This window comes from Streptomyces sp. NPDC104367, assembly GCF_055583825.1.
The window spans coordinates 275,737-389,107 of sequence record NZ_JBVJND010000002.1 but is presented as its reverse complement, the minus strand read 5'-3'; the positions used below and the strand labels follow the sequence as shown (position 1 = coordinate 389,107).

General features: G+C 72.1%; 102 protein-coding genes and 1 tRNA gene (1 of these 103 cut by a window edge). 61 read left to right on the top strand and 42 right to left on the bottom strand.

The features are described 5' to 3' along the window. The 10 genes from murD to ACZ619_RS04550 all read left to right on the top strand — a co-directional run. Positions 1 to 1,187: the 3' portion of a UDP-N-acetylmuramoyl-L-alanine--D-glutamate ligase gene (gene murD / locus ACZ619_RS04595; RefSeq protein ID WP_469594508.1), read on the top strand. It extends 229 nt beyond the left edge of the window; the window shows 1,187 of its 1,416 coding nt (coding positions 230-1,416); the start codon falls outside the window, past its left edge; its stop codon occupies positions 1,185 to 1,187. 66 nt (positions 1,188 to 1,253) lie between these two features. Further along, positions 1,254 to 2,609 (top strand): putative lipid II flippase FtsW, encoded by a 1,356-nt coding sequence (ftsW, locus tag ACZ619_RS04590; protein WP_469594034.1) that lies wholly within the window; start codon positions 1,254 to 1,256, stop codon positions 2,607 to 2,609. Positions 2,610 to 2,615: 6 nt separating this feature from the next. Then, the gene (murG, locus tag ACZ619_RS04585) at positions 2,616 to 3,704 is read left to right on the top strand and encodes an undecaprenyldiphospho-muramoylpentapeptide beta-N-acetylglucosaminyltransferase (protein WP_469594032.1); all 1,089 of its coding nucleotides are present in this window, start codon (positions 2,616 to 2,618) and stop codon (positions 3,702 to 3,704) included. A 29-nt stretch (positions 3,705 to 3,733) separates the two neighbouring features. Further along, complete coding sequence (locus tag ACZ619_RS04580) at positions 3,734 to 4,528, top strand: cell division protein FtsQ/DivIB (protein WP_469594506.1); 795 nt, start codon at positions 3,734 to 3,736, stop codon at positions 4,526 to 4,528. 280 nt (positions 4,529 to 4,808) lie between these two features. Then, positions 4,809 to 6,005, top strand: a complete 1,197-nt coding sequence (gene ftsZ / locus ACZ619_RS04575; protein WP_469594029.1) for a cell division protein FtsZ — start codon at positions 4,809 to 4,811, stop codon at positions 6,003 to 6,005. 10 nt (positions 6,006 to 6,015) lie between these two features. Continuing rightward, positions 6,016 to 6,744, top strand: coding sequence for a peptidoglycan editing factor PgeF (gene pgeF / locus ACZ619_RS04570; RefSeq protein ID WP_469594027.1), 729 nt, complete (start codon positions 6,016 to 6,018; stop codon positions 6,742 to 6,744). Between the two features lie 6 nt (positions 6,745 to 6,750). After that, positions 6,751 to 7,470: a YggS family pyridoxal phosphate-dependent enzyme gene (locus ACZ619_RS04565; RefSeq protein ID WP_469594024.1), complete on the top strand. Its 720-nt coding sequence runs from the start codon at positions 6,751 to 6,753 to the stop codon at positions 7,468 to 7,470. A 126-nt stretch (positions 7,471 to 7,596) separates the two neighbouring features. Further along, a complete protein-coding gene (locus tag ACZ619_RS04560) occupies positions 7,597 to 8,238 on the top strand; it encodes a cell division protein SepF (RefSeq protein ID WP_469594022.1) in 642 nt (213 codons plus the stop codon). Positions 8,239 to 8,288: 50 nt separating this feature from the next. Then, the gene (locus tag ACZ619_RS04555) at positions 8,289 to 8,573 is read left to right on the top strand and encodes a YggT family protein (protein WP_355707926.1); all 285 of its coding nucleotides are present in this window, start codon (positions 8,289 to 8,291) and stop codon (positions 8,571 to 8,573) included. A 55-nt stretch (positions 8,574 to 8,628) separates the two neighbouring features. After that, complete coding sequence (locus ACZ619_RS04550) at positions 8,629 to 9,912, top strand: DivIVA domain-containing protein (RefSeq protein WP_469594018.1); 1,284 nt, start codon at positions 8,629 to 8,631, stop codon at positions 9,910 to 9,912. A gap of 227 nt (positions 9,913 to 10,139) precedes the next feature. Here ACZ619_RS04550 and ileS read toward each other — a convergent pair whose 3' ends face one another. Further along, entirely contained in the window at positions 10,140 to 13,277 is a 3,138-nt protein-coding gene (ileS, locus tag ACZ619_RS04545; protein ID WP_469594015.1) for an isoleucine--tRNA ligase, read from the bottom strand. Between the two features lie 604 nt (positions 13,278 to 13,881). On the opposite strand from ileS, the gene ACZ619_RS04540 reads away from it, so the two are divergent. The 6 genes from ACZ619_RS04540 to ACZ619_RS04515 all read left to right on the top strand — a co-directional run bounded on the left by ACZ619_RS04540 (position 13,882) and on the right by ACZ619_RS04515 (position 19,366). Then, a complete protein-coding gene (locus tag ACZ619_RS04540) occupies positions 13,882 to 14,721 on the top strand; it encodes a TraR/DksA family transcriptional regulator (protein ID WP_469594012.1) in 840 nt (279 codons plus the stop codon). A 67-nt stretch (positions 14,722 to 14,788) separates the two neighbouring features. Further along, on the top strand, positions 14,789 to 15,397 hold the full coding sequence (gene lspA, locus ACZ619_RS04535; protein ID WP_469594009.1) for a signal peptidase II: 609 nt from the start codon (positions 14,789 to 14,791) through the stop codon (positions 15,395 to 15,397). A 55-nt stretch (positions 15,398 to 15,452) separates the two neighbouring features. After that, positions 15,453 to 16,397, top strand: coding sequence for an RluA family pseudouridine synthase (locus ACZ619_RS04530; RefSeq protein WP_469594006.1), 945 nt, complete (start codon positions 15,453 to 15,455; stop codon positions 16,395 to 16,397). Beyond that, positions 16,394 to 16,864, top strand: coding sequence for a GNAT family N-acetyltransferase (locus ACZ619_RS04525; RefSeq protein WP_469594003.1), 471 nt, complete (start codon positions 16,394 to 16,396; stop codon positions 16,862 to 16,864). Before ACZ619_RS04530 ends, ACZ619_RS04525 begins: the two co-directional genes overlap by 4 nt. 56 nt (positions 16,865 to 16,920) lie before the next feature. Then, entirely contained in the window at positions 16,921 to 18,507 is a 1,587-nt protein-coding gene (locus ACZ619_RS04520) for a Na+/H+ antiporter (RefSeq protein WP_469594000.1), read from the top strand. Positions 18,508 to 18,625: 118 nt separating this feature from the next. After that, positions 18,626 to 19,366 carry an SDR family NAD(P)-dependent oxidoreductase gene (locus tag ACZ619_RS04515; protein ID WP_469593997.1) on the top strand — a complete coding sequence of 247 codons (741 nt, stop codon included), beginning with the start codon at positions 18,626 to 18,628 and terminating at the stop codon, positions 19,364 to 19,366. An 8-nt stretch (positions 19,367 to 19,374) separates the two neighbouring features. Here ACZ619_RS04515 and ACZ619_RS04510 read toward each other — a convergent pair whose 3' ends face one another. Beyond that, a complete protein-coding gene (locus ACZ619_RS04510; RefSeq protein WP_469594503.1) occupies positions 19,375 to 20,493 on the bottom strand; it encodes a mechanosensitive ion channel family protein in 1,119 nt (372 codons plus the stop codon). A gap of 101 nt (positions 20,494 to 20,594) precedes the next feature. On the opposite strand from ACZ619_RS04510, the gene ACZ619_RS04505 reads away from it, so the two are divergent. After that, complete coding sequence (locus ACZ619_RS04505; protein WP_469593994.1) at positions 20,595 to 21,164, top strand: dienelactone hydrolase family protein; 570 nt, start codon at positions 20,595 to 20,597, stop codon at positions 21,162 to 21,164. A 7-nt stretch (positions 21,165 to 21,171) separates the two neighbouring features. Here ACZ619_RS04505 and ACZ619_RS04500 read toward each other — a convergent pair whose 3' ends face one another. From ACZ619_RS04500 to ACZ619_RS04485, 4 genes are all read right to left on the bottom strand, one after another. Then, positions 21,172 to 22,842, bottom strand: coding sequence for an alkaline phosphatase D family protein (locus ACZ619_RS04500; protein WP_469593991.1), 1,671 nt, complete (start codon positions 22,840 to 22,842; stop codon positions 21,172 to 21,174). 93 nt (positions 22,843 to 22,935) lie between these two features. After that, positions 22,936 to 23,778: a thioredoxin domain-containing protein gene (locus ACZ619_RS04495; protein WP_469593988.1), complete on the bottom strand. Its 843-nt coding sequence runs from the start codon at positions 23,776 to 23,778 to the stop codon at positions 22,936 to 22,938. A 99-nt stretch (positions 23,779 to 23,877) separates the two neighbouring features. Then, positions 23,878 to 24,570 carry a hypothetical protein gene (locus ACZ619_RS04490; protein WP_469593985.1) on the bottom strand — a complete coding sequence of 231 codons (693 nt, stop codon included), beginning with the start codon at positions 24,568 to 24,570 and terminating at the stop codon, positions 23,878 to 23,880. 67 nt (positions 24,571 to 24,637) lie between these two features. Further along, positions 24,638 to 25,963: a DUF2252 domain-containing protein gene (locus ACZ619_RS04485; protein ID WP_469593982.1), complete on the bottom strand. Its 1,326-nt coding sequence runs from the start codon at positions 25,961 to 25,963 to the stop codon at positions 24,638 to 24,640. Between the two features lie 233 nt (positions 25,964 to 26,196). Here ACZ619_RS04485 and dnaE point away from each other — a divergent pair, with 233 nt between their 5' ends. Then, positions 26,197 to 29,736, top strand: coding sequence for a DNA polymerase III subunit alpha (gene dnaE, locus ACZ619_RS04480; RefSeq protein ID WP_469593980.1), 3,540 nt, complete (start codon positions 26,197 to 26,199; stop codon positions 29,734 to 29,736). 111 nt (positions 29,737 to 29,847) lie between these two features. Here the strand turns inward: dnaE and ACZ619_RS04475 are convergent, their stop codons facing one another. Beyond that, positions 29,848 to 30,027, bottom strand: coding sequence for a hypothetical protein (locus ACZ619_RS04475; protein WP_046729551.1), 180 nt, complete (start codon positions 30,025 to 30,027; stop codon positions 29,848 to 29,850). 218 nt (positions 30,028 to 30,245) lie between these two features. On the opposite strand from ACZ619_RS04475, the gene ACZ619_RS04470 reads away from it, so the two are divergent. From ACZ619_RS04470 to ACZ619_RS04455, 4 genes are all read left to right on the top strand, one after another. After that, on the top strand, positions 30,246 to 31,472 hold the full coding sequence (locus ACZ619_RS04470) for an NYN domain-containing protein (protein WP_469593976.1): 1,227 nt from the start codon (positions 30,246 to 30,248) through the stop codon (positions 31,470 to 31,472). 239 nt (positions 31,473 to 31,711) lie between these two features. Next, the gene (locus ACZ619_RS04465) at positions 31,712 to 32,686 is read left to right on the top strand and encodes an ABC transporter ATP-binding protein (RefSeq protein ID WP_469593973.1); all 975 of its coding nucleotides are present in this window, start codon (positions 31,712 to 31,714) and stop codon (positions 32,684 to 32,686) included. 100 nt (positions 32,687 to 32,786) lie between these two features. Next, the gene (locus ACZ619_RS04460; protein WP_469593970.1) at positions 32,787 to 33,614 is read left to right on the top strand and encodes an ABC transporter permease; all 828 of its coding nucleotides are present in this window, start codon (positions 32,787 to 32,789) and stop codon (positions 33,612 to 33,614) included. A 34-nt stretch (positions 33,615 to 33,648) separates the two neighbouring features. After that, positions 33,649 to 34,320: an AAA family ATPase gene (locus tag ACZ619_RS04455; RefSeq protein WP_469593967.1), complete on the top strand. Its 672-nt coding sequence runs from the start codon at positions 33,649 to 33,651 to the stop codon at positions 34,318 to 34,320. A gap of 132 nt (positions 34,321 to 34,452) precedes the next feature. On the opposite strand, the gene ACZ619_RS04450 is transcribed toward ACZ619_RS04455, so the two are convergent. From ACZ619_RS04450 to ACZ619_RS04430, 5 genes are all read right to left on the bottom strand, one after another. After that, on the bottom strand, positions 34,453 to 34,527 hold the full coding sequence (locus tag ACZ619_RS04450) for a hypothetical protein (RefSeq protein WP_469594501.1): 75 nt from the start codon (positions 34,525 to 34,527) through the stop codon (positions 34,453 to 34,455). 41 nt (positions 34,528 to 34,568) lie between these two features. Then, the gene (gene ybaK / locus ACZ619_RS04445; protein ID WP_469593964.1) at positions 34,569 to 35,075 is read right to left on the bottom strand and encodes a Cys-tRNA(Pro) deacylase; all 507 of its coding nucleotides are present in this window, start codon (positions 35,073 to 35,075) and stop codon (positions 34,569 to 34,571) included. A gap of 17 nt (positions 35,076 to 35,092) precedes the next feature. Continuing rightward, positions 35,093 to 35,833 carry an LON peptidase substrate-binding domain-containing protein gene (locus tag ACZ619_RS04440; protein ID WP_469593961.1) on the bottom strand — a complete coding sequence of 247 codons (741 nt, stop codon included), beginning with the start codon at positions 35,831 to 35,833 and terminating at the stop codon, positions 35,093 to 35,095. Between the two features lie 11 nt (positions 35,834 to 35,844). After that, entirely contained in the window at positions 35,845 to 36,909 is a 1,065-nt protein-coding gene (locus ACZ619_RS04435; RefSeq protein WP_469593958.1) for a hypothetical protein, read from the bottom strand. A gap of 138 nt (positions 36,910 to 37,047) precedes the next feature. Then, positions 37,048 to 38,625, bottom strand: coding sequence for an oxidoreductase (locus ACZ619_RS04430; protein WP_469593955.1), 1,578 nt, complete (start codon positions 38,623 to 38,625; stop codon positions 37,048 to 37,050). 201 nt (positions 38,626 to 38,826) lie between these two features. On the opposite strand from ACZ619_RS04430, the gene hisD reads away from it, so the two are divergent. From hisD to hisF, 8 genes are read left to right on the top strand one after another with little or no spacing between them, the layout of a single operon-like run. Next, a complete protein-coding gene (gene hisD / locus ACZ619_RS04425) occupies positions 38,827 to 40,152 on the top strand; it encodes a histidinol dehydrogenase (protein ID WP_469593952.1) in 1,326 nt (441 codons plus the stop codon). Continuing rightward, positions 40,149 to 41,255, top strand: coding sequence for a histidinol-phosphate transaminase (locus ACZ619_RS04420; protein WP_469593949.1), 1,107 nt, complete (start codon positions 40,149 to 40,151; stop codon positions 41,253 to 41,255). Before hisD ends, ACZ619_RS04420 begins: the two co-directional genes overlap by 4 nt. Then, positions 41,252 to 41,845 carry an imidazoleglycerol-phosphate dehydratase HisB gene (gene hisB / locus ACZ619_RS04415; RefSeq protein WP_133028294.1) on the top strand — a complete coding sequence of 198 codons (594 nt, stop codon included), beginning with the start codon at positions 41,252 to 41,254 and terminating at the stop codon, positions 41,843 to 41,845. Before ACZ619_RS04420 ends, hisB begins: the two co-directional genes overlap by 4 nt. After that, entirely contained in the window at positions 41,842 to 42,006 is a 165-nt protein-coding gene (locus ACZ619_RS04410; protein ID WP_185149395.1) for a hypothetical protein, read from the top strand. Before hisB ends, ACZ619_RS04410 begins: the two co-directional genes overlap by 4 nt. Beyond that, positions 41,997 to 42,647: an imidazole glycerol phosphate synthase subunit HisH gene (gene hisH, locus ACZ619_RS04405; protein ID WP_469593945.1), complete on the top strand. Its 651-nt coding sequence runs from the start codon at positions 41,997 to 41,999 to the stop codon at positions 42,645 to 42,647. The genes ACZ619_RS04410 and hisH overlap by 10 nt, the downstream gene beginning before the upstream one ends. After that, a complete protein-coding gene (gene priA / locus ACZ619_RS04400; RefSeq protein ID WP_469593943.1) occupies positions 42,644 to 43,369 on the top strand; it encodes a bifunctional 1-(5-phosphoribosyl)-5-((5-phosphoribosylamino)methylideneamino)imidazole-4-carboxamide isomerase/phosphoribosylanthranilate isomerase PriA in 726 nt (241 codons plus the stop codon). The genes hisH and priA overlap by 4 nt, the downstream gene beginning before the upstream one ends. Beyond that, the gene (locus tag ACZ619_RS04395; protein ID WP_469593940.1) at positions 43,366 to 43,770 is read left to right on the top strand and encodes a RidA family protein; all 405 of its coding nucleotides are present in this window, start codon (positions 43,366 to 43,368) and stop codon (positions 43,768 to 43,770) included. Before priA ends, ACZ619_RS04395 begins: the two co-directional genes overlap by 4 nt. Next, positions 43,767 to 44,522, top strand: coding sequence for an imidazole glycerol phosphate synthase subunit HisF (gene hisF / locus ACZ619_RS04390; RefSeq protein ID WP_469593938.1), 756 nt, complete (start codon positions 43,767 to 43,769; stop codon positions 44,520 to 44,522). The genes ACZ619_RS04395 and hisF overlap by 4 nt, the downstream gene beginning before the upstream one ends. A gap of 34 nt (positions 44,523 to 44,556) precedes the next feature. Here hisF and ACZ619_RS04385 read toward each other — a convergent pair whose 3' ends face one another. Both ACZ619_RS04385 and ACZ619_RS04380 read right to left on the bottom strand, forming a co-directional pair. Next, positions 44,557 to 44,955: a VOC family protein gene (locus ACZ619_RS04385; protein ID WP_469593935.1), complete on the bottom strand. Its 399-nt coding sequence runs from the start codon at positions 44,953 to 44,955 to the stop codon at positions 44,557 to 44,559. A gap of 10 nt (positions 44,956 to 44,965) precedes the next feature. Next, positions 44,966 to 45,601, bottom strand: a complete 636-nt coding sequence (locus ACZ619_RS04380; RefSeq protein ID WP_469593933.1) for a TIGR03085 family metal-binding protein — start codon at positions 45,599 to 45,601, stop codon at positions 44,966 to 44,968. Positions 45,602 to 45,674: 73 nt separating this feature from the next. Here ACZ619_RS04380 and hisI point away from each other — a divergent pair, with 73 nt between their 5' ends. The 11 genes from hisI to lgt all read left to right on the top strand — a co-directional run bounded on the left by hisI (position 45,675) and on the right by lgt (position 54,734). After that, positions 45,675 to 46,106: a phosphoribosyl-AMP cyclohydrolase gene (gene hisI, locus ACZ619_RS04375; RefSeq protein ID WP_469594499.1), complete on the top strand. Its 432-nt coding sequence runs from the start codon at positions 45,675 to 45,677 to the stop codon at positions 46,104 to 46,106. A gap of 11 nt (positions 46,107 to 46,117) precedes the next feature. Then, entirely contained in the window at positions 46,118 to 47,614 is a 1,497-nt protein-coding gene (locus ACZ619_RS04370; RefSeq protein WP_469593931.1) for an anthranilate synthase component I, read from the top strand. A 51-nt stretch (positions 47,615 to 47,665) separates the two neighbouring features. Continuing rightward, on the top strand, positions 47,666 to 48,313 hold the full coding sequence (locus ACZ619_RS04365) for a TIGR02234 family membrane protein (RefSeq protein ID WP_469593928.1): 648 nt from the start codon (positions 47,666 to 47,668) through the stop codon (positions 48,311 to 48,313). Positions 48,314 to 48,541: 228 nt separating this feature from the next. Beyond that, the gene (locus ACZ619_RS04360) at positions 48,542 to 48,802 is read left to right on the top strand and encodes an HGxxPAAW family protein (protein ID WP_469593926.1); all 261 of its coding nucleotides are present in this window, start codon (positions 48,542 to 48,544) and stop codon (positions 48,800 to 48,802) included. 74 nt (positions 48,803 to 48,876) lie between these two features. Beyond that, positions 48,877 to 49,326, top strand: a complete 450-nt coding sequence (locus tag ACZ619_RS04355; RefSeq protein ID WP_469593923.1) for a DUF2752 domain-containing protein — start codon at positions 48,877 to 48,879, stop codon at positions 49,324 to 49,326. Between the two features lie 145 nt (positions 49,327 to 49,471). Next, positions 49,472 to 50,281 carry an indole-3-glycerol phosphate synthase TrpC gene (gene trpC, locus ACZ619_RS04350; RefSeq protein WP_469593921.1) on the top strand — a complete coding sequence of 270 codons (810 nt, stop codon included), beginning with the start codon at positions 49,472 to 49,474 and terminating at the stop codon, positions 50,279 to 50,281. Between the two features lie 21 nt (positions 50,282 to 50,302). Beyond that, positions 50,303 to 50,530, top strand: a complete 228-nt coding sequence (gene trpM / locus ACZ619_RS04345; RefSeq protein WP_469593918.1) for a tryptophan biosynthesis modulator TrpM — start codon at positions 50,303 to 50,305, stop codon at positions 50,528 to 50,530. A gap of 78 nt (positions 50,531 to 50,608) precedes the next feature. After that, positions 50,609 to 51,892, top strand: a complete 1,284-nt coding sequence (gene trpB, locus ACZ619_RS04340; RefSeq protein ID WP_469593916.1) for a tryptophan synthase subunit beta — start codon at positions 50,609 to 50,611, stop codon at positions 51,890 to 51,892. Further along, entirely contained in the window at positions 51,889 to 52,707 is an 819-nt protein-coding gene (gene trpA / locus ACZ619_RS04335; protein ID WP_469593913.1) for a tryptophan synthase subunit alpha, read from the top strand. The genes trpB and trpA overlap by 4 nt, the downstream gene beginning before the upstream one ends. A gap of 97 nt (positions 52,708 to 52,804) precedes the next feature. Continuing rightward, positions 52,805 to 53,581, top strand: coding sequence for a DsbA family protein (locus ACZ619_RS04330; protein ID WP_469593911.1), 777 nt, complete (start codon positions 52,805 to 52,807; stop codon positions 53,579 to 53,581). A 91-nt stretch (positions 53,582 to 53,672) separates the two neighbouring features. Continuing rightward, positions 53,673 to 54,734: a prolipoprotein diacylglyceryl transferase gene (lgt, locus tag ACZ619_RS04325; RefSeq protein ID WP_469593906.1), complete on the top strand. Its 1,062-nt coding sequence runs from the start codon at positions 53,673 to 53,675 to the stop codon at positions 54,732 to 54,734. A gap of 72 nt (positions 54,735 to 54,806) precedes the next feature. Here the strand turns inward: lgt and ACZ619_RS04320 are convergent, their stop codons facing one another. Genes ACZ619_RS04320 through ACZ619_RS04290 form a run of 7 tightly spaced genes read right to left on the bottom strand, consistent with a single transcriptional unit; the run spans position 54,807 to position 62,831 of the window. Then, on the bottom strand, positions 54,807 to 55,628 hold the full coding sequence (locus ACZ619_RS04320) for an HpcH/HpaI aldolase/citrate lyase family protein (protein WP_469593903.1): 822 nt from the start codon (positions 55,626 to 55,628) through the stop codon (positions 54,807 to 54,809). After that, a complete protein-coding gene (locus ACZ619_RS04315) occupies positions 55,625 to 56,827 on the bottom strand; it encodes a CaiB/BaiF CoA transferase family protein (protein ID WP_469593902.1) in 1,203 nt (400 codons plus the stop codon). The genes ACZ619_RS04320 and ACZ619_RS04315 overlap by 4 nt, the downstream gene beginning before the upstream one ends. Next, a complete protein-coding gene (rbsK, locus tag ACZ619_RS04310) occupies positions 56,824 to 57,717 on the bottom strand; it encodes a ribokinase (RefSeq protein ID WP_469593899.1) in 894 nt (297 codons plus the stop codon). The genes ACZ619_RS04315 and rbsK overlap by 4 nt, the downstream gene beginning before the upstream one ends. Next, positions 57,714 to 59,198: an ADP-ribosylglycohydrolase family protein gene (locus ACZ619_RS04305; RefSeq protein WP_469593896.1), complete on the bottom strand. Its 1,485-nt coding sequence runs from the start codon at positions 59,196 to 59,198 to the stop codon at positions 57,714 to 57,716. Before ACZ619_RS04305 ends, rbsK begins: the two co-directional genes overlap by 4 nt. After that, positions 59,186 to 60,361 carry an ADP-ribosylglycohydrolase family protein gene (locus ACZ619_RS04300; protein WP_469593894.1) on the bottom strand — a complete coding sequence of 392 codons (1,176 nt, stop codon included), beginning with the start codon at positions 60,359 to 60,361 and terminating at the stop codon, positions 59,186 to 59,188. Before ACZ619_RS04300 ends, ACZ619_RS04305 begins: the two co-directional genes overlap by 13 nt. 8 nt (positions 60,362 to 60,369) lie before the next feature. Then, positions 60,370 to 61,488, bottom strand: coding sequence for an ADP-ribosylglycohydrolase family protein (locus tag ACZ619_RS04295; RefSeq protein WP_469593892.1), 1,119 nt, complete (start codon positions 61,486 to 61,488; stop codon positions 60,370 to 60,372). Continuing rightward, positions 61,485 to 62,831, bottom strand: a complete 1,347-nt coding sequence (locus ACZ619_RS04290; RefSeq protein ID WP_469593889.1) for an ADP-ribosylglycohydrolase family protein — start codon at positions 62,829 to 62,831, stop codon at positions 61,485 to 61,487. Before ACZ619_RS04290 ends, ACZ619_RS04295 begins: the two co-directional genes overlap by 4 nt. Positions 62,832 to 63,127: 296 nt before the next feature. Between ACZ619_RS04290 and ACZ619_RS04285 the strand changes: the two genes are divergently transcribed. The 5 genes from ACZ619_RS04285 to qcrB all read left to right on the top strand — a co-directional run bounded on the left by ACZ619_RS04285 (position 63,128) and on the right by qcrB (position 72,899). Further along, entirely contained in the window at positions 63,128 to 63,859 is a 732-nt protein-coding gene (locus ACZ619_RS04285) for a VIT1/CCC1 transporter family protein (protein ID WP_469593886.1), read from the top strand. 459 nt (positions 63,860 to 64,318) lie between these two features. Then, positions 64,319 to 68,830 (top strand): glutamate synthase large subunit, encoded by a 4,512-nt coding sequence (gltB, locus tag ACZ619_RS04280; RefSeq protein WP_469594497.1) that lies wholly within the window; start codon positions 64,319 to 64,321, stop codon positions 68,828 to 68,830. Continuing rightward, positions 68,823 to 70,283, top strand: coding sequence for a glutamate synthase subunit beta (locus tag ACZ619_RS04275; RefSeq protein ID WP_469593884.1), 1,461 nt, complete (start codon positions 68,823 to 68,825; stop codon positions 70,281 to 70,283). The genes gltB and ACZ619_RS04275 overlap by 8 nt, the downstream gene beginning before the upstream one ends. Before the next feature lie 151 nt (positions 70,284 to 70,434). Beyond that, the gene (locus ACZ619_RS04270; protein WP_469593882.1) at positions 70,435 to 71,160 is read left to right on the top strand and encodes a VWA domain-containing protein; all 726 of its coding nucleotides are present in this window, start codon (positions 70,435 to 70,437) and stop codon (positions 71,158 to 71,160) included. A 77-nt stretch (positions 71,161 to 71,237) separates the two neighbouring features. After that, positions 71,238 to 72,899 (top strand): cytochrome bc1 complex cytochrome b subunit, encoded by a 1,662-nt coding sequence (gene qcrB / locus ACZ619_RS04265; protein WP_469593880.1) that lies wholly within the window; start codon positions 71,238 to 71,240, stop codon positions 72,897 to 72,899. 69 nt (positions 72,900 to 72,968) lie between these two features. Here the strand turns inward: qcrB and ACZ619_RS04260 are convergent, their stop codons facing one another. Further along, positions 72,969 to 73,934, bottom strand: coding sequence for an acyl-CoA dehydrogenase family protein (locus tag ACZ619_RS04260; RefSeq protein ID WP_469593878.1), 966 nt, complete (start codon positions 73,932 to 73,934; stop codon positions 72,969 to 72,971). Between the two features lies 1 nt (position 73,935). Then, a complete protein-coding gene (locus ACZ619_RS04255; protein WP_469593876.1) occupies positions 73,936 to 75,075 on the bottom strand; it encodes an acyl-CoA dehydrogenase family protein in 1,140 nt (379 codons plus the stop codon). A 64-nt stretch (positions 75,076 to 75,139) separates the two neighbouring features. On the opposite strand from ACZ619_RS04255, the gene ACZ619_RS04250 reads away from it, so the two are divergent. Genes ACZ619_RS04250 through ACZ619_RS04240 form a run of 3 tightly spaced genes read left to right on the top strand, consistent with a single transcriptional unit; the run spans position 75,140 to position 77,754 of the window. Then, entirely contained in the window at positions 75,140 to 75,928 is a 789-nt protein-coding gene (locus ACZ619_RS04250; RefSeq protein ID WP_469593875.1) for an SDR family oxidoreductase, read from the top strand. A 15-nt stretch (positions 75,929 to 75,943) separates the two neighbouring features. Continuing rightward, on the top strand, positions 75,944 to 76,579 hold the full coding sequence (locus ACZ619_RS04245) for a TetR/AcrR family transcriptional regulator (RefSeq protein WP_469593872.1): 636 nt from the start codon (positions 75,944 to 75,946) through the stop codon (positions 76,577 to 76,579). 17 nt (positions 76,580 to 76,596) lie between these two features. Continuing rightward, the gene (locus ACZ619_RS04240; RefSeq protein ID WP_469593870.1) at positions 76,597 to 77,754 is read left to right on the top strand and encodes an acetyl-CoA C-acetyltransferase; all 1,158 of its coding nucleotides are present in this window, start codon (positions 76,597 to 76,599) and stop codon (positions 77,752 to 77,754) included. 6 nt (positions 77,755 to 77,760) lie between these two features. On the opposite strand, the gene ACZ619_RS04235 is transcribed toward ACZ619_RS04240, so the two are convergent. Genes ACZ619_RS04235 through ACZ619_RS04220 form a run of 4 tightly spaced genes read right to left on the bottom strand, consistent with a single transcriptional unit; the run spans position 77,761 to position 81,170 of the window. Beyond that, a complete protein-coding gene (locus ACZ619_RS04235; protein WP_469593867.1) occupies positions 77,761 to 78,825 on the bottom strand; it encodes an NAD(P)H-dependent flavin oxidoreductase in 1,065 nt (354 codons plus the stop codon). Continuing rightward, on the bottom strand, positions 78,825 to 79,571 hold the full coding sequence (locus ACZ619_RS04230) for a CoA-transferase subunit beta (protein WP_469593864.1): 747 nt from the start codon (positions 79,569 to 79,571) through the stop codon (positions 78,825 to 78,827). Before ACZ619_RS04230 ends, ACZ619_RS04235 begins: the two co-directional genes overlap by 1 nt. Then, positions 79,568 to 80,401 carry a CoA transferase subunit A gene (locus ACZ619_RS04225; RefSeq protein WP_469594495.1) on the bottom strand — a complete coding sequence of 278 codons (834 nt, stop codon included), beginning with the start codon at positions 80,399 to 80,401 and terminating at the stop codon, positions 79,568 to 79,570. The genes ACZ619_RS04230 and ACZ619_RS04225 overlap by 4 nt, the downstream gene beginning before the upstream one ends. A gap of 7 nt (positions 80,402 to 80,408) precedes the next feature. Continuing rightward, entirely contained in the window at positions 80,409 to 81,170 is a 762-nt protein-coding gene (locus ACZ619_RS04220) for an enoyl-CoA hydratase family protein (protein WP_469593862.1), read from the bottom strand. A gap of 101 nt (positions 81,171 to 81,271) precedes the next feature. On the opposite strand from ACZ619_RS04220, the gene ACZ619_RS04215 reads away from it, so the two are divergent. Both ACZ619_RS04215 and ACZ619_RS04210 read left to right on the top strand, forming a co-directional pair. Continuing rightward, positions 81,272 to 82,030, top strand: coding sequence for an SDR family oxidoreductase (locus ACZ619_RS04215; protein WP_469593860.1), 759 nt, complete (start codon positions 81,272 to 81,274; stop codon positions 82,028 to 82,030). Position 82,031: 1 nt separating this feature from the next. Further along, positions 82,032 to 82,937, top strand: a complete 906-nt coding sequence (locus ACZ619_RS04210; RefSeq protein WP_469593858.1) for an SDR family oxidoreductase — start codon at positions 82,032 to 82,034, stop codon at positions 82,935 to 82,937. 90 nt (positions 82,938 to 83,027) lie between these two features. On the opposite strand, the gene ACZ619_RS04205 is transcribed toward ACZ619_RS04210, so the two are convergent. After that, entirely contained in the window at positions 83,028 to 83,918 is an 891-nt protein-coding gene (locus ACZ619_RS04205) for a hypothetical protein (RefSeq protein WP_469593856.1), read from the bottom strand. Positions 83,919 to 84,045: 127 nt separating this feature from the next. Next, entirely contained in the window at positions 84,046 to 85,797 is a 1,752-nt protein-coding gene (locus ACZ619_RS04200) for a glycoside hydrolase family 35 protein (RefSeq protein ID WP_469593854.1), read from the bottom strand. Positions 85,798 to 85,908: 111 nt separating this feature from the next. On the opposite strand from ACZ619_RS04200, the gene ACZ619_RS04195 reads away from it, so the two are divergent. The 3 genes from ACZ619_RS04195 to pepN all read left to right on the top strand — a co-directional run bounded on the left by ACZ619_RS04195 (position 85,909) and on the right by pepN (position 89,833). Further along, on the top strand, positions 85,909 to 86,805 hold the full coding sequence (locus ACZ619_RS04195) for a helix-turn-helix domain-containing protein (protein ID WP_469594493.1): 897 nt from the start codon (positions 85,909 to 85,911) through the stop codon (positions 86,803 to 86,805). A 34-nt stretch (positions 86,806 to 86,839) separates the two neighbouring features. Beyond that, positions 86,840 to 87,190: a chorismate mutase gene (locus ACZ619_RS04190; protein WP_469593851.1), complete on the top strand. Its 351-nt coding sequence runs from the start codon at positions 86,840 to 86,842 to the stop codon at positions 87,188 to 87,190. Between the two features lie 159 nt (positions 87,191 to 87,349). After that, positions 87,350 to 89,833: an aminopeptidase N gene (gene pepN / locus ACZ619_RS04185; protein WP_469593849.1), complete on the top strand. Its 2,484-nt coding sequence runs from the start codon at positions 87,350 to 87,352 to the stop codon at positions 89,831 to 89,833. A 75-nt stretch (positions 89,834 to 89,908) separates the two neighbouring features. Here pepN and ACZ619_RS04180 read toward each other — a convergent pair whose 3' ends face one another. Beyond that, on the bottom strand, positions 89,909 to 90,454 hold the full coding sequence (locus tag ACZ619_RS04180) for a GNAT family N-acetyltransferase (protein WP_469593847.1): 546 nt from the start codon (positions 90,452 to 90,454) through the stop codon (positions 89,909 to 89,911). 220 nt (positions 90,455 to 90,674) lie between these two features. On the opposite strand from ACZ619_RS04180, the gene ACZ619_RS04175 reads away from it, so the two are divergent. Both ACZ619_RS04175 and ACZ619_RS04170 read left to right on the top strand, forming a co-directional pair. After that, positions 90,675 to 92,030 (top strand): pyridoxal phosphate-dependent decarboxylase family protein, encoded by a 1,356-nt coding sequence (locus ACZ619_RS04175; RefSeq protein ID WP_469593844.1) that lies wholly within the window; start codon positions 90,675 to 90,677, stop codon positions 92,028 to 92,030. Then, the gene (locus ACZ619_RS04170) at positions 92,027 to 93,439 is read left to right on the top strand and encodes a lysine N(6)-hydroxylase/L-ornithine N(5)-oxygenase family protein (RefSeq protein WP_469593842.1); all 1,413 of its coding nucleotides are present in this window, start codon (positions 92,027 to 92,029) and stop codon (positions 93,437 to 93,439) included. The genes ACZ619_RS04175 and ACZ619_RS04170 overlap by 4 nt, the downstream gene beginning before the upstream one ends. 43 nt (positions 93,440 to 93,482) lie before the next feature. Here ACZ619_RS04170 and ACZ619_RS04165 read toward each other — a convergent pair whose 3' ends face one another. Beyond that, on the bottom strand, positions 93,483 to 95,300 hold the full coding sequence (locus ACZ619_RS04165; RefSeq protein ID WP_469593839.1) for a bifunctional metallophosphatase/5'-nucleotidase: 1,818 nt from the start codon (positions 95,298 to 95,300) through the stop codon (positions 93,483 to 93,485). Positions 95,301 to 95,449: 149 nt separating this feature from the next. Between ACZ619_RS04165 and ACZ619_RS04160 the strand changes: the two genes are divergently transcribed. Both ACZ619_RS04160 and pyk read left to right on the top strand, forming a co-directional pair. Next, positions 95,450 to 96,151, top strand: a complete 702-nt coding sequence (locus ACZ619_RS04160; protein WP_469593837.1) for an SIMPL domain-containing protein — start codon at positions 95,450 to 95,452, stop codon at positions 96,149 to 96,151. A 150-nt stretch (positions 96,152 to 96,301) separates the two neighbouring features. Then, positions 96,302 to 97,738 (top strand): pyruvate kinase, encoded by a 1,437-nt coding sequence (gene pyk, locus ACZ619_RS04155; protein ID WP_469593834.1) that lies wholly within the window; start codon positions 96,302 to 96,304, stop codon positions 97,736 to 97,738. Positions 97,739 to 97,802: 64 nt separating this feature from the next. Here pyk and ACZ619_RS04150 read toward each other — a convergent pair. Next, positions 97,803 to 97,880 (bottom strand) — tRNA-Leu (locus ACZ619_RS04150). A gap of 100 nt (positions 97,881 to 97,980) precedes the next feature. Here ACZ619_RS04150 and ACZ619_RS04145 point away from each other — a divergent pair. After that, on the top strand, positions 97,981 to 98,637 hold the full coding sequence (locus ACZ619_RS04145) for an ANTAR domain-containing response regulator (protein ID WP_469593831.1): 657 nt from the start codon (positions 97,981 to 97,983) through the stop codon (positions 98,635 to 98,637). Between the two features lie 76 nt (positions 98,638 to 98,713). On the opposite strand, the gene ACZ619_RS04140 is transcribed toward ACZ619_RS04145, so the two are convergent. The 9 genes from ACZ619_RS04140 to ACZ619_RS04100 form a co-directional block, all read right to left on the bottom strand. Further along, positions 98,714 to 99,430, bottom strand: coding sequence for an ABC transporter ATP-binding protein (locus ACZ619_RS04140; RefSeq protein WP_469593828.1), 717 nt, complete (start codon positions 99,428 to 99,430; stop codon positions 98,714 to 98,716). Then, positions 99,427 to 100,329 (bottom strand): ABC transporter ATP-binding protein, encoded by a 903-nt coding sequence (locus ACZ619_RS04135; RefSeq protein WP_469593826.1) that lies wholly within the window; start codon positions 100,327 to 100,329, stop codon positions 99,427 to 99,429. The genes ACZ619_RS04140 and ACZ619_RS04135 overlap by 4 nt, the downstream gene beginning before the upstream one ends. A gap of 5 nt (positions 100,330 to 100,334) precedes the next feature. After that, positions 100,335 to 102,179, bottom strand: coding sequence for a branched-chain amino acid ABC transporter permease (locus ACZ619_RS04130; RefSeq protein WP_469593824.1), 1,845 nt, complete (start codon positions 102,177 to 102,179; stop codon positions 100,335 to 100,337). 5 nt (positions 102,180 to 102,184) lie between these two features. After that, a complete protein-coding gene (locus ACZ619_RS04125) occupies positions 102,185 to 103,117 on the bottom strand; it encodes a branched-chain amino acid ABC transporter permease (RefSeq protein ID WP_469593821.1) in 933 nt (310 codons plus the stop codon). A 113-nt stretch (positions 103,118 to 103,230) separates the two neighbouring features. Then, positions 103,231 to 104,463, bottom strand: coding sequence for a branched-chain amino acid ABC transporter substrate-binding protein (locus ACZ619_RS04120; protein ID WP_469593818.1), 1,233 nt, complete (start codon positions 104,461 to 104,463; stop codon positions 103,231 to 103,233). A 306-nt stretch (positions 104,464 to 104,769) separates the two neighbouring features. Then, on the bottom strand, positions 104,770 to 105,405 hold the full coding sequence (locus ACZ619_RS04115) for a Tat pathway signal sequence domain protein (RefSeq protein WP_469593817.1): 636 nt from the start codon (positions 105,403 to 105,405) through the stop codon (positions 104,770 to 104,772). Beyond that, positions 105,402 to 105,809, bottom strand: a complete 408-nt coding sequence (locus ACZ619_RS04110) for a hypothetical protein (RefSeq protein ID WP_469593814.1) — start codon at positions 105,807 to 105,809, stop codon at positions 105,402 to 105,404. The genes ACZ619_RS04115 and ACZ619_RS04110 overlap by 4 nt, the downstream gene beginning before the upstream one ends. Positions 105,810 to 105,873: 64 nt before the next feature. Further along, positions 105,874 to 106,359 carry a PaaI family thioesterase gene (locus tag ACZ619_RS04105; RefSeq protein WP_469593812.1) on the bottom strand — a complete coding sequence of 162 codons (486 nt, stop codon included), beginning with the start codon at positions 106,357 to 106,359 and terminating at the stop codon, positions 105,874 to 105,876. Positions 106,360 to 106,447: 88 nt separating this feature from the next. After that, positions 106,448 to 108,742, bottom strand: a complete 2,295-nt coding sequence (locus ACZ619_RS04100) for an FdhF/YdeP family oxidoreductase (protein WP_469593809.1) — start codon at positions 108,740 to 108,742, stop codon at positions 106,448 to 106,450. A gap of 371 nt (positions 108,743 to 109,113) precedes the next feature. On the opposite strand from ACZ619_RS04100, the gene polA reads away from it, so the two are divergent. Together polA and ACZ619_RS04090 are read left to right on the top strand one after the other, a co-directional pair. After that, a complete protein-coding gene (gene polA / locus ACZ619_RS04095) occupies positions 109,114 to 111,840 on the top strand; it encodes a DNA polymerase I (protein ID WP_469593806.1) in 2,727 nt (908 codons plus the stop codon). Between the two features lie 221 nt (positions 111,841 to 112,061). After that, positions 112,062 to 112,436, top strand: coding sequence for a hypothetical protein (locus ACZ619_RS04090; protein WP_469593804.1), 375 nt, complete (start codon positions 112,062 to 112,064; stop codon positions 112,434 to 112,436). Here ACZ619_RS04090 and ACZ619_RS04085 read toward each other — a convergent pair. Then, on the bottom strand, positions 112,375 to 113,211 hold the full coding sequence (locus ACZ619_RS04085) for a DUF4184 family protein (RefSeq protein ID WP_469593801.1): 837 nt from the start codon (positions 113,209 to 113,211) through the stop codon (positions 112,375 to 112,377). The genes ACZ619_RS04090 and ACZ619_RS04085 overlap by 62 nt on opposite strands. Positions 113,212 to 113,371 lie beyond the last annotated feature (160 nt).

Genomic DNA, 113,371 nt, shown 5'->3' with positions numbered 1-113,371 from the left:
CCGGCTGGAAGCCGGACAAGCCGCTGTTCCTGGCGGCCGGTGCGGCGGGCGTGCCGGTCTGGGGCGATGTCGAGCTGGCCTGGCGGCTGCGGGGCCGGGACGGCAGAAAAGCAGCCCCCTGGCTGGCCGTCACCGGCACCAACGGCAAGACCACCACGGTCCAGATGCTGGCGTCGATCCTGCGGGCCGCGGGGCTGCGCACGGCCGCCGTCGGCAACATCGGCGTCTCGCTGCTCGACGTGGTCCTCGGGGACGAGCCGTACGACGTCCTGGCCGTGGAGCTGTCGAGCTACCAGCTGCACTGGGCGCCCTCGCTGCGCGCCCACTCGGCGGTCGTGCTCAACCTCGCCCCGGACCACCTGGACTGGCACGGCTCCATGGAGGCGTACGCCAGGGACAAGGGGCGCGTCTACGAGGGTAACCGGGTCGCCTGCGTCTACAACGTCGCCGACAAGCTCACCGAGGACCTGGTGCGCGAGGCCGACGTCGAGGAGGGCTGCCGCGCCGTCGGCTTCACCCTCGGCGTCCCGGGCCCGTCCCAACTGGGCGTCGTGGAAGGCATCCTGGTCGACCGGGCCTTCGTGGAGAACCGGCACAAGAACGCGCAGGAGCTGGCCGAGGTCTCCGACGTCAACCCGCCGGTTCCGCACAACATCGCCAACGCCCTTGCGGCCGCGGCCCTGGCGCGCGCCTTCGGGGTGGCCCCCGCGGCCGTACGCGACGGGCTGCGGAACTTCCGCCCGGACGCCCACCGCATCGCGCACGTCGCCGACGTGGCGGGCGTGGCGTACGTCGACGACTCCAAGGCCACCAACACCCACGCGGCGGAAGCCTCGTTGGCGTCATATGAGTCGATCGTATGGATTGCGGGCGGACTGGCGAAGGGTGCGACCTTCGACGAGATGGTCGCCAAGTCGGCCGGGCGGCTTCGCGGTGCCGTCCTGATCGGCGCCGATCGCGCCCTCATCCGGGACGCCCTCGCGCGACACGCGCCGGAAGTACCCGTCGTGGACCTCGACCGGACCGACACTGGGGCGATGCTCCAGGCGGTGACCGAGGCCCAGCGGCTGGCCCAGCCCGGCGACACGGTGCTGCTGGCCCCGGCCTGCGCCTCCATGGACATGTTCACCAACTACAACCAGCGCGGTGACGCGTTCGCGCAGGCGGTGCGCGAACTCGGCGCCTGACCCGGCCGCCTGCCGGGCGACCTTGGGAGGGACGCGTGGGACGGTCGACGTTCAGCGGAGGCGTTGATGCCCGGTAGCCGCACCGGCCGGCCGCCCGTACAGCGGGCCCCCCGGCGTCCCGCCGTCTCCCGCTCCGCGCGCGAGAACCCCGTACGGCGGCTCCACACCCGTGCCCACCGCGCCTGGGACCGGCCGCTGACCGCGTACTACCTGATCCTCGGCGGCAGCCTGCTGATCACCGTGCTCGGCCTGGTGATGGTCTACTCGGCCTCCCAGATCACCGCGCTCCAGATGTCGCTGCCCGGGTCCTTCTTCTTCCGCAAGCAGTTCCTGGCCGCCTCCATCGGCGGCGTGCTGCTGCTCATGGCGTCCCGGATGCCGGTGAAACTGCACCGCGCGCTCGCCTACCCGATCCTCGCCGGCGCCGTCTTCATGATGGCGCTCGTGCAGGTGCCCGGGATAGGGATGTCGGTCAACGGCAACCAGAACTGGATCTCCCTGGGCGGCTCCTTCCAGATCCAGCCCAGCGAGTTCGGCAAGCTCGCCCTGGTGCTCTGGAGCGCCGACCTGCTGGCCCGCAAGCAGGAGAAGCGGCTGCTGACCCAGTGGAAGCACATGCTGGTGCCGCTGGTCCCGGTCAGCTTCCTGCTGCTCGGACTGATCATGCTCGGCGGCGACATGGGTACGGCGATCATCCTGACCGCGATCCTGTTCGGCCTGCTGTGGCTGGCGGGGGCGCCGACCCGGCTGTTCGCCGGCGTGCTCTCGGTCGCGGCCGTGATCGGTGTGATCCTCATCAAGACCAGCCCCAACCGGATGGCCCGGCTCGCCTGCATCGGCGCCACCGAACCGAAGACCGGCGTCGCCGACTGCTGGCAGGCCGTGCACGGCATCTACGCCCTGGCCAGCGGCGGACTGTTCGGGTCCGGGCTCGGCGCGAGTGTGGAGAAATGGGGCCAACTGCCCGAAGCCCACACCGACTTCATCTTCGCCGTCACCGGTGAGGAACTGGGCCTCGCGGGGACGCTGTCGGTACTCGCCCTCTTCGCGGCTCTAGGCTATGCGGGTATCCGCGTGGCCGGACGCACGGAGGACCCCTTCGTGAGGTACGCCGCGGGAGGCGTGACCACCTGGATCACCGCCCAGGCGGTGATCAACATCGGTGCGGTGCTCGGCCTGCTGCCGATCGCCGGCGTCCCCCTCCCGCTGTTCTCCTACGGAGGCTCCGCCCTGCTGCCGACCATGTTCGCCATCGGGCTGCTGATCGCCTTCGCGCGCGACGAGCCCGCTGCGCGGGCGGCGCTTGCGATGCGGCAACCCCGCTTTGGTAGAAAGCGGGGAGCCGGGGGTCCTCGCGGACCTCGGAGATGGAACACGATGCGACGGCGTGCCCCGGTGGCACGTTCGTCCGGAGAGCGGTGAATTTCGGTGCATGTCGTACTCGCTGGTGGGGGGACCGCCGGCCACATCGAGCCCGCGCTCGCCCTCGCGGACGCCCTGCGCAGGCAGGACCCCACCGTGGGGATCACGGCCCTGGGCACGGAACGCGGCCTGGAGACCACGCTCGTCCCGCAGCGGGGCTACGAGCTGGCGCTGATCCCGGCGGTGCCGCTGCCCCGCAGGCCCACTCCCGAGCTGATCACCGTCCCGGGCCGGCTGCGCGGCACCATCAAGGCCGCCGAGCAGATCCTGGAGCGCACCAAGGCGGACTGCGTCGTCGGCTTCGGCGGCTACGTCGCCCTGCCCGGCTACCTGGCCGCCAAGCGCCTCGGTGTGCCGATCGTGATCCACGAGGCCAACGCCCGCCCCGGCCTGGCCAACAAGATCGGCTCCCGGTACGCGGCGAAGGTCGCCGTCTCCACGCCCGACAGCAAGCTCCGTGACGCCCGCTACATCGGCATCCCGCTGCGCCGCTCCATCGCCACCCTGGACCGCGCCGCGGCCCGCCCCGAGGCCCGCCACCGCTTCGGTCTCGACCCCAACCTGCCCACGCTGCTGGTCTCCGGCGGCTCGCAGGGCGCCCGCCGCCTCAACGAGGTCGTCCAGCAGGTCGCGCCCTGGCTCCAGCAGGCCGGCATCCAGATCCTGCACGCGGTCGGCCCGAAGAACGAACTGCCGCAGGTGCACCAGATGCCGGGGATGCCCCCCTACATCCCGGTAAGTTACCTGGACCGGATGGACCTCGCGTACGCCGCCGCCGACCTGATGCTCTGCCGCGCGGGCGCGATGACCGTCGCCGAACTCTCCGCCGTCGGACTCCCGGCCGCCTACGTCCCGCTGCCCATCGGCAACGGCGAACAGCGGCTGAACGCCCAGCCGGTGGTCAAGGCCGGCGGCGGTCTCCTGGTCGACGACGCGGAACTCACCCCGGAGTGGGTGCAGCAGAACGTCCTGCCCGTGCTCGCCGACCCGCACCGGCTGTACGAGATGTCCCGCGCGGCAAGCGAGTTCGGCCGCCGGGACGCGGACGAACTGCTCGTCGGCATGGTGTACGAGGCGATCGCCTCAAGCCGTTAGGACCGTATGACGAAAGGCAAGTGAGCAGCGTGGCCGGATCGACCACCGCCGAGCGCGGTGAACGCCAGCAGGAGTCGTCCGGCCCGCCGCTCGCCCGAAGGCTGAGAAGGCTCCGCCTTCGTACGATCGTCATCCTGGTCGTCGTCCTGGTGCTCCTCGGCGGTGGTTCCGTCTGGCTGCTCTACGGCTCCCCGTGGCTGCGCGTACGGCATGTCTCCGTGTCCGGCACGGCCGTTCTGACGCCCCGGCAGGTGCGCGAGGCCGCCGCCGTCCCCGTCGGGGCTCCGATGGCCTCCGTGGACACCGACGGCATCGAGGCCCGGCTGCGCCGGAAATTGCCCCGAATCGACGTGGTTGACGTCGTCCGTTCCTGGCCCCACGGAATCGGGCTGAAAGTGACCGAACGTACGCCGGTTCTGCTCATCGCAAAAGGCGGAAACTTCATCGAAGTGGACAAGGGAGGCGTCCGGTTTGCCACGGTTTCCGAAGCACCGAAAGGCGTTCCGGCGCTGGAATTGAGTCTCTCCCGTTCGGGTTCCGCCACCGCCAGCCTGCGCCGCTTCGGCACCGACCGGCTGGTGCGGGAGGCGGTCCGGGTCGCGGGTGACGTTCCGGCCGCCGTCCGCCGCACCACCGGGACCCTCAAGGTCCGTTCCTACGACGACATCTCGCTGGAGTTGAGCGGCGGCCGCACGGTCGAGTGGGGCAGCGCCGAGAACGGCGCCGCCAAGGCCCGCGCGCTCACCGCCCTCATGAAAGCGGCTTCCGGAGCGCGGCACTTCGACGTGAGCGTTCCCACCGCCCCCGCGTCAGCGGCGAGTTGACGCACATCAGCGCAGGCCAGCACCCTGGTTGGGCACCTCTGTGCCTGATCACATAGGGTGAAAAGAAAAACGGGAGGTTCGGCGTGTTCGTTGAACGGGCGCCGCTTGTCGACTTAGTGTCCTGTTCAGAAGACTCCAGGGAACAGACACACTGGTAACCCTAAACTTCAGGCTTAGGGTTCGGGTCGGCGCTACGGACCGTCCCATTCGGCATCTGCCGTCCCCGCGCGGGGCACCGCTCGTGGACGGCGACGTTAATTCGAGGCGAGAGGCCTTCGACGTGGCAGCACCGCAGAACTACCTCGCAGTCATCAAGGTCATCGGTGTCGGCGGCGGTGGTGTCAATGCCATCAACCGGATGATCGAGGTCGGCCTCAAGGGCGTCGAGTTCATCGCCATCAACACCGACGCGCAGGCGCTGTTGATGAGCGACGCCGACGTCAAGCTCGACGTCGGCCGTGAACTCACCCGCGGACTCGGCGCCGGCGCCAACCCGGCCGTCGGGCGCAAGGCCGCCGAGGACCACCGCGAGGAGATCGAGGAGGTCCTCAAGGGGGCCGACATGGTCTTCGTGACGGCCGGCGAGGGCGGCGGCACCGGTACCGGCGGCGCGCCCGTCGTGGCCAACATCGCGCGCTCGCTGGGCGCCCTCACCATCGGCGTGGTCACCCGCCCGTTCACCTTCGAGGGACGGCGCCGGGCCAACCAGGCCGAGGACGGCATCGCGGAACTCCGCGAAGAGGTCGACACCCTCATCGTCATCCCGAACGACCGGCTGCTGTCCATCTCGGACCGCCAGGTCTCGGTGCTCGACGCCTTCAAGTCGGCCGACCAGGTCCTGCTCTCGGGTGTCCAGGGCATCACCGACCTCATCACCACCCCCGGTCTGATCAACCTCGACTTCGCCGACGTCAAGTCGGTCATGTCCGAGGCCGGTTCGGCCCTCATGGGCATCGGCTCGGCCCGCGGCGACGACCGCGCGGTGGCCGCCGCCGAGATGGCGATCTCCTCGCCGCTCCTGGAGGCCTCCATCGACGGCGCCCGGGGCGTGCTGCTCTCCATCTCCGGCGGCTCCGACCTCGGCCTGTTCGAGATCAACGAGGCCGCCCAGCTCGTCAGCGAGGCCGCCCACCCGGAGGCCAACATCATCTTCGGCGCCGTCATCGACGACGCCCTCGGCGACGAGGTCCGCGTCACGGTCATCGCGGCCGGCTTCGACGGGGGCCAGCCCCCCGCCCGCCGGGACAACGTCCTCGGCTCCTCCTCGGCCTCCAGCCGCCGCGAGGAGCCCGCTCCGGCACGGCAGCAGCCCGAGCGCCCCTCCTTCGGCTCGCTCGGCAGCGTGACCCCCAAGGAGGACCCGGAGCCGGCCCCCGAGCCGGTCGCCGACATCCCGGTCGTCCCGCCGGTCCCGCCGTCGCGTTCCTACACGGACAGCGCGGCCGAGGAACTGGACGTACCGGACTTCCTCAAGTGATCCTTGCGACGTGATAGGACAGCGCGAAACCGTGAGCGGCGCGCACTTCGCCTTCACCGACAGGTGGGGCGGGGTGAGCGCCGCTCCGTACGAGGAGCTCAACCTCGGCGTGGCGGTCGGCGACGACCCCGGGACGGTAGGGGCCAACCGGGAGCTCGCCGCCAAGTCGCTCGGCCTGGACCCCGGCCGGGTGGTCTGGATGAACCAGGTGCACGGCAACGACGTCGCCGAGGTCGAGGGCCAGTGGACCACCCGGCTCACGCCCGAGGTCGACGGGCTGGTGACCGCGGCCCGGGGTCTGGCCCTCGCGGTGCTGACCGCCGACTGCGTGCCGGTCCTGCTGGCCGACCCGGTGGCCGGAGTGGTCGCCGCGGCCCACGCCGGACGGCCGGGCCTGGTCAAGGGGATCGTGCCCGCCGCGATCGACGCCATGGAGTCGCTCGGCGCCGAGCCGGCCCGGATCGTCGCCCGCACCGGCCCCGCCGTCTGCGGGCGGTGCTACGAGGTGCCGGAGGAGATGCGCGCCGAGGTGGCGGCCGTCGAGCCGGCGGCGCACGCGGAGACCGGCTGGGGCACTCCGGCGGTCGACGTGAGCGCCGGAGTGCACGCGCAGCTGGCGCGCGCCGGGGTGTGCGACCGGGCGCAGTCGCCGGTGTGCACGCTGGAGTCGAATGATCACTTCTCGTACCGCCGGGACCGCACCACGGGGCGGCTCGCCGGCTATGTGTGGCTGGACTGATGGGACATGACGGACCGTAAGACCGAACTCGCCGGAAACCTGGCGAAAGTGGAGGAGCGCATCGCCGCCGCCTGTGCGGCGGCCGGGCGCGAGCGGGAGGAGGTGACCCTGATCGTGGTCACCAAGACCTACCCGGCGAGCGACGTACGGCTCCTGTCGGAACTCGGTGTGCGCCATGTCGCCGAGAACCGCGACCAGGACGCCGCCCCCAAAGCTGCCGAATGTGCCGATCTGCCCCTGAGTTGGCACTTCGTCGGGCAGTTGCAGACGAACAAGGTGCGGTCCGTGGTGGGTTACGCGGACGTCGTGCAGTCCGTCGACCGCTCCCGGCTCGTGGGGGCGCTGTCGAAGGAGGCGGTGCGCGCCGGGCGCGAGGTGGGGTGCCTCCTCCAGGTCGCACTCGACGCGGGCGCCGGCGGCCGCGGCGAGCGCGGCGGCGTGGCGCCCGGCGGAATCGAAGAGTTGGCCGATCTCGTCGCCGCCGCCCCGGGGCTGCGTCTCGACGGGCTGATGACCGTCGCCCCGCTCACCGGGGAGTATGCCGGGCGTCAACGGGAGGCCTTCGGGCGGTTGATGGATTTGTCGACCTACCTGCGCCGAACCCATCCTGCTGCGAACATGGTCTCCGCAGGGATGAGTGCGGACCTCGAGGAGGCCGTGGCGGCCGGGGCGACACATGTACGCGTCGGCACTGCGGTACTCGGAGTCCGCCCCAGGCTCGGGTAACGTCGCCAGGAAGTCGGACCACAGCAGAAAATATGGTCAATGCCGCCGAAGGCGGGCACAACGACCACGTGGATCGCGGGACTTGGCAGTCGTCACCGATCCACCACAGAGCGGAGGACTCAGAGCATGGCCGGCGCGATGCGCAAGATGGCGGTCTACCTCGGCCTCGTGGAGGACGATGGGTACGACGGCCGCGGATTCGACCCAGACGACGACTTCGAGCCCGAACTGGACCCGGAGCCCGAGCGGGACCACCGACGGCACGAGCCGTCGCACCAGTCCCACGGTGCACACCAGTCCCAAAGGGACGATTCGGTACGAGTGGTGCAACCTTCGGCACCGCGCGAACCGGTCGCGCATTCCGCTTCGCTTGCCGCGGAATCGGGCCGTCCGGCGCGCATCGCCCCCGTGGCGTCCATCACACAAGAACGCGCGAGCCTGGAGAAGAACGCACCGGTGATCATGCCCAAGGTCGTGTCGGAACGAGAGCCTTACAGGATCACCACGCTTCACCCGCGGACCTACAACGAGGCCCGTACCATCGGGGAACACTTCCGTGAGGGCACCCCGGTGATCATGAATCTCACCGAGATGGACGACACGGACGCGAAGCGACTTGTCGACTTTGCGGCCGGTTTGGTGTTTGGTCTTCACGGCAGCATCGAGCGGGTGACGCAGAAGGTGTTCCTGTTGTCGCCTGCTAACGTCGATGTCACGGCGGAGGACAAGGCCCGTATCGCAGAGGGCGGGTTCTTCAACCAGAGCTGAGACGCGACACCGGTACAAGGTATGGGACAGGGGAGAGGGAAGCACGAATCATGAGCGTGTTCCTGGACGTGATTCGCATCGCGCTGATGTGCTTCCTCATCGTGTTGCTCTTCAGGTTGGTCATGGACTACGTGTTCCAGTTCGCCCGGTCATGGCAACCCGGCAAGGCGATGGTGGTCGTACTTGAGGCCACCTACACTGTCACCGATCCACCGCTCAAGCTTCTGCGGCGGTTCATCCCGCCGCTGCGTCTCGGGGGCGTGGCGCTCGACCTGTCCTTCTTCGTACTGATGATCATCGTCTACATCCTGATCGCGATCGTTGGTCGGCTGTGATGAGCGATGTGACCTACCGTCTTGCCGAAGCCGACGACTACGTTGAGGTGAAGAGATGCCGTTGACCCCCGAGGACGTGCGGAACAAGCAGTTCACGACCGTCCGCCTCCGAGAAGGCTATGACGAGGACGAGGTCGATGCCTTCCTCGACGAGGTCGAGGCCGAACTGACCCGTCTGCTCCGTGAGAACGAGGACCTGCGCGCCAAACTTGCCGCGGCCACGCGCGCGGCCGCGCAGAACCAGCAGAACATGCGCAAGCCTCCGGAGCCGCAGGACCAGCAGGGCGGGATGCCTCAGGGCGGCATGCCTCAGGGCGGGATGCCTCAGGGAGGTATGCCCCAGCAGGGCATGCCGCAGCAGGGCGGTATGCCTCAGCAGGGCATGCGAGGCCCCGGCGCTCCGGTGCCTGCCGGCATATCGGGCCCGCCGCAGCAGCAGATGGGTGGCCCCATGGGCGGTCCCCCGCAGCTGCCGAGCGGTGCCCCGCAGCTGCCGGCCGGTCCCAGTGGCCAGGGCGGTCCGCAGGGTCCCGGCCCGATGGGTCAGGGCATGGGTCCGGGCATGGGCCAGGGTCCCGGTCCGATGGGTCAGGGCGGTCCCGGCATGGGCCAGGGTCCCGGCCCGATGGGTCAGGGCATGGGCCCGATGGGCGGTCAGCCCCCCATGCAGCAGCAGCCGATGGGCGGTCCGATGGGCGGCCCCATGGGCGGTCCGATGGGCGGTCCCGGTCAGGGTCCCGGTGGCGACAGCGCCGCGCGTGTCCTCTCGCTGGCCCAGCAGACCGCCGACCAGGCGATCGCCGAGGCCCGCTCCGAGGCCAACAAGATCGTCGGCGAGGCCCGCAGCCGCGCCGAGGGTCTGGAGCGTGACGCCCGCGCCAAGGCGGACGCGCTGGAGCGGGACGCGCAGGAGAAGCACCGCGTCGCCATGGGCTCCCTGGAGTCCGCGCGCGCCACGCTGGAGCGCAAGGTCGAGGACCTGCGCGGCTTCGAGCGCGAGTACCGCACGCGTCTGAAGTCGTACCTCGAGTCCCAGCTGCGTCAGCTGGAGACCCAGGCCGACGACTCCCTCGCCCCGCCGCGCACCCCGGCCGCGGCCTCCCTGCCGCCGTCCCCGGCGCCCTCGATGGCCCCGGCCGGCGCGAGCGCCCCGTCCTACGGCGGCCAGCAGCCGATGGGCGGCGGTCCGTCCCCGGCCGCCCCGTCCTACGGCGGCCAGCAGCAGATGACGCCGGCGATGACCCAGCCGATGGCTCCGGTCCGCCCGCAGGGTCCGTCCCCGATGGGCCAGGCGCCGTCCCCGATGCGTGGCTTCCTCATCGACGAGGACGACAACTGACGGCCGCCGCAGGGTAGTACGCCGTAGGCGTCGGCAACGTTCAAACAGGGCGGGCCCCGGATTCACCTCCGGGGCCCGCCCTGTTGCCGTCTCCGTCTCGGGGGGGCGCGGGGAACCGCGCACGGCCGGGGACCGACCCCCGGACACGAGCAAGGGCCCGGCCTCCTGCCTGGAGACCGGGCCCTTGCTCACAGCGCCAGGCGCTTGCGCCTGGCGCTTACCCGCGCTTACGCCTTGCGCAGCCGGAACGTGAGGGACAGCCCCTCGTCGACGAACGGCTCCCCGTACGCACCGTCCGCCTCGCCCTGCGCGAAGTCGGTCGCCAGCACCTCGTCGGCGATCAGCGCGGTGTGCTCGGCGAGCGCCGCGATCACCGCCGGGTCGGTCGACACCCACCGCAGCGCGATCCGGTCGGCCACGTCCAGCCCGCTGTTCTTGCGCGCCTCCTGGATCAGCCGGATCGCGTCCCGGGCCAGGCCCGCCTGGCGCAGCTCCTCCGTGATCTCCAGGTCGAGCGCGACCGTCGCACCGGAGTCCGACGCCACCGACCAGCCCTCACGCGGCGTCTCGGTGATGATCACCTCGTCCGGTGCCAGCGTGATGGTCTCGCCGTCGACCTCCACCGACGCCGTGCCCTCGCGCAGCGCCAGCGACAGCGCGGCCGCGTCCGCCCCGGCGACCGCCTTGGCGACCTCCTGCACCCGCTTGCCGAACCGCTTGCCCAGCGCCCGGAAGTTGGCCTTGGCCGTGGTGTCCACCAGCGAGCCGCCCACCTCGGACAGCGACGCCAGCGAGGAGACGTTCAGCTCCTCGGTGATCTGCGCGTGCAGCTCCTTGTCGAGCGCGTCGAAACCGACCGCGGCCACCAGCGCCCGGGACAGCGGCTGACGCGTCTTCACACCCGACTCCGCGCGCGTGGCACGGCCGAGCTCCACGAGCCGGCGTACCAGGACCATCTGCCTGGACAGCTCCGGGTCGATCGCGGACAGGTCCGCCTCGGGCCAGGAGGCCAGGTGCACCGACTCCGGCGCGCCCGGGGTCACCGGCACCACCAGGTCCTGCCACACCCGCTCGGTGATGAACGGGGTGAGCGGGGCCATCAGCTTGGTGACGGTCTCCACGACCTCGTGCAGCGTGCGCAGCGCGGCCTTGTCGCCCTGCCAGAAGCGCCGGCGCGAACGGCGGACGTACCAGTTGGAAAGGTCGTCGACGAACGCGGACAGCAGCTTGCCGGCGCGCTGGGTGTCGTACGCCTCCAGGGACTGCGTCACCTGGTCGGTGAGCGCGTGCAGTTCCGAGAGCAGCCAGCGGTCCAGGAGCGGCCGCTCGGCCGGGGCCGGGTCGGCCGCGGACGGCGCCCAGCCCGACGTACGGGCGTACAGCGCCTGGAAGGCGACCGTGTTCCAGTACGTCAGCAGCGTCTTGCGGACGACCTCCTGGATCGTGCCGTGCCCGACCCGGCGGGCCGCCCACGGGGAACCGCCGGCCGCCATGAACCAGCGGACCGCGTCCGCGCCGTGCTGGTCCATGAGCGGGATCGGCTGCAGGATGTTGCCCAGGTGCTTGGACATCTTGCGGCCGTCCTCGGCGAGGATGTGGCCCAGGCAGACCACGTTCTCGTACGACGACCTGTCGAAGACCAGCGTGCCGACCGCCATCAGCGTGTAGAACCAGCCGCGGGTCTGGTCGATGGCCTCGGAGATGAACTGCGCCGGGTAGCGGCTCTCGAACAGCTCCTTGTTCCTGTACGGGTAGCCCCACTGCGCGAACGGCATCGAACCCGAGTCGTACCAGGCGTCGATGACCTCGGGCACGCGCGTGGCCGTCTTCGCGCACTGGGGGCACGCGAAGGTCACGTCGTCGATGAACGGGCGGTGCGGGTCCAGGCCCGACTGGTCGGTGCCCGTCAGCTCCGTGAGCTCCGCGCGGGAGCCGACGCAGGTGAGGTGGTCGTCCTCGCAGCGCCAGATCGGCAGCGGGGTGCCCCAGTAGCGGTTGCGGGACAGCGCCCAGTCGATGTTGTTGTTCAGCCAGTCGCCGTACCGGCCGTGCTTGACCGTCTCCGGGAACCAGTTCGTCTTCTCGTTCTCCGCGAGGAGACGGTCCTTGACCGCCGTCGTGCGGATGTACCAGGACGGCTGCGCGTAGTAGAGCAGCGCGGTGTGGCAGCGCCAGCAGTGCGGGTAGCTGTGCTCGTAGGGCAGGTGCCGGAAGAGCAGCCCGCGCGCGTGCAGGTCCTCGGTGAGCTTCTCGTCGGCCTTCTTGAAGAAGACACCGCCGACCAGCGGGACGTTCTCCTCGAACGTGCCGTCGGGGCGGACCGGGTTCACCACCGGCAGGCCGTAGGCGCGGCAGACCCTGAGGTCGTCCTCACCGAAGGCGGGGGACTGGTGGACCAGACCCGTACCGTCCTCGGTCGTGACGTACTCGGCGTTGACCACGAAGTGGGCCGGTGCCGGGAACTCCACGAGCTCGAAGGGACGCTGGTACGTCCAGCGCTCCATCTCGGCGCCGGTGAAGCTCTGGCCCGTGGTCTCCCAGCCCTCGCCGAGCGCCTTGGCGACCAGCGGCTCGGCGACGACGAGCTTCTCCTCGCCGTCGGTGGCGACGACGTAGGTCACCTCCGGGTGCGCGGCGACCGCCGTGTTGGACACCAGGGTCCAGGGGGTCGTCGTCCACACCAGGAGCGCGGCCTGGCCGGCGAGCGGACCGGAGGTGAGCGGGAAGCGGACGTACACGGACGGGTCGACGACCGTCTCGTAGCCCTGCGCCAGCTCGTGGTCGGACAGGCCGGTGCCGCAGCGCGGGCACCAGGGGGCGACGCGGTGGTCCTGGACCAGCAGGCCCTTGGAGAAGATCTCCTTCAGCGACCACCAGACGGACTCGATGTACTCGGGGTCCATGGTCACGTAGGCGTCGTCGAGGTCGACCCAGTAGCCCATGCGCGTCGTCAGCTCGGAGAACGCGTCGGTGTGGCGCAGCACGGACTCGCGGCACCTGGCGTTGAACTCGGCGATGCCGTACGCCTCGATGTCCTGCTTGCCGCTGAAGCCCAGCTCCTTCTCGACCGCGAGCTCCACGGGCAGGCCGTGGCAGTCCCAGCCGGCCTTGCGGCCCACGTGGTAGCCGCGCATGGTCCTGAAGCGCGGGAAGACGTCCTTGAAGACGCGCGCCTCGATGTGGTGGGCGCCCGGCATGCCGTTGGCGGTGGGCGGGCCCTCGTAGAACACCCACTCCGGGCGGCCCTCGGACTGCGCCAGGCTCTTGGCGAAGACCTTCTGCTCGCGCCAGAAGTCGAGCACGGCGTGCTCGAGGGCGGGCAGGTCGACCTGTGCGGGCACCTGGCGGTACGTCGGCGCTGTCATCTGCGAGCTTCCTCCAACGGACTTGCTGCCTTCCGTCGGAGGGACGAGAGCCTTGCCTTGCGTACGCCGTGTGCGGCGCGCTCCCGCGGTACCACCCTCCTTGGCCCTCCGTGCGCCGTACGCGCCGGTGAGCCCCCTCATTGGGGTCGCGAAGCCGGTTCTACTGACCCCTGCGGGGCGTTCTTCCGGCGGCTCCGGGGTGATCTTCACGTCGCGCTCGCCCCCGGGCTTCCACCGTCCCCGGGTCGCTCTGGGCTGCGTACGCCGCTACTCGGCCCCATCCACGCTTCTCGCTGCGCCCAGTGTACGGCGCCGCACGGACAGCGGCCGACCCGTTTTCGGGGCGCACCTCCCGGCCCGGCTCCGGCGCGCCGCCCACCTGCCGCGATGACCCGAATGGCGCGGTACGCGTGTTCGGATCCTGGGATGTCCGGCTCGGCGGATTACCGCGCGGGGAGCTGGGCACAACGGATGCATACCGGCTGACTGGGGGGTGCGAGGCGGGCGGATCGGGCGGCGTGCCCCGTTGCCGCGGGACTCGAGTCGATTTATCGTCCCAGCACGATTCGCGTGCAAGATCACAATATGTGAAGGGGCCGCGGCCATGGTGGCGAAGAAGACCGCCGTACAGCAGTCGGCGTCCGGCCGGTCCAGGGATGCGGCCGCTGCTTCCGAGGAAACGCCAGGTGAGAAGGGTCCCGCCGGGAAAACGGCCGACAAGGCCGAAAAAACGGCGCCGGTGAGGAAAACGGCGGAGAAGGGCACGGCCGGGAAGACGGCCGCGAGAAAGACGGCCGCGAAGAAGACGGCGGCGAAGAAGACGGCCGAAAAGAAGTCGGCCGAAAAGAGGACGGTTGAGGAGACGGCGGCCGAGAAGAAGGCGACCGCGGCGAAGAGCACGGCCAAGAAGAGCACGGCCAAGAAAGCGGGCGCGGCGCGGGCCGCGAAGCAGACGGGAGCCACGACGGTGGTTGCGAAGAAGACTCCTGGCACGGCCGCGGCGGCGCAGACCGCCGTCCCCAAGGCGCGGGTCGCCACGGCGGCCCCGGGTGAACTCGCGGTGCGCCCGGGCGAGGACCCGTGGACGCCGGAGGAGGTCGCGGAGGCGCACACGGAGCTGACGACCGAGGCGATGCGGCTGCGCACCGAGCTGGAGGCCTCCGACAGCGCCCTGGCCGGCCTGATGCGCGACTCCGGGGACGGCGCGGGCGACGACCAGGCCGACACCGGCACCAAGAACATCACGCGCGAGCACGAACTGGCCCTGGCCGCCAACGCGCGCGAGATGCTCGAACAGACCGAGCGCGCCCTCCAGAAGCTCGACGCGGGCACCTACGGCCTCTGCGAGAACTGCGGCAATCCCATCGGCAAGGCCAGGATGCAGGCCTTCCCGAGGGCCACCCTGTGCGTCGAGTGCAAGCAGAAGCAGGAACGCCGCTACTGAGCACCGGGGTCGTGCGGGGCGTGCCGTAGTCTCGTCCTCAGTCAGGCACCTAGGTTGAGGGACTCACGTGGCAGAGGCGGAGCGCATCATCGGTACGCCGGACACCCCGGACGACGGCCGCGAGGACATGGCGGACCCCGGCGTGCCCGGTGCGGGGCAGGAGCGGGCCGTGGACGAACGGCGGCCCGGCCGCGGGCGCCGGATCGCCGTGCTGTTCGCGGTGGCCGCCTTCGCGTACGCCCTCGACCTGGCCAGCAAGATGATCGTGGTCGCGAAGCTGGAGCACCACGCGCCGATCAAGGTCGTCGGCGACTGGCTGGAGCTGCACGCGATCCGCAACCCCGGCGCGGCCTTCGGCTTCGGCGGTGCCTTCACCATCATCTTCACGGTGATCGCGGCGGCCGTCATCGTCGTGATCTTCCGCCTGGCGCGCAAGCTCTACAGCTTCCCGTGGGCGGTCGCCCTCGGCCTGCTGCTCGGCGGCGCCCTCGGCAACCTGACCGACCGGATCTTCCGTTCCCCCGGGATCTTCGAGGGCCAGGTCGTGGACTTCATCGCGCCCAGGGGCTTCGCGGTGTTCAACCTGGCCGACTCGGCGATCGTCTGCGGCGGCATCCTGATCGTCCTGCTCTCCTTCCGCGGCCTGGACCCGGACGGCACCGTCCACAAGGACTGAGGGTCCGCGGGGGCTTGCGTACGGGGCCGTCGGCGCCGTCCGGCATACTCGACGGGTGAGCACGCTTCCCGAGATCCGTACCCTGCCCGTGCCCGACGGCCTGGAGGGCGAGCGCGTCGACGCCGCCATCTCCCGCATGTTCGGCTTCTCCCGTACCAAGGCGGCCGAGCTGGCCGCGGCGGGAAAGGTGCAGGTGGACGGCTCGGTGGTCGGCAAGTCCGAGCGGGTGCACGGCGGCGCCTGGCTGGAGGTCGAGATGCCGGGCGCGCCCGCGCCCGTGCAGATCGTCGCCGAGCCCGTCGAGGGCATGGAGATCGTCTACGACGACGATGACGTGGTCGTCATCGTCAAGCCGGTCGGCGTGGCCGCGCACCCCAGCCCCGGCTGGACCGGCCCGACCGTCATCGGCGGCCTCGCCGCCGCCGGCTACCGCATCTCCACCTCCGGCGCCGCCGAGCGCCAGGGCATCGTGCACCGCCTCGACGTGGGCACCTCCGGTCTGATGGTGGTCGCCAAGTCGGAGCGGGCGTACACCTCGCTCAAGCGCCAGTTCAAGGAGCGCACGGTCGACAAGCGCTACCACACGCTCGTGCAGGGCCACCCGGACCCGACCAGCGGCACCATCGACGCCCCGATCGGCCGGCACCCCCAGCACGACTACAAGTGGGCGGTCACGGCCGACGGCAAGGCCTCCGTGACCCACTACGACCTCATCGAGGCGTTCCGCGCGGCCTCCCTGCTGGACGTGAAGCTGGAGACCGGCCGCACCCACCAGATCCGCGTCCACATGGCCGCCCACCGCCACCCCTGCGTCGGCGACCTCACCTACGGCGCCGACCCGACGCTCGCCAAGCGGCTGCGCCTGACCCGCCAGTGGCTGCACGCGGTCCGCCTCGGCTTCGAGCACCCCGGGGACGGCCAGTGGGTCGAGTTCGGGAGCGACTACCCGGCCGACCTCCAGCAGGCGCTCGACCAGGTCCGTGAGGAGACCTACGGATGAGCACGCGCGCGTACGCGGTGCGGGTCGCCGAGGACCCCGCCGACCTGGAGGCGTGCTTCACGGTGCGCAAGCAGGTCTTCGTCGTCGAACAGGGCGTCCCCGAGGACGTGGAGTACGACGAGTACGACGCCACGGCCCTGCACGTCCTGGCGGTCCGCGAGGACGGCGTGCCGCTCGGCACCGGCCGTCTCCTGCACGGCGCGGTCGCCGCGGCGAAGACCGGCGGCGACCTCTCCCTCGGCTCCCTGGGCCGGCTCGCGGTCGCCGAGGCGGCCCGCGGCCTCGGGATCGGCGTGGCCCTGGTACGGGCCATCGAGGAGGCCGCACGCGCGCGTGGCCTGACCGCCGTCGACCTGCACGCGCAGACCCACGCGCTGGGCTTCTACGAGCGGCTCGGCTACGCGCCCTACGGCCCGGAGTACGAGGAGGCCGGCATCCCGCACCGGGGGATGCGCAGGGTTCTGTAGCCGGCATGGCACGCTTGAGGCCCGCCGTGTGATCGTCGATACCCGGAGCGCTGGCCGTGGATCAGTTGGCCCTGTTGTTCGTGCTGCTGCTCGGGGCCCTGGTGAGCGTCCCGGTGGGGGACCGGTTCGGACTGCCGGCGCCCGTGCTGATGACCCTGTTCGGGATCGTCCTCGCGGTGGCCGACTTCGTGCCCAACGTGAACATCCCGCCCGAGCTGATCCTGCCCGGCCTGCTGCCGCCGCTGCTCTACGCGGCCGTGCGGCGGACCTCCTGGCGGCAGTTCGCGGCCAACATCCGCCCGATCTTCCTGCTGGCGGTGGCCCTGGTCTTCGTCACCACGGTGTGCGTGGCCGTCGTCGCCAACGCGATCGTGCCCGGGCTGCCGATCGCCGCGGCCGTGGCGCTGGGCGCGCTGATCGCCCCACCGGACCCGGTCGCCGCGACCGCCGTCGCCGGGCAGCTCGGGCTGCCGCGCCGGCTGGTGTCGATCCTGGAGGGCGAGGGCCTCTTCAACGACGTCACGGCCATCGTGCTCTACCACGTGGCGATCGCCGCCGTGGTCAGCGGGACGTTCTCGCCCTGGCGGGCCGGGGCCGACTTCCTGCTGTCCGCCGTGGTCGCGCTCGTCGTGGGGCTGGTGCTCGGCTGGGGCGCGAACAAGCTGATGGACGTGCTCGGCGACGCGACCCTCCAGATCGGCCTCACCCTGATCGTCCCGTACGCCTCCTACGTCCTCGCCGAGGAACTGCACGGCTCCGGGGTGCTCGCCGTGCTCACCACGGCGCTGTTCATCGCCGAGTACGCCACCGACGCCGACGACGTGATGACCCGGCTGGCCGGATACACCTTCTGGGACATCGTCGACACGCTCGTCACCGGCGTCGCGTTCGGGCTGATCGGCCTGGAGCTGCACAACGCGATCCGCACGGCGTCCGGCCGCTGGGGCGAGCTGCTGGGCTGGGCGGCGGCGATCGTGGGCGTGGTCGTGGTGGTACGGCTGCTCTGGCTGCTGCCGGCGACCTGGCTGACCAAACGGCTGCACGCGCGCCGGGACTACGACGAGGAGATCCCGACCAGCTGGCGGGAGACCGTCGTGATGTGGTGGGCCGGGATGCGCGGGGTGGCGTCGGTGGCGCTGGCCCTGGCGATTCCCCTGAAGACCGACGACGGGTCCGCCTTCCCGGACCGGGACGAGATCGTCTTCATCGCCTTCGGCGTGATCATGGCGACGCTGGTGCTCCAGGGGCTGACCCTGCCGTGGCTGGTGAAACGGCTCGGGGTGCGGGCCGACACCGAGCGGGAGAAGGAGTTCGAGAAGGAGCTGGCGGTGCGGGCGGCCAAGGCGGCACGGCGGCGGCTGAAGGAGATCGAGCAGGTCGAGGAGTTGCCGGAGGACCTCACCGAGCAGATGCTGCGGCGGGCCTTCGAGATCGGCTTCCGGATCAGCCCCGACGTGGCGGAGGACGAGCGGCGGGAGGGGCACGACAAGCGGATGCGGCGGCTGAAGCGGCTGCGGCGGATCCAGGGGGAGATGCTCAGCGCGGCGCGGCACGAGGTGCTGGCGGCGCGCAGCGAACCGGGCGCGGACCCCGAGATCGTGGACCGCGTACTGCGCCACTTGGACGTCCGCAGCCTCAGGTGACTTCCCGCCCGCGGGGAGCCTGTCCACGGGGCCCGGACACATGACGGCGGTCATACGAACACATGGCGGTTGTGGACAGTCGGAGGCGGTGTCCGTGCCCCGCTCGTAGTCTCGGATCATGGCTCGGAACATTGTGATCAGTGGTGGAGGAACGGGGATCGGGCTCGCCGCGGCGCGGGTGTTCGCCGCGGACGGGGACCGGGTGCTGCTGCTCGGGCGGCGCAGAGAGGTGCTGGAGAAGGCCGGGGTGCCGGGGGCGGTCGGGTACGCGGCCGATCTCGCGGAGCCGGCGGACGTGCGGGGCGTGGCGCGGTTCGTCGCGGACGAGTTCGGGGCGGTCGACGTGCTCGTCCACAGCGCCGGGGGGAACGCGGCGTTCGCGCCCGACGCGGAGGCCGGTGATCCGCTCGACGCCGTCGCCCGTACCTGGAGCGGCAACTTCCGGCAGAACACGCTGACCGCCGTCCTGCTCACGGAGGCGCTGAAGAACCGGCTCGCCGACCCCGGCGGGCGGGTGCTGTTCGTCAGCTCCATCGCGGCGTTCAGAGGCTCGGGGACCGGCTCCTACGCCGCCGCCAAGTCCGCCCTGCATCCCTACGCCCACGATCTGGCCCGGCAGCTGGGGCCGCGCGGGGTCACCGTCAACGTGGTCGCGCCGGGGTATGTCGAGGACACCGACTTCTTCGGCGGCCCGGTGGAGGAGGCCCGGCGGGAGCGGCTCGTCGCCGAGACGTCGACCGGGCGGGCAGGCACCCCCGGTGACGTCGCGGCCACCCTGCACTGGCTGGCCTCCCCGGCGGCCGGACACGTCACCTCGCAGATCGTCCAGGTCAACGGCGGCGCCGAGCGCGGCCACTGAGGCGGGCGTCAGCCGCGGCCGGTGAGCGGCGGCTCGTGCACCCGGCGCGCGGCGGCGCCCTCGGCGGGGGAGGGGGCGGGCACGAGCCCGTTCGGCGGGAGCACCGCGTCGGCCGTGTTGACGCGGGGCAGGGCGTAGGGGTGCTCGGCGGTCAGCCAGGTGATCATCCGTTCGCGGACGGTCACCCGGACCTTCCAGACGTCGTCCGAGTCCTTGGCGGTCATCAGCGCCCGCACCTGGATGGTGTTCGGCGTGGCGTCGGTGACCACCAGGCCGTGGTCCCGGCCGTCCCAGGCGGCGCACTCCCGCAGGATGTCCCGGAGCTTCTCGCGCATCAGCTCGACCGGCGCCGAGTGGTCGAGGTGCCAGAAGACGATCCCGGTCATCTGCGGGGTGCCCCGCGACCAGTTCTCGAAGGGTTTGGAGGTGAAGTACGACACCGGCATGGTGATCCGGCGCTCGTCCCAGGTCCGTACCGTCAGGAAGGTGAGGGTGATCTCCTCGACCGTGCCCCACTCGCCGTCCACCACGACGGTGTCGCCGAGGCGCACCATGTCGCCGAAGGCGATCTGCAGACCCGCGAACATGTTGCTGAGCGTGGACTGGGCGGCCACACCGGCGACGATGCCGAGGACCCCGGCGGAGGCCAGCAGCGAGGCGCCGGCCGCCCGCATCGCCGGGAACGTCAGCAGCATCGCCGCCACGGCCATCACACCGACGATCGCCGCGACCACCCGCATGATCAGCGACACCTGGGTGCGCACCCGGCGGACCCGGGCCGCGTCGGTGTGGCCGCGGGCGTAGCGGCTGAACGAGGACTCGACGACCGCCGCCGCGATCCGCATCACCAGCCAGGCGGCCGACCCGATCAGCACCAGGGTGAGGAGCCGGCCGACGGCGATCCGGTGCTCCACCAGCAGTGAGGCCTGGTCGTACGAGCCTCTGAGCAGGGCCGCGCAGAGCACCAGCTGGTAGGGGACGCGGCCGCGGCGCAGCAGACCCCACAGCGGGGTCTCGCTGTGCCGTGCGTCGGCCTTGCGCAGCAGCAGGTCGGTCGCCCAGCCGATCAGCAGGGTGAGGACGACGGCGCCGCCGACCACGATCAGCGGGCGGAGTAGGTTCTCCATCTCCATGGCTCCGAACGTAACCGGATCCGTGGGGTTCTGAACATGCCGACCGGTGAGAAGGCCGTCACGGTGCCGTGTGCGGGGGCTGGCACCATGGGCGCATGAACATCATGCTTTTTCATTCGACCTACGGTCTCCGGCCGGCGGTGCGCGAGGCCGCGGACCGGCTGCGCGGAGCCGGGCACGAGGTGTGGACGCCGGACCTCTTCGAGGGACGCACGTTCGACACGGTCGAGGAGGGCATGCGGTTCAACGAGGAGACCGGCAAGGACGAGCTGCTGAAGCGGGCCGTGCTGGCGGCGGCGCCCTACTCGGAGCGCGGTCTGGTGTACGCGGGGTTCTCGCTGGGCGCGTCGGTCGCCCAGACGCTGGCGCTGGGCGACGAGCGGGCGCGCGGGCTGCTGCTCCTGCACGGCACGTCGGACATCGCGCCGAACGCCTCGGTGGACGAGCTGCCGGTGCAGCTGCACGTGGCCGAGCCGGACGCCTTCGAGACGGACGACTGGCTGAGCGCCTGGTACCTGCAGATGGGCAGGGCGGGTGCCGACGTGGAGGTCTACCGGTACCCGGGCGCCGGGCACCTGTACACCGACCCGGGCCTGCCGGACTACGACGAGGAGGCGGCCGAGGCCACCTGGCGGGTGGCGCTCGGCTTCCTCGGCTCGCTGTAGGCGCGGGTCACACCGGGTCGTAGGCGCGCTCGACCTTCTGGGTGCCGCTGCGGGTGCGGTACGAACGCTCCCAGGACGAGGTGGCGTCGGCCTTCGTCTTGTCGGAGAGGACGTAGTAGTCCATCTGCGCCCGCGCGGCGGTGATGTCCAGGACGCCGTAGCCGTGGCGGTCGGTGTCGACCCAGTGGACGTGCCGGTTGGCCAGCTGGATGACCGGCGCGGCCACGGTGGAGACGACGCCCGGGGAGACCTTGAGGAGGTCGTCCAGGTTGTCGGAGGTCACCGAGGTGACGACGAACTCCGTGGCGGCCGAGGCGGACAGCGGGTAGGTGCCGGCGTCCACCGGTACGTCGTTGGCCCAGGCCATGTGGATGTCGCCGGTCAGGAACACCGTGTTGCCGATCGCGTTGGAGCGCAGGTGGGCCAGCAGCTCCCGGCGGTCGTCGGTGTAGCCGTCCCACTGGTCGGTGTTGAGGGCGAGGCCCTCCTGGGGGAGGCCGAGCAGCTTGGCGAGCGGCTTCAGCAGGTCGGCGGAGAGCGAGCCGACGGCGAACGGCGCGATCATCACCGAGTTGCCGACCAGCCGCCAGGTGGTGTCGGAGGCCTTGAGACCGGCCTTCAGCCAGTCGAGCTGGGCGCGGCCGGTGATGGTGCGGTCGGGGTCGTCGACCGAGCCGCTGCCGGTGGAGACCTGCTGTGAGCGGAAGGAGCGCAGGTCGAGCAGGGAGAGGTCGGCGAGCTTGCCGAAGCGCAGCCGGCGGTAGGTGGTGCCGGCGACGGCCGGGCGGACCGGCATCCACTCGAAGTAGGCCTGCCTGGCGGCCGCCTGACGGGCCGTCCAGGTGCCTTCGGTGCCCTCGGTGTGGTTCTCGGCGCCGCCGGACCAGGAGTCGTTGGCGAACTCGTGGTCGTCCCAGATGGCCACGACCGGCGCCTTGGCGTGCAGGGCCTGGAGGTCGGCGTCGGTCTTGTACCTGCCGTGCCGGGTGCGGTAGTCGGCGAGGGTGATGATCTCGTGGGCGGGCGCGTGCTCCCGGACCACGGTGTCCCGGGTGCCGTACTCGCCGGTGCCGTACTCGTAGATGTAGTCGCCCAGGTGCAGCCACGCGTCGAGGTCGCCGCGGGCAGCCAGGTGGCGGTAGGAGGCGAAGTGGCCGGCCTCCCAGTTGGCGCAGGAGACCACGCCGAAGCGCAGGCCGGAGACGGTGGCGTCGGCCGCCGGCGCGGTGCGGGTGCGCGCCACCGGGGAGTCCGTGCCGCCGGCCGAGAAGCGGAACCAGTAGTCGGTGGCCGGGGCGAGGCCGCGGATGTCGGCCTTGACGGTGTGGTCGGAGTCGGCGCCCGCGGTGGCGGAGCCCCGCGAGACGACGTTCGTGAGCGCCTTGTCGGTGGCGACGGTCCAGCTGACCTCGGTGTCGGGCCCGAGGCCGGAGCCGGGCACCGCGTCGGCGGCCGGGGTCACCCGGGTCCACAGCAGGACACCGTCGGGCAGCGGGTCGCCGGAGGCGACGCCGTGCAGGAAGGCGGGGGTGTCGGAGGCGGCCCGGGCCGGCAGGGCGGCGGCGAGCGGAGCGGCCAGGACGGCGGTCGCCGCCGCGGCCTTGACGACCGTACGGCGGCGGGGGGCGAGGGAGGCGGCACCCTCGGACGGCTGTGCTGATCTTCTTCGACTGGTCACGTCCGAGTAGGTTACTGACCGGTATGACCAAGAGCAGGCGAACCGGGGAAAGTTCGCCTGCTCTTCACGCGGAGCTGGAAATTCCGCCTGGCGTCAGGCCTTGAGGGCCGCGTCCACCAGGGAGGTGAAGTCCGCGACCGTCATCGGCGGGTTGCCGCTGGAGTCGGTCGTCAGCATCTTGCCGTCCATGACGAAGCTCGGGGTGCCCGTCACGCCGTCCTTGTTGGTGTCGAACGTCTTCGACATGGCCAGCGCCCAGGCGTCGTACTTGCCGGACTTGACCGCGGCCTGGAAGGTCTTGTTGCCCTTCAGCGCCGGGACGGTGTCGGCGACCTTGATCAGGTAGTCGTCGTTCTTGAACTTGTCGTCCGACTCGTCCGGGTGCCACTTCTTCGAGTACAGCGCGGTCTTGTACTCGAGGAACGCCTCGTCGCTGACGTTCAGCGCGGCGCCCATGGCGCTCATCGCGCTCTTGGAGCCCTCGCCGTTGGTGCCGATCTTGCCCTTGCCCAGCGAGTCGCCGTCCAGGAACGTGCCGCCGATGTACTGGATCTTGAACTTGCCGTCGTCGATGTCCTTCTTCACGGTCGAACCGACGGTCTGCTCGAACTGGGCGCAGATCGGGCAGCGCGGGTCCTCGTAGACCTTCAGGGTCTTCGCGGCCGTGCTCTTGCCGATCACGACCGTGGTCCCGTCGGTGCCCGTGGTGTGGGCCGGGGCGACGACCTTGGCGTCCTTCTCGGCCTCCCAGTAGCCGGGCTTGTTGGCCTGGACGACGGCGTAGCCTATGCCGCCCGCCGCGGCCAGCACGGCCACGACCGAGCAGGCCACGACGACCTGCCGCTTGACCTTGGCGCGCCTGGCCTGCTTCTCGCGCTCGATGCGCAGCCGCTCCCGGGCCGCGTTCTTGGCCGCCGCGCTGTTCCGCTTGCTCATGTTGGTGATCTCCAAAGGGGACGCGCACATGTCGTACGCGGGATACGTGTGGGGGACTCGTCGTGCTCGGACGAGGGGCGTGCTCGGGGAGAGGGGTGCTCAGCCGAAGGACGGGGCGAGCGCCCGGGAGCACGGCGGTCCACGCCGTCCCAGGGAGTGCACGAGGACCAGGTCACGGGCGGCGGCCGTGCGCGGCGCCGGACGCGGCAGCCGTCGTACCGGAGCCAGCCGGACCGTGCCCGCGGCGACCGCGAGCAGCAGCGGGCGGAAGGTGGTGGCGGCGACCGCGCGCAGCAGCTGGGCCAGGGCGCGCTCGCCGCGGCGCAGCCAGGCGGCGGCCAGCAGGCCCACGCCGACGTGCGCGGCGAGCAGCAGCCAGGAGGCGGCCGGGTCGGCGTGCGCGAGCGCCACGGAGGCGCGGGAACCGCCGGCCATCCGGGCCAGCGGGGTGCCCACCGCACCGCCGTGGCACAGCACGTCGAGGCCGACCGCGCGCAGCGGGCCCGCGATCGGGCCGCCCGCCCGGCCGTAGCAGGCGTGCTGGCCCGCGGTGAAGACCGTGTCGGCGGCCAGCTCCAGCGGGATCAGCAGGGCCGCGATCCGGCCGAAGCCGCGCTCGCGGCCCGCCAGCGCGTACGCCGTGACGAACACGCCGGCGGCGACCGCGGCCACCGTCGTGAACGGCAGCGGGACCTGGGACAGCAGCACGTGCGACGCGGTGCTGAGCGTCACGACGAAGGCCGTGAACAGCGCCGCGCGCACGGCTCTGAGCGGGGTCCCGGATATGTCCATAGCGGTGGAGAGTCTGTCACGTACTCATGTAGGGGACCCCTAAAAGGGCCCTGTGAATCCGCGAAGGTTACAGCCCTGGGATGCGGCCGTTGCGGAAGAGGTCGACGAAGATCTGGTGGTCCGCACGCGCGCGTGCGCCGTAGGCGTGCGCGAACTCGGTGAGCACGCCCGCGAAGCCGTCCTCGTCCGCCGCGATGGCCGCGTCGATGGCCCGTTCGGTGGAGAACGGCACCAGGGACTCGCCGGACTGGTCGTCGGCCGCCGAGTGCATCGACGCCGTGGCCCGCCCGAGGTCCGCGACCACCGCCGCGATCTCGTCCGGGTCGTCGATGTCGCTCCAGTCCAGGTCCACCGCGTACGGCGACACCTCGGCCACCAGCTGCCCCGCGCCGTCCAGCTCGGTCCAGCCCAGCCACGGGTCGGCGTGCGCCTGGAGCGCGCGCTGGGAGATCACCGTGCGGTGGCCCTCGTGCCGGAAGTAGTCCCGGATCGCCGGGTCCGTGATGTGCCGGGAGACGGCCGGGGTCTGGGCCTGCTTGATGTAGATCACCACGTCGTTCTCCAGGGCGTCCGTGGAGCCCTCCAGGAGGATGTTGTACGACGGCAGCCCCGCCGACCCGATGCCGATGCCCCGGCGGCCGACGACGTCCTTCACGCGGTAGGAGTCCGGGTGGGACAGGGACGCCTCCGGAAGCGTCTCCAGGTAGCCGTCGAAGGCCGCGAGGACCTTGTAGCGGGTGGCGGCGTCCAGCTCGATCGAACCGCCGCCGGAGGCGAAGCGGCGCTCGTAGTCGCGGATCTCCGTCATCGAGTCCAGCAGCTCGAAGCGGGTCAGCGAGCGGGCCGCGCGCAGCGCGCCGAGCAGCGGGCCCTCGGCGGTGTCCAGGGTGAACGGCGGCACCTCGTCGCTCTTGGCCCCGGTCGCCAGCGCGTGGATCCGCTCCCGGTACGCCTCCGCGTACACCTCGACCAGCTCGGTGATCTGCTCGTCGCTCAGCGCCTTCGCGTACCCGATCAGCGCGATGGAGGCGGAGAAGCGCTTCAGGTCCCAGGTGAAGGGGCCGACGTACGCCTCGTCGAAGTCGTTGACGTTGAAGACCAGGCGGCCGTTGGAGTCCATGTACGTGCCGAAGTTCTCCGCGTGCAGGTCGCCGTGGATCCACACGCGCGAGGTGCGCTCGTCCAGGTAAGGACCGCCGCGCTTCTCGGCGGCGAGGTCGTGGCAGAAGAGCGCCGCCGTGCCCCGGTAGAAGGCGAAGGCCGAGGCCGCCATCTTCCGGAACTTCACGCGGAACGCGGCCGGGTCGGCGGCCAGGAGCTCGCCGAAGGCGGTGTCGAAGACGGTGAGGATCTCCTCGCCGCGCTGCTCGTCGTTGAGCTGGGGGACCGGCATCGCTGGGTGCCTCCTGGTGCGGATGGTGCCTGATGGTGGGGCGGATCTCTCCTTCGGACCAACGCGCGGGGGTCCGGCGGAGTGCCCGTACTCCTTGCCCGAAGGTACGCGGGCCCGCCCGCCGGGTGTCAGTCCCAGGGCATAGGATTCGACGCTGTCCCCCAGACTGTCCGCAGTCGGTCCGCAGCCGGTCGGAAGATCGTCGACGCCTGTTTCCTTCGGAGGCCGAAACCGTGTCAAAGCCGCCCTTCACGCACCTGCACGTCCACACCCAGTACTCGCTGCTGGACGGTGCCGCGCGGCTCAAGGACATGTTCAACGCCTGCAACGAGATGGGCATGACGCACATCGCCATGTCCGACCACGGCAACCTGCACGGGGCGTACGACTTCTTCCACACCGCGAAGAAGGCCGGGGTCACCCCGATCATCGGGATCGAGGCGTACGTCGCCCCCGAGTCCCGGCGCAACAAGCGCAAGATCCAGTGGGGCCAGCCGCACCAGAAGCGGGACGACGTCTCCGGTTCCGGCGGTTACACCCACAAGACGATGTGGGCCGTGAACAGCACGGGCCTGCACAACCTCTTCCGGCTCTCCTCGGACGCGTACGCCGAGGGCTGGCTCCAGAAGTGGCCCCGGATGGACAAGGAGACCATCTCCCAGTGGTCCGAGGGGATCGTGGCCTCCACCGGCTGCCCCTCCGGCGAGCTCCAGACCCGGCTGCGCCTCGGCCAGTACGACGAGGCACTGAAGGCGGCCGCCGACTACCAGGACATCTTCGGCAAGGACCGCTACTTCCTGGAGCTCATGGACCACGGCATCGAGATCGAGCACCGGGTCCGCGACGGCCTCCTGGAGATCGGCAAGAAGCTCGGCATCCCGCCGCTGGTGACGAACGACTCGCACTACACCTACGCGCACGAGGCGACCGCCCACGACGCCCTGCTGTGCATCCAGACCGGCAAGAACCTCTCCGACCCGGACCGCTTCAAGTTCGACGGCACCGGCTACTACCTGAAGTCCACCGACGAGATGTACGCCGTGGACTCCTCGGACGCCTGGCAGGAGGGCTGCGCCAACACCCTCCTGGTCGCCGAGATGGTCGACACCACCGGCATGTTCGAGGCCAAGAACCTCATGCCGAAGTTCGACATCCCCGACGGCTTCACCGAGGTCACCTGGTTCAAGGAGGAGGTCCGTCTGGGCATGGACCGCCGCTTCCCCGGCGGTGTCCCGGACGACCGGCAGAAGCAGGTCGAGTACGAGATGGACGTCATCATCCAGATGGGGTTCCCGGGCTACTTCCTCGTGGTCGCCGACTTCATCATGTGGGCCAAGAAGAACGGCATCGCGGTCGGCCCCGGCCGTGGCTCCGCGGCCGGCTCGATCGTCGCCTACGCCATGGGCATCACCGACCTCGACCCGATCCCGCACGGCCTGATCTTCGAGCGGTTCCTCAACCCCGAGCGCGTCTCCATGCCCGATGTCGACATCGACTTCGACGAGCGCCGGCGCGTCGAGGTGATCCGGTACGTGACGGAGAAGTACGGCGCCGACAAGGTCGCCATGATCGGCACCTACGGCAAGATCAAGGCCAAGAACGCGATCAAGGACTCCGCGCGCGTGCTGGGCTACCCGTACGCGATGGGCGACCGCCTCACCAAGGCCATGCCCGCCGACGTCCTCGGCAAGGGCATCGACCTCGACGGCATCACCAACCCCTCGCACCCGCGCTACAACGAGGCCGGCGAGATCCGCGGGATGTACGAGAACGAGCCGGACGTCAAGAAGGTCATCGACACCGCGAAGGGCGTCGAGGGCCTGGTGCGGCAGATGGGTGTGCACGCCGCCGGCGTGATCATGTCGAGTGAGCCCATCGTCGACCACGCCCCGATCTGGGTGCGGCACACGGACGGCGTGACCATCACGCAGTGGGACTACCCGCAGTGCGAGTCGCTCGGCCTGCTGAAGATGGACTTCCTCGGCCTGCGCAACCTGACGATCATGGACGACGCCGTCAAGATGGTGAAGTCCAACAAGGGCATCGACCTCGACCTGCTGGCCCTGCCGCTGGACGACCCGAAGACCTTCGAACTCCTCCAGCGCGGCGACACCCTGGGCGTCTTCCAGTTCGACGGCGGCCCCATGCGCTCGCTGCTGCGTCTGATGAAGCCCGACAACTTCGAGGACATCTCCGCCGTCTCCGCGCTCTACCGTCCGGGCCCGATGGGCATGGACTCGCACACCAACTACGCGCTGCGCAAGAACAAGCTCCAGGAGATCACCCCGATCCACAAGGAGCTGGAGGAGCCCCTGGAAGAGGTCCTGGCCGTCACCTACGGCCTGATCGTCTACCAGGAGCAGGTCCAGAAGGCCGCCCAGATCATCGCCGGGTACTCGCTCGGCGAGGCCGACATCCTGCGCCGCGTGATGGGCAAGAAGAAGCCCGACGAACTGGCCAAGAACTTCACCATCTTCCAGGCCGGCGCCCAGAAGAACGGCTACAGCGACGAGGCGATCCAGGCCCTGTGGGACGTGCTGGTGCCCTTCGCCGGCTACGCCTTCAACAAGGCGCACTCCGCCGCGTACGGCCTGGTCTCGTACTGGACCGCGTACCTGAAGGCGAACCACCCCGCCGAGTACATGGCCGGGCTGCTCACCTCGGTCAAGGACGACAAGGACAAGTCGGCCGTCTACCTCAACGAGTGCCGCCGCATGGGCATCAAGGTGCTCCCGCCGAACGTCAACGAGTCGGTGCACAACTTCGCGGCCCAGGGCGACGACGTGATCCTGTTCGGCCTGGAGGCCGTGCGCAACGTCGGCACCAACGTGGTCGAGTCGATCATCAGGAGCCGCAAGGCCAAGGGCAAGTACGCCTCCTTCCCCGACTACCTCGACAAGGTCGAGGCGGTCGCGTGCAACAAGCGCACCACGGAGTCCCTGATCAAGGCCGGCGCCTTCGACACCATGGGGCACACCCGCAAGGGCCTCACCGCCCAGTACGAACCCATGATCGACAACGTGGTCGCGGTCAAGCGCAAGGAGGCCGAGGGCCAGTTCGACCTCTTCGGCGGGATGGGCGAGGAGGAGAACAGCGAGCCGGGCTTCGGACTGGACGTCGAGTTCACCACCGACGAGTGGGAGAAGACCTATCTGCTCGCCCAGGAGCGGGAGATGCTCGGTCTCTACGTCTCCGACCACCCGCTCTTCGGCCTGGAGCACGTGCTCTCCGACAAGGCCGACGCGGGTATCGCCCAGCTGACCGGCGGTGAGCACGCGGACGGCGCGGTGGTCACCATCGGCGGCATCATCTCGGGCCTCCAGCGCAAGATGACCAAGCAGGGCAACGCCTGGGCCATCGCCACCGTGGAGGACCTCGCCGGCTCCATCGAGTGCATGTTCTTCCCGGCGACCTACCAGCTGATCTCGACCCAACTCGTCGAGGACGCGGTGGTGTTCGTCAAGGGCCGCCTCGACAAGCGCGAGGACGTGCCCCGGCTGGTCGCCATGGAACTGGCGGTCCCGGACCTCTCCAACGCCGGCACCAACGCGCCCGTGATCCTCACCATCCCCGCCACCCGGGTCACCCCGCCGATGGTCAGCCGCCTCGGCGAGATCCTCAGCCACCACAAGGGCGAGAGCGAGGTCCGGATCAAGCTCCAGGGCCCGACCAGGACCACCGTGCTGCGTCTGGACCGGCACCGGGTCAAGCCCGACCCGGCCCTGTTCGGCGACCTGAAGGTGCTGCTCGGCCCGTCCTGCCTGGCCGGATGAGGCCGGTCCCGGCCGGCTGAGCCGTGAGCGCGCGGAAGGGGCGCACCCGCATCGGGTGCGCCCCTCCCGCGTGTCCGGGCCTCAAGGCCCGGTGGGACCGGGTGAGTCCGCTCAGTTGTGGCCGAAGCGCTTCTGCTGCTTACGAGCAACATCCGCCGGGCTGCCCTGGATGTGCGACACCGGGGAGTCGTGGGACTCCGTCGACGTGCGCTGCGCGTGCTCGTGGGCCTGCTCGGCCTGGGACGCGCGGTTCTGCGAGCCACCCTGCTTGCGGTTCTTGTTCTTGGCCATGGTGATCTGCCTCCTGTGGGGATCTAGGGGCCGAATTCAGATTCACATAGGCTGACAACAGACGCATTTCGGATAATTACCGTCCGTAACAGGGCTTCTCGGAGGGCAAGGTCCCGAAACGCCACGCCGAAGATCGAGTTCGGGCCGTTAACCCCCGTGCGGTCGGGCAGACTCGAAGGAAGCCCAGAAGCAAACCTCCCGGAAAGAGGGTGAGTCGCGTGGACCGCTGCATCGTCCTGGTGGACGCCGGGTATCTGCTGGGTGCCGCCGCCAGTCTCCTCGCCGGTGAGCCCTCCCGGTCCCGGATCACCGTCGATCACGCCGCGCTGATCCAGGCGCTGCGCGACCGCGCGGAATCGGACACCGAGCGCCCGCTGCTGCGCATCTACTGGTTCGACGGCGCCCCCGACCGCGTCCCCCAGCCGGAGCACCGCCGGCTGCGGGTGATGCCCCGGGTGACCGTCCGGCTGGGCGCCCTGACCCGCAGCGACGGACGCTGGGCGCAGAAGGGCGTGGACGCGGCCATGCACGCCGAGCTGACCGAGCTGGCCCGCAACCGCGCCTGCTCCGACATCGTGCTGGTGACCGGCGACGGGGATCTGCTGCCGGGCATGATGGCCGCGAAGGAGCACGGGGTCGCCGTACACCTGTGGGCCGTGCAGGCGGCCGACGGGGACTACAACCAGTCCGAGGACCTGGTCGCCGAGGCCGACGAGCGGCGGGTCCTCGACCGCGCGTGGATCACCCAGGCGGTACGGGCGAAGGAGCTGACGGGTGTCTGCGCGCCGCCGCCGGTGCCGCGCCCGGAGATCGCGGCGATCCTCTCGGCGCCGCTGCCCGAGTCGGCGCCGGCCGCCGCGCCCGAGCCGGGCGCCGAGGAGGCCGAGCGGGCGCCCGCGGCCGGCGCGGCCGAGAACGGGACGCAGGAGCGGCTCCCGGCGCCGAAGGGGGTGCCCACGCCGAAGGACCTCGCCGCGCTGCGGGCGCCCGGGGCGCAGCCGGTGCAGCACCCCGCCACCACGGCCACGCTGCGCTGGTCCTCCGACAAGGGCTGGGTGGACCGGCCCGGGGCGGTGACGGAGCCCGCCGAGGCGGTCTCCATGCCGACGCTGGCGCAGCTCACGACGGCGGAGCAGCGCTGGGCCGACCGGGAGGAGGACATCACCACGGTCGGCGGCGATCCGTACGAGGTCGGGCAGGTGTTCGCGCGGCGGTGGATCTCCCGGCTCGGGGACCAGAGCCGGCTGCAGAAGGTGTCGGGGATGTACCCGCGGATCCCGCACCGGATCGACGGCGAGCTGCTGCGCTACGCGGCCCGCTTCGGGCTGCTGGCGCACAAGGACGACCAGATCGACGAGCACGACCGCTACGCCATTCGGGCGGGGTTCTGGCGGGAGTTCGACGTTCCGGCCGGGGCCGGGGAGCACGCGTCGGCGGGGGAGTAGCGGACGGCCGGCGGCGGGACGGCGCGTCGGCGGGTGCGGCCCGGCGGAGGCCGGTCGCGCCCACGCGGCGGAGCCGCACCGTGCCGCGGCCCCGTCGGCGCGGCCGCGCATCCGCCACGGCCCCGCGTCCCGGACAGGGCGCTGAGGCGCCCCAAAGGCGAGTAAACGGGCGGGACCCCTTAGTCTCGTGCCTTGTGAGCAACGGTGTGGGCCGGGTACTGCGGCATCAGGGTGACGTCGTGTGTGCGGTGCGTGGGCTCACCAAGACCTATGCCGCGGTGAAGGGCAGGCGCGGCGCCCCGGGGGTGCCCGAGGTCAGGGCCACCGACGGGGTCGAGCTGGAGGTGCGGCGCGGCGAGATCTTCGGGCTGCTCGGGCCGAACGGGGCCGGCAAGTCGACGCTGGTGCGGCAGCTCACCGGGCTGCTGCGGCCCGACTCGGGCGGTGTCGAGATCCTCGGCCACGACATCGTGCGGCATCCGGAACGGGCCGCGCGGATCCTCGCCTACCTCGGGCAGGAGTCCAGCGCGCTCGACGAACTGACCGTGTCCCTCGCCGCCGAGACCACCGGGCGGCTGCGCGGGCTGGACGTACGGCAGGCGCGCGGCGAGCGGGACGCCGTACTGGAGGAGCTGGGGCTCGGGCCCCTCGCCGGACGGGCGCTCAAGAAGCTCTCCGGGGGACAGCGCCGGCTCGCCTGCTTCGCCGCCGCGCTGGTGGGGGAGCGGCCGCTGCTCGTGCTCGACGAACCGACGACCGGGATGGACCCCGTGGCCCGGCGGGCCGTGTGGGCCGCCGTGGACCGGCGGCGCGCCGAACGGGGCACGACCGTCGTCCTGGTCACCCACAACGTGATCGAGGCGGAGACCGTGCTGGACCGGGTCGCCGTGCTCGACCAGGGCCGGGTCATCGCCTGCGACACCCCGGCCGGGCTCAAGGAACGGGTCGCCGGCGAGGTGCGGGTCGAGCTGGTCTGGCGGGAGCGGGCGCCGCTGGACGTGCCCGAGGTCGCGGTCCTGCGCGAGCGCGCCGTCGAGTCCGGCCGGCGCTGGACGCTGCGGCTCGCGCCCGAGGAGGCCCGCGCCGCCGTCGCCACGGTGACCGGCGGGGCCGCCTTCGCCGCCCTCGACGACTTCACCCTCGCCACGCCCAGCCTGGAGGATGTCTACCTGGCGCTGGGCGGCGCCGCACGGCAGGGGCTGGTGAAGGCGTGAACACGGGCGTGGACGTGAACGCCGGGGCGACCGGGCCCGTACGGGAAGGCGCGGCGGCCGCAGGTGCCGTGGATGCCGTTGGGAAGAGGAGCAACGCGACGTGAGTGTCGTACCCGCGGAGGTTCTGCCGGGCGGTGCCCTGGCCGTGGAACGGACGCCACCGGGCGGAGGGGCGGCCGAGCTGGGCCCGCGGGCGCGGCTGTGGCCCTCGCTGGCGGCCGTCTACCGCGCGCAGCTGTCCCGTGCCCGGGTGGCGCGGATCCCGCTGCTGTTCGTCGCGACCTTCCAGTCCGTCGGCATCATGATCATGATGCGCGGGGTGGTGGACAGCCGGGCCGAGGCGCAGTCCGTGGTGGCGGGCTCGGCGGTGGTGGTCGTCGCGTACGTGGCGCTGAACCTGCTGTCGCAGTACTTCGGGCAGCTGCGGGCGAGCGGCGGGCTCGACCACTACGCCACGCTGCCGGTGCCGCCGGCCTCCGTGGTGCTCGGGGCGGCCGCCGCGTACGCCTCCTTCACCGTGCCGGGGACGCTGGTGACGGCCGTCTTCGGATGTGTGCTGTTCGGGCTGCCGCTGGCGAACCTGTGGATCCTGGTGGCCGTGATCCCGCTCGCGGGGGCGGCCCTGGCGGGGCTGGGGGCGGCCTGCGGGCTGCTCGCCCCTCGCCCCGAACTCGCCACGTTGCTCGGGCAGTTGGGCATGTCGGCGGCGCTGCTGCTCGGTGTGCTGCCGCCCGACCGGATGCCGGGGATCATCCGGCTCGCGCGCGATCTGCTGCCTTCCACGTACGGCGTGGAGGCCTTCGCCCGGACCTTCGGGGCGCATCCCGACTGGACGGCCGTCCTCGCTGACCTGGGCGTGTGCGCCGGGGTGGGCGTGGTCTCGCTGGCCGTCGCCACGTGGGCGTACCGCCGGGCCGCCGTCCGGTGACGCACCGCACAGGCCGACCTGGCACGATGTCAGGGTGACCGCACCGTTGACGCCGCCTCCGCCGCCGCACGACCAGTCCTCGCACCAGGCCTGGCAGGCGCCGCCTGCCGGGGCGGGGTTCGCAGCAGAGTACGGACAGGACGGTCCCGGGATGAAGACCGAGCTGCGGGAAGGCGCGGTGGTCGCCGTCGCGGTGGCCGTGAGCGGGGTGCTGCTGGGGCTGCTGTGGCTGTGGCTGGCGCCGCACGTGCCGCTGGTGGGTGACCGATCCGGCAAGAGCTGGGTGGTCTACCTCAAGGACACCGAGGGCGAGCAGGCGGCGGGCGTGGACGGCACGTTCACTCTGCTGGCGCTGGCGTTCGGGGCGGTGAGCGCGCTGGCGGTGTTCCTGTGGCGGCGGCGGGGCGGGGTGCCGCTGGTGGTGGCGCTGGGCGTCGGTGGGCTGCTCGGGTCGCTGCTGGCGTGGCGGGTCGGGGTGTGGCTGGGGCCGGCGCAGGACGTGATCGCGCACGCGAAGGCCGTGGGCAAGGGGGTCACGTTCTCGGCGCCGCTGAAGCTCGGGGCGATGGGGGCGTTGCTCGCGTGGTCGCTGTCCGCGCTGCTGGTGCACCTCGGGCTGACGGCCCTGTTCGGCCCCCGCGACCCCGAGCCCCCCTACGAGGACGGCTCCCTGTACGAGACCCCGCAGCCCCCCGCCTCGGCCTGAACGGCCTGGTCCTGGAACGCCGGGCGGGCCGGACGTCCCAGGGGCGCGGGGAACCGCGCGACCGGCCACGTGCCGCCCGCGGTCGGCGCATCAAGGCGTCCCCCGGTCCTCGGGCCACCGCGCCCCCGGTCCCTACGCCGGACGGCGGCCGTGGTTCGAGCGGCTCTTCTTCACGCGCCACTTTCGTTTCCGCGTTTTCTTCGACATGCCTTCCGTACTTAGCCGAGGACGGAAGGCGCGTCGAGGGGTCACGCACGTCCGATGGGCGCCACGGTCGCGTCGGTCAGGTCGGCCAGGGCCGTCGGGGCCAGTTCGACCTCAAGACCCCGGCGGCCCGCCGAGACGCAGATCGTGGGGTGGGCGGAGGCCGACGCGTCCAGGACCGTCGGGAGCTTCTTGCGCTGGCCCAGCGGGGAGATGCCGCCCCGGACGTAGCCCGTCGTGCGCTCCGCCAGCGTCGGGTCGGCCATCGCCGCCCGCTTGCCGCCGACCGCCGTCGCGAGGGCCTTGAGGTCCAGGCTGCCCGCCACCGGGACCACGGCCACCGTGAGCGTGCCGTCGACGTCGGCCACCAGCGTCTTGAAGACCCGGTCGGGCGAGACGCCCATCGCCTCCGCCGCCTCCTCGCCGTAGGACGGGTGGGAGGGGTCGTGGTCGTAGGAGTGGACCGTGTAGTCCACGCCCGCCGTGGTCAGGGCGACCGTCGCCGGCGTGCCGCCCGCGGACTGCTGCTTCTTGTTCGGCTTCTTCGGCATGTGCAGGAGACCCCGGCTCAGTTCAGGCTCGTCGGCGACCGCGTCAGCTCCGCCGCGGGCAGTGACGGCAGGTTACGGATGATCGCCGTCTCGGCGCGAAGGAGCTCCAGCTCGTCCCGGAGCCGGGAGGCCGTGTCGGGGGCCTGGAGCAGCCGTTGCTTCGTCGGCGTGTCGTGCATCATCGCGGCCGCGACCAGGTAGGAGACGACGGACGGCTCGTCCGGCAGCTCGATCCCCGCGGTCAGGGAGCGCTCGCGGGCGCCCGCCAGCCGCTTCTGGTACTGGCGGAAGGCCCGCAGGACCCCCTCGGCCAGCGCCCCGGCCTCGTCGCCCTGCTCCTCCGGCAGCTGCTCCAGCTCGGCCGTCAGGAACGGGCCGGACGCCTCGACGGAGAGCAGCCGCACCCGGTTCGTGCCGGTGGCCAGCACCTCGAACGTGCCGTTCGCCCGCTCCCGGATCGTCGCCGCGTCCGCGACACAGCCCACCTGGTGGAAGGAGGCGAGGGGGTCGGGTCCGAAGCCGGCCGCCGGGCCCTTCTCGGGCTGGGCCGTCGGATCCGGCATGCCCGGTGCGCTCGCCGCCACCTCGTGGCCGTCGCGGATCGCCACGACGGCGAACCGGCGCGGTTCGTCCTCGGGCGTCTTCAACAGGTCACGCATCATGGCGCGGTAGCGCTCCTCGAAGACGTTCAGAGGCAGCACCAGTCCCGGGAACAACACAGAGTTCAGCGGGAAGAGGGGGAGACGGACGGTGGTCACGGCGCCACAGCCTAGTGGTCATCGGCGGTGGCATGTCCGCCGTGCTCGGTCCGTGGGCGTCCGGCGCCGCTCGGGGAGGGGAGCGGCCCCGCCTCCGGGAGCGGTCCCGTCCCGGCCAGCAGCCGTGCGCGCAGCTGTACGAAATGGCCCAGCGGGTCGTCGGACAGGCGGTCCCACGGGAAGGACGTGACGTACGGGCCGATCAGCCGCAGCTGGGTGCGGGCGGCCTCCCAGCGCTCCAGGCGGACCAGCAGGTACATCAGCTTGTTGCGCACCTCGGCGGGCCAGGGGTCGGCCGCCGGGAAGCGGTCGGACAGGGCGATGGCCCGGTCGGCCGCATCGTCCAGGCGGGCCCGCGGCACCTCGGGGCCGCAGCCGTCGGTGAGGTACCGGAAGGCGGCCCGGGCCGGCAGGGACTGCACCAGCGAGTCGGGCGGGGCGTCCTGTGCGGCCAGGTCGGCGAAGTCGAAGCACTCGCGGTGCGAGCCGCGCCAGTGCGCGGCCAGATAGCGCAGGGCCGCCACATGGCAGCCGTAGTGGTGCGGGGCGCGGCGGACCGCGGCCTCCCACAGCTCCTCGAAGTACTTGTGGCCGGCGTGGGAGCCGCGCGCGTGGTCCAGGGCGATCCGCCACGGCACCGGGTCCCGGTCGTCGCCGCGGGCGGCGGCCGTGATCCGCGCGCTCACCGGGCGCAGCAGCTCGGCACGGGCGGGGGAGTCCCAGGCACGGTCCACCGCGAGCTGGGCCTCGACCAGCAGCAGGTCCGGGTCGTCCGGCGCGGCCCCGGACCACGCGCCGAGCCACTCGTCGCGGGAGCGGGCGAACAGGGCGAGCCGGTGGACGTACCGGTCGCGTTCCTCCCACTCGGCCGCCGCACGGGTCCCGGCCAGCAGTTTCGCTGCGGGGCCGGGCTCGCCCCGGCCGGCCGCCACCAGCGCGGGGGCGAGCCGCTCGTCGGGCGCGTCGAGCAGGACCTCGTCGTCGGCCGGGAGCGGTCCGGCGGCGAGGCTCGAATCGGTCGTGGCCCTCCGTGCGGAACGGAAGAGCGAGCGCAGCGAAGCCATGGTGTTGACCATTGAAAGTCCGCAGGTCGAGGCAGCGCCAGACCAAAGGGCAACTCCGGGAAAGTTGTACGGCCGAAGGTCAAGGAAAGGTAAAAGGTGACTGTTGCTCATCTGTTCGGTATCTGTCCGCGGACACCGGAGGGAGCCCCGTCACCCGCGTCGCAGCAGCCTCGTGGCCCCCGCCGCCACCGTCGTCGCCAGGATCCAGCCCAGCAGGATCATCACCGCCGCCGCCCACTGCCAGCCGCCGCTCAGCCGCCACTGGCCGGCCTGGCCCAGGTCGATCACCGGCAGCAGCAGGTCCAGGACGAACAGCGCCGGATCCCAGACCGGATGGCCGCCCGCGTTCATCGGCGGATGCGGGGCGCGGGCGAAGGCGAACGTGCCCGCCGCCCACAGCACCGCCATCCACACCGCCGCCCGGCCCGGCCGGTAGCCGTAGGCCACCGTCAGGTCCTGCGCGTACCCCCAGAGCTTGGCGGCCGGCGGCAGCGTCTCGCGGCGCCGGCGCTGCTTGGCGAGCAGCACCTCGCGCGCGTCCTCGTCCTCACCGGCCGCCCGCAGCACGCTCGCCAGCCGCTCGTACGGCTCCGGGTTGTACTCCGCGGTCGCCGCCGCCACCCAGCCCAGCCGCAGGGTGAGCGGGAAGGGGCCCTGCGGGACCAGGTTCTCGTAGCCGAAGCCGCCCATGTGCAGCCGCCCCGGACCCGGCCAGCTGGCCGCCCGGTCGACCAGGTTGACCACCCGGGCACCGGACAGCAGCACCCGGCCGCGCTGCGGCTCCTCCCCGAGGAACCGCAGCTCCGGCACCTGCACCCGGCGCAGCGACAGCTCCTGGTCGTCCGTGAGGACGAACCGCGCCCGCTCCAGGTCGACCGCGTCCCCGAACCGGCCGTCGTCCAGCCGTATCGCGCCCCGGCACTCGAACCGCTGGATCCGGGTCCCGCGCGCCGGCGTGGTCCCGCTCCGCCAGGGGCCGCCCACCCCGGCCGGGGTCAGGTACAGCGTCCGGCCGACCGTCAGCTGCGGCGCGTTCAGCGCGAACCGGCCGTACGGGTTGAGCAGCCGCGCCCCGCGCAGGCTCAGCGAGACGCCCACCTTGGCGCTGCGCAGGCTCAGCTCCCCGTGCGACTCCAGGAGCTCCGCCTGGAGGTCCTGGCCGACCGTCATGCCGTCCGCCGCGATCGAGCGCCCGCTGCGGTCCCGGTACACCACCGCCTGGTTCAGCAGCAGGTCGGTGCCGATGTGCGCGTCGGTCAGCCGGACCCCGCCGAGGAACCGGCAGCGCGGCAGATGCAGGTCGCCCTCCGTGCGCACCCGAGCCGCCTCCATCCGGGGCACCGCGCAGTCCACGAACCGCGCGGTCGTGAAGTGGGCCTCCGGCAGCAGCACCTCGTCGTCGAAGCGGCAGCCGCGCAGCTCCACGTAGGGCGTGACCGTGCCGCCCGCCAGGTCCAGCGCGCCGGTGATCCGCACGCCCGCCAGCTTCAGCGCGGCCACCCGGCCCGCCAGCGCCGGCGGCCCGGCCAGCAGCAGCCAGCAGACGATCCGCGCCCGCACGGTCCGCTCCGGACCCCAGGGGTGGCCGCCGTGCGGATCGTCCACGCGCGTGTCGCCGCTGCTCAGGTCGTACACGCTGCCGTTGCGGAACGCCTGCCACATACCGGCCTCGGCCGCGGTCAGATCGTCCGGCGGTTCCCCGTCCCGGACGCCGTCCCCCTCGGTCACCGCTCTTCCCTCTTCCTCGACCACGCGTGAGTCGTGTCCCGGTACAACCGGTGATGCCCGATGCGTGAGATCGCGAACACACATGGTGAACGCGATCTTCCGGGTTCCGGCCAGGCTATGCACCGGCCGTCGGCTCACGTTCTGTATCAGCCATTGATACGCGCGGACGGGTCCCGAGTGCCGTCTGAGAGAATTGGTTCCGTGATCTCCCGAATCGATCTGCGCGGCGACGCCCTCCCCGAGGGACCCGCCCTGCGCGACCTGCTGCCCCGAGCCGACTTCGACGTCTCGGCCGCCCTGGAGAAGGTGCGTCCGATCTGCGAGGCCGTGCATCATCGGGGTGACGCGGCGCTGATCGACTTCGCCGAGAAGTTCGACGGGGTCACCCTGGAGCAGGTGCGGGTGCCCGCGAAGGCCCTGGCCGAGGCCCTGGAGCGGCTCGACCCGGCCGTGCGCGCGGCCCTGGAGGAGTCCATCCGGCGCGCCCGTCTCGTCCACCGCGCGCAGCGCCGCACGACCCACACCACCCAGGTGGTGCCCGGCGGGTCCGTGACCGAGAAGTGGGTGCCCGTGGAGCGCGTCGGGCTGTACGCGCCCGGCGGCCGGTCGGTCTACCCGTCCTCCGTGATCATGAACGTGGTGCCCGCGCAGGAGGCCGGCGTCGAGTCCGTCGCCCTCGCCTCCCCGGCGCAGGCCGAGTTCGGCGGTCTGCCGCACCCGACGATCCTCGCCGCCTGCGCCCTGCTCGGCGTCGACGAGGTGTACGCGGCCGGCGGCGCCACCGCGGTCGCGATGTTCGCGCACGGCACCGAGTCCTGCCCGCCCGTCAACATGGTCACGGGCCCCGGCAACATCTGGGTGGCCGCCGCCAAGCGCTACTTCACCGGCAGGATCGGCATCGACGCCGAGGCGGGCCCGACCGAGATCGCCGTCCTCGCGGACTCCACCGCCGACCCGGTGCACGTCGCCGCCGACCTGATCAGCCAGGCCGAGCACGACCCGCTGGCCGCCGCCGTCCTGGTCACCGACTCGGCCGAACTCGCGGACGCGGTGGAGAAGGAGCTGGAGCCGCAGGTCGCGGCGACCAGGCACGTCGACGACCGGATCGTCCCCGCCCTGAAGGGCAGGCAGTCCGCGATCGTCCTGGTCGACGGCATCGACGAAGGCCTGCGGGTCGTCGACGCGTACGGCGCCGAGCACCTGGAGATCCAGACGGCCGACGCCGCCGCCGTGGCCGACCGGGTGAAGAACGCGGGCGCGATCTTCATCGGGCCCTGGGCGCCGGTCTCCCTCGGCGACTACGCCGCCGGCTCCAACCACGTGCTGCCCACCGGCGGCTGCGCGTGCCACTCCTCCGGGCTGTCCGTCCAGTCGTTCCTGCGCGGCATCCACATCGTCGACTACACGAAGGACGCGCTGGCCGACGTCGCGCACCACGTGGTCACGCTGGCGGAGGCGGAGGACCTGCCGGCACACGGAGCGGCGATCAAGGCAAGGTTCGGTTGGAAGGTACCCGGAAGCAAGTGACAGGCATCGACGATCTCCCCGTACGGGACGAGCTGCGCGGCAAGTCCCCCTACGGCGCGCCCCAGCTGGACGTCCCCGTCCGGCTGAACACCAACGAGAACCCGTACCCGCTGCCCGAGGCGCTGGTCGAGCGGATCACGGAGCGGGTGCGCGAGGCCGCCCGCGACCTGAACCGCTACCCCGACCGGGACGCGGTCCAGCTGCGCACGGAACTCGCCAAGTACCTGACGAAGACCGGCCACCACCCGCTCTCCATCGAGAACGTCTGGGCGGCCAACGGCTCCAACGAGGTCATCCAGCAGCTGCTCCAGACCTTCGGCGGACCCGGCCGCACCGCGATCGGCTTCGAGCCGTCGTACTCGATGCACGGGCTGATCGCCCGGGGCACCGGCACCGGCTGGATCTCCGGCCCGCGCAACGCCGACTTCACCCTCGACGTCGAGGCCGCCTCGGCGGTCATCGCCGAGCACAAGCCGGACGTCGTCTTCATCACCACCCCCAACAACCCCACGGGCAACGCGGTGCCGCCCGAGACGGTCCTCGCGCTCTACGAGGCCGCCCAGGCCGCCAAGCCCTCCATGGTCGTCGTCGACGAGGCCTACATCGAGTTCAGCCACGGCGCCTCGCTGCTGCCGCTGCTCGAAGGACGGCCGAATCTCGTCGTCTCCCGCACCATGTCGAAGGCCTTCGGCGCGGCCGGCCTGCGCCTCGGCTACCTCGCCGCGGACCCGGCCGTCGTGGACGCCGTACAGCTCGTCCGGCTGCCGTACCACCTGTCGGCGGTCACCCAGGCGACCGCGCTGGCCGCCCTGGAGCACACCGACACGCTGCTGAAGTACGTCGAGCAGCTCAAGGCCGAGCGGGACCGGCTGGTGACCGAGCTGCGCGCGGTGGGCCTGGAGGTCACCGAGTCCGACGCCAACTTCGTGCAGTTCGGGCGCTTCGAGGAGCCGCACGCCGTCTGGCGGAGCATCCTCGACCGGGGGGTCCTGGTCCGGGACAACGGGGTGCCCGGCTTCCTGCGGGTCTCCGCGGGAACCCCCGAGGAGAACGACGCGTTCCTCGACGCGGTACGTGAAGTCAAGAAGGAGCTGGACGCATGACCCGCGTAGGGCGCGTGGAGCGCACCACCAAGGAGACCTCGGTCCTCGTCGAGATCGACCTCGACGGCACCGGCAAGACCGACATCAAGACCGGTGTCGGCTTCTACGACCACATGCTCGACCAGCTCGGCCGGCACGGTCTGTTCGACCTCACCGTCAAGACCGACGGCGACCTGCACATCGACTCGCACCACACCATCGAGGACACCGCCCTCGCCCTCGGCGCCGCGTTCAAGCAGGCCCTCGGCGACAAGGTCGGCATCTACCGGTTCGGCAACTGCACGGTCCCGCTGGACGAGTCCCTCGCCCAGGTCACGGTCGACCTGTCCGGCCGCCCGTACCTCGTGCACACGGAGCCGGAGAAGATGGCCCCGATGATCGGCGAGTACGACACCACCATGACCCGGCACATCCTGGAGTCCTTCGTGGCCCAGGCGCAGATCGCCCTGCACGTGCACGTGCCGTACGGGCGCAACGCGCACCACATCGTGGAGTGCCAGTTCAAGGCGCTGGCCCGGGCCCTGCGCTACGCGTCCGAGCGCGACCCGCGCGCGGCCGGCATCCTCCCGTCCACGAAGGGCGCGCTGTGAACGGCCTCTCGACCGTGCTGATCGTCGTCGGCCTCTTCCTGGTCGGCGGCATCATCTCCTTCGTCAAGCAGAAGATGCCCACCAGCCTGATCGTGCTGCTCTCGATCGGCGCCGCGATGTGCCTGGTGGCGGGCGTCGTGAGGCTGGAGGTGTGGAATTGAGCGGAACCGTCAAGAAGGTCGTCGTCTTCGACTACGGCTTCGGGAACGTGCGCTCCGCGGAGCGCGCCCTCGCCCGCACCGGGGCCGACGTCGAGATCACCCGTGACTTCGACCGGGCCATGAACGCGGACGGGCTGCTGGTCCCGGGCGTCGGCGCCTTCGCCGCCTGCATGCAGGGGCTGAAGGAGGCCCGCGGCGACTGGATCATCGGCCGCCGGCTGTCCGGCGGCCGGCCCGTGATGGGCATCTGCGTCGGCATGCAGATCCTGTTCGCGCGCGGCATCGAGCACGGCGTGGAGACCGAGGGCCTCGACGAGTGGCCCGGCTCGGTCGAGCCGCTCCAGGCCGAGATCGTGCCCCACATGGGCTGGAACACCGTGGCCGCGCCGGCGGGGTCCGCGCTGTTCGCGGGCCTGGACGAGGACGCGCGCTTCTACTTCGTGCACTCCTACGCCGTCCACGACTGGTCCCTCCAGACCGCCAACCCGGCGCTGCGCGCCCCGCTCGTCACCTGGTCCACGCACGGCAAGCCGTTCGTGGCCGCCGTGGAGAACGGCGCCCTGTGGGCCACCCAGTTCCACCCCGAGAAGTCCGGCGACGCCGGCGCCCAGCTCCTCACCAACTGGATCGGAACACTGTGAGCAAGCTCGAACTTCTCCCCGCCGTCGACGTCCGCGACGGCCAGGCCGTCCGCCTCGTGCACGGCGAGTCGGGGACCGAGACCTCCTACGGCTCCCCCCTGGAGGCCGCCCTCTCCTGGCAGGCCTCGGGCGCCGAGTGGCTCCACCTGGTCGACCTGGACGCCGCCTTCGGCACCGGCGACAACCGCGCGCTGGTCTCCGAGGTCACCCGGGCCATGGACATCAAGGTCGAGCTGTCCGGCGGCATCCGCGACGACGCCACGCTGGCCGCCGCGCTCGCCACCGGCTGCACCAGGGTCAACCTCGGCACGGCCGCCCTGGAGACCCCGGAGTGGGTCGCCAAGGTCATCGCCGAGCACGGCGACAGGATCGCGGTCGGCCTGGACGTCAAGGGCACCACCCTGCGCGGCCGCGGCTGGACCCGCGACGGCGGCGACCTCTACGAGACGCTGGCCCGCCTCGACAAGGAGGGCTGCGCCCGCTACGTCGTCACCGACATCGCGAAGGACGGCACGCTCCAGGGCCCGAACCTGGAACTGCTGAAGAACGTCTGCGCGGCGACGGACCGGCCGGTCGTGGCCTCCGGCGGCGTGTCGTCGCTCGACGACCTCCGCGCCCTCGCCGAACTGGTACCCCTCGGAGTCGAGGGCGCCATCGTCGGAAAGGCGCTGTACGCCAAGGCGTTCACCTTGGAAGAAGCACTGGAGGCAGTGTCACGATGACGTCCGAAGCCGTGCGGCGCGTGCAGAGCGGAAGTCCCTGGGAAGAGTCCTTCGGTTTCGCCCGCGCCGTGGCGGCCGGCGACCGGGTGCTGGTGGGCGGTACGACGTCCTTCAAGGGCACGGTGCTCTACGGGGAGGGCGACCCGTACGAGCAGGCCAAGGTGGCCTTCGGCACCGCGCTGGAGGCCATCGCCGAGTTCGGGCTGGGACCCGAGTCGGTGATCCGCACCCGGATGTACCTGACCCACGTGCGGGACGTGGACGCGGTGGGACGCGCCCACAGGGAGATCTTCGGCGGGGTGCGCCCGGTGTCCACCCTGCTGGTCGTCGAGGGCTTCGTCGACCCGCGCATCCTGGTCGAAGCAGAGCTAGAGGCATACAGAGGAGCCGTGGATTCATGACCCTGGCGGTCCGAGTCATCCCCTGCCTGGACGTGGACAACGGCCGGGTCGTCAAGGGCGTCAACTTCCAGAACCTGCGTGACGCGGGCGACCCGGTCGAGATGGCCAAGGTGTACGACGCGGAGGGCGCCGACGAGCTGACCTTCCTGGACATCACCGCGTCCTCCGGCGACCGGGAGACCACCTACGACGTCGTGCGCCGCACGGCCGAACAGGTGTTCATCCCGCTGACCGTCGGCGGCGGTGTGCGCACCGCCGAGGACGTCGACAGGCTGCTGCGCGCGGGCGCCGACAAGGTGGGCGTCAACACCGCGGCGATCGCGCGCCCGGACCTGATCCGGGAGATCGCGGAGCGCTTCGGCCGCCAGGTCCTGGTCCTGTCGGTCGACGCCCGCCGTACCGAGTCGGGTTCCTTCGAGGTCACCACCCACGGCGGACGCCGCGGCACCGGCATCGACGCGGTCGAGTGGGCGCACCGGGCCGCCGAGCTGGGCGCCGGCGAGATCCTGCTCAACTCGATGGACGCGGACGGCACCAAGGACGGCTACGACCTGGAGATGATCGCGGCCGTCCGGGGGCACGTCACCGTCCCGGTGATCGCCTCCGGCGGGGCCGGCGCGCTCGCCCACTTCCCCCCGGCCGTCGCGGCCGGCGCGGACGCGGTCCTCGCCGCCTCCGTCTTCCACTTCGGCGACCTGCGCATCGGCGAGGTGAAGCAGACCCTGCGGGAGGCCGGCCACCCCGTGCGCTGACGACGTCCGACGCCCGGCCGGGGCCCGCCCCGCGTCAGAGCTTCGGCTGGGCCAGCTGGATCAGGTTGCCGACGGTGTCGTCCAGGACGGCCGCGATGACCGGGCCCTGTTCCTGGGGCTCGTGCGCGAAGCGGACCCCGAGGGCGCGCAGCCGTTCGTACTCCGCCCTGATGTCGTCCACCGAGAAGACGATGGCCGGCAGCCCCGCCTCGTACACGGCCCGGCGGTACGGCTCCGCGATGGCGCCCCCGCCGGGTTCGAGGAGCAGCTGGAGGTCCTGCTGGGCGCCGTCGGCCGCGCCGACCGTGACGAACAGGGTGCCGCCGCCCAGGTCCAGGTGGGCGCGGGTCTCGAAGCCGAGGACGTCCGTGTAGAAGGCGTGCGCCCTGGCCACGTCGTCGACGTACACGCTCGTCATCGCGACCTTGATCATCGTGCGCTCCTCAGATGCCCAGCTGCCTGGACTCGTGCAGCTTGGCGATCGCGTTCTCGTCGCCCTCCACCGCGACCTTCGCCGCGCTCTGCCGGCCGAACGCGAACATCAGCAGCTCGGAGGGGTCACCGGTCACCGTCACCACGGGCGTGCCCCGGTGGGCGACCGCCGTCTGGCCGTCCGGGCGGCGCAGCACCAGCCCCGTCGGCACGCCCCGGCCCAGCAGCCGCGCGGTGCGCTCCAGGCGGGACCAGAGGGCGTCCTGGAAGACGGGGTCCAGCTCGCGCGGCGACCAGTCCGCCTGGGCCCGGCGGACGTCCTCCGTGTGGACGTAGAACTCCACCGTGTTGGCGGCCTCGTCGACCTGCTTGAGCTGGAACGGCGAGAACCGAGGCGGGCCGGTACGGATCAGCTGGATCAGCTCCTCGTACGGCTTCGCGGCGAACTCCGCCGTCACCTTCTCCAGGCGCGGCGCGAGCTGCTTGATCAGGGTGCCCCCGGCCGCGTCCGGCCTGCGCTCGCGCACCACCACGTGCGCGGCCAGGTCCCGGGTCACCCAGCCCTCGCAGAGGGTCGGGGCCTCGGGACCGGCGGTCTCCAAGAGGTCGGCGAGCAGAAGCCGTTCACGCTTGGCGAAGGTCGACATGGAGCCAGCCTACGACCCCACCGACAGTCCGGACAGTGGACACGGACCGTGACCGCCGGTGCCGCGCGGCACAATGGCACCCATGACCAGTACGACCGGTACGACGGGCACGCCCCCGTCCAGTGGCCTCGACCCGGAGATCGCCGCCCGCCTCAGGCGCAGCGCCGACGGGCTCGTCCCCGCCATCGCCCAGCAGTACGACACCGGCGAGGTGCTCATGCTCGGCTGGATGGACGACGAGGCGCTGCATCGCACCCTCACCACCGGCCGCTGCACCTACTGGTCGCGCAGCCGCCAGGAGTACTGGGTCAAGGGCGACACCTCCGGCCACTTCCAGTGGGTCAGGTCCGTCGCCCTCGACTGCGACGCCGACACCGTGCTGGTCAAGGTCGACCAGGTGGGCGCCGCCTGCCACACCGGCGACCGCACCTGCTTCGACGCCGACATGCTCCTCGAGGACGCCGGTGAAGGCGCCGGTTCCGGCACCTCCGCCCCGGATCAGTAAGGTCTGCCGCCATGGACCTCGAGACCTTCCGCAAGCTGGCGGCCGACCGGCGCGTCATCCCGGTCACCCGCAAACTCCTCGCCGACGGCGACACGCCGGTCGCGCTCTACCGCAAGCTCGCCGCCGAGCGCCCCGGCACCTTCCTGCTGGAGTCCGCCGAGAACGGCCGTTCCTGGTCTCGCTACTCCTTCGTGGGCGTCCGCTCCTCCGCCACCCTCACCACCCGTGACGGCCAGGCCCACTGGCTCGGTGCCCCGCCCGTGGGCGTGCCCGTCGACGGCGACCCGCTGGACGCCCTGCGCGCCGCCGTCGAGACCCTGCACACCCCGCACGCCGAACACCTGCCGCCCTTCACCGGCGGCATGGTCGGCTACCTGGGCTACGACATCGTCCGCCGCCTGGAGAAGATCGGCCCCGGCGAGCGGGACGACCTGCGGCTGCCCGAGCTGACCATGCTCCTCACCAGCGACCTCGCGGTGATGGACCACTGGGAGGGCTCGGTCCTGCTGATCGCCAACGCGATCAACCACAACGACCTCGACACGGGCGTCGACGAGGCCTACGCCGATGCCGTGGCCCGCCTGGACGCGATGGAGAGGGACCTCTCCCGCGCGGTCGCCCAGCCGCCCGCCGTGCTGCCGCCCTCCGAGCTCCCCGAGTACACCGCCCTGTGGGGCGGCCCCGACTTCCGGGTCGCGGTCGAGGACATCAAGGAGCGCATCCGGGCCGGCGAGGCCTTCCAGGTCGTCCCCTCCCAGCGCTTCGAGACGCCCTGCACGGCCACCGCGCTGGACGTCTACCGGGTGCTGAGGGCCACCAACCCGTCCCCGTACATGTACCTGTTCCGGTTCCCCCTCGGGGACGGCGGCGGCGCCTTCGACGTGGTCGGCTCGTCCCCCGAGGCCCTGGTGAAGGTCGAGGACGGCCAGGCCATGGTCCACCCCATCGCCGGCACCCGGCCGCGCGGGGCCACCCCGCAGGAGGACCAGGCCCTCGCCGACGAACTGATGGCCGACCCCAAGGAGCGCGCCGAGCACCTCATGCTCGTCGACCTCGGGCGCAACGACCTGGGGCGGGTCTGCGAGCCGGGCTCCGTCGAGGTCGTCGACTTCATGTCCGTCGAGCGGTACTCGCACGTCATGCACATCGTCTCCACGGTCACCGGGAAGGTCGCCGGGGGCCGCACCGCCTTCGACGTGCTCACCGCCTGCTTCCCGGCCGGCACCCTCTCCGGCGCCCCCAAGCCCCGGGCGATGCAGATCATCGACGAACTGGAGCCCTCCAGAAGGGGGTTGTACGGCGGCTGCGTCGGCTACCTCGACTTCGCCGGCAACTCCGACACCGCCATCGCGATCCGCACCGCCCTGCTCCGGGACGGCACGGCGTACGTCCAGGCGGGCGCCGGGATCGTCGCCGACTCCGACCCGGTCGCCGAGGACCAGGAGTGCCGCAACAAGGCGGCGGCGGTCCTGCGGGCGGTGCACACGGCCAACCGGCTGGGCGGATAGGGCGCTTCTCACCCGACCCCGGGTCACCGTTCCCCCGGGGTCCAGGCGATAGTGGAGTACGTGACTGCTGTTCCTCACCCCCGTTCCGAAGCCGCCGCGCCCGAGCGGTCCGGCCGCCGCAGCCTCGCCGTCGCGCTGCTGTTCGGCGCCCTCGGCTCGGCCGTGGCCCTGCTGGCCAGCCGGCAGCGCTGGGCGGCGGGCACCGCGACGGTGGCCGGCGGCGGCTTCCCGCTGACCGCGAAGGGCAGCGACGTCACCGGCGTTCCCGCGGCCCTCGCCATAGTGGGCCTCGCCGCGCTGGTCGCCGTCTTCGCCGTCCGCAGGGCCGGCCGCTTCCTGGTCTCCGGACTCCTCGCGCTCTCCGGCGCCGGCATCGTCGCCGCGGCCCTGCTCGGCGCCTCCGACGGCTCCGCGCTCGACGAGAAGGCCGCCGAGGCCAGCGGCGACACGTCGGCGACGGTCCACGCCCTCAGCCACACCGGCTGGCCGTACGTGGCCGTGGCCGGCGGCGCGCTGATCCTGGTCGCCGGCCTGCTCGCGCTGCGCTACGGCCGGCTGTGGCCCGCCATGTCCGGCCGCTACGAGCGCGGCGGCACCGACGCGCAGCGGCCGCGGCGCGCCCCCAGGCCGGTCGACCCGGACCGCCCCGAGGACATCTGGAAGGCCCTGGACCGGGGAGAGGACCCGACCGGGGCCTGACCCGCCGGCCGCCGGCCCCGTCCCCTGGCGGCCGCCTGCCCCGTCCCCCGGCGGTCCCCGGCCCCCCGGCGGCCCCGGCCCCCGGCTCCCGGCGGCGAGGTTCGGCGGCGCGGTGTCCGGCCGGTGTGGCGAATCAGACGCCACCCCCGCTCACGGCACGGGTGCCTGGTGCGGGACAATGGAGGACGAGCGTCCGGAAGGACACGTACGAGCAACGAGGAGCAAGTCATGGCGGGCAGCAGCCACGGTCACACCCCGGCCGCCTGGACCGGCGTCACCATCGCCTTCATCGGTTTCTGCGTCGCGGGCGCCTTCATGGTGATGGCCCAGCCCCTGGGCTTCTGGGCCGGCATGGTGATCGTGCTCCTCGGCGGCGTCGTCGGCATGGTCATGCGCTCCATGGGCCTCGGCCAGCCGAAGCAGGCGCCCCTGGTCACGTCGCGCACCACGCCCGTCGCCACCCGTGAGCCGGTCGGCGCCGAGAGCTGACCGAGCCGAGCTTTCCGTGAGGGGCGCCCGAGCCGGGCGCCCCTCACGCGCGTGTGCCGGCCGCACGGGGCACAATGCGAGGCGTGAACGCCGACAGCCACAGCGCAACCGTCCCACCGGCGACGCCCTCCCTGCGGGGACGGCTGGCGGTGCCCGCAGGAGTGCTGGCCGCCGTCGTCGGGGCCTTCGCCTACGTCGGCACCGTCGACCCCAACCAGCCCGGCCACTACCCGGTCTGCCCGCTCTACCGGCTCACCGGCCTGTACTGCCCCGGCTGCGGCGGTCTGCGCAGCGCGCACGCCTTCGTCCACGGCGACTTCCTGGCCGCGCTCCAGGACAACGCGGCGGGCGTGGCCGCCTATCTGGCCTTCGCCGTGGTGTGGACCGTCTGGGTGGTGCGCGCGGCGCGCGGCCGGCCCGCCCGGATCGAGCTCCGGCCGGTCCCGATGTGGAGCCTGGGTGTGCTGGTCCTGGCCTTCACCGTTGTCCGGAACCTGCCGTTCGGTGGCTGGTTGCATCCTTGATCGGCCAGGAACGTCCAGGTAGTGGGACCGGCGTGGGCTGGATGTGAGGCTGGTGCCGTCCTGCGGATACCATCGCAGTGACCATGAGTTTTCGGCTCGTGGGATTTGACCGCCTGCAAGAACCGCCCGGAAGGGGGCCGCTCGCGTGAGTGTGCTCGACGAGATCATCGACGGAGTCCGTGCCGACCTCGCGGAGCGGCAGGCGCGCGTCAGCCTCGACGAGCTCAAGGAGCGCGCGGCGAAGGCGCCCGCCGCCAAGGACGGCGTCGCCGCGCTGCGCGGTGAGGGCGTCAAGGTCATCTGCGAGGTCAAGCGCTCCAGCCCGTCCAAGGGCGCGCTGGCCGCGATCGCCGACCCGGCCGGGCTCGCCGCGGACTACGAGGCGGGCGGCGCGGCCGTCATCTCGGTCCTCACCGAGCAGCGCCGCTTCGGCGGCTCGCTGGCCGACCTGGAGGCGGTCCGGGCCCGGGTGGACATCCCGGTGCTGCGCAAGGACTTCATCGTCACGTCGTACCAGCTGTGGGAGGCCCGCGCGTACGGCGCCGACCTCGCGCTGCTGATCGTCGCCGCCCTCGACCAGCCGGCCCTGGAATCGCTGATCGAGCGCGCCGAGTCCATCGGCCTGACCCCGATCGTCGAGGTCCACGACGAGGACGAGATCGAGCGCGCGGTGGACGCGGGCGCCAAGGTGATCGGCGTCAACGCGCGCAACCTGAAGACCCTGGAGGTCGACCGCTCCACGTTCGAGCGGGTCGCCCCCGAGATCCCCGCCTCCGTCGTCAAGATCGCCGAGTCCGGCGTCCGCGGCCCGCACGACCTGATCGCCTACGCCAACGCCGGCGCCGACGCGGTCCTGGTCGGCGAGTCCCTGGTCACGGGCCGCGACCCGAAGTCCGCGGTGGCCGACCTGGTGGCGGCCGGCGAGCACCCCGCGCTGCGGCACGGCCGGGACTGATCACCCGCTAGGCTGAACCCGATGACTCCCACGGTGACGACGACAGTGGACCGGTACGCCCGCCTCGCGCGCGGCTGCCGTCCGCGTGGCTGTCGTGCGCCGGCGCGCAGGGTGCACGGCCGCCGGGTCCGCTACGTCATCGGCGCCGAGCCCGGGCAGGTCAACGGACGCCGATGGCAGCGCCCCGTCAGGGGCGTGGGGCTGTACTTGATCCGCGGCCACCGCCGCGCGGGCGCGACCGGCCACTGACGGCCCGCGGCCATCGGACATCTCCCCGCCCCCACGGCGATCAGTGTCGTTTCCGCACACTCACCGTGAGGCTCTCGCATGCCCAGCGATTTCTTCTTCCCCGACCCCACCGGCCAGGTGCCCAGCGCCGAGGGCTACTTCGGCGCCTTCGGCGGCAAGTTCATCCCGGAGGCCCTCGTCGCCGCCGTGGACGAGGTCGCCGTCGAGTACGACAAGGCCAAGCACGACCCCGAGTTCGCCCGCGAGCTCGACGACCTGCTCCTGAACTACACCGGCCGCCCCTCGGCGCTCACCGAGGTCCCGCGCTTCGCGGAACACGCCGGAGGCGCCCGGGTCTTCCTCAAGCGCGAGGACCTGAACCACACCGGCTCGCACAAGATCAACAACGTGCTCGGCCAGGCCCTGCTGACCAAGCGCATGGGCAAGACCCGTGTGATCGCGGAGACCGGCGCCGGCCAGCACGGCGTCGCGACCGCCACGGCCTGCGCCCTGTTCGGCCTCGACTGCACCGTCTACATGGGCGAGATCGACACCGAGCGCCAGGCCCTCAACGTGGCCCGGATGCGCATGCTCGGCGCCGAGGTCATCGCCGTGAAGTCCGGCAGCCGCACCCTCAAGGACGCCATCAACGAGGCGTTCCGCGACTGGGTGGCCAACGTCGACCGCACCCACTACCTCTTCGGCACGGTCGCCGGACCGCACCCCTTCCCGGCCATGGTCCGCGACTTCCACCGCGTGATCGGCGTCGAGGCCCGCCGTCAGCTCCTGGAGCGCGCCGGCCGTCTCCCCGACGCCGCGATCGCCTGCGTCGGCGGCGGCTCCAACGCCATCGGCCTCTTCCACGCCTTCATCCCCGACGAGGGCGTCCGGCTCATCGGCTGCGAGCCCGCGGGCCACGGCATCGAGACCGGCGAGCACGCGGCCACCCTCTCCGCCGGCGAGCCCGGCATCCTGCACGGCTCCCGGTCCTACGTCCTCCAGGACGACGAGGGCCAGATCACCGAGCCGTACTCGATCTCGGCGGGTCTGGACTACCCGGGCATCGGCCCGGAGCACTCCTACCTCAAGGACTCCGGCCGCGGCGAGTACCGCGCGGTCACCGACGACGCGGCCATGCAGGCCCTGCGCCTGCTGTCCCGCACCGAGGGCATCATCCCGGCCATCGAGAGCGCCCACGCCCTCGCCGGCGCCCTGGAGGTCGGCAGGGAGCTCGGCGAGGACGGGCTGCTCGTCGTCAACCTGTCCGGCCGCGGCGACAAGGACATGGACACCGCAGCGCGTTACTTCGGGCTGTACGACACCGACGCCGAGGTGGCCGCCGACGCCGCCGCCACCGCCGAGATCGTGGGGGACGCCAAGTGAGCGGGAACATTCAGCTGCTGTCCGACACCCTGGCCGGAGCCAAGGCCGAGGGCCGCTCCGCGCTCATCGCCTACCTCCCGGCCGGGTTCCCGACCGTGGACGGCGGCATCGAGGCGATCAAGGCCGTGCTCGACGGCGGCGCGGACGTCGTCGAGGTCGGTCTGCCGCACAGCGACCCGGTCCTCGACGGCCCGGTCATCCAGACCGCCGACGACATCGCCCTGCGCGGCGGCGTCAGGATCGCGGACGTCATGCGCACGGTCAGGGAGGCCTTCGAGGCCACCGGCAGGCCGATCCTGGTCATGACCTACTGGAACCCCGTCGACCGCTACGGCGTCGAGCGCTTCACCGCCGAACTGGCCGAGGCGGGCGGCGCGGGCTGCATCCTGCCCGACCTGCCGGTCCAGGAGTCGGCGCTGTGGCGCGAGCACGCCGAGAAGCACGGTCTCGCGACCGTCTTCGTGGTGGCGCCGAGCAGCAAGGACGAGCGGCTCGCCCAGATCACCGCGGCGGGCAGCGGCTTCGTCTACGCGGCCTCCCTGATGGGTGTCACCGGCACCCGTGAATCGGTCGGCACGCAGGCCCAGGAGCTGGTGGAACGCACCCGCGCCACCGCCACCGGGCTGCCCGTCTGCGTCGGCCTCGGCGTCTCCAACGCGGCCCAGGCCGCCGAGGTGGCCGGCTTCGCCGACGGCGTGATCGTCGGCTCGGCCTTCGTGAAGCGGATGCTGGACGCGCCGGACGACGCGGCCGGTGTGGCGGCGGTCCGTGAACTCGCCGGAGAGCTGGCGAAGGGCGTGTGCGGCGGGGTGTGAGCCGGCGCCGCCGGACACGGCGGAACATGCGGTCACTCGAACGGGTGGACCTGGGACCGGGGAGGCGCGCTGCGCCTCCCCGGTTCGTTCTGCTGGTGTGAGCGAGAAGAACCGTGACGGAAAGCGCATGGCCCGCGAGCGCCTGGCGGCCGAGCGCGAGAAGCAGAAGGCCGCCGAGAAGCGCCGGCGCGCGCTGATCGTGGGCGCGAGCGTCGTCTGCGTGCTGGGCCTGGCCGCGGTGGTCGGCGTGATCGCCGCGAACGCGGGCAAGGACAAGAACAGCGCGGGCTCGGGCCCGGTCGTGGCGCCCTCCGGCGCGCAGGGCAAGGACAGCCTGGCGATCCCGGTCGGCAAGGACGGCGCCAAGGCGACGCTCACCGTCTGGGAGGACTTCCGCTGCCCGGCCTGCCAGGCCTTCGAGACGGCGTACCGGCCGACGCTCCACGAGCTGGTCGACTCCGGCAAGCTCCGGATCGAGTACCACCTGGCCACGCTGATCGACGGCAACCTCGGCGGCAGTGGCTCCCGGCACGCGGCCAACGCGGCGGCCTGCGCCCAGGACGCGGGCAGATTCCGCGACTTCCACGACGTGCTGTACGAGAACCAGCCGAAGGAGACGGACGACGCCTTCGCCGACGACGCCAAGCTGATCACGCTGGCCGGCAAGGTCGACGGCCTGGTGACGCCCGCGTTCGAGAAGTGCGTCAGCGACGGCACGCACAACGCCTGGGTCGTGAAGTCCAACGAGGCCTTCCAGGCCGGCAAGTTCGGCGGCACGCCGACGGTCCTGCTCGACGGCAAGAACATCTACCAGGACCAGACCATGACCCCGGCCAAGCTGAAGCAGCTGGTCGAGCAGGCGAACAAGCAGTAGGCGGAGTAAGCGATTCTCACGCCCCTGTTATGGAGCCGTAGCCGGGCTGGTTGCCGTCGGCCCGGTCCGGCACGGTAGCGTCGACCCTGCCATGGAAACACTTTCCTACATTCCCAGCCCTTCGCGCGGAGTGATCCATCTCGGGCCCGTTCCGCTGCGCGGCTACGCCTTCTGCATCATCATCGGTGTCTTCGTAGCCGTCTGGCTCGGAAACAAACGCTGGATCGCCCGGGGCGGGCGGGCCGGCACCGTGGCCGACATCGCGGTGTGGGCCGTACCGTTCGGCCTGGTCGGCGGTCGTCTGTACCACGTGATCACGGACTACGAGCTGTACTTCAGCGAGGGCCGTGACTGGGTCGACGCGTTCAAGGTGTGGCAGGGCGGTCTCGGTATCTGGGGCGCGATCGCGCTCGGCGCGGTGGGCGCGTGGATCGGCTGCCGCCGCCGGGGCATCCCGCTGCCGGCCTACGCCGACGCCATCGCTCCCGGCATCGCCCTCGCCCAGGCCTGCGGCCGCTGGGGCAACTGGTTCAACCAGGAGCTGTACGGCCGCGAGACGCATCTGCCGTGGGCGCTGCACATCACCTCCTCCGAGGGCGGCCGGGTGCCGGGCTACTACCACCCGACGTTCCTCTACGAGTCCCTGTGGTGCATCGGCGTCGCGTTGCTCGTGATCTGGGCCGACCGCCGCTTCACGCTGGGACACGGACGGGCGTTCGCGCTGTACGTCGCCGCGTACTGCGTGGGCCGCGGCTGGATCGAGTACATGCGCGTCGACGACGCCCACCACATCCTCGGTCTGCGGCTCAACGACTGGACCGCGATGATCGTGTTCCTGCTCGCGGTGCTGTACATCGTGCTGTCCGCGAAGAAGCGGCCGGGCCGGGAGGCCGTGGTCGAGCCGGCCGCCGAGGACGAGGACGATTCCGGGGCCGACGGTGCGAGCGGGTCCGTGACCGGGGACGGGGCCGACGCCGGTGACGCGACGGCGACGGACGCCGGGGCGCAGGCCTCCGCGGCCGGTGCGGACACCGACGCCGGGGCCGGGGCCGGGGCCGACGGCGACGCCGAGGACCGCGTCGACGACCGCGCAGACGACCGCGACGGGGAGCACGTCAAGGACGAGGCCGGGTCGGGGACCAAGAAGAGCTAGGCATTCCGGTACGACGACGAGGGCGCCCGAGATCGATTCGGGCGCCCTCGCCGTGTCCGGGCCGGGCCGGGTTCAGTGGCGGTTGAGCAGGGAGAGGGTCCGGCGGGCCTGGGCCACCACCGCCGCGTCGATGAAGCTGCCGTCGGGGAGGGCCTGGGCGCCCTGGTCCGCGGTGGCCGCCTTGATGACCGTCTCGGCCTGTTCCAGCTCCGCCTCCGTCGGCAGGTAGGCGCGCTCGATGATCGGGAGCTGGCGGGGGTGGATCGCGGCCCGGCCCAGGAAGCCCAGGGCGCGGCCGTGGGCGCAGGACGCGGCGAGGCCGCCCAGGTCACGGGTGTCGGGGTGCACCGACTGGGGCGGCGGGGCGAGCCCGGCCGCCCGTGCCGCGACCACGATCCGGGAGCGTGCCCAGTCGAGGCCGATGTCGTCCCGCACCCCCAGGTCGGCCCGCAGGTCCGCCTCGCCCAGGGAGATGCCCCGCAGCGCGGGGTGCGCGGCGGCGACGGCGAAGGCGTGCTCGATGCCCAGGGCCGATTCGAGCAGGGCGTAGAGGGGGAGGACGCCGGTCCGCTCGGCGACGTGGCGGATCTCGGCGGGGCCGGACACCTTGGGGAGCCGCAGGCCGGCCAGGCCGGGAAGGCCGAGCAGCGCTTCGAGGTCGGCCCGCGCCCACGGCGTGTCCAGGGCGTTGACGCGGACGTGGACCGGGACCGGCTGGGGGTGGGCGAGCAGGCCGGCGGTGGCGGCCCGGGCGCAGTCCTTGCGGTCGGGGGCGACCGCGTCCTCCAGGTCGACCACCACCACGTCCGCGCCGGACGCCAGCGCCTTGGCGACGACGTGCGGCCGGTCGCCGGGGACGTAGAGCCAGGTCAGCGGGAAGGCGGGGGCGGTCATACGGCGCCCTCCGCGCGCAGGGCCCGCAGTTCGGCCCCGGTCAGGCCCAGCTCGCCGAGGACCTCGTCGGTGTCGGCGCCGTGCGGGCGGCCGGTCCAGCGGATCGCGCCGGGGGTGGCCGAGAGCCGGAAGAGGACGTTCTGCATGCGCAGGGGGCCCAGCTCGGGGTCGGGGACGGTGGTGACCGTGTCCAGCGCCTGGTACTGGGGGTCGTCCATGACGTCCCGGACGTCCTGGATCGGGGCCACCGCCGCCTCCGCCTTCTCGAACTCCGACAGCACCTCGGCGCGGGTGCGGGTGGCGATCCAGCCGCCCACCGCCGCGTCCAGGACGTCGGCGTGGGCGGCCCGCCCGGCGCCGGTCGCGAACCACGCCTCGTCGATCAGCTCCGGGCGCCCGACCAGCCGCAGCACGCGTTCCGCGATCGACTGGGCCGAGGTGGAGACGGCGACCCAGCTCCCGTCCGCGGTGCGGTAGGTGTTGCGCGGGGCGTTGTTGGCGGACCGGTTGCCGGTGCGCTCCTGGACGTAACCGAGCTGGTCGTACCAGGTGGGCTGCGGCCCCAGGACGGTCAGGATCGGCTCGATGATGGCCATGTCGACGACCTGGCCCTCGCCGGTGCGGTCCCGGGCGGCGAGCGCGGTCAGCACGCCGTACGCGGTCGCCAGGGCGGCGATGGAGTCGGCGAGCCCGAACGGCGGCAGGGTCGGGGGCGCGTCCGGCTCGCCGGTGATCGCCGCGAAGCCGCTCATCGCCTCGGCGATGGTGCCGAAGCCGGGCCGGTGGGCGTAGGGCCCGAACTGGCCGAAGGCGGTGACCCGGGTCAGGACCAGCCGGGGGTTGGCGGCAGACAGCTCCTCCCAGCCGAGGTCCCACTTCTCCAGGGTGCCCGGCCGGAAGTTCTCGATGATCACATCGGCGGTCGCGGCGAGCCTCAGCAGGGTCGCCCGCCCGCCGGGCCTGGACAGGTTCAGGGTGACGGTCCGCTTGTTGCGGCCGAGGAGCTTCCACCACAGTCCGACGCCGTCCTTGGCCGGACCGTGGCCGCGGGAGGGGTCGGGCTTGGCGGGGTGCTCGACCTTGATGACCTCGGCGCCGAAGTCACCCAGCAGGGTGGCGGCGAGCGGACCGGCGAAGAGGGTGGCGAGATCGAGGACGCGCAGGCCGGCGAGGGGCTGGGGGTGTGGTGTCGTACTCATGCGGTGTACTGGGCCTCGATCTCCGGGCGGTACGGCATCGAGGCCGTCGCCCCTTCCCGCTGCACGGAGAGCGCGGCCGCGGCCGCCGCCCAGGACAGGGCCTCCCGCACCGGCTTCTCCTCGGCCAGGGCGACCGCGAGGGCGCCGACGAAGGTGTCGCCCGCGCCCGTCGAGTCGACGGCGGTCACCCGGGGCGCGGGGACCACGAGCGGCTGTGCGTCGCGGGTGAGGTAGAGGCTGCCGGCCGCGCCCAGGGTGACCACGACCTGCGGCACCAGGTCGAGCAGGGCGGCGGCCGCGTCGCGCGGGTCGGCGCGGTCGGTGAGGGCGGCCGCCTCGCGCTCGTTGGGCACCAGCAGGTCGACGGAGTCAAGGAGTTCGGCGGGCAGCGGCTGGGCCGGGGACGGGGTGAGGATGGTCCGGACACCGTGCCGGCGGGCGGCCTGGGCGCCGGCCACCACCGCCGCGAGCGGGATCTCCAGCTGGAGCAGGAGCGTGTCGGCGGAGGCGATGACGCCCTCGTCGCCGGGGGCGAGATGGTCGACGGTGCCGTTCGCGCCGGGGACCACGACGATCGCGTTGCCGCCCTCGTCGTCCACGACGATGTGCGCGGTGCCGGAGGCGCACTCGATGGTGCGCAGCGAGTCGGTGTCCACGCCGGAGTGTTCGAGGGTCTCGCGCAGCCGGACGCCGTAGGAGTCGTGGCCGACCGCGCCGATCATCGAGACGGTGGCGCCGGCGCGGGCCGCGGCGATCGCCTGGTTGGCGCCCTTGCCGCCGGGGATCGTACGGAAGTCCCGTCCCGTCACGGTCTCGCCGAGCCTGGGGGCCCGCTCCGCGTACGCGACTAGGTCCATGTTCGTGCTGCCGAGTACGGCGATGTGGGTCATGGGCGGGTCGCCTCCAGGCGGGTGAGGTGGGCGAGGGTGTCGAAGCCGGTGCCGTCGAAGTCGGCGACGGAGGTGGCGAGCCGGTTCTTGAGCGGGGTCGTCCAGCGGCCGGGGAGTGCGTCGGGGTCGCCCGCGAGCAGCCCGGCGATCGAGCCGGCCGTCGCGCCGTTGGAGTCGGTGTCCCAGCCGCCGCCGACCGCGCGGCAGACGGAGCCGGTGAGGTCGCCGTCCGCGTGGGTGAGGGCGGCGGCGATCAGGGCGGTGTTGGGGACGGCGTGCACCCAGTGGTGGGTGGCGGAGTGGGCGCGGTGCAGTTCGTCCACGACGGTCTCGAAGTCCTCGTGGGTCCGGGCGAGCCGGATCGCGTCGTCGATCGCGGTGGCGAGGCGGGAGCGGGGCGGTACGACGGAGCGGCCGGCGCGCAGACAGGCGTGGACGTCGTGCCCGCCGGTGGCCGCGGTGGCGATGGCGGCCGCCGTGAACATCGCCGCGTAGACGCCGTTGGCGGTGTGGGTGAGGACGGCGTCGCGGTGGGCCTGCGCGGCCGCGGCGCCCGGGTCGCCGGGGTTGGTCCAGCCGTGCACGTCGGCGCGGATCAGCGCGCCGATCCACTCGCGGAAGGGGTTGCGGTGGCGGGCGGTGTGCGGGGGCTCGACGCCGGAGAGCAGGTTGCGGTAGGCGACGCGCTCGGCGGTGAAGGCACGCCCGGCGGGGAGTTCGTCGAGCCACAGCCGTGCCACGTCGGCGGTGGTGAACCGCCTGCCGTGGCGCTGGAGGAGGACGAGGTTGAGGAGCGGGTAGTTCAGGTCGTCGTCCTCGGGCATGCCGTCGATGTTCTCGGCGAGGGAGGTGGGGGCGGAGCGGCGGTTCCAGGGGTGCGCGGCGAGGAGTTCGGCCGGTACGCCGCGGGCCGTGAAGTAGCGGTTCAGGGGCCAGTTGCCGGCGGCGCGGGCGAGGTCGCGGATGGCGTGCAGCGGCAGCTTCTCGACGGGTTTGCCGAGCAGACAGCCGACAGCCCGCCCCAGCCAGGCCGCTTCGTAGGCGCGGGTGGGCGGGGGCGGGGCGGGGGCGGGAACGCCCACCGGCGCCGGCAGGATGCCGTCGCGCCCGGGTCGTGCCCCGTCAGGGGCGCGGGGAGCTGCGCGACCGGCCCCCACCCACCCGCGGTCGCAGGACGGTCCGCGCCCCTCTCCCCATGGCGCGTCCGGCCAGTCCGGACACAGCGCCTTGATCGGTTCCAGCTCCGTCGGCTCGTCCAACCCGCTCGGCAGATCGGCCAGTTCGTCCAGCAGGTCCTCCGCCAGCTGCCGCAGATAGCGCGACGCCCGGTCCGGCGAGGCACCGGCCCGGCCCGGCGCGTCCGCGCCGCCCGCCGTCCGCCAGCGCGCCTCGATCGCCGACGGCTCCCGGCCGTCCTGCCGGGCCTGGCGCAGTTCATGGCCCAGCAGGTCCTCCGGCTGGACCCAGGTCAGACGGAGCAACTCGGGCCTCCGAGAAGGGCGATGGACTCCTCGTGGGCGCGACGGCGCCCGGTGTCGCGGACGAAGACCTCCCGGGCCACCGCGGCCAGCGTGCGCGGCGGCTCCCACAGGTCGAGACGGCTGGCCTCCGCGACCCGCTTCGACCACTCCTCCGGCACGGCGGACCCGAGCGCACCGGCGATGGCGCCCGCCATCGTGGCGATCGAGTCGCAGTCCCGGCCGTAGTTGACGGAACCGAGGACGCAGTGGCGGTAGTCGCCGCCGGCCACCAGCACCATGCCGAGGGCGACGGGGAGTTCCTCGATCGCGTGGAGGCGGGAGGGGCGGCGGGCGCCGAGCGAGGGGGCGCGGTAGTCGGGGCCGACCGTGTCGTAGGGGGCGACGGCCTCGCGCAGGGGCCCCAGCGCGGACTCGAAGTCGCAGTGGCGTGCGGCCACTTCGCAGACCCGTTCGACCGCCTCGCGGGTGCCGTCCTTCGCCAGCGACAGACACGCGGCGACGACGGAGTCCGGGGTCGCGCCGGGGGCCGCCGCCGCGGCGACGGCCGCCGCGAACACGCCCGCGGCCTCCCGGCCGTACGACGACTGGTGGGCGCCCGCGACGTCCAGCGCCTCGGTGTACGCGGCCCGCGGGTCCGCCGCGTTGACCAGGCCGACCGGTGCCATGTACATCGCCGCGCCGCAGTTGACGATGTTGCCGACGCCGGCCTCCCGGGGGTCGACATGGCCGTAGTGGAGGCGGGCCGCCAGCCATTTCTCCGCGAGGAAGAGCCGCTGGAGGGGGATGGTCTCCGTCTCCAGCTCAGGGATCCAGCGGGGGTTGGTCATCAGGTCGGGGACCAGGTGGTCGGCGACCGCGTACGCGTCGAGGTGGTCGCGGACGCGGTCGTAGACCCGTACCAGCGCGTGGGTCATCAACGTGTCGTCGGTGACGTGCCCGTCGCCCTTGTGGTACGGCGCGATGGGGCGGGCGGTGCGCCAGGCGTCGCCGTTCCAGGGGCCGACGATGCCGCGCACCCGGCCGCCGTGGCGTTCGAGGATCTGGTCGGGGGAGTAGCCCTCGACGGGGCCGCCGAGGGCGTCGCCGACCGCGGCCCCGACGAGGGCCCCGGTGAACCGGTCGTCGAGCGAAGCCTCGGCGCTTTCATCTCCTTTGGGCGTCATGCACCGAATCATCCACCTGGACGGGCCGGTTGTGTGGCTTCCAGGAGTTCGGCGAGTTCCACGAGGTCGGTGCCGGTGAGGCGGGGCAGGGCGCAGCCGGACAGGGTGCGGCAGGCGTCCCGCCAGGGGCGGGGGATCGAGTCGCCGCCGCCGAGCGCGCCGGTGAGCGCGCCGGCCAGGGCGGGGGCCGAGTCGGCGACCCGCGACAGGCACGCGGCGGCGGGTACGGCCTCGGCGATGCGGCCGCGCGCGGCGGTGGCCAGGGCGAGGGCGACCGGGACGGTCTCGGCGGCGGCGATGCCGTAGCTGTAGACGTGGTCGACGATTTGGTGTTCGAGGAGGGGGATCAGGGCGAACGCGGTGTCGGCGGTGCCGGCGAGGGTGAGGGCGTGGCGGGCGTTGCGGCCGATCTCGGTGGACTCGGGGAGTTCGGCGAGGGCCGCGGCCACGCAGGTCTCGACCTCGGCGCCGGCCAGGGCGAGGGAAAGGGCGGCGGCCATGGCGCGGGCGCCGTGCACGCCGTCCCCGTCCTGGGTGTAGCGGGCGTCGAACTCGGCCAGGTCGGCGGCGCGTCGGGGGTCGCCGGGGTGGGCGACGGCGAGCGCGCAGGCACGGACGCAGGCGGCGTCGTCGAAGTAGTGCGGGTTGTCGTGGCCGGTGGCGGGCGGGCGCAGACCGGTGGCGAGGTTGCCGAGCCCTGCGCGGACGGAGATGCGGGCGCGCAGGGGGAGTACGGCCGACTCGATCTCGGGGGCGCGCTGGGCCGCGGCGGCGACCTCGGAGGCGACGGCGGTCCAGGTGAGGTCGATGGCGGCGCGGGTACGGAGCTCTCGGCTGAGGTCGCCGAGGACGGCGTCGTCGCCCGCGCGCAGGACGGCCTCGGCCGCGAACACCGCCCACTCGGCGTCGTCGGAGGGGCCGAGGCGCAGTGGCTCGGGGGGCTGGTTGAGGGCGATGGGGACGGGCAGCGTGGTGGTGGCGTTGTGCTCGGCGAAGGTGTCGAGCTCGCGGGTGAGGCGGCGGGTCCACTCCGGCATCCGGGCGGCCCGGTGCCGGGCGGCGGGCCAGCCCGCGGCGTCCCCCGCGGCCAGCCCCACCAGCATCCCTTCGATCCGGCGCCGGTTCACTCGCCCCCCTCACCGCGGCCGACGCCGAGCGGACTCCGCCCCCCGGCCCCCCGCCCCCTCGCCCGCCCACCGTCCGACTCGGTCACCCGAAGAGCCGGCGCCACGCGTTCCGCCTCGGCGGGCGGTGAGGTCGGTGCCGGGTGTCCCGGTTCGGTCGGTGGTGAGGCTGGTGTCGTGAGGGCGGGGTCGCACGGTGGTGAGGCTGGTGCCGTGAGGGCGGGGTCGCATGGCGGGGAGGCCGGTGTCAGGTGTCCTGGTTCGGTCGGTGGTGAGGCCGGTGCCGGGTGTCCTTGGTCGGTCGGTGGAGAGGCCGGTGCCGTGAGGGCGGGGGCGGTTCCTGTTCGTGCCGCCTCCGTCAGCAGGTCTGCCACCCTCAGTACGTGGTGGCCCGCCATCGACGGGAGGCAGGTGCCGCGGGCCGGGCCGATCGCCGTCGCCCACTCCGGGGGGATCGCCGTCTCCCCGCGTGTCGCTCCCGCCAGCGCGCCGGCCACCGCCGCCGTGGTGTCCGCGTCCCGGCCCATGTTGACGGCCGTGAGCACCGCCTCCCGGAAGTCGCCGTCCGCCGCCGCGTACGCCCCGAAGGCGAGGGCCACCGCCTCCGGGGCCAGGTCGGTCCACGGGTAGCCGCCGATGACGACCGCGGAGCGGACCGCCCGTTCGCCGCGGTGGGCCACCGACACCGCGCGGCGCAGGGAGCGGGCCGTCCAGGAGTCGTCCGGGACCACCGCGAGGGCCGCCGCGATCACCGACGTCGGCGGCGCCCCGGCCATCGCCGCGGCGACCCCCGCCGCCACCGCCTGCCCGCCGTAGATGCCCTCGCCCTCGTGGCTGACGGAGCCGTCGATCGCGACCAGGCGGGCCGCCTCGGCGGGGCGGCCAGCGGCGAAGACGCCGAAGGGCGCGGCCCGCATGGCCAGGCCGTCGCTCCAGGCGTGCCGGTGCTGCGCGGAGATGGGCGCGGCGAGCCCCCGGCGGAGGTTCTCCAGCGTGCCGCGTTCGCTGAAGCCGGCGCCCTTGAAGGGGCCCTCGGCGCGGTCGGCGATCCACTCGTGCCAGGCCGCCTCGACATGGGCGGTGGTCAGCGCCGAGCCGTGCCGGGCGAGCAGCAGACCGGAGAAGATCGCGTACTCCGTGTCGTCCGTACCGGCGGGGTCGTCGCAGACGTATCCGGTGATGCGGCCCCAGCGGGCGCGGATCTCGGAGGGCTTCATGTTCTCCGCCGGTGCCCCGAGCGCGTCGCCCACGGCCAGGCCCAGCAACGCGCCCCGGGCCCGGTCGTGCCGTGGGGAGACGGGCTCTTCGGGGGCGGGGGCCGACGGGGTGCAGACGGTCGATGACATGGGCGGGCCTCTCCGGGAAGGGCTTCGCGCGGGGCGCGGAACCGTTGGCGGATGTGTCCCACCAACGGCGGTTGACCGCAGCCTGGAAGGCCCCTGCATCACCCGGTCGACATATGTGCAGCACTTCGCACACCTGAGCGGTCAGTGGTAAAACCGCAGGTTAGCCCAGCCTTTCCTTGCTGGCGGAGGGGAATGACGGGGCGTAGTGTCAGTGTTGTCGAAAGATAGAACTTGTCCAAAGTTAGCTTTGCCTCAGCTTAGCTGGGTGCTGCTTCCAGATCTGTTGGGGGACTGTCATGGCCGTCATCGAGACCCAGGCGACACTGCACGAGGCGCATCGCGACAACCACACCCACCGCGATGTGAACGGGGGCTGGCTGCGGCCGGCCGTCTTCGGCGCCATGGACGGCCTGGTCTCCAACCTCGCCCTGATGACCGGTGTGGCGGGCGGCGCCGTCAGTCACCGGACCATCGTCATCACCGGGCTCGCCGGCCTCGCCGCCGGCGCCTTCTCCATGGCCGCCGGCGAGTACACCTCCGTCGCCTCGCAGCGCGAGCTCGTCGAGGCCGAGCTGGACGTGGAGCGCGCGGAGCTGCGCAGGCATCCGCAGGACGAGGAGGCCGAGCTGGCCGCGCTCTACGAGGCGCGGGGCGTCGAGCCGGGGCTCGCCCGCGAGGTCGCCCGGCAGCTGTCCGCCGACCCCGAGCAGGCCCTGGAGATACACGCCCGGGAGGAGCTCGGGATCGACCCCGGCGACCTGCCCTCGCCGCTGGTCGCCGCGGTGTCCTCCTTCGGCTCGTTCGCGCTGGGCGCGCTGCTGCCGGTACTGCCCTATCTGCTCGGGGCGGCCGTGCTCTGGCCGGCCCTGCTGCTCGCGTTCGCCGGCCTGTTCGCCTGCGGTGCCGTGGTGGCCAAGGTGACCGCGCGGAGCTGGTGGTTCAGCGGTCTGCGGCAGCTCGCGCTGGGCGGTGCGGCGGCCGGTGTGACGTACGCCCTGGGCAGTCTGTTCGGAACGGCCGTAGGATAGCTCGACTGGTAGCTATGCGTTGGGCCGCATAAGTACCCGTTACTCGCTGGTTTCGAATGCTTAACCACTGGGCATGAGCCGTAAGCGCCGCGGGCAATGACGCCTGTCGTGCACCTCGTGGGGCGTCGATGACGTTCGCCCCGCCCCTCGGGCCGATGGACACGGATCTGTCCGGATCGGTCCCCTGATACTTCGACCGCCTCGCGCGGTACCTGGCCGTATACCCCTACGGCGTCCGCATGTTGGAACGGTGTTTCCAGTTCCCGAGAACCGCTCCATCATGTAACCTGCGTGAAATTTCGCAACAAAAATCGCAGAGGGCCAGCGTCGTCCCTCGGCACCTGCTATATGCCACTGACGACGACGGGAGAGCCGATGCGTACGCCGCGCCAGCCGTCCCAGCACTCCACGAATGGCCAGAACTGGTCGTTCATGGATGCTCGCCCTGCTGCGCAGGGTATGTACGACCCCCGCAACGAGCGCGACGCCTGTGGCGTCGGCTTCGTGGCCACCCTCACCGGCGAGGCGAGCCATGCGCTGGTCGAGCAGGCGCTCACGGTTCTGCGCAACCTGGAGCACCGCGGCGCGACCGGTTCCGAGCCCGACTCCGGTGACGGCGCGGGCATCCTTTCCCAGGTGCCCGACGCGTTCTTCCGCGAGGTGGCCGGATTCGAGCTGCCGACGGCCGGTTCCTACGCCGTCGGTATCGCCTTCCTCCCCGAGGACGGCACCGAGGACGCCGTCTCGCGGATCGAGGCGATCGCCGCCGAGGAGGGCCTCACCGTCCTCGGCTGGCGCGAGGTCCCGGTCGCCCCGGGGCTGCTCGGCGCCACCGCCCGCTCCACCATGCCGGTCTTCCGGCAGGTGTTCGTCACCGACGGCGCCAGCGAGGGCATCGCGCTGGACCGCAAGGCGTTCGTGCTGCGCAAGCGCGCCGAGCGCGAGGCGGGCGTCTACTTCCCGTCGCTGTCCGCGCGGACCGTCGTCTACAAGGGCATGCTGACCACCGGCCAGCTGGAGCCCTTCTTCCCGGACCTGTCCGACCGCCGGTTCGCTTCCGCGATCGCGCTCGTGCACTCCCGGTTCTCCACGAACACCTTCCCGTCGTGGCCGCTCGCGCACCCCTACCGCTTCGTCGCCCACAACGGTGAGATCAACACCGTCAAGGGCAACCGCAACTGGATGGTCGCCCGCGAGTCCCAGCTGGTCTCCGACCTGTTCGGCCCGCAGGACAACCTCGACCGGGTCTTCCCCATCTGTACGCCGGACGCCTCCGACTCGGCGTCCTTCGACGAGGTGCTCGAACTCCTGCACCTGGGCGGGCGTTCGCTGCCGCACTCCGTGCTGATGATGATCCCGGAGGCGTGGGAGAACCACGACTCCATGGACCCGGCCCGCCGCGCCTTCTACGGCTTCCACTCCACGATGATGGAGCCCTGGGACGGCCCCGCCTGCGTCACCTTCACCGACGGCTCCCAGGTCGGCGCCGTTCTCGACCGCAACGGTCTGCGCCCCGGCCGCTACTGGGTCACCGACGAGGGCCTGGTCGTCCTCGGCTCCGAGGTCGGCGTCCTCGACATCGACCCCGCCAGGGTCGTCCGCAAGGGCCGGCTCCAGCCCGGCAAGATGTTCCTCGTCGACACCGTCGAGCACCGCATCATCGAGGACGACGAGATCAAGGCGACCCTCGCCGCCGAACAGCCCTACGCGGAGTGGCTGGAGGCCGGCGAGATCGAGCTGGGCGACCTGCCCGAGCGCGAGCACATCGTCCACACCCACGCCTCGGTCACCCGCCGCCAGCAGACCTTCGGCTACACCGAGGAAGAGCTGCGCGTCCTCCTCGCGCCGATGGCCAAGGCCGGCGCCGAGCCGATCGGCTCGATGGGCACGGACAGCCCGATCGCCGCGCTCTCCGAGCGCCCGCGGCTGCTCTTCGACTACTTCACCCAGCTGTTCGCGCAGGTCACCAACCCGCCGCTGGACGCCATCCGCGAGGAGCTCGTGACCTCGCTGCGCTCGTCCCTCGGCCCGGCCGGCAACCTGCTCGACCCGACGGCCGCGTCCTGCCGCTCCGTCGTGCTGCCCTTCCCGGTGATCGACAACGACGAGCTGGCCAAGCTCATCCACATCAACGCCGACGGCGACATGCCCGGCTTCAAGGCCGCGACCCTGTCCGGTCTGTTCCGGGTCTCCGGCGGCGGCGACTCCCTCGCCGCGCGCATCGGGGAGATCTGCGCCGAGGCCGACGCCGCCATCGAGAACGGCGCCCGGCTCATCGTCCTGTCGGACCGTCACTCGGACGCCGAGCACGCGCCGATCCCGTCGCTGCTGCTCACCGCGGCCGTCCACCACCACCTCATCCGCACCAAGCAGCGCACCCACGTGGGCCTGCTCGTCGAGGCCGGTGACGTCCGCGAGGTCCACCACGTCGCCCTGCTGATCGGCTTCGGCGCCGCCGCCGTCAACCCCTACCTGGCCATGGAGTCCGTCGAGGACCTGGTCCGCGCGGGCACCTTCCTGCCGGGCATGGAGTCCGAGCAGGCCATCCGCAACCTGATCTACGCCCTCGGCAAGGGCGTCCTGAAGGTCATGTCCAAGATGGGCATCTCGACGGTCGCCTCCTACCGCGGCGCCCAGGTCTTCGAGGCCGTCGGTCTCGAAGCGGGCTTCGTCGAGAAGTACTTCAACGGCACCGCCTCCAAGATCGGCGGCGTCGGCATCGACGTCGTCGCCAAGGAGGTCGCCGCCCGCCACGCCAAGGCCTACCCGGCCTCCGGCATCGCGCCGGCCCACCGCGCCCTCGACATAGGCGGCGAGTACCAGTGGCGCCGCGAGGGCGAGCCGCACCTGTTCGACCCGGAGACGGTCTTCCGCCTCCAGCACTCGACGCGCGCGAACCGCTACGACATCTTCAAGAAGTACACGGACCGAGTGAACGAGCAGTCCGAGCGCCTCATGACGCTCCGCGGCCTGTTCGGCTTCAGGTCCGACCGCCCGTCGATCCCCGTCGACGAGGTCGAGCCGGTCTCCGAGATCGTCAAGCGCTTCTCGACCGGTGCCATGTCGTACGGCTCCATCTCGCGCGAGGCCCACGAGACCCTCGCCATCGCCATGAACCAGCTGGGCGGCAAGTCCAACACCGGTGAGGGCGGCGAGGACCCGGACCGCCTGTACGACCCGGCACGGCGCAGCGCCATCAAGCAGGTCGCCTCCGGCCGCTTCGGCGTGACCTCCGAGTACCTGGTCAACGCGGACGACATCCAGATCAAGATGGCCCAGGGCGCCAAGCCCGGCGAGGGCGGCCAGCTGCCCGGCCACAAGGTCTACCCGTGGGTCGCCAAGACGCGTCACTCGACGCCGGGCGTCGGCCTGATCTCGCCGCCGCCGCACCACGACATCTACTCCATCGAAGACCTCGCCCAGCTGATCCACGACCTGAAGAACGCCAACCCGAAGGCCCGGATCCACGTCAAGCTGGTCTCCGAGGTCGGCGTCGGCACGGTCGCGGCGGGTGTCTCCAAGGCCCACGCGGACGTCGTGCTCATCTCCGGTCACGACGGCGGCACGGGTGCCTCCCCGCTGACCTCGCTGAAGCACGCGGGCGGTCCCTGGGAGCTCGGCCTCGCCGAGACCCAGCAGACCCTGCTGCTCAACGGCCTGCGCGACCGCATCGTCGTGCAGACCGACGGCCAGCTGAAGACCGGCCGTGACGTGGTCATCGCCGCGCTGCTCGGCGCCGAGGAGTTCGGTTTCGCGACCGCGCCGCTCGTCGTCTCCGGCTGCATCATGATGCGCGTCTGCCACCTCGACACCTGCCCGGTCGGCGTCGCCACCCAGAACCCGGTGCTGCGCGACCGCTTCTCCGGCAAGGCCGAGTACGTGGTGAACTTCTTCAAGTTCATCGCCGAGGAGGTCCGCGAGATCCTCGCCGAGCTGGGCTTCCGCACCATCGAGGAGGCCGTCGGCCACGCGGAGGCGCTCGACGTCACCCGTGCCGTGAACCACTGGAAGGCGCAGGGCCTGGACCTGGCCCCGCTCTTCTACGTGCCCGAGCTGCCCGAGGGCGCCTCCCTGCACCGGACCGTCGCGCAGGACCACGGCCTGGAGAAGGCCCTGGACAACGAGCTGATCAAGCTCGCCTCCGACGCCCTGGCCGCCTCCAGCGCCACCGACGCCCAGCCGGTGCGCGCCCAGATCAAGGTGCGCAACATCAACCGCACGGTCGGCACCATGCTCGGCCACGAGGTGACGAAGAAGTTCGGCGGCGCGGGACTGCCCGACGACACCATCGACATCACCTTCACCGGCTCGGCCGGCCAGTCCTTCGGCGCCTTCCTGCCGCGCGGTGTCACGCTCCGCCTGGAGGGCGACGCCAACGACTACGTCGGCAAGGGCCTCTCCGGCGGCCGTGTCGTCGTCCGTCCGGACCGGGCGGCCGACCACCTCGCCGAGTACTCGACGATCGCGGGCAACACCATCGCGTACGGCGCGACCGGCGGCGAGCTGTTCCTGCGCGGCCGTACCGGCGAGCGGTTCTGCGTCCGCAACTCCGGCGCGCTGGTGGTCTCGGAGGGCGTGGGCGACCACGGCTGCGAGTACATGACCGGCGGCCGGGCGGTCGTCCTCGGCGAGACGGGCCGCAACTTCGCGGCCGGCATGTCCGGTGGCGTCGCGTACGTCATCGACCTGAACGTCGACAACGTCAACTCCGGCAACGTCGGCGCCGTCGAGGCCCTCGACGACACCGACGGGCAGTGGCTGCACGACGTGGTGCGCCGCCACGCCGAGGAGACCGGCTCCACGGTCGCCGAGAAGCTGCTGGCCGACTGGGACGCGGCCGTACAGCGGTTCAGCAAGATCATCCCCAGCACGTACAAGGCAGTGCTCGCCGCCAAGGACGCCGCCGAGCGAGCGGGTCTCTCCGAGACCGAGACCCACGAGAAGATGATGGAGGCGGCGATCAATGGCTGACCCGAAGGGCTTCCTGAACCACGGCCGTGAGGTCGCCAAGACCCGTCCCGTCACCGAGCGTGTCAAGGACTGGAACGAGGTCTACGTCCCGGGTTCGCTGCTGCCGATCATCAGCAAGCAGGCCAGCCGGTGCATGGACTGCGGCATTCCGTTCTGCCACAACGGCTGCCCGCTCGGGAACCTGATCCCCGAGTGGAACGACTTCGCCTACCGCGAGGACTGGACGGCGGCCTCCGAGCGCCTGCACGCCACGAACAACTTCCCGGAGTTCACGGGCCGCCTGTGCCCGGCCCCGTGCGAGTCGGCGTGCGTGCTCGGCATCAACCAGCCGGCCGTCACCATCAAGAACGTCGAGGTCTCGATCATCGACAAGGCGTGGGACGAGGGCACCGTAGCCCCGCAGTCCCCCGAGCGCCTGTCGGGCAAGACCGTCGCCGTGATCGGCTCGGGCCCGGCGGGCCTCGCCGCCGCCCAGCAGCTGACCCGGGCCGGCCACACGGTCGCCGTCTACGAGCGCGCCGACCGCATCGGCGGCCTGCTCCGCTACGGCATCCCCGAGTTCAAGATGGAGAAGCGGCACATCAACCGCCGTATCGAGCAGATGCGCGCGGAGGGCACCCGCTTCCGTACCGGTATCGAGATCGGCGTCGACCTCAAGGCGACCGACCTCAAGAAGCGGTACGACGCGGTCGTCATCGCCGCCGGCGCCACCACCGCCCGCGACCTCCCGGTCCCCGGCCGTGAGCTCAAGGGCGTCTACCAGGCGATGGAGTTCCTGCCGCTGGCCAACAAGGTCCAGGAGGGCGACTACGTGGTGTCGCCCATCTCGGCCGAGGGCAAGCACGTGGTCGTGATCGGCGGCGGCGACACCGGCGCGGACTGCGTCGGCACCGCCCACCGCCAGGGCGCGGCCTCCGTCACCCAGCTGGAGATCATGCCCCGGCCGGGCGAGGACCGCGCGCCGAACCAGCCGTGGCCGACCTTCCCGATGCTCTACAAGGTCACCTCGGCGCACGAGGAGGGCGGCGAGCGGGTCTACTCCGTCTCCACCACCCACTTCGAGGGCGACGAGGACGGCAACGTCCAGTGGCTGCACCTCACCGAGGTGGAGTTCGTCGAGGGCAGGCTGACCCCGAAGCCGGGCACCGAGCGCAAGATCCCGGCCCAGCTGGTCACCCTCGCCATGGGCTTCACCGGCACCGACCGGGTGAACGGTGTCGTGGACCAGTTCGGTCTCGAACTCGACGAGCGCGGCAACGTCGCCCGCGACGCCGACTTCCAGACCAACGTCCCCGGTGTCTTCGTCGCCGGTGACGCGGGCCGCGGCCAGTCGCTCATCGTCTGGGCGATCGCCGAGGGCCGCTCGGCCGCCAAGGGCGTCGACCGCTTCCTGACGGGCGCGAGCGACCTCCCGGCCCCGATCCGCCCGACGGACCGCTCCCTGATGGTCTGAGCCACCGGCTCACCGAACGTCCCGTACAACGGCGTACGGAACACAGACGGCGCCTGCCCCACAGTCCCCGACCGGACGATGGGCAGGCGCCGCCGCATTTGTGCTGATCAAGTAATGTCGGCCTCCTGACCATGAGTTGAGGGGGAGCAGGATGGCCGCGATCAGTCTCGACAAGGTGGAGCAGGACGCGCCCGCTCTGGTGGGGGCCTACCGGAGCGCCGGGATCTCGCTCACCAAGCACGGACTCGACGGGCTGCGGGCCGCCGTCTACCTGGTGGTCGACTACTCCGGCTCCATGAAGCCGTACTACGCGGACGGCAGCGTGCAGGCGCTCGCCGACCGGGTGCTGGGCCTGTCCGCGCACCTGGACGACGACGGGCGGGTGCCGGTGGTGTTCTTCTCCACCGACATCGACGCGGTCACCGACATCGAACTGGCCGGGCACCAGGGCCGTATCGAGAAGATCGCGGCCGGGCTCGGGCACATGGGGAAGACCAGCTACCACCTGGCCATGGACGCCGTCATCGACCACTACCTCGACAGCGGGTCCACCGCGCCCGCCCTGGTCGTCTTCCAGACCGACGGCGGTCCGATCAACAAGCTCGCCGCGGAACGGTACCTGTGCAAGGCGGCGAAGCTGCCGCTGTTCTGGCAGTTCGTCGGCTTCGGCGACGCGGGCAGCAAGCAGTTCGACTTCCTGCGCCGGCTCGACGACCTCCCGGTGCCGGCCAAGCGGGTCGTGGACAACGCGGGCTTCTTCCACGCCGGTTCGGACCCCATGGAGGTACCGGACGGCGTGCTGTACGACCGCCTCGTCGGCGACTTCCCGCAGTGGCTGGCGGCGGCGCGGACGGCGGGCATCGTGCGGGCGGGCTGAACTCACGCGGCCCCGTTGGCTGGAGCGCCCCGGCGTGCCACCCTGAGGGGTGATCCGGCGGGGAGGCGACGCGACGTATGGACGACGCGGCACGAACGGTGAACGGCTCGGCACGGGTGGGGAGTTCCGCGCGCAGGGACGACCCCCCGGGCAAGGGCGAGAAGCTCGCGGACTGGGCCGACGACCGGCTGGGACTGTACTCCCTGGCCAAGGCCAACATGCGCAAGGTGTTCCCGGACCACTGGTCCTTCATGCTGGGTGAGGTCTGCCTCTACAGCTTCCTCATCCTGATCCTCACCGGCGTCTACCTGACCCTGTTCTTCGAGCCCAGCGGCGCCGAGGTCGTCTACCACGGCACCTACGAGCCGATGAACGGCATCATCATGACCAAGGCGTACGAGTCGACGCTGCACATCAGCTTCGACGTGCGCGGCGGACTGCTGATCCGGCAGATCCACCACTGGGCGGCGCTGGTCTTCGTGGCCGGGATGGTCGTCCACATGATGCGGGTGTTCTTCACGGGCGCCTTCCGCAAGCCGCGCGAGGTCAACTGGCTGCTCGGCTGGACCCTGCTGTTCCTGGCCATCCTCACCGGCCTGACCGGCTACTCGCTCCCCGACGACCTGCTCTCCGGCACCGGCGTCCGGTTCGCCGACGGCGCGATCCTGTCGATCCCGATCGTCGGGACGTACATCTCGATGTTCCTGTTCGGCGGGGAGTTCCCGGGCCACGACATCATCTCGCGGTTCTTCCCGATCCACGTCCTGCTGCTGCCCGGGATCATGCTCGGGCTGGTCGTCGCCCACCTGATCCTGGTCTTCTACCACAAGCACACCCAGTACCCGGGGCCCGGACACGACCAGAAGAGCGTGGTCGGCATGCCCTTCCTGCCCGTCTACATGGCCAAGGCCGGCGGATTCTTCTTCCTCGTCTTCGGCGTCCTCGCGCTCATGGGCGGCATCGCCACGGTCAACCCCGTGTGGGCGTTCGGCCCCTACCGGCCCGACCTGGTCACCACCGGCGCGCAGCCCGACTGGTACCTGGGCTTCTCCGAGGGGCTGATCCGGGTGATGCCGGGGTGGGAGATCAACGCCTGGGGGCACACCCTGGAACTGGGCGTGCTGATCCCGTTCTCGGTCTTCCCGCTGTTCCTGCTGGCCATCGGCGTCTACCCGTTCATCGAGGGGTGGATCACCGGCGACAGGCGGGAGCACCACATCCTCGACCGGCCGCGCAACGCGCCCGTCCGCACCGCCCTCGGCGTGGCCTGGCTCAGCCTCTACTTCGTGCTGCTGCTCGGCGGCGGCAACGACGTCGTCGCCACCCATCTCCATCTCTCCATCAACTCGATCACCTGGTTCGTCCGGATCTCCGTCCTCGTCGTCCCCGTGCTGGCCTTCGTCGTCACCAAGCGGGTCTGCCTCGGACTCCAGCGCCGCGACCGCGACAAGGTCCTGCACGGCAGGGAGACCGGCCTCATCAAGCTGCTCCCGCACGGCGAGTACATCGAGGTCCACGAACCCCTCGGCCAGGAAAGCCTGTTCACCCTCACCCAGCACGAGCAGAACCCGCCGTACGAACTCGGCCCGCTGGAGGACGCGGGCGGGGTACGGCGCAGGGTCACCGTCACCCAGCGGGTGCGCGCGAGCCTGGCCAGGGCGATGTTCGGCCCGGACACCCACATCCCGAAGCCGACGCAGGAGGAGTACCGGGAGCTCACGAGCGGGGACCACCACTGATCGCCCCGAGGGGAAGCGCCCCCTTCGGGGGCACGGGGAACTGCGCGACCAGCCCCCACCGGCCCGCAGCTAACGACGATCGAGCACCACCCCTCTGCACTCTTCCGGCGTCCCCCAAGCACCCCGCAGGGCCCGTGCCTTGGTCAGCCAGAGCGACAGGTCGTACTCCGCGGTGTAGCCGATCGCGCCATGCAGTTGCAGAGCGGCCCCCGCACTCACACACGCCGCCTCGCACGCGCTGAGCTTCGCCGCGGCCACATCCGACGGAGTCATCGTCACCGCCGCCCCGAAGACCAGCGGCCGGGCGAACTCCAAGGCGATCTTCGCGTCGGCCAACCGGTGCTTGACCGCCTGGAACGACCCGATCGGCACCCCGAACTGAGTTCGCTGCCTGACGTACGCCACCGTTCTGTCGAGCAGCGCCAGACCCACCCCCAACGCCTGCGCGGCCGTGGCGAGCCGCGTCCAGGGCAGCGCCTGCGCCCACGCCGGCTCCGCGCTGATCAGCTCACCGACCGGAGGCAGCGGTGTCAGCCGACGCGCGGGGTCCAGCGACCGGCGCACCGGACCGGCACCGGGCGACAACCGCAGCCCGTCCGGCGTCGCGGCGAGCCGCAGCCCCGCCACGTCCCCGTCCAGCGCGTGTCCGTACCCGTGCTCGACGAAGTCCGTCGTCACCGTGGCGATCGTCTCGCCCACCGCGATCCCCGGCAGAAACCGCTTGGCGAGGTCGGCACTCTCAGCGAGCAGCACCGCCGCGGCCACCGTCTCCACCAGCGGCCCCGGCACCGCATGGCGCCCCAACTCGACGAAGGCCAAGGCGAGTTCGACAGGTCTGCGCCCCACCCCGCCGTACTCCTCCGGTACCGCAAGCCCGAACACCCCCGCCTCGCCCACCCGCCCCCACAACGCCCGCCCGCTCGCATGCTCCCCGCGGCTCCAGTCCCGTACCACGGCCGGCGTGTCCGCTGCCGCGAGCAGCGCCCGGAGCGAGGCCGCGAAGTCCCGCTGTTCGGTGTCGAGGAGGAAGCGCATGTCAGCGGCGTCCCTTCGGCAGGCCGAGCAGGCGCTCGGCGATGATGTCGCGCTGGATCTCGTTGGTGCCCGCGTAGACGGGGCCCGCGAGCGAGAAGACGTACCCCTCGGACCACGGGGTGTCGGCCAACTCGCCCTCCGCACCCAGCAGATCGAGCGCCGTGTCGTGCAGCGCCAGGTCCAGCTCGGACCAGAACACCTTGTTCAGACTGGACTCCGGGCCCAGGGACTCGCCGTCCAGGAAGCGGGAGGCGGCCGCGTAGGTGAAGAGCTGATACGCGCGGGCGCCGATGACCGCGTCGGCCACCCGGGCTGCCGCGGACTCCGGGGCGCCCTGCGCCCGCCAGAGGTGCAGCAACCGGTCGGCGGCGGCCAGGAACCGGCCCGGTGACCGCAGTGTCAGCCCCCGCTCGTTGCCCGTCGCCGACATCGCGATCCGCCATCCCTGGCCCGGCTCGCCGATCACGTCCGCGTCGGGCACGAACACCTCGTCCAGGAACAGCTCGGCGAACGCCGGCTTGCCGTCGAGGCGGCCGACGGGACGGACCGTCACACCCGGCGCGCGCAGGTCGAACATCAGGTAGGTGAGGCCCTGGTGCGGCTTCGGGGCGTGCGGATCGCTGCGGAACAGGCCGAACGCGCGGTCCGCGAAGGCCGCCCGCGACGACCAGGTCTTCTGGCCGCCGAGCAGCCAGCCGCCGTCCGTCCGCACCGCCCGGGAGGTGAGCGAGGCCAGGTCGGAGCCGGCCTCCGGCTCGGACCAGGCCTGGGCCCACACCACCTCGCCGGTGGCCATCGGCGGCAGCACCCGGGCCCGCTGCTCCTCCGTCCCGTGCTCGAAGAGGGTCGGCGCGAGCAGGCTGACGCCGTTCTGGCCGACCCGGCCCGGGGCGCCCGCCGCGTAGTACTCCTCCTCGAAGACCAGCCAGCGGACCAGTCCGGCGTCCCGGCCGCCGTACCGCCGCGGCCAGGACACCACCGACCAGCGGTCCGCGGCCAGTTCGGCCTCCCAGGCGCGGTGCGCCGCGAAGCCCGCCGCGGTCTCCAGCGAGGGCAGCGGGGGGTCGGGCACGTGCTCCGCCAGCCAGGCGCGGGCCTCGGCGCGGAACTCCTCGTCGGCCGGGGCGCGGGTCAGGTCCACAGTCGCTGTCGCCGTCCTTCCCTGATCCTTCCCTAACAAGTGTTTGGTAGGTTAGCGTGGGGTCATGACAGGCGTCGAGACTCCGGAGTACGTGCCCGGGCACGGGCTGCTCGAGGGGCGCACCGCCGTGATCACGGCCGCGGCCGGGGCGGGCATCGGCGGTGCCACCGCGCGCCGCTTCCTGGAGGAGGGCGCCCGCGTGCTGATCAGCGACGCGCACGCGCGGCGGCTGAAGGAGCACGAGGCCGAACTGGCCGGCCGGTACCCGGGGGCCGTCACCGCCCTCGCCTGCGACGTGACCGACGAGGCCCAGGTGCGGGCCCTGTTCGACACCGCCGTACGGGAGCACGGACGGCTGGACATCGTCGTCAACAACGCCGGACTCGGCGGCACCGCGACCCTCGCCGACATGACCGACGAGCAGTGGTCCCGGGTCCTCGACGTCACCCTGAACGGCACCTTCCGCTGTGTGCGCGCGGCCCTTCGGCTCTTCCGCGACGGCGGGCACGGCGGCGTGATCGTCAACAACTCGTCCGTCGTCGGCTGGCGCGCCCAGGCCGGCCAGGCGCACTACGCCGCCGCCAAGGCCGGGGTGATGGCGCTGACCCGGTGCGCGGCGATCGAGGCCGCCGCGTACGGGGTCCGGGTCAACGCCGTGGCACCGAGCCTCGCCATGCACCCGCACCTGGTGAAGGTGACCTCCGCCGAACTGCTCGCGGAACTCACCGCGCGCGAGGCCTTCGGACGCCACGCCGAGCCCTGGGAGGTGGCCAACGCGATCGTCTTCCTCGCGTCCGGCTACTCCTCGTACCTCACCGGAGAGGTCCTCTCCGTCAGCAGCCAGCACCCGTAGGACCAGAATGTACCCGTGCCGACCAAGAAGAAGCCCCAGGTGACCGCCGCGAGAAAGCCCGCGGCCGCCGCCGCGCAGGCCCGGCGGCGCGAACTCCTCGAGACCGCCGCCGAGGTCTTCGCCGAGCAGGGCTACAACGCCACCACCGTACGCAAGATCGCGGACCACGCGGGCATGCTCGCGGGCAGCCTCTACTACCACTTCGACTCCAAGGAGTCGATGCTGGAGGAGATCCTGCGGACCTTCCTCGACGAGCTCTGGGACGGCTACGACACCGTCCTGGACGCCGGACTCGGTCCCCGCGAGACCCTGGAAGCCCTCGTCACCGAGTCGTTCAGGGAGATCGACCGGCACCGCGCCGCCGTCGCGATCTACCAGAAGGAGAGCAAGCAACTGGTCGCGCAGGACCGGTTCGGCTTCCTCGCCGAGTCGCAGCGCAGGTTCGAGAAGGCGTGGCTGGCCACGCTGGAGCGCGGGGTCGCCGCCCAGGTCTTCCGCGCCGACCTCGACGTCCGCCTCACCTACCGGTTCGTGCGCGACACCGTGTGGGTCGCCGCGTCCTGGTACCGGCCCGGCGGACAGCACAGCCCGGAGGAGATCGCCCGGCAGTACCTGTCGATGGTGCTGGACGGGATCGCCGTACGTACCTGACCCACTGGGGAGTTGACATGGCCGAGGCCTACATAGTCGAAGCGGTGCGTACGCCCGTCGGACGGCGCGGGGGAGGGCTCGGCGCGGTCCATCCGGCGGACCTGGGCGCGCATGTGCTCAGGGAACTGGTCGCCCGGTCCGGCGTGGACCCGGCCGCCGTCGAGGACGTCGTCTTCGGCTGCCTGGACGCGGTGGGTCCGCAGGCCGGTGACATCGCCCGGACCTGCTGGCTGGCGGCCGGGCTGCCCGAGGAGGTGCCGGGTGTGACCGTCGACCGGCAGTGCGGTTCCTCCCAGCAGGCCGTGCACTTCGCCGCGCAGGCCGTGCTCTCCGGCACCCAGGACCTGGTGGTCGCCGGCGGGGTCCAGAACATGTCCCTGATCCCCATCGCCTTCGCCTCCCGGCAGGCCGGCGAGCCGCTCGGCCTGACCGAGGGCCCCTTCCTCGGCAGCGAGGGCTGGCGGGCCCGGTACGGCAGGCAGCCCGTCAACCAGTTCGCCGGGGCCGAGATGATCGCCGCCAAGTGGGGCATCAGCCGCCAGGACCAGGAGGAGTTCGCGCTGCGCTCCCACCGGCGGGCGCTGCGCGCGATCGACGAGGGCCGCTTCGAGCGCGAGACCGTGTCCTACGGCCCGGTCTCGGTGGACGAGGGACCGCGCCGGGACACCTCGCTGGAGAAGATGGCCTCCCTCAAGCCGGTCGTCGAGGGCGGCACCATCACCGCCGCCTGCTCCTCCCAGGTCTCCGACGGCGCCGCCGCGATGCTCCTCGCCTCCGAACGGGCCGTCCGCGAACACGGGCTGCGCCCCCGCGCCCGCGTCCACCACCTCTCCGTCCGCGGCGAGGACCCCATCCGGATGCTCTCCGCGCCGATCCCGGCCACCGCGCACGCCCTGAAGAAGACCGGCCTCACCATCGACGCCATCGACCTCGTCGAGATCAACGAGGCCTTCGCGCCCGTCGTCCTCGCCTGGCTCAAGGAGACCGGCGCGGACCCCGCCCGGGTCAACGTCAACGGCGGCGCGATCGCCCTCGGCCACCCCCTCGGCGCGACCGGCGTCAAGCTGATGACAACCCTGCTGCACGAACTCGAACGCACCCACGCCCGCTTCGGCCTCCAGACCATGTGCGAGGGCGGCGGCCAGGCGAACGTGACGATCATCGAACGGCTGTGAACCCCGTCATCCGCGCAGCGACGCCCCCGCCCCCGGCAGCGCGTCGATGACGTCCCGGGCCTCGGCCATCATCCGGTCCACCAGTTCCGCGCACGACGGCAGGTCGTCGATCACCCCGGCGACCTGCCCGGACGCCATCACCCCGAGGTCCGTGCGGCCGTCCACCATCGCCGACCTGAGCAGCATCGGCGTGTTGGCCGCCAGCAGCACCTGGCTCCACGACAGGTCCTTGCCGTGCCGCAGGCCGGCCCCGTCGCGGACCAGCTGCCGCCAGGTCAGCCCGGAGAGCCTGCGGAAGGCCGCCGCGTGGCGCACGGCCCGCAGCAGCCGCCGGGTGCGGCCGGTGTTCTCCAGCGAGTCGACGAGCGGGGTCCGCAGCATCCGGTGCGGCAGCCCGTCGACCGCCCTGGTCACCGTGACCTCCCGGACCGTCGCCGCCAGGTACCTGGCCTTCACCGCGTCCGGGACGGTGGAGTCGGAGGTGAGCAGGAACCGGGTCCCCATGGCGACCCCGGCCGCCCCGTAGGCCAGCGCCGCCACCAGCCCGCGCCCGTCGAAGAAGCCGCCCGCGGCCACCACCGGTATCCGCACCGCGTCCACCACCTGCGGCAGCAGCACGCTCGTCGCCACCTCCCCGGTGTGCCCGCCGCCCTCGCCGCCCTGCACGACCACCGCGTCCGCGCCCCACGCGGCCACCTTCTCGGCGTGCCGCCGCGCCCCGACCGACGGGATCACCACCACGCCCGCCTCCTTCAGCTCGGCGATCAGCTCACGGGACGGGGCCAGCGCGAAGGACGCCACCCGCACACCCCCCTCGACGATCAGCCGGACCCGGTCGCCCGCGTCGGCCGCGTCCGCCCGGAGGTTCACCCCGAACGGGGCGTCCGTGCGGCACCGCACCTCCGCTATCGCGGCCCGCAGCTGGTCCAGGGTCATCGTCGCCGAGGCCAGGATGCCGAGCGCCCCGGCGTTGGCCGCCGCGGAGACCAGCCGGGGGCCCGCCACCCACCCCATCCCGGTCTGCACGATCGGGTGCCGGACCCCGACCAGCCTGGTGAGCGCGGTCTCCATCAGCCCGCGACCTCCCTCGTCCGCGCGCCGCCCGGATCGAGCACCTCGCGGATCAGCCGCAGCTCCTCCTCGCTCGGATCGCGGGTGCGGGGCACCTCGTCCGGGACGGTGAGCTCGAAGCCCGTCGCCTCCCGCACCCGGTCCACGCCCACCCCCGGATGCAGCGCGGCCAGCCGCATCGAGCGGTCCGGCGTCTCGAAGTCGAAGACGCCCAGATCGGTGACGACCCTCGGGACGCGGTGGAAGCGTTCGGTGCCCGGATGCGCGGCGACCCGGTCGTACCCCACCCCGCACACCATGTCGACCTTCTCCACGAACACCCGCCGGGAGTGCTTCGGGACCCAGTAACTCGTCGGGTTGTTCAGTGTGTTCAGCGTCGCCCCGCGCACCCCGAGCAGCTGGCGGCGGGGGTGCGACCAGTCGCCGATGCAGGAGATGTTCTGGTTGCCGTACCGGTCGAGCTGGCTCGCGCCCATCATCACGTGCCGCCGGCCGCCGGACACCAGGGCGAGGTGCTGCCGGTAGGGGAGCCAGCCCTCCGGCGTCCCGTCCGGGCGGACCAGCAGGGCCTCGCCGTCGGTCAGCAGCAGGTCCGGCGCGAAGGTCAGCCGGGCCAGCCGCGCGCCCAGGGACGGGATCAGCCCCATCGGGCTGGCCAGGATCTCGCCCGAGCCCCGCCAGGCCTCGGCACAGGCCACGACACAGTGGTCGGAGCGCAGTACGCCGGTGAGCGCCGTGTCCGTCATCCCCGCTCCTCCTGCCAGTTGCGCACCGCCGACCGGTAGTCCTGCTCGCCTCCGGCCAGGAAGCGGGCCGCGAAGTCCTCCCAGGGGGTGGTCGCGTACAGCCGCTGGAACTCCTCGTCCCGGCCGTAGTCGGGCGCGCAGGACGTGAAGTGCGCGCCGTTGGGGGCCTCCACGACCCCCGTCACGTTCAGCCGCTTGACCAGCAGCGACTGCACGGCCGCCTCCTTCGTCAACTCGGCCGTGTCCACGATCCGTTCGCAGGAGACATAGGCCGCGTCCGCCGCCTCGCAGAACAGGTCGTCGAAGTACGGGTCGGGGCCCAGGTACTGGCCGTTGCCCAGCCGGTCGGCGCGGTTGACGTGCACCAGGGCCGCGTCCAGGCGCAGGGCGGGCATCGCCACGAACGTCTCCCCGTCGTCGTAGGGCGAGGTGACCGTGCGCAGACCCGGGTTGACCCGCATGACGTCCGAGCCGATCCCGGCCCGCACGGGCAGGAACGGGAGCCGGTTCGCGGCCGCGTGCAGGCCCCACATGAACATGCCCTCGTCGACCTCCGTCAGCTCGAACGCACCGCGCTCGCGCGCCGCCCGGTAGTGCGGTTCCAGCGGGACGGAGTCGAGGGTGACGAAGGCCGTCACCAGCTTGCGCACCCGGCCGGCCGCGACCAGCATCCCGACGTCCGGGCCGCCGTACGAGACCAGGGTGAGATCGTCGATGCCGGTCCTGAGCAGGGCCCTGACCAGGGACATCGGCTTGCGTCTGGAACCCCAGCCGCCGATGCCGAGGGTCATGCCGCTCGTCAGCCGCGAGACGGCCTCGTCGGCGGTCATCGTCTTGTCAGTTGTTCTCGGCACTGCCGGCAACCTCCTTCCCGAAGGTGTCGCGGACCTGGTCGGCCACCCCGCTGAGGGCGGCCTCGAAGGTGAAGCCCTGTTCGAAGCGGTAGCTGCGCCGTACGTCGACGGGGTCGATGCCGTTGATGGCGGCCTTCGCCAGCCGCAGCAGCCGGCCGTCCTTCGCGGCGATCTCCCGGGCCAGCTCCAGCGCGGCCCGGTCCAGTTCGCCGCCCGGCACGACCCGCCACACCGAGCCGTGCGCGTGCAGCTCGGCCGCGGTCGCCGTGCGGGAGGTGAAGTACAGCGTCCGCATCAGGTGCGGGGGGACCAGGCGGGCCAGATGCGTGGCCGCGCCCAGGGCGCCCCGGTCCAGCTCGGGCAGACCGAAGACGGCGTCCTCGCTGGCCACGATCGCGTCCGCGTTGCCCACCAGGCCTATCCCGCCGCCCAGGCAGAACCCGCGCACCGCCGCCACCACCGGGGTCTCGCACTCGTACACCGCCGCGAACGCCTCCGCGCAGCCCCGGTTGGCACCCAGCAGGGCGCCGTTCCCGGCCGTCTGTATCTCCTTGATGTCCACGCCCGCGTTGAAGCCGCGGCCCCGCGCGGCCAGCACGACGCACCGGGTCCCGGGATCGCGGCCCGCCGCGCGCACGGCCTCCGCCAGCTCCAGCCAGCCGCGCACCGGCAGTGCGTTCACCGGGGGGAAGTCGACCGTGACAAGCGCGATGCCCTTTTCCGGACACGAGGTGGAGACACCCATGGACGCATCAGCTACCTTCGCACTCAGCTGCCTTTCCACCAAACATTTGTTAGGTGTGAGGCTTCGAAGCTAGCAGCCGGTGCCAACGAGCGGGAGGCCCTGTGGATAACTCGCTGCGCGGCAGGACCGTGGTCGTCACGGGCGGGACCAGGGGCGTGGGCGCCGGGATCGCCCGGACCTTCGCCGAGGCCGGCGCCCACGTCCTCGCCTGCGCCCGCCGACCGCCCGAACAACCCCTCGAAGGCGTCGAGTTCATCCCCCTCGACCTGCGCGACCCGCCCGCCGTACGCGCCTTCTTCGACGCCCTGCCGCGCGTCGACGTGCTCGTCAACAACGCGGGCGGCACGCCCTACCGGCGGCTCGCCGACGCGGACGCCGAGCGGCACGCCCGGGTGATCGAGCTGAACCTCCTCACCCCGCTGACCGCCTCCCTCGCCGCCTACGAGCGGCTCAGGCAGGCCCGGGGCGCGGTGGTGATGATCGGCAGCGTCAGCGGCAGCCGCCCCTCGCCGGGATCGGCCGCCTACGGCGCCGCCAAGGCCGGGCTGGAGCACCTCGCCCGGTCCATGGCCGTGGAGTGGGCGCCGGAGGTCCGGGTCAACACGCTCGTGGTCGGCATGGTCCGCACCGAACTGTCCGGCCTCCACTACGGCGGCCAGGACGGCATCGACGCCGTCTCCGGCACGGTGCCGCTCGGCCGGCTCGCCGCCCCGTCCGAGGTCGGCGCCGCCGCCGCCTTCCTCGCCTCCGACGCGGCCGCCTACATCAGCGGGGCGAGCCTGCTCGTGCACGGGGGCGGGGAGCGGCCGGCCTTCCTGGCCGCGGCGACCGCCAACAAGCCGTCCGACGGGAAGGACTGACATGAGTGGAATCTGCGCGGGCCGGGTCGTGGTCGTCACCGGCGCCGGGCGCGGCCTCGGCCGGGCCCACGCGCTCGCCTTCGCCGCCGAGGGCGCCCGGGTCGTCGTCAACGACCTCGGGGTCGGCCTCGACGGACTGCCGGGCCCGGACAGCCCCGCCGCGGCCGTCGTGGACGAGATCCGGGCGGCGGGCGGCGAGGCGGTGGCGCACGGCGGCGACATCGCGACGGCCGCCGGGGCCCGGTCGCTGGTGGCGGCGGCCCTGGACGCGTACGGCCGGCTCGACACCCTCGTCAACAACGCCGGGTTCCTGCGCGACCGCATGCTCGTCAACCTCGACGAGGACGACTGGGACGCGGTGATGCGGGTGCACCTCAAGGGCCACTTCCTGCCGCTGCGGCACGCGGCCGCGCACTGGCGGGCCGAGGCCAAGGCGGGCCGCGCCCCGGTGGCCCGGATCGTCAACACCAGCAGCGGGGCGGGCCTGCTGGGCTCGGTCGGACAGGGCAACTACAGCGCCGCCAAGGCCGGCATCGTCGGCCTCACCCTGGTCGCGGCGGCCGAGCTGGCCCGCTACGGCGTCCAGGTCAACGCCGTCGCCCCGGCCGCCCGCACCCGGATGACCGAGCGCGCCTTCGCCGACGCCATGGCCGCTCCCGAATCCGGCTTCGACGCCATGGCGCCCGGCAACGTCTCGCCGCTGGTGGTCTGGCTCGGCTCCGCCGCGAGCGCCGGCGTCACCGGCCGGGTGTTCGAGGCGGAGGGCGGGCGGATCACCGTCATGGAGGGCTGGCGGCCCGGCCCGACCGCCGACAGGGGGGACCGCCGGACGGCCGCGGAGGCCGGGGAGACCGCGCTGGAACTGCTGTCCGAGGCGGCGCCGCCGGGCGCGGTGTACGGCGCGTGACACCTCACCGGCACCCCGGGCATCGGGGAGCCGCCTGATTCCGTGTGCTCCGTGCGTCCCCCGCGGCCGGGCCCCGTGGGCCGCTCGTTCCTACGTGTCGCACTCCAGCACCGTCCGGCACAGCGAGCAGCGGGCGCGTACCCGGCCGCGCACCGGCACCCTGATCCGCTGGTGGCAGGTCGGGCAGGCGAAGGAGACCCGCAGGCGGCCGCCGCTGTCGGGGGAGAAGGCGTAGGGGGCCCCGGGCTGCGGGGAGGGCGCCGCGGGGGCGTGCCGGCGGTCGCGCGCGTAGCGGCGGCGGCCCGCCCAGCCGGCCGCGCTCAGCGGCGGCTGCTCCTCGTCCTCGCGGGCCCGGGCCATGCCCTTCCCGTACGCCGTGTAGGCCTGTGGACTGGTGAACCACACGGACGGGTCCTCGCCGAAGACGAGGGCGCGCTTGGCCAGGACGTAGCCGAACTCCTCCGGGGTGAGGTAACCCAGCTTCTGGGAGGCCTCGCCGTGCTCCCGGTACGCGTCGAGGAGCAGCCAGCCCGCGCCCAGGTAGGTGGTCGCCGTGTCCGTGAGGATCTCGTTCTCCCGGGTGCTCGGGAAGGACAGGTCCAGACGGTGCAGATAGACGTGCATCACCTCGTGGGCCAGGGCCGCGCCGATGTCCCTGCGGTGGCTGCGGAAGCGGTCGTTCAGCTCGACGAAGTACTCCGGGCCCGCGGTGAGTTCGACGTTCGCCGCGTGGGTCATGTCCTTGAAGCCGACGATCATGCGGGCGTCCGGCAGCCGGAAGTGCCGGACGATCTCGCGGGCGACGCGCTGTGCGCCGAGGTGCAGGTCGTCGGTGTCGCAGAACGCCACGTCGGCCGGGGCCACGCTGGTGGCGAAGGTCTGGACGGTGTCGTACGAGAGGCGTCGGTACAACGCCGTGATGGCGGCCCGCACGGTGTCCAGGTGCGGGTAGCCGTGTTCCACCGGGCCGCCGTTCGCCACGTCCCCTACCCCCACAGACGCCGCCAGAGTCTCTTCCCAGAGTAGGCGGGGACGGCGGAGATCGGGGGGCGGAGGGCTGTTCGGACACCGCGGGCGAGCGGGGCCGACCGCGCGGTTCCCCGCGCCCCTAGAGGGGCGCTGCCCGTACCGTTCGCTGCACGGTTTCCTGGAGCTCCAGGACCCAGACCTCGTTCTCCCCTTCCTTCAGGACCGGCCCGGGGACGTACAAGGACTCCTGCGGTCCCGCCGACCAGTAGCGGCCCAGGTTGAAGCCGTTGACCCAGACGAAGCCACGGGTCCAGCCGGGGAGTTCCAGGCGGGCGTCGCCCGCGCCGCGGACCGCCAGCGTGCCCCGGTACAGGCCCGGCGCGCCGTCCTCCGGGAGCGCGCCGAACGGCACCTCGTCCACGCCCCCGTCGAACGCGTCCAGGTCGAGGCCACGCGCGCGTACGCCGTGCAGGAACTGGCGCTCGTGCAGGAGACCGCCGGTGACGCCCTTCGGCTCGCCCGAGCGGGGACCGTAGTTGACGCGGCCCAGGGACTCCACCCACAGCTCCACGCGCGCGGGGCCCGCGACCGGCTCCTTGAGCTGGGGCTCCTCCTCGGTGAGGACACCGGCCCGCTCGCCGTCGACGTACACGACCGCCAGGTCGCGCAGGCCCCGCGCGGTCAGCGGGTACGGCCGGCGCGGCCCCGGCACGTCCACCTCGTAGCGGACCAGGCCGCGGGCGATGCCCAGTTCCTCGAAGGTGGGCGGGACGGGGTGCACGCGTTCCGGGGTGCCGAGGGCCTCCAGGACCGCCGGCAGGGGCGCCCAGGCGGTCAGCCCCGCCTCCGCGGCGGTGGCCAGCGACGCCGGCGCGGACGGCGGTTCGGGCAGCGGGCCGGAGGCGTACTCGGCGAGCACCTCGCGAAAGCGCCGGAACTTCTCCGTGGGACGGCCGTACTCGTCGATCGGGGCGTCGTAGTCGTACGACGTGACGTCCGCCTCCAGCGGGCCCTCGTGCAGTTCGCCGCCCGGCCGGTTGGCGCCCGCCCAGCCCGCGAAGTTGGTGCCGCCGTGCGCCATGTAGACGTTGACCGACGCCCCGCACTCCAGGACCTCCCGCAGGGCCGCGGCCGCGTCGTCCGCGTCCCGCACGACGTGCTCGCCGCCCCAGTGGTCGAACCAGCCGCACCAGAACTCCATGCACATCAGCGGGCCCCGCGGCTGGTGGCGGCGCAGCGTCTCGAAGGCCGCGCGCGCGTCGGAGCCGAAGTTCACCGTCGCGAGCAGCCCCGGCACGGAGCCGCCGCTGAGCATGTGGTCCTCGGGGCCGTCCGAGGTGAACAGCGGCACCGTGACGCCCTCGGCGCGCAGCAGTTCGGTGAGGTGGGCCAGGTAGTCGGCGTCGGAGCCGTAGCTGCCGTACTCGTTCTCGACCTGGACCATGATCACCGGGCCGCCCCGGTCCAGCTGCCGGGGCGCGACCTCCCGCAGCAGCGTGCGGAACCAGCGGTCCACATGGCCGAGAAAACGCTCGTCACGCGTACGCGCGCGTGCGCCCAGCTCACCCGTCACCCAGTGCGGCAGACCGCCGTTCTCCCACTCCGCGCAGATGTAGGGCCCCGGCCGCACGATCGCCCACAGGCCGGCCTCCCGCGCCGCGTCCAGGAAGCGGCCGAGGGCCGCCACGTCCCGGAAGGTGCCCGGACGCGGCTCGTGCAGGTTCCACGGGACGTACGTCTCCACGCAGTTCAGCCCCATCGCGCGCAGCAGCGCCAGCCGGTGTCCCCATTGCTCCTCGTGCACCCGGAAGTAGTGCAGCGCGCCGGACAGCAGCCGCACCGGCCTGCCGTCCAGCAGGAAATCCGTCTCACCCACCGTAAAGTCGTTCATAGGCTCACCTTGGCCTGCCGGCGGGGGCCGGGACCATGGACAAAGATCGGCAGCACTTGGACGAATGGGCCGACGGACCAGAAGGAGCGCGCAGTGCCGGGAGGGGTGCCGATCTTCCGCACCTGGATGCGGTTCCTCACACCCGGCACCGCCCACCGCCGGCTCGGACTGGCCTGCTGGGGCGTCGGCCTCCAGCACGGCGCCGTGCCCGCCGTCGGCCCGCGCCTGCTGGAGCACCACGTCGCCATCGTGATCAGCTCGGGCCGGGGCTGGTACCGCACGCCCGACGGGCGCAGCACCGCCGTCGTCGCACCGGCGCTGGTGTGGCTCACCCCGGGCGTCCCGCACCACTACGGGCCCGACCCGGAGACCGGCTGGGACGAGGCCTTCGTGACCTTCACCGGCCCCGACACCGAGACCTACACGGAACTCGGCTACATCGAGCCCGAGCGGCCCGTGGTGCCCCTCTCCGACGCCACCGGCCCCCGGGACGTCATCGCCAGGATCGCCAGGGCCGCCCGCCGCGGCAACCCGCTCCTGGAGGTCGAGACCGGCGCCGCCGTCCACGAGCTGCTCGTCGCACTGCGCCGCGCGCGTGCCGACCTCGCCCCCGACGGGGACCCGGTGCTGCACGCGCTCGCGCGGGACGCCTGCACCGGGATGACGGTCGCCGACCACGCGGCCCGGCTCGGCATGGCCCCGGCCGAGCTGCGGGCCGCCGTGCGCCGGGTGGCGGGCTGCAGTCCCAAGGACTACCTGATCGGCATCCGGCTCGGCCGCGCCCAGGAGCTCCTGGCGACCACCACGCTCTCCGTCGCCGCCGTCGCCCGCCGGGTCGGCTACGACGATCCGGCCTACTTCTCCCGTCTGTTCACCGGCCGTGTCGGCGCGGCCCCCGTGCGGTTCCGCGCCCAGCAGAGCCGCGCCGTGCCCGACGACTGGGGCGACGGCCTGCACGAGCCGGGCGAACCGGGGCCGCCGGTGGCCGGGCCGGCCGACGGCCCTTAGGGATCGCGCGGCGCACCGCATAGGGTGGACGCCCATGACCACCAGCAACACCGGTACCGGTGACGTCGACCCCGCCGTCCGCGAGGAGCTCGGCCGGCTGCGCGACAGCATCGACAACATCGACGCGGCCGTCGTCCACATGCTCGCGGAACGCTTCAAGGCCACCCAGCGGGTCGGCCGCCTCAAGGCGGTGCACCGGCTGCCCCCGGCCGACCCGGCCCGCGAGGCCCGGCAGATCGCCCGGCTGCGCGCCCTCGCCGAGAACGCCAAGCTCGACCCGGCCTTCGCCGAGAAGTTCCTGAACTTCATCATCGCCGAGGTGATCAGGCACCACGAGTCCATCGCCGAGGACACCGTCAACGGCCGGGCGGCGGACACGCACTGACCCGAGGGCGCCGGGGCGCCCGGACAGGCGCCCGGAGCGCCTGTCCGAGCGCCTCCACCAGCGCCGTCACCTCAGCTTTCCGCTCCTGCCGACCGGACATAAGCCGCTTACCGCTCCTGCCCCTGTGCGTCGTCCCTGTCATCGGGCAGCATGGCCCGCATGTCCGTACTGACTCGCGACGAAGCGCAGAGCCGCGCAGAGCTCCTCGACGTCCACCGCTACACGATCGACCTCGACCTGACCACCGGGGACGAGACCTTCGACTCCCGTACCGTGCTCCGGTTCACGGCCCGATCAGACGGCGACACCTTCGTCGAGATGAAGCCCGCCGAGCTGCGCGCCGTCACCCTCGACGGACAGTCCCTCGACCCCGCACTGCTGGACCAGGGCCGGCTGCCCCTGAAGCACCTCACCGCGGGCGAGCACGAGCTGCGTGTGGACGCCACGATGCGCTACTCGCGCACCGGCGAGGGCATGCACCGCTTCACCGACCCCTCGGACGACGAGACGTACGTCTACACCCAGCTGTTCATGGACGACGTGCAGCGCGTCTTCGCCGCCTTCGACCAGCCCGACCTGAAGGCCGTCTTCGAGCTGACCGTGACCGCCCCCGAGGGCTGGAGCGTCCTCGCCAACGGGGTCACCGAGCACCTCGGCGAGGGCCGCTGGCGGGCCGCGGCCACCCCGCTGATCTCCACCTACCTGGTCGCCGTCGCCGCCGGCCCCTGGCACTCCGTGCGCACCGAGCACCGCGGACTGCCCTTCGGCATCCACTGCCGCCGCTCCCTCGCGCCCTACCTCGACGCCGACGCCGAGGAGATCCTCGACATCACGCGCGCGTGCTACGACCGCTACCACGAGAAGTTCGAGGAGCCCTACCCCTTCGACTCCTACGACCAGGCGTTCGTCCCCGAGTTCAACGCCGGCGCCATGGAGAACCCGGGCCTGGTCACCTTCCGCGACGAGTTCGTCTACCGCTCGGCCGTCACCGACACCCAGCGGCAGACCCGCGCGATGGTCGTCGCCCACGAGATGGCCCACATGTGGTTCGGCGACCTGGTCACCCTGCGCTGGTGGGACGACATCTGGCTGAACGAGTCCTTCGCCGAGTACATGGGCTACCAGACCCTCACCGAGGCCACCCGCTTCACCGACACCTGGGTCGACTTCGGCGTCGCCCGCAAGGCCTGGGGCTACGACGCCGACCAGCGCCCCTCCACCCACCCGGTGGCCCCCGAGGCCGTCGGCGACACCGCCGCCGCCCTGCTCAACTTCGACGGCATCTCCTACGCCAAGGGCGCCTCCGCGCTGCGCCAGCTGGTCGCCTGGACGGGCGAGAAGGACTTCCTCGCCGGCATCAACATCCACTTCCAGCGGCACCGGTTCTCCAACGCCGACCTCGCCGACTTCATCGACTCCCTCGCCGCCGCCACCGAACGCGACGTGCACGCCTGGGCCGACACCTGGCTGCGCACCACCGGCGTCGACACCCTCACCCCGGTCCTCGCCACCGCCCCCGACGGCACCCGCACCCTCACCGTCGAGCGCACCGGCAGCCGCCCGCACCGCGTCAGCGTCGGCGTCTACGACCAGGACCTCGCCGACGAGGGCCGGCTCACCCTGCGCGAGCGCATCGACCTCGACATCCCGCAGGCCGCCCCGCAGGCCCTCGGCAAGCGCCCCGCGCTGCTCGTGCTCAACGACGGCGACCTGACCTACGCCAAGATCCGCTTCGACGCCGAGTCCGCCGCGGCCCTCCGGACCGGCCTCTCCGGCCTGCCCGACCCGCTCACCCGCGCGGTGGTGTGGAACGCCCTGCGGGACGCGGTCCGCGACGGCGAACTCCCGGCCGGCGCCTACCTGGAGACCGCCCGCGCCCACCTCCCGCACGAGACCGACCTCGCCCTCGTACAGGGCGTACTGGCCTTCGCCTCGGTCCACGTCGTCGACCGCTACCTCACGGCCGAGGAGCGCCCGGCCGCCCTCGCCACCCTCTCCGCCCTGTGCCGGGACTTCATCCGGCGCACCGAGGACGGCGACAACCCCGGCCTGCGGCTGATCGCCGTGCGGTACTTCATCCGCGCCGCCGCCCACCCGGACACCATCGCCGCCTGGCTCGCCGAGGGCACCGTGCCCGGCGGCCCCGAGCTCGACCCCGAGCTGCGCTGGCGCATCCTGGACCGGCTCGCCGTCCTCGGCGCCACCGACGAGGAGCAGATCGCCGCCGAGCTGGCGCGCGACCCCAGCGCCAGCGGCCAGGAGGGCGCCGCCCGCTGCCGGGCCGCGCTGCCCGACCCCGAGGCCAAGCGCGCGGCCTGGGAGGCGATGTTCACCGGCGACGACCTGTCCAACTACCTGTTCACGGCCACCGCCCAGGGCTTCTGGCACCCCGAACAGGCCGACCTGGTCCGCGAGTACGTGCCGCGCTACTACCAGGACGTGCCCGCCGTCGCCGCCCGCCGCGGCCCCGCCATCGCCGCGGTCGTCGGCCGCGACGCCTTCCCCGCCCACGCCGTGGACGCCGAGAACCTCGGCCTCGGCCGCGCCTGCCTGCGCGACGCCGAGCCGGTCACCGCCCTGCGCCGTCGGCTGACCGACGAACTCGACGACCTGGAAAGGGCGTTGCGGGTCCGCGAGGCGTAGGACGCCACGCACGCGGCCGGCCCCGACGACGCGGGGACCGGCCGCCGCTCCCACGGGCCCGCGCGTCTGCGGCCCTCAGCGCGCGAGCCGCAGCTCCGCCCTGCGCACGCCGCCCTCCCGGGGACCCGCCCTGCGGTTGCCCACCTCGTCCGTCCTCGGGGCCTGGGCGCCCAGGGTGAAGCCGAGGCGTTCCAGGAAGCGCTCGCCCGAGCGCCAGCCCGGCGGCACGGACGCGGTCACCAGGGACACCCCCTCCGCGTGCGCCAGCAGCGATTCGGCGAGCGCCCGTCCCAGGCCCCGGCCGCGCGCCCAGGGCGCCAGCAGGAACAGCCCGACCGAGACCGCGCCGGGCGCCGGATGGTCCCGTACCGCGTCCACCAGGCCCGAGACGGCCCCGTCCCGCTCCAGCACGAGCAGCACCTTGTCCTCCGGACGGGCGCCCTCGGGCAGCCCGTAGAACAGGCTCTGCACGTCGCCCGGCCCCGACGGCAGCCCCGTCGCCGCCACGAACCAGTCCTCGCACGCCTCGAACAGCTCCAGCAGCGGCGCCTCGTCCGAGGGCAGCGGCTCCCGTACCAGCACCCGCTCACCGGGCACGTCGATCATCCACGCGTCAACCACCCGACCGACGTTAACCCCGGTCAGCCGCCGCCTCAACGCCCGGGACAGGGACGCCCGGCCGCGGGCCCCGACATGTTTTCCCCGCACGGCAGTACCCACTTTCGGGTTCCGATCGTTGAGCTTCGTGGGCGCGCAGACCCGATCCCGTACAAGCTGGAACTCCCCCCGCGGACAACCCCCTTCGGACCGCCCACTTCGGCCAGCGCCACGAGGAGAGCCCATGAGCACGCCGCCCCTCGCCTCCGGACCCCAGGGACCCGACGCCCTGCGTCCCCTGCTCGACACCGTGCTCGACGCCCTCCGCGAGGGCGGCCGGGCGCGCGGCGGACCGCTGCCCGCGGGCGGGCCGAAGGCGGTCGCCGAGCGGGTCGCGGACGCCGTGGGAGACGTACTCCCGCACGACGGCGACCCCGACGCCCTGCGCACCCTCGTCACCGCCCTCGCCGAAGGCGCCGCCGACCCCGCCGACCCGCTGTGCGCCGGGCATCTGCACTGCCCGCCGCTCGCCGTCGCCACCGCCGCCGACCTCGCCGCGAGCGTCCTCAACCCCTCCCTGGACTCCTGGGACCAGGCCCCGGCCGCCTCCGCCCTGGAAGCCCTGGTCACCCGCACCCTCGCGCGCACCATCGGCCTCTCCGACGCCGTGGTCACCACCGGCGGCACCGAGTCCAACCAGCTCGCCCTGCTGCTCGCCCGCGAGGCCCTCGGCGGCGTCCGGCTGGTCTGCGGCGCCAACGCCCACCACTCGCTGCCCCGTGCCGCCTGGCTGCTCGGCCTGCCCGACCCCGTCGTGGTCCCCGCCCCGAGCGGCGTCCTCGACCCCGCCGCCCTCCACGACGCCCTCACCCGCCTGCCCCGGCCCCTCCTCGTCGCCGCCACCGCCGGCACCACCGACGCCGGCCTCATCGACCCGCTCCCCGAGATCGCCGGCCTGTGCGCCGCCCACGGCGCCCGGCTGCACGTCGACGCCGCCTACGGGGGCGGCCTCGCCTTCAGCGACCGGCACCGGGAGAAGCTCGCCGGCCTGGAGCGCGCCCACACCGCCACCCTCGACCTGCACAAACTCGGCTGGCAGCCGGTCGCCGCCGGCCTCCTCGCGGTCGCCCGCCCGGCCGAGCTGGGCGCGCTCCACCACCGCGCGGACTACCTCAACGCCGCCGACGACACCGAGGCCGACTACCCCGACCTGCTCGGCCGCTCGCTGCGCACCACCCGCCGCCCCGACATCCTCAAGATCGCGGTCACCCTCAAGACCCTGGGGCGCTCCGGCCTCGGCGCGCTGGTCGACCAGGTGTGCGCACGCGCCCGGGAGTTCGCCTCCCTCGTCCGCGAGCACCCCGGCTTCGAGCTCTACGACCGGCCGGACCTCAGCACGGTGCTGTTCCGCCCCGCCGGAGCGACCGACGACGACGTCGCCGACGTGCGCCGCAGGCTGCTGCACGACGGCCGGGCCGTGCTCGGCCGGGCCCACCTCGACGGCCGGCTCTGGCTCAAGGCCACCCTCCTCAACCCCCACACCCGGCCGGACGAACTGGCCGCTCTCCTGAAACTCGTGGAAGGACCGACCCCCAGATGACCACCCCCCCACACCACGAGCCCGAAGCACCCCGCGACCTGGTCGGCATCGGCATCGGCCCGTTCAACCTCTCCCTCGCCGCCCTCGCCCGGCCGCTCGCCGAACTCGACGCCGTCTTCTACGAACAGCGCCCCGGCTTCGACTGGCACCCCGGGCTGCTGATCGACGGCGCCACCCTCCAGGTCCCCTTCCTCGCCGACCTGGTGACTCTCGCCGACCCCACCAGCCCGTGGTCGTTCCTCAACTACCTCAGGAGCCGCGACCGGCTCTTCCCGTTCTACTTCGCCGAGCGCTTCCACATCCAGCGTGCCGAGTACGACGCCTACTGCCGCTGGGTCGCCGGGAACCTGCCCGGACTGCGCTTCTCCCACCAGGTCGACGCCGTCCGCTGGAACCCCGAACGCGACCTGTTCGAGGTCGACTTCACCCAGCTCGACGCCGACGGGGAGGCCGAGGCACTCGGCCGCACCTACACGCGCAACGTGGTGCTCGGGGTCGGCACCGTCCCCTACGTGCCCGATCCGCTGCGGCCGCTGGTGGAGGCGCACGGGGCGCCCGTCGTGCACGCCGCCGACTACCTCGACCACCGCGAGGCCTTCCTCGCCGCCGGGCACGTCACCGTCGTCGGCTCCGGGCAGTCCGGCGCCGAGGTCTTCCTCGACCTGCTCCGCAACCGCCCGGCCGGCCGGGAGCAGCTGCACTGGATCGGCCGCGGCGAGGCGTTCGCGCCCATGGAGTACTCCAAGCTCGGCCTGGAGCACTTCACGCCCGACTACACCCGCTACTTCCACGCCCTCGCCGAGCCCGTCCGCGACCGGCTCGTCCGCTCCCAGGGACAGCTCTACAAGGGCATCGACGCCGACACCATCGCGGCCATCCACGACGAGCTGTACCGCCGCACCCTGCACGGGGGCTGGCCCGACGCCGTCCTCACCCCGGGCGTCCAGGTCCGCACGGCCGGCCGGATCGCCACCACCAAGGTCGAGCTCCACCTCGAACACGTCCAGCAGGGCGGCCGCTCCCGGCTCACCACCGACGCCGTGGTGCTGGCCACCGGCTACCGCGAACGCCCGCTCGGCCGGCTGCTCGCCGGGCTCGACCCCTATCTGCGCCGCGACAGCAGCGAACGCCCGCGCGTGGACGAGCGGTTCCGGCTCGTCCTGGACCCGTCGGTGACCGGATCGGCGTACGTCCAGAACGCCGAACTCCACAGCCACGGCGTCGGCGCCCCCGACCTGGGCCTGGCCGCCTGGCGCAGCGCCACCATCCTCAACTCCCTGACCGGCAAGGACCCCTATCCGCTGCCCGCCCGCACCGCCTTCACCAGCTTCGGGCTGGAGCAGCCGGGGGAGCGGGTGCCGACGCAGGACCGGCAGCGCACGAGGCAGCTCACCCCGCTGGCCGACTGAGCGCGGGGCGCCGGTCCATGCGGACCGGCGCCCCGCATCCCCGTCAGAACACCGGCGTGCCGTCGCGGGTCAGCCGCCAGTCCACCGACGCGAAGTCCTTCGGGTCCAGGACGCCCTTGGCGGTCGCCCACTCCGCGATCCGGGTGCGGATCTCCGTCGACTCCGACCACAGCTCCTTGGCCGTGGCCACGTGCGGGAACGCGCCGCCGCCGTTGGCCCGGTAGTTGTTCACGGCGAGCACGAACTGCTGCGTGTCGTCGAGGGCGGCGCCGCCGTAGGTCAGGTTCCTGATCCGGGATCCGGCCGCCTGCGCGATGTCGATCTCGTACTGGAGGCCCGAGACGTAGTCGTAGTTGTAGTCCGGGCGGCTGTTCGCGTTGGTCAGCTTCTCCGTGTCGACGGTGGCGTCCGCGGCCGTGCGGACGAAGTACTCCGCCGAGTACTCCAGGTACGCGCGGATCTGCGCGCCCGTCAGCAACTTGGCGACCAGCGTGTTGTCGTAGACGTAGAGGCTCGACAGGTCCCGGATGGTGACGTCGCCGGCCGGGATCTCGGACGTCCGCGAGAACGGCGAGGCCTGCGCGATCACCGGCAGCGAGGCGTACTCGGTGCCCGCCAGGGCCGCCTTGACCACGTCCTCCTGGACCTTGGTGATCAGGTCGATGATCGGGGCGTCCTTGTAGCGGGCCTCGACCGTGGTGAGGGTCTCGGTGGCGGTGCCGACGACCTGGTTGACGTACGCGACGACCTTCGCGTGCTCGTCGGAGAGCAGCCTGGTGATCTTCGGGTCGTCGGCGACGGTGTTGGAGTTGAGCAGCGAGGCGGAGACCGACTCGACCTCCCACCGGCCCTTGCCGAACACCAGCTCGATGTCGAAGAGGGTGAGGCGCTCGGCGTAGCAGAGCGGCTCGGAGAGGACCACCGTCCTGCCGGTGGCGTCGTTGGTGACCTTCAGCTCCGGGATCTCCACGTGCGCGTGGCCGACCAGGATCGCGTCGATGCCCGGCACCTGCCTGGCGACGTTCGCCGCGGCGTTCTCGACGTAGGGCACCTGGTCGCCGTAGGACGAGGTGCCGGACGAGCCGGAGTGGGCCGAGACCACGACCACGTCGGCGCCCATCGCCTTCAGCTTGGGCACCCACTTCGCGGCCTGCTCCTCCAGGCCGGGGAAGGCCAGCTTGCCCTGGACGTAGGCCTTGTCCCAGATCGCGATGCCCGGGTTGGTCAGGCCGAGGACGGCGACCTTGACCGGCGGGGCGCCCGGGACGTGGAACTTCTTCATGAAGTAGGGCGGGAAGGCGGGCTTGAGGGTCTTCGCGTCGACCGCGTTGGCGCCGAGCAGCGGGAAGTGCAGCTGGTCCTCGAACTTGCGCAGGGTCTCGATGCCGTAGTTGAACTCGTGGTTGCCGAGCGCGGCCGCGTCGTACCCGATCGCGTTCATGGCCTGCGCCATCGGGTGCACCGGGCCGCCCTTGGCGGTGATCGGGTCGACCTTGGCGTAGTAGTACGTCAGCGGGGTGCCCTGGATGGTGTCGCCGGCGTCCAGCAGCAGCGTGTTGTGGCGGCCCCGCTCCTCGCGGACCTTGCCGACCAGGGTCGAGATGCGCGCCAGGCCCATCGCGTTGCCGGCCGTGTCGGAGTAGTCCGCGTCCTTGAAGTAGTCCCAGTTGAAGACGTGACCGTGCAGGTCGGTGGTGCCCATGACGGTCAGGGAGTACCGCTTGGGCTGCTTGACGGGCTTGGGAGCGTGCTTCGCGGCGGACTGCGCGGCCTCGGCCGGGGCCGCCGCCGCACCCGCGATCGCCACTCCCGCACCGGTCACGGCGGACTTCTTCAGGAACTTCCGGCGGTTCAAGGCCATGTCTGGATCTCCTCGGAAAACAGTCAACGACGCGCGTAGATTCTGGCCCGAACATGGCGACGGCAACAGGTCCGGCAGGTTTCGATCTGGTGACCGCAACGGTGAACTCGTAGGCCCGCAAGGCCCGAAGCCGTGACAGAGTGGGGCGTATGACCTCACCCGCGGAACACCGGCCGGCCGGCACCCCCGACGCCCCGCTCCTCGTCGTCCGCGGTGAGGCCGAACTGGAGGTCGAGCCCGAACTGGCCCGGATCGGCATCACGGTCAGCGCCCGGGGCCGCGACCGCCGCTCGGCCCTGGACGACCTCACCCGCCGCAACGCCACCGCCCTCGACCTGGTCAGGTCGTACGGCGACGCGGTGGCGCAGCTGTCCACCGGGGCCTTCTCCGTCGCGCCCGAACTCGCCGAGCGCGGCCGGGGCGAGCGCGTCCGCAGCTACCACGGGCGGGTCCAACTCGCCGCAGAGTTCACCGACTTCACCGTTCTCGGCGAACTCGCCACCCGGCTCGCCGACTTGGAGCTGACCCGGATCGACGGCCCCTGGTGGTCGCTGCGCCCGGACTCGCCCGTGCACGGCGAGGCCCGGCGGCGGGCCGTCACCGAGGCGGTGCGGCGCGCCCGCGAGTACGCGAGCGCCCTCGGCACCTCGCTCGCCGCCCTCGTCGAACTGGCCGACACCGGTGGCGAGGGGCCGCGGCCGTCCCGGGCCGCCTTCGACCGCGGGGTGCGCAGGATGGCGGCCCATGCCGAGGCCGCCGAGCCGGCCGAACCCCTCGATCTGGAGCCCCCGCGGCTACGGGTGACCGCTCAGGTCGCCGCGCGGTTCACCATGGCGCCGCCGGAGCTCTGACCCGGGGGCGCCGCGTTCAACACCTGCGAGATGCTCATAGGAGCGGCCTGTCGCACAATTCAACACTTGTCAAGAGGCCTTCACCCAAAGGTTGTTGGGTCGTCATGTACGGCCAAATCTCTACCCGCCGGTAAGGCCTAGGCTCGAAGCATGCGCCGAGCGAAGATCGTCTGCACTCTGGGGCCCGCCACCGACTCGTACGACCAGATCAAGGCACTGGTCGAGGCCGGTATGGACGTCGCCCGATTCAACCTCAGCCACGGCGGTCACGCCGAGCACGAGGAGCGCTACCGGCGGGTGCGCAAGGCCTCCGACGAGACCGGCCGCAGCGTCGGCCTCCTCGCCGACCTTCAAGGCCCGAAGATCCGGCTCGGCCGCTTCACCGAAGGCCCCGTACTCCTCGAACGCGGCGACACCTTCGTCATCACCGTGGAGGAGGGCGCCGAGGGCGACCGCCACCAGTGCGGGACCACGTACCAGGGCCTGGCCGCCGACGTCACCCCGGGTGAGCGCGTCCTCGTCGACGACGGCAAGGTCTGCCTGGAGGTCACCCACGTCGACGGCCCCCGGGTGCACACCACGGTGGTCGAGGGCGGCATGGTCTCCGACCACAAGGGCCTCAACCTCCCCGGCGTCGCCGTCTCCGTCCCCGCCCTCTCCGGGAGGGACGAGGCCGACCTGCGGTGGGCGCTGCGCACCGGCTTCGACGTGATCGCCCTGTCCTTCGTGCGCAGCGGCAAGGACATCGAGGACGTCCACCGCATCATGGACGAGGAGGGCCGCCGCCTCCCGGTGATCGCCAAGGTCGAGAAGCCGCAGGCCGTGGAGAACATCGAGGACATCGTGGCCGCCTTCGACGGCATCATGGTCGCCCGCGGCGACCTGGGCGTGGAGATGCCGCTGGAGCAGGTGCCGATCGTCCAGAAGCGCGCCGTCAAGCTCGCCCGGCGCAACGCCAAGCCGGTCATCGTCGCCACCCAGATGCTCGACTCGATGATCGAGAACTCCCGCCCCACCCGCGCCGAGGCCTCCGACGTGGCCAACGCGGTCATCGACGGCACCGACGCGGTGATGCTCTCCGGCGAGACCAGCGTCGGCAAGTACCCGACCGAGACCGTGCGCACCATGGCGAAGATCGTCGAGGCGGCCGAGGAGGACCTCCTCGCCAAGGGGCTGCCGCCGCTGACCGAGAGCAACAAGCCCCGCACCCAGGGCGGCGCGGTCGCCCGGGCCGCCGCCGAGATGGGCGACTTCCTGGGCGCCCGGTTCCTGGTCGCGTTCACCCAGTCGGGAGACACCGTCCGCCGGCTCTCCCGCTACCGCTCGCCGATCCCGCTGCTCGCCTTCACCCCGGAGCCGGCCACCCGTTCCCAGCTCAACCTCACCTGGGGCGTCGAGACCTTCCTCGGCCCGCACGTCGACTCCACCGACGCGATGGTCGACCAGGTGGACGAACTGCTCCTCAGGTACGGCCGCTGCGCCAAGGGCGACGTCGTCGTCATCACCGCGGGCTCCCCGCCCGGTGTCTCCGGCTCGACCAACATGGTCCGCGTCCACCACATCGGCGAGGACGACAGCCCCGAATGACAGCGGCGGACGCCCACGAGAACGTGGACGCCCGCCTAATGTTGTGACCTTGGAATCCAAGGAGTGGTGCCCCGGGTCGGACTCGAACCGACACTGTACGGGTTTTGAATCCGTTGCCTGCTGCCAATTGGGCTACCGGGGCTCGAAGAATCCAAGGTTATCCCTGACCCTCCGCGCGTCCACTTTACCGTAGCTAGGTAGGCTCTTGTCAGCAGTACCGACGCCCGGAACGAGGAGCCCCCGTGACCGCCCCCGAGTCACCCCAGCCCGTAGACACGCCCGACGACGACAAGTCGCACGTGCCGCCGCTGACGACCCGTGTCGTCATCGCCGAGGACGAGGCACTGATCCGGCTCGACCTCAAAGAGATGCTCGAGGAAGAGGGCTACAGCGTCGTGGGCGAGGCCGGTGACGGCGAGCAGGCCATCGAGCTCGCCCGTGAGCACCGGCCGGACCTCGTCATCCTCGATGTGAAGATGCCCAAGATGGACGGCATCTCCGCGGCCGAGAAGATCGCCGAGGAGCGCATCGCCCCGGTCCTGATGCTCACCGCCTTCTCGCAGCGCGACCTCGTCGAGCGGGCCCGCGACGCCGGTGCCATGGCCTACCTGGTCAAGCCGTTCAGCAAGAGCGACGTCGTGCCCGCCATCGAGATGGCCGTCTCGCGGTTCACCGAGCTGAAGGAGCTGGAGAAGGAGGTCGCCGACCTCACCCTCCGGCTGGAGACCCGCAAGCTCGTCGACCGCGCCAAGTCCGTCCTGCAGACCGAGTACGGGCTCACCGAGCCGGCCGCGTTCCGCTGGATCCAGAAGACCTCCATGGACCGCCGCATGTCCATGCAGCAGGTCGCCGAGGCCGTCATCGCGGACAGCGAGGAGAAGAAGTCCGGCAAGGGCTGACCCCCGCACCCGCACGACGAGGCCCGCGCCCCGGGGACAGGGGCGCGGGCCTCGTCGTTCCTTCCGGACCCGGGCGCTAGTCCTCGCCCAGGTACGCCTTGCGCACCGACTCGTCGTGCAGCAGGTCCTGGCCGGTCCCCGACAGCACGATGTTGCCGACCTCCATGACGTGCCCCTGGTCGGCCAGCGAGAGCGCCGCCTGGGCGTTCTGCTCGACCAGCAGGATCGTCGTGCCCTGCGACTTCAGCTCCGCGATCGTCGCCATGATCTTCTGCATCATGATCGGCGACAGACCCATGGACGGCTCGTCCAGCATCAGCAGCTTCGGCTGGGACATCAGCGCCCGCCCCATCGCCAGCATCTGCTGCTCACCGCCCGAGAGGGTGCCCGCGGCCTGCTTGCGCCGCTCACCGAGGATCGGGAAGAGGTCGTAGGCCCGCTGGATGTCCTTCTCGATGCCCGGCTTGTCGTTGCGCAGGAACGCACCGAGACGCAGGTTGTCCTCGATGGTCATGCGCGGGAAGATGTGCCGCCCCTCGGGGGAGTGGGCGAGGCCCAGCGAGACCACCTGGTGGGCCGGGACCTTCTTCAGCGACCTGCCGTTGAACCGGATCTGCCCGCCGACCGGCTTGAGCAGCCCGGACAGCGTGCGCAGGGTGGTCGTCTTGCCGGCCCCGTTGGTGCCGATGAGGGTGACCACCTCGCCGGCCTCGACCTTGAAGGAGATGCCCTTGACGGCCTCGATCTTGCCGTAGGCGACCCGCAGGTCCTCCACTTCGAGCAGTGCGGTCATCGGTCGTTCTCCTTGCCGGGCACGGCGTCGGACGGGGTGTCGGCCTCGGCTGCGGCTTCCGCCGCCTCGACCTCGGCGGCCTCCTCGTCGCCGGGCGCGTTCTCGAACGGCTCGCCGAGGTAGGCGGCGACGACCCGCTCGTCGCCCTGCACGGTCGCGCTGTCGCCCTCGACGAGCTTCTCGCCCTGCACCAGCACGGCGACCCGGTCGCAGAGGTTGAAGATGAAACGCATGTCGTGCTCGATGACGAGGACGGCGATGCCCTTGTCGCGGATCGCGAAGACCAGTTCCTCGGTGGCGCGGGTCTCCTGCGGGTTCATGCCGGCCGTCGGCTCGTCCAGGAGCAGCAGCCCCGGCTCGCTGGCCAGCGCCCGCGCGATCTCCAGCTTGCGCTGCTCGCCGTAGGGCAGGTTGCGGGCGAGGTGCTCGGCCTTCTTCTCCAGGCCCACGAACGCCAGGAGCTCCATGGCGCGTTCACGGGAGGCCGCCTCGGCGCGGTGGAAGCCGGGGCCGCGCAGCAGGGCGGACCAGAGGCCCTCCTTGGTGCGCGTGTGGCGGCCGACCAGCACGTTCTCCAGGACCGTCATGTTGGCGAAGAGCCGGATGTTCTGGAAGGTGCGGGCGATGCCGGCCGCCGTGACCTTGAAGGACTTCGGCGGCAGCACCTGGCCCTTGTAGCGGACCTCGCCCTCGGTGGGGATGTACAGACCGGTGAGGCAGTTGAAGAAGGTGGTCTTGCCGGCGCCGTTGGGGCCGATCAGGCCGACGATCTCGCCGCTGCGGACGGTGAAGTCGACACCGCGCACGGCGGTGAGGCCGCCGAAGCGCATGGTCACGCCGCGTGCGTCGAGCACGACCTCGCCGGGGGCGGCGTCCTGGACGGTTGTTTCCGTGGTCATCGTGGTCAGGCCCCTGCCTTGGTGAGGACGGCGGGCGCTTCCGCGTCTTCGTGGAACTCGAGCTGGCGGCGCCGGTTGGGGATGAGGCCCTCCGGGCGGAAGCGCATCAGCAGGATGAGCGTGACACCGAAGGCGAAGAGCTGGTAGTCGCCGAGGAACTGGAGCTTGGCCGGGATCAGGTAGAGCAGGGACGCGCCGACCAGCGGACCCGAGATGGTGCCCATGCCGCCGAGCACCACCGCGGCCAGCAGGAAGGCCGAGTTGGGCGGGACGACGTAGGCGAACTGGTACTGCTCCGGCGTCACCGTGTAGGTGACGTGCGCCTGCACCGAACCGGAGAGGCCGGCCAGGCAGGCGCCCAGGGCGAAGGCGATCAGCTTCACCCGGAAGCCGTTGATGCCCATGGCGAGCGCGGCGGTCTCGTCCTCGCGGATGGCGACCCAGGCGCGGCCGATGCGGGAGTCGCTGCTGCGCCGGAAGACGATGACCACGATCAGCGTGATGATCAGCATCAGCAGCAGGTAGTTGGCGAACCGCCCGATGGTGGCGCCGAGGATCTGGTGCTCGGCGCCGAAGTCGAAGCCGAGGATGTCCAGGTTCGGGATCGAGGAGATGCCGTTGGAGCCGTTGGTGACGTCCGGGCCGGAGGTGCCGTCCAGGTTGAGGACGGTGATCCGGAAGATCTCACCGAAGCCGAGGGTCACGATGGCCAGGTAGTCGCCGCGCAGCCGCAGGGTCGGGGCGCCGATCACCACACCGAAGATCATGGCGACGACCGCGCCGAGCAGCGCCGACGCCCAGAACGGCCACTGCACGTGCAGCGGGGAGGACGGCGAACCGGAGACCAGGGCCGCCGTGTAGGCGCCGACGCCGAGGAACGCGACGTAACCGAGGTCGAGGAGGCCGGCGAGGCCGACGACGATGTTCAGGCCGAGCGCGACGGTCGCGAAGATCAGGATGTAGACGCCGATCGTCGCGTACTGGTCGTTGGACTGGGTGAACGGGAAGGCCGCGGCGGCCAGGAAGGCGCCGGTCATGGTGATGTTCCGGTGCTTCGCGGTGATCGCCGAGACCCGGGTCACGATCCCGGCCTTGGAGAGGGCGGCGAAACCGAAGCCGGCGGTGATCAGGAAGCCGATGAACAGCTCGTCGTACGAGGTGCTGATGCCGTAGCTGAAGACGAGCAGGCCGACCGCCATCGCCGCGACGATGACCAGGATCTCCACCCAGGGCGCCAGCGGGCCGGCCGGCGGCGCCGGGGGCTTGGGGGCGAAGGCCGCGCGGAAGGTGTCCCAGTTCTGCCGGCTTTTGTGCTTGAACAGCTCCCAGCCGGTGTCGTCGGGGTCGACCGGGTCGGGCTCCGGCCGCTCGAACGGCAGGGCCAGCGCGCCGATCACGGAGACCAGCGTGGCGATCGCGACGACGAAGCCGCCCGGGTCCAGGTTCACCACGCCGCCCAGCTCCACGCTGATCGCGGCGACGGTGTACCAGGCGGTGCCGAAGGTGCCGAGCGACGCCATCTTCAGCGCGCTGTCGGCGCTGCCGGGGGTCAGCCAGGAGAGCCAGGGGACGCCGTAGGAGGCGAGGCCGAACAGGACGGTGAGGACGCCGCCGATCAGCACCAGGATCTGGAGCCCGCCCGGGTAGCCGTAGACGGTGAGGTCACCGGGGAACTCGGAGGTGTAGGTCCACGACATGAACGTGGAGGCGACGGCGAGGACGCCGCCACCGGTGGCGAGGGCCCGGCCGAGCGGGGCCGGCAGTCCGATCAGACCGGACGCCGCGGGCGCCGAGGCACCCGTGGTGTCCGGGGTCTCGGGGGTCTCGGATGCGGTGGTCTCTGTGGTCATCGGTGTCACGCCCTGTCCGCGACGCGTTCGCCGAGCAGACCCTGTGGTCTGAACAGCAGTACGAGGATGAGGAGTACGAACGCCCAGACGTCGGCCCAGGACTGGCTGCCGAACTTGTCCATGCCGGGGATGTCCGAGATGTAGGCGGTCGACAGGGCCTCGGCGACACCGAGGACGAGGCCGCCGAGCGCGGCGCCGTAGATGTTGCCGATACCGCCGAGAACGGCCGCCGTGAACGCCTTCAGACCGAGCAGGAAGCCCATCTTGAAGTCGATCTGGCCGTACTTGAGGCCGTAGGCGACACCGCCGACGGCGGCGAAGGCGGCACCGAGCGCGAACGCGATCACGATGATCCGGTCGGTGTTGACGCCCATCAGGCGCGCGGTGTCCGGGTCCTGGGCCGTCGCCTGCATGCCGCGCCCGGTCCGGGTGCGCATCACGAAGTAGGCGAGGAAGGCCATGCTGAGCGGGGCCACGACCACCAGGAAGATGTCACCGGTCTGGATCGTGACGTTGCCGATGTCGAAGGGGCCGCCCGGGATGGTGGGGAAGGTGCGGGCGGACTTCGCCTCGGGGTACCAGGCCCACACCGCCTGCTGCAGGGCCAGCGAGAGGCCGATGGCGGTGATGAGGGGGGCGAGACGTGGGGCGGTGCGCAGCGGGCGGTAGGCGAACCGTTCCGCTCCGACGGCGACCAGGACGGCCACGATGATCGCGCCCATCAGCATCAGCGGCAGTGCTATCCACATCGAGGTGCCGCTGGGCAGTACGTACGCGTAGACCGTGAGCGCGCCGAAGGCGCCGGTCATGAAGATCTCGCCGTGGGCGAAGTTGATGAGCTGGACGATGCCATAGACCATCGTGTAGCCGATGGCGACCAGCCCGTACATGGATCCCAGTAGCAGGCCGTTGACCAGCTGCTGCGGCAGTTCGTTCACCGCATGTCCTCCGAGACGTTCGGAATGTTCGACGAATGAGGTCGGATGCGAGTCCGCGCGGGGCGCCAGTGGAACAGCGCCCCGCGCGGCTCGGTGCTGCGTGCGGGTGAGGGTCAGCTGCTCGGCGTGTACGTGCCCGAGGTGGCAGCCTTCCAGGCCCCGCCCGTGACCTTGTAGACGGTGAGCTGCTTGTTGGTCGCGTCACCGTACTCGTCGAAGGAGACCTTGCCGGTCACACCGTCGAAGGAGACGTTCTGCACCGCGGCGGTGATCTTCGCGCGGGCGTCGGACGGCAGCTTGCCGTTGTTGTCGTCGACGACCTTCTTCACGGCCTCGATGATCGACCAGGCCGAGTCGTAGGAGTAACCGCCGTAGGCGCCGTACGCCTCCTTGTAGCCGGCCGCCGTGTAGTTGGCGACGAACTCCTTGGCGGAGTCGAGGGTCTCGACCGGGGCGCCGACCGAGGTGGCCAGGTCGCCGTCGGCGGCGGAGCCCGCCAGCTTGAGGAAGTCGTCGGCGTAGATGCCGTCGCCGCCGACCAGCGGGATCTTCGCGCCGGAGGCCTTGATCTGCTTGCTCAGCGGACCGGCCTGCGGGTACTCGCCGCCGTAGTAGACCACGGTGGCACCCGAGTTCTTCACCTTGGTGGCGACCGCGGAGTAGTCCTTGGAGTCGGGGTTGATGTGCTCGGTGCCGACCACCTTGCCGCCGAGCTTCTTGAACTCGTCGGTGAAGGTGGCGGCGAGGCCGGCGCCGTAGGTCTTCTTGTCGTCGATGATGAAGGCCTTGGTCAGCTTCGCCGTGTTGTACACGTACTGCGCGGCGTACGGGCCCTGGATGGCGTCCGTGGTCGCGGTACGGAAGTACGACTTGTACGGCCGCGACTTGGACGTCTGCCAGTTGGCACCCTGCGTCAGGTCGGGGCTGGTGTTGGCCGGCGAGACCTCGACCAGTTTGGCGTCGTCGAAGACCTTCTGCATCGACTGGGCGACGGAGGAGTTCAGCGGGCCGACCACGCCGTAGACGCTGTCGTCGCCGACGAAGGCGGTGGCGTTGGCCTGGCCGGAGGAGGGCTGGGCCTGGTCGTCCTTGGCCTCGATCTTGAAGGTGACGCCGTCGACGTACTTCTTCTTGTTGGCCTGCTTGACCGCGAGGTCCACCGAGTTCTTGATGCCGAGGCCGAGCGCGGACAGGTCGCCGGTCAGTGGGGCGTCGACGCCGATGGTGACGGTGGTGCCGCCGGAGTCGGAGCCCTTGTCGCCGCTGTCTCGCGAACCGCAGGCGGTGAGGGTGAGTGCTCCCGCTGCCAGCGCGGCGGTGATGGCGATGAGCGAACGTTGACGCACGATCAGTCCTTTCCCCTGAACAACCGCATCCCCGTGGAAACGGTCGAGTCGCGCGCTCCGGTCGAAGGGGTAATCCGACGGCGCCGTGACTGGCCGTGACTCTAGGCGGGTGCGGGGAATGGGGAGGAGGGTCTGACCAATGCTGTGACGCTCTTGTTATGACACGAGGTAATGCAGAGCGGTACACCGTGCGGAGAAGAGTGGAATTCCGGCCGATTCGCCCCGTCCGCATGGTGAGAACCCGCAGGACCCGCCGCGGTCACATCAGGCGTCTCGGGGGTTTTGGTGATTACGAGAAAGCGATTGCTAACTGGTGCGGCAGGCGGCTTTCAGGGCGTGCGAGAGGTGCGCTGCGTAGCGTGACCCCAGGATGAAACTCTGCACTTGTATTGCGCGGGTATTACGCAGAGTTACGTCCAGGAAAGGAAGTCCGGCATTTTTCGGAACTCTTCCGCAATCGGTCACATGCATAGTGATCGTGATCTCCCGGGGTGAGCCCTCTTTTGTCCGAAAGGGGGCGTTGGGCGCCTCTGTGAGGGTCAGGCCGGTATAGGGCTGGGTCACTTTGGGTACCGTGACCGGCGGCCCTCCCGACACGATCATGCGCACCGCGAAGCTGAAGCTGCGGGGCGGGGCGCCCGGGGGAGTGGCCCGGCCGCCCAGGAAGGCGAACGCCACCGTCTGCGCCGGGTAGGGGACTTCGGGCGGCTCCGGCGGCCGCGGGCGGCTCGCGACCAGGTAGCCGGCGCCGGCGAGCACGGCGACGGCCGTGGCCAGCGCGAGGAGCAGGGAGCGGCGGCGGGCGCGGTGCGGGGGAGCGGGAACGGTCGCCCCGGCGCTGTCCGGCGCCTCCCGCGCGCGGGTGCCCTCGCCGGGTTCGACGGGGCCGATGCCGCTCGCTCCGCGCGCGCCGCCCGCGCCGTCCGTCCCGCTCGCGCTCATCGCCAGGGGCCTCCCGTCGGAGTGCCGTGGCGGTACCGCTCGGTGCAGGCGGCGCGCGACCGGCGGTCGATCAACCGGTCGGCCGCGGTGGCCCCTTGACGGCGCTTCACGGCCCGCGCGGCGTCCACGACGTCCCGCAGGATCGCGTACTGCCCGTTGGACAGCCCCATCGACTGGTAGTCGCCGTAGGTGTCGCTGTCGAGCACCTCGCGCGACCAGTGCGCGACGATCGACGCGCACAGCCCGGCGGCGGAGGTGGCGGCGGGGGGCACGGAGGGCGAGGCGGCGGACACGGAACCGGCCGGGGCGCGGCCGGAGGTGCCGGAAGCGCCGCAGCCGGCCAGCAGGGCGAGCCCGAGCCCCAGTGCGGTCAGCCCCGGCAGGCCGCCTCCTCGCCGTCCCATGCCCCGAAGCTACGGGCGCGGACGGCGCGGAGCAATGGTCCGGTGCCGGGCGGCACGGAGCGCGTCAGCCCTCGACGGGCGCGGGGGGCGTCATGCCCTCGACGTCGCGCAGCAGACAGGTCAGACGGGCCGTGCACACCCGGCGGCCCTCCTCGTCGCTGACCACGATCTCGTACGTCGCCGTGGAGCGCCCCCGGTGGACCGGCGTGGCCACGCCGGTGACCAGGCCGGAGCGGACCCCGCGGTGGTGCGTGCAGTTCAGGTCCACCCCGACCGCGATCTTCGAGCTGCCGCCGTGCAGCATCGCCCCGACCGAGCCCAGGGTCTCCGCCAGCACCGCGCTGGCGCCGCCGTGCAGCAGCCCGTACGGCTGTGTGTTGCCCTCCACCGGCATGGTGCCCACGACCCGGTCCGCCGAGGCCTCCACGATCTGCACGCCCATGCGGGTGCCGAGGTGGCCCGCCGAGAACAGGGCCTGAAGGTCGACGCCGAGCGCCGCGTACTCGTCGATGACCCCCGGCGGGAACTTCACATGCTGCTGCTCACCCATGGACCGGCTCCGTTCGTGGTACGGCTGACTCTCTCCTGAGCAAACGCTCAGTCGGTCGCCGATTCTTCCAGACGGGCTGAGCGGATGCTCAGACGGTGCCCGCCGGCCCCCGCACGCCGCTCTCCAGGCGGACCACGACGGACTTGCTGGCCGGGGTGTTGCTGGTGTCCGCGGTGGCGTCCAGCGGCACCAGCACATTGGTCTCCGGGTAGTACGCGGCCGCGCAGCCCCGGGCCGTCGGGTAGTGCACGACCCGGAAGCCCGGTGCCCGGCGCTCCACACCGTCCTTCCACTCGCTCACCAGGTCCACGTACGACCCGTCGGCCACACCCAGCGCCCGCGCGTCCTCCGGGTGCACCAGGACCACCCGGCGGCCGTTTTTTATGCCCCGGTAGCGGTCGTCCAGGCCGTAGATCGTGGTGTTGTACTGGTCGTGCGAGCGCAGTGTCTGCAACAGCAGCCGGCCCTCGGGCAGGCCGGGGTACTCGACCGGCGCCGCCGTGAAGTTCGCCCTGCCGGTGGCCGTCGGGAAACGGCGCTCGTCGCGCGGGGCGTGCGGCAGGGCGAAGCCGCCCGGGTGCGCCACGCGCGCGTTGAAGTCCTCGAAACCGGGGACCACGCGCGCGATACGGTCACGGACCGTCGCGTAGTCCTTCTCGAACTCCTCCCACGGCGTACTGCCGCCCTCCCCGAGCACCCGGCGCGCCAGCCGGCACACGATCGCCGGCTCCGACAGCAGATGCGGGCTCGCGGGCTCCAGACGCCCCCGGGAGGCGTGCACCATGCCCATCGAGTCCTCGACGGTCACGAACTGCTCGCCGCCGCCCTGCAGATCGCGCTCGGTACGGCCCAGCGTCGGCAGGATCAGCGCCCGCGTGCCCGTCACGACATGCGAACGGTTCAGCTTCGTCGACACGTGCACGGTCAGCCGCGCCCGCCGCATCGCCGCCTCCGTGACCTCCGTGTCCGGGCTGGCCGACACGAAGTTGCCGCCCATCGCGAAGAAGACCTTCGCCTCCCCGTCACGCAGCGCGCGGATGGCCCGGACGACGTCGAAGCCGTGCTCGCGCGGCGGCGCGAAACCGAACTCCTTCTCCAGGGCGTCCAGGAACGCCGGGGACGGCCGCTCGAAGATGCCCATCGTGCGGTCGCCCTGCACGTTCGAGTGGCCGCGGACCGGGCACACGCCCGCGCCGGCGCGGCCTATGCTGCCGCGCAGCAGAAGGAAGTTGACGATCTCCCGGATCGTCGGCACCGAGTGCTTGTGCTGGGTGAGGCCCATGGCCCAGCAGACGATCGTGCGCTCGGAGGCGAGCACCATGCGCAGCGCCTCCTCGATCTCCGCGCGGCCCAGGCCGGTCGCGGCCAGCGTCTCGTCCCAGTCGGCGGCCCGGGCGACGGCGGCGAACTCCTCGAACCCGTGGGTGTGCTCGCGCACGAACTCCTCGTCGACGGCTCCCCCGGTCTCCAGGACGAGCTTGTTGAGGAGCCGGAACAGCGCCTGGTCGCCGCCGAGGCGGATCTGCAGGAACAGGTCGGTCAGCGCGGCGCCCTTCAGCATGCCCTGCGGGGTCTGCGGGTTCTTGAACCGCTCCAGACCGGCCTCCGGGAGCGGATTGACGCTGATGATCCGCGCGCCGTTCGCCTTGGCCTTCTCCAGCGCGGAGAGCATCCGGGGGTGGTTGGTCCCCGGGTTCTGCCCGGCGACGACGATCAGGTCGGCCTGGTAGAGGTCCTCCAGCAGGACGCTGCCCTTGCCGACGCCGATCGTCTCGTTCAGCGCCGAGCCCGAGGACTCGTGGCACATGTTGGAGCAGTCCGGCAGGTTGTTGGTGCCCAGCTCGCGCGCGAAGAGCTGGTAGAGGAACGCGGCCTCGTTGCTCGTGCGGCCCGAGGTGTAGAAGACGGCCTCGTCGGGGGAGCCGAGGGCGGCGAGCTCCTCGCCGATGATGTCGAAGGCCCGCTCCCAGCCGACCGGCTCGTAGTGCTCGGCGCCCTCGGGCAGGTACATGGGGTGGGTGAGCCGGCCCTGCTGGCCGAGCCAGTAGCCGCTGCGGTGCCGCAGGTCGGCGACCGGGTGCGCGGCGAAGAACTCGGGTGTCACCCGCCGCAGGGTGGCCTCCTCGGCGACGGCCTTGGCGCCGTTCTCGCAGAACTCGGCCGCGTGCCGGTGGTCGGGCTCCGGCCAGGCGCAGCCCGGGCAGTCGAAGCCGTCCTTCTGGTTGACCCTGAGCAGCGTCAGCGCGGTGCGCTTCACGCCCATCTGCTGCTGCGCGATGCGCAGCGTGTGCCCGATCGCGGGCAGGCCCGCCGCGGCGTGCTCGGGCTCCGCGACCCGCGGCGCGTCCTGAACCGGGTCCTCGCTCGGCGGCTTCGTGGCCATCGCACGCTCTCCCTCACACCGGCAGCACTGCCTCTACCTCCGATCCTCGCACGCCTGCCCGACACGAATCGAGGCCGACCGACCTGAGCCGTGCACGACCGACGCAGGTCGTGAGCGGCCGACGCCGTGGCGGGGACAGCCGACACGGTGCGGGGGTGGCCAACACGGGGCGGGGCTGACCGACGTCGTGCCGGGGATCGCCGACGCTCTGCGGGGATGCCGGACCTCGTGCGGGATGGCCGACGCCGGTCGTGCATGACCGACGTAGGTCGTGGGTGGCCGGTACAGGGCGGGGGTGGCCGAGGTGTCGTCCTCGCCGGCATTCCGACCGTCGGCCTTCACTGTCAGTGCGGCGTGGCAGGATCGGGGGCGTGGCAGAGACAGCAGCGAAGAAGACCGACAAGACCCCCGGCGCGACCCGTCCCCGGCTGATGCTCATGGACGGGCACTCGCTGGCCTACCGCGCGTTCTTCGCGCTGCCCGCGGAGAACTTCACCACCGCGACGGGCCAGCCCACCAACGCGATCTACGGCTTCGCCTCGATGCTGGCCAACACCCTGCGTGACGAGGCCCCCACGCACTTCGCGGTGGCGTTCGACGTCTCCCGCAAGACCTGGCGCTCCGAGGAGTTCGCCGAGTACAAGGCGAACCGCTCCAAGACCCCGGACGAGTTCAAGGGCCAGGTCGAGCTGATCGGCGAGCTGCTCGACGCGATGCACGCGCAGCGCTTCGCCGTCGAGGGCTTCGAGGCCGACGACATCATCGCCACCCTCGCCACCCAGGCCGAGGCCGAGGGCTTCGACGTCCTCATCGTCACCGGCGACCGCGACTCCTTCCAACTGGTCACCGAGCACACCACGGTCCTCTACCCGACGAAGGGCGTCTCCGAGCTGACCCGGTTCACCCCGGAGAAGGTTTTCGAGAAGTACGGGTTGACGCCCGCCCAGTACCCCGACTTCGCGGCCCTGCGGGGCGACCCGTCCGACAACCTCCCCGGCATCCCGGGCGTCGGCGAGAAGACCGCCGCGAAGTGGATCAACCAGTTCGGCTCCTTCGGCGAGCTCGTCGAGCGCGTCGACGAGGTCAAGGGCAAGGCCGGCCAGAACCTCCGCGACCACCTGGAGTCGGTCAAGCTCAACCGCCGCCTCACCGAGCTGGAGCGCGGCGTCGAGCTGCCCCGGACGGTCACCGAGCTGGAGCGCGCGCCGTACGACCGCAAGACCGTCGCGATGATCCTGGACACCCTGGAGATCCGGAACCCGTCGCTGCGCGAGCGCCTCTACGCCGTCGACCCCGGCGCCGAGGAGGCCGAGGCCGCACCGGTCGCCGAGGCGGGCGTGGAGGTCGACGCCACCGTCCTCGGCACCGGCGAGCTGGCCGGCTGGCTCGCCGGGCACGGCACCGCCCCGCTGGGCGTCGCCACCGTCGACACCTGGGCGCTCGGCACCGGCTCGGTCGCCGAGATCGCCCTCGCCACGGGTGACGGTCCGGCCGCCTGGTTCGACCCCGCCCAGCTCGACGAGGCCGACGAGAACGCGTGGGCGGCCTGGCTCGCCGACCCCGAGCGGCCCAAGGTCTTCCACAACGTCAAGGGCGCCATGCGGGTCTTCGCCGAGCACGGCTGGACCATCGACGGCGTCACCATGGACACCGCCCTCGCCGCGTACCTGGTCAAGCCCGGCCGCCGCTCCTTCGACCTGGACGCGCTGTCCCTGGAGTACCTGGGCCGCGAGCTGGCCCCCGCCGCGGCGGCCGACGGCCAGCTGGCCTTCGGCGCGGACGACGCAGCGGAGGCCGAGGCCCTGATGGTCCAGGCCCGCGCGATCCTCGACCTCGGCGAGGCCTTCGGCGGCCGGCTCCAGGAGGTCGGCGCGGCGGACCTGCTGCGGGACATGGAGCTGCCCACCTCGGTCCTGCTCGCCCGCATGGAGCGGCACGGCATCGCCGCCGACCGCGCCCACCTGGAGGCCATGGAGCAGATGTTCGCGGGCGCCGTGCAGCAGGCCGTGAAGGAGGCGCACGCGGCGGCCGGCCACGAGTTCAACCTGGGCTCGCCCAAGCAGCTCCAGGAGGTCCTCTTCGGCGAGCTCGCCCTGCCCAAGACGAAGAAGACCAAGACCGGCTACACCACCGACGCCGACGCCCTCGCCTGGCTCGCAGGACAGACCGACAACGAACTGCCGGTGATCATGCTCCGGCACCGTGAGCAGGCCAAGCTGCGCGTGACGGTCGAGGGCCTGATCAAGACCGTCGCCGCCGACGGCCGTATCCACACCACGTTCAACCAGACCGTCGCCGCGACCGGCCGCCTCTCCTCCACGGACCCCAACCTCCAGAACATCCCGGTCCGCACGGACGAGGGCCGGGCCATCCGCCGGGGCTTCGTGGTCGGCGAGGGCTTCGAGTCCCTCATGACCGCCGACTACAGCCAGATCGAACTGCGCGTGATGGCCCACCTCTCCGAGGACGAGGGCCTGATCGAGGCGTTCACCTCCGGCGAGGACCTGCACAACACGGTCGCCTCCCAGGTGTTCGACGTCGACCGCTCGGCCGTCGACGCGGAGATGCGCCGCAAGATCAAGGCCATGTCGTACGGCCTCGCGTACGGTCTGTCGGCCTTCGGCCTCTCCCAGCAGCTGAACATCGACGCGGGCGAGGCACGGGCCCTGATGGACACGTACTTCGAGCGGTTCGGCGGGGTCCGCGAGTACCTGCGCCGGGTCGTCGACGAGGCGCGTGCCACCGGCTACACGGCGACCCTCTTCGGCCGCCGCCGCTACCTCCCCGACCTCAACAGCGACAACCGCCAGCGCCGGGAGGCGGCCGAGCGGATGGCCCTCAACGCGCCCATCCAGGGCACGGCGGCGGACATCGTCAAGATCGCGATGCTGCGGGTGGACGTCGCGCTGCGCGAGGCGGAGCTGAAGTCCCGCATGCTCCTCCAGGTCCACGACGAAATCGTCCTGGAGATCGCCCCCGGCGAGCGCACCCGGGTCGAGGCGGTCCTGCGCGAGCAGATGTCCAAGGCGGTCGACCTCCGGGCCCCGCTGGACGTCTCGGTCGGTGTCGGCCCGGACTGGGAATCGGCGGCGCACTAGCCCCGGGCACTAGGCCCCTGCGCGTGGCCCCCGGCGCCAGGCCGGCAGGGCCCGCGCGCGAACGAGGCGGGCCCGAAGGCGCCGCTCCCCGGACACCGGGGAGCGGCGCCCGGGAAACGGCGGCACCGCCGCATCCCGCCCGGAAAACGGTGGCACCGCCGCATCACTCACCTGGCCCCCGCCAGAACGCCCCCGCCTCCGCCACCGGCAAGGATGCGGCCATGGGTATACGAATGGTTCACCGCCGGACGCCCCAGAGCAGGCCCCGGGCCAAGGCCCGCGCCGCCTCCGCCGCCGCCCAGGCCACGGCGTCCTCGCCGGCCCGGGCCCAGGCGGCCGACGCCAGTTCCGCCCGCATCCCCGTCGACCTCGGCGTCACCGTGCGCCGCGCGGTCACCCGTCTGCGCCGCAAACTCCGCGCCCGCCCCGGCCCGCGCCAGTGGCTCGACCTCGCCCGCGGCTACCTGGCGCTGTTCCTCAGCGCCCTGCCCGGCCCCCGCCGCCCCCGCACCATGACCGTCTTCGTGGCCACCCTCACCGAACGGCCGAAGGAGTCCGCGGCACCTCGGCCACCGGAACCGGACGCCACACCCTGACCGCCACGGCGTACCCCACCACCCCCAGCAGCAGCCCCGCGCCCGCCCCGAAGAGCACCGTCGGCAGCAGCTCCCAGGGCCTCGCCGTCGCTCCCCAGTACTCCCACCACCGCGTCGCCCGCCGCAGCGCAGCCGACAGGGCGCAGCCCGCGATCCCGGCACCGGCCCACCACCGGTCCCGTACCGACAGCGGCGGCACCCCCACCGGCTCCCCGGCCGGGGACCGCCGTACCGCGCGGGCCACGAACGCGGCGAGCACGGCCGCGGCGAGTGCCGAACTGCCGTACTGGAGGAGGGTGTACAGCGGCATGCCCGCCACGTTCCGGCCGATCGCGGGGACCAGCCGCGTCCCCCAGCGGTCGTGGTGCGTGAACGCGTCCCAGACGATGTGCGTCAGACCGCCGAGCACGGCCGAGACGTACCAGCGCGCCGTCACCGACAGACCGGCACGCGCGCGTGGCGCCCCGCAGCGCAGCAGCCCGGCCACCCGCCCCTGCCGGGCCCGCGGCAGCAGGGCCACAAGAGGTTCCCGGACCAGGAGCCACAGCGCCACCAGCGTCCAGGAGAAGAGCACGTCCACGGTGAGGACACCGGCGAAGGAGTGCGTGAACGTGCCGAACTCCATCGCGTCCGGCACCGCGCTCGCCGCGTAGTAGGTGAGATCGGGCGCGAACGACCCCGCCACGAGCACCGCCGGGACCAGCCGCCCGCGCCCGGTCCCGTCCCCGCGCACGGCGGGCAGCACCGCGGCGGCGTGGCTGAGCGTGAACGGCATCCGGACCCCCTGGAACAGTCGCCGGCCGGAGTGCCGAACGGTGATCGCGTACGGCAAGTATCCGGGACACGACCAGTGTTCGACGGGGAATGGCCGACGGGTGAAAACCGGGCACCGGCGGGTGTCCGTGGCAGGCAAGTTGTCGTAGTGTCGCCTGGGT

Excerpts from the sequence above, each read along its gene's own strand:
- ACZ619_RS04100 (WP_469593809.1), bottom strand. The coding sequence starts at position 108,742 with ATGGCCACGAAGCCGCCGAGCGAGGACCCGGTTCAGGACGCGCCGCGG.
- ACZ619_RS04505 (WP_469593994.1), top strand. The coding sequence starts at position 20,595 with ATGAACATCATGCTTTTTCATTCGACCTACGGTCTCCGGCCGGCGGTG.
- hisB (WP_133028294.1), top strand. The coding sequence starts at position 41,252 with ATGACCCGCGTAGGGCGCGTGGAGCGCACCACCAAGGAGACCTCGGTC.
- ACZ619_RS04435 (WP_469593958.1), bottom strand. The coding sequence starts at position 36,909 with ATGGTCAACACCATGGCTTCGCTGCGCTCGCTCTTCCGTTCCGCACGG.
- ACZ619_RS04250 (WP_469593875.1), top strand. The coding sequence starts at position 75,140 with ATGACAGGCGTCGAGACTCCGGAGTACGTGCCCGGGCACGGGCTGCTC.
- ACZ619_RS04540 (WP_469594012.1), top strand. The coding sequence starts at position 13,882 with ATGGTGGCGAAGAAGACCGCCGTACAGCAGTCGGCGTCCGGCCGGTCC.
- ACZ619_RS04235 (WP_469593867.1), bottom strand. The coding sequence starts at position 78,825 with ATGGAGACCGCGCTCACCAGGCTGGTCGGGGTCCGGCACCCGATCGTG.
- pyk (WP_469593834.1), top strand. The coding sequence starts at position 96,302 with ATGCGCCGAGCGAAGATCGTCTGCACTCTGGGGCCCGCCACCGACTCG.
- ACZ619_RS04355 (WP_469593923.1), top strand. The coding sequence starts at position 48,877 with ATGCGAGGCGTGAACGCCGACAGCCACAGCGCAACCGTCCCACCGGCG.
- ACZ619_RS04200 (WP_469593854.1), bottom strand. The coding sequence starts at position 85,797 with ATGAACGACTTTACGGTGGGTGAGACGGATTTCCTGCTGGACGGCAGG.
- ACZ619_RS04115 (WP_469593817.1), bottom strand. The coding sequence starts at position 105,405 with ATGAGCGCGAGCGGGACGGACGGCGCGGGCGGCGCGCGCGGAGCGAGC.
- ACZ619_RS04515 (WP_469593997.1), top strand. The coding sequence starts at position 18,626 with ATGGCTCGGAACATTGTGATCAGTGGTGGAGGAACGGGGATCGGGCTC.
- ACZ619_RS04270 (WP_469593882.1), top strand. The coding sequence starts at position 70,435 with ATGGCCGCGATCAGTCTCGACAAGGTGGAGCAGGACGCGCCCGCTCTG.
- ACZ619_RS04565 (WP_469594024.1), top strand. The coding sequence starts at position 6,751 with ATGACGGACCGTAAGACCGAACTCGCCGGAAACCTGGCGAAAGTGGAG.
- ACZ619_RS04490 (WP_469593985.1), bottom strand. The coding sequence starts at position 24,570 with ATGGACATATCCGGGACCCCGCTCAGAGCCGTGCGCGCGGCGCTGTTC.
- ybaK (WP_469593964.1), bottom strand. The coding sequence starts at position 35,075 with ATGCCGAAGAAGCCGAACAAGAAGCAGCAGTCCGCGGGCGGCACGCCG.
- qcrB (WP_469593880.1), top strand. The coding sequence starts at position 71,238 with ATGGACGACGCGGCACGAACGGTGAACGGCTCGGCACGGGTGGGGAGT.
- ACZ619_RS04140 (WP_469593828.1), bottom strand. The coding sequence starts at position 99,430 with ATGACCGCACTGCTCGAAGTGGAGGACCTGCGGGTCGCCTACGGCAAG.
- ACZ619_RS04275 (WP_469593884.1), top strand. The coding sequence starts at position 68,823 with ATGGCTGACCCGAAGGGCTTCCTGAACCACGGCCGTGAGGTCGCCAAG.
- ACZ619_RS04320 (WP_469593903.1), bottom strand. The coding sequence starts at position 55,628 with ATGACCGCCCCCGCCTTCCCGCTGACCTGGCTCTACGTCCCCGGCGAC.
- trpM (WP_469593918.1), top strand. The coding sequence starts at position 50,303 with ATGACTCCCACGGTGACGACGACAGTGGACCGGTACGCCCGCCTCGCG.
- lgt (WP_469593906.1), top strand. The coding sequence starts at position 53,673 with ATGGAAACACTTTCCTACATTCCCAGCCCTTCGCGCGGAGTGATCCAT.
- ACZ619_RS04380 (WP_469593933.1), bottom strand. The coding sequence starts at position 45,601 with ATGTCGACCTTCGCCAAGCGTGAACGGCTTCTGCTCGCCGACCTCTTG.
- rbsK (WP_469593899.1), bottom strand. The coding sequence starts at position 57,717 with ATGACCCACATCGCCGTACTCGGCAGCACGAACATGGACCTAGTCGCG.
- ACZ619_RS04225 (WP_469594495.1), bottom strand. The coding sequence starts at position 80,401 with ATGACCGCCGACGAGGCCGTCTCGCGGCTGACGAGCGGCATGACCCTC.
- ACZ619_RS04085 (WP_469593801.1), bottom strand. The coding sequence starts at position 113,211 with ATGCCGTTCACGCTCAGCCACGCCGCCGCGGTGCTGCCCGCCGTGCGC.
- ACZ619_RS04210 (WP_469593858.1), top strand. The coding sequence starts at position 82,032 with ATGAGTGGAATCTGCGCGGGCCGGGTCGTGGTCGTCACCGGCGCCGGG.
- ACZ619_RS04370 (WP_469593931.1), top strand. The coding sequence starts at position 46,118 with ATGGACCTCGAGACCTTCCGCAAGCTGGCGGCCGACCGGCGCGTCATC.
- ACZ619_RS04285 (WP_469593886.1), top strand. The coding sequence starts at position 63,128 with ATGGCCGTCATCGAGACCCAGGCGACACTGCACGAGGCGCATCGCGAC.
- ACZ619_RS04395 (WP_469593940.1), top strand. The coding sequence starts at position 43,366 with ATGACGTCCGAAGCCGTGCGGCGCGTGCAGAGCGGAAGTCCCTGGGAA.
- ACZ619_RS04510 (WP_469594503.1), bottom strand. The coding sequence starts at position 20,493 with ATGGAGAACCTACTCCGCCCGCTGATCGTGGTCGGCGGCGCCGTCGTC.
- ACZ619_RS04300 (WP_469593894.1), bottom strand. The coding sequence starts at position 60,361 with ATGACGCCCAAAGGAGATGAAAGCGCCGAGGCTTCGCTCGACGACCGG.
- ileS (WP_469594015.1), bottom strand. The coding sequence starts at position 13,277 with ATGACAGCGCCGACGTACCGCCAGGTGCCCGCACAGGTCGACCTGCCC.
- ACZ619_RS04555 (WP_355707926.1), top strand. The coding sequence starts at position 8,289 with ATGAGCGTGTTCCTGGACGTGATTCGCATCGCGCTGATGTGCTTCCTC.
- ACZ619_RS04090 (WP_469593804.1), top strand. The coding sequence starts at position 112,062 with ATGGGTATACGAATGGTTCACCGCCGGACGCCCCAGAGCAGGCCCCGG.
- ACZ619_RS04525 (WP_469594003.1), top strand. The coding sequence starts at position 16,394 with ATGAGCACGCGCGCGTACGCGGTGCGGGTCGCCGAGGACCCCGCCGAC.
- ACZ619_RS04550 (WP_469594018.1), top strand. The coding sequence starts at position 8,629 with ATGCCGTTGACCCCCGAGGACGTGCGGAACAAGCAGTTCACGACCGTC.
- ACZ619_RS04220 (WP_469593862.1), bottom strand. The coding sequence starts at position 81,170 with ATGGGTGTCTCCACCTCGTGTCCGGAAAAGGGCATCGCGCTTGTCACG.
- ACZ619_RS04485 (WP_469593982.1), bottom strand. The coding sequence starts at position 25,963 with ATGCCGGTCCCCCAGCTCAACGACGAGCAGCGCGGCGAGGAGATCCTC.
- ACZ619_RS04160 (WP_469593837.1), top strand. The coding sequence starts at position 95,450 with ATGACCTCACCCGCGGAACACCGGCCGGCCGGCACCCCCGACGCCCCG.
- trpB (WP_469593916.1), top strand. The coding sequence starts at position 50,609 with ATGCCCAGCGATTTCTTCTTCCCCGACCCCACCGGCCAGGTGCCCAGC.
- gltB (WP_469594497.1), top strand. The coding sequence starts at position 64,319 with ATGTACGACCCCCGCAACGAGCGCGACGCCTGTGGCGTCGGCTTCGTG.
- ACZ619_RS04135 (WP_469593826.1), bottom strand. The coding sequence starts at position 100,329 with ATGACCACGGAAACAACCGTCCAGGACGCCGCCCCCGGCGAGGTCGTG.
- ACZ619_RS04475 (WP_046729551.1), bottom strand. The coding sequence starts at position 30,027 with ATGGCCAAGAACAAGAACCGCAAGCAGGGTGGCTCGCAGAACCGCGCG.
- ACZ619_RS04560 (WP_469594022.1), top strand. The coding sequence starts at position 7,597 with ATGGCCGGCGCGATGCGCAAGATGGCGGTCTACCTCGGCCTCGTGGAG.
- ACZ619_RS04170 (WP_469593842.1), top strand. The coding sequence starts at position 92,027 with ATGACCACCCCCCCACACCACGAGCCCGAAGCACCCCGCGACCTGGTC.
- ACZ619_RS04130 (WP_469593824.1), bottom strand. The coding sequence starts at position 102,179 with ATGACCACAGAGACCACCGCATCCGAGACCCCCGAGACCCCGGACACC.
- hisI (WP_469594499.1), top strand. The coding sequence starts at position 45,675 with ATGGCACCCATGACCAGTACGACCGGTACGACGGGCACGCCCCCGTCC.
- ACZ619_RS04110 (WP_469593814.1), bottom strand. The coding sequence starts at position 105,809 with ATGGGACGGCGAGGAGGCGGCCTGCCGGGGCTGACCGCACTGGGGCTC.
- ACZ619_RS04240 (WP_469593870.1), top strand. The coding sequence starts at position 76,597 with ATGGCCGAGGCCTACATAGTCGAAGCGGTGCGTACGCCCGTCGGACGG.
- ACZ619_RS04360 (WP_469593926.1), top strand. The coding sequence starts at position 48,542 with ATGGCGGGCAGCAGCCACGGTCACACCCCGGCCGCCTGGACCGGCGTC.
- ACZ619_RS04290 (WP_469593889.1), bottom strand. The coding sequence starts at position 62,831 with ATGTCATCGACCGTCTGCACCCCGTCGGCCCCCGCCCCCGAAGAGCCC.
- ftsW (WP_469594034.1), top strand. The coding sequence starts at position 1,254 with ATGCCCGGTAGCCGCACCGGCCGGCCGCCCGTACAGCGGGCCCCCCGG.
- ACZ619_RS04190 (WP_469593851.1), top strand. The coding sequence starts at position 86,840 with ATGACCACCAGCAACACCGGTACCGGTGACGTCGACCCCGCCGTCCGC.
- ACZ619_RS04315 (WP_469593902.1), bottom strand. The coding sequence starts at position 56,827 with ATGAGTACGACACCACACCCCCAGCCCCTCGCCGGCCTGCGCGTCCTC.
- hisF (WP_469593938.1), top strand. The coding sequence starts at position 43,767 with ATGACCCTGGCGGTCCGAGTCATCCCCTGCCTGGACGTGGACAACGGC.
- pepN (WP_469593849.1), top strand. The coding sequence starts at position 87,350 with ATGTCCGTACTGACTCGCGACGAAGCGCAGAGCCGCGCAGAGCTCCTC.
- ACZ619_RS04175 (WP_469593844.1), top strand. The coding sequence starts at position 90,675 with ATGAGCACGCCGCCCCTCGCCTCCGGACCCCAGGGACCCGACGCCCTG.
- ACZ619_RS04105 (WP_469593812.1), bottom strand. The coding sequence starts at position 106,359 with ATGGGTGAGCAGCAGCATGTGAAGTTCCCGCCGGGGGTCATCGACGAG.
- ACZ619_RS04260 (WP_469593878.1), bottom strand. The coding sequence starts at position 73,934 with ATGCGCTTCCTCCTCGACACCGAACAGCGGGACTTCGCGGCCTCGCTC.
- ACZ619_RS04230 (WP_469593864.1), bottom strand. The coding sequence starts at position 79,571 with ATGACGGACACGGCGCTCACCGGCGTACTGCGCTCCGACCACTGTGTC.
- ACZ619_RS04495 (WP_469593988.1), bottom strand. The coding sequence starts at position 23,778 with ATGAGCAAGCGGAACAGCGCGGCGGCCAAGAACGCGGCCCGGGAGCGG.
- ACZ619_RS04385 (WP_469593935.1), bottom strand. The coding sequence starts at position 44,955 with ATGATCAAGGTCGCGATGACGAGCGTGTACGTCGACGACGTGGCCAGG.
- ACZ619_RS04165 (WP_469593839.1), bottom strand. The coding sequence starts at position 95,300 with ATGGCCTTGAACCGCCGGAAGTTCCTGAAGAAGTCCGCCGTGACCGGT.